102 protein-coding genes, 3 tRNA genes, 1 other RNA gene and 1 pseudogene (1 of these 107 running past the window's edge) are annotated in these 115343 nt (G+C 71.0%); 61 read left to right on the plus strand and 46 right to left on the minus strand.

Translation table 11 applies throughout. The annotated features are described in order from the left end of the window. Positions 1–24 precede the first annotated feature (24 nt). The 5 genes from dnaK to AB0J74_RS32190 all read left to right on the plus strand — a co-directional run bounded on the left by dnaK (position 25) and on the right by AB0J74_RS32190 (position 5327). Positions 25–1905 (plus strand): molecular chaperone DnaK, encoded by a 1881-nt coding sequence (gene dnaK / locus AB0J74_RS32170; RefSeq protein ID WP_363454691.1) that lies wholly within the window; start codon positions 25–27, stop codon positions 1903–1905. Positions 1906–1939: 34 nt separating this feature from the next. Beyond that, on the plus strand, positions 1940–2680 hold the full coding sequence (grpE, locus tag AB0J74_RS32175; RefSeq protein WP_363454693.1) for a nucleotide exchange factor GrpE: 741 nt from the start codon (positions 1940–1942) through the stop codon (positions 2678–2680). A gap of 39 nt (positions 2681–2719) precedes the next feature. Further along, positions 2720–3907: a molecular chaperone DnaJ gene (gene dnaJ / locus AB0J74_RS32180; RefSeq protein WP_363454695.1), complete on the plus strand. Its 1188-nt coding sequence runs from the start codon at positions 2720–2722 to the stop codon at positions 3905–3907. Between the two features lie 7 nt (positions 3908–3914). Further along, entirely contained in the window at positions 3915–4376 is a 462-nt protein-coding gene (locus AB0J74_RS32185) for a helix-turn-helix transcriptional regulator (protein ID WP_363454697.1), read from the plus strand. 99 nt (positions 4377–4475) lie between these two features. Then, positions 4476–5327: an alpha/beta hydrolase gene (locus AB0J74_RS32190; protein WP_363454699.1), complete on the plus strand. Its 852-nt coding sequence runs from the start codon at positions 4476–4478 to the stop codon at positions 5325–5327. On the opposite strand, the gene AB0J74_RS32195 is transcribed toward AB0J74_RS32190, so the two are convergent. The 3 genes from AB0J74_RS32195 to AB0J74_RS32205 form a co-directional block, all read right to left on the minus strand. Then, on the minus strand, positions 5324–5755 hold the full coding sequence (locus AB0J74_RS32195) for a hypothetical protein (protein WP_363454953.1): 432 nt from the start codon (positions 5753–5755) through the stop codon (positions 5324–5326). The two genes, AB0J74_RS32190 and AB0J74_RS32195, sit on opposite strands and share 4 nt — an antisense overlap. A gap of 153 nt (positions 5756–5908) precedes the next feature. Next, positions 5909–7141, minus strand: coding sequence for a cation:proton antiporter (locus tag AB0J74_RS32200; RefSeq protein ID WP_363454701.1), 1233 nt, complete (start codon positions 7139–7141; stop codon positions 5909–5911). 7 nt (positions 7142–7148) lie between these two features. Then, the gene (locus AB0J74_RS32205) at positions 7149–7649 is read right to left on the minus strand and encodes a cation:proton antiporter regulatory subunit (protein WP_363454703.1); all 501 of its coding nucleotides are present in this window, start codon (positions 7647–7649) and stop codon (positions 7149–7151) included. Between the two features lie 70 nt (positions 7650–7719). Between AB0J74_RS32205 and AB0J74_RS32210 the strand changes: the two genes are divergently transcribed. The 8 genes from AB0J74_RS32210 to AB0J74_RS32245 all read left to right on the plus strand — a co-directional run bounded on the left by AB0J74_RS32210 (position 7720) and on the right by AB0J74_RS32245 (position 15834). Next, complete coding sequence (locus AB0J74_RS32210; RefSeq protein WP_363454705.1) at positions 7720–8808, plus strand: hypothetical protein; 1089 nt, start codon at positions 7720–7722, stop codon at positions 8806–8808. 85 nt (positions 8809–8893) lie between these two features. Then, complete coding sequence (clpB, locus tag AB0J74_RS32215; protein WP_363454707.1) at positions 8894–11491, plus strand: ATP-dependent chaperone ClpB; 2598 nt, start codon at positions 8894–8896, stop codon at positions 11489–11491. Positions 11492–11596: 105 nt separating this feature from the next. Continuing rightward, complete coding sequence (locus AB0J74_RS32220) at positions 11597–12346, plus strand: hypothetical protein (protein WP_363454710.1); 750 nt, start codon at positions 11597–11599, stop codon at positions 12344–12346. Positions 12347–12405: 59 nt separating this feature from the next. After that, the gene (locus AB0J74_RS32225) at positions 12406–13104 is read left to right on the plus strand and encodes a hypothetical protein (protein WP_363454712.1); all 699 of its coding nucleotides are present in this window, start codon (positions 12406–12408) and stop codon (positions 13102–13104) included. A 202-nt stretch (positions 13105–13306) separates the two neighbouring features. Continuing rightward, positions 13307–14074, plus strand: a complete 768-nt coding sequence (locus tag AB0J74_RS32230; RefSeq protein WP_363454715.1) for an SDR family oxidoreductase — start codon at positions 13307–13309, stop codon at positions 14072–14074. A 100-nt stretch (positions 14075–14174) separates the two neighbouring features. Continuing rightward, positions 14175–14714, plus strand: a complete 540-nt coding sequence (gene pyrE, locus AB0J74_RS32235) for an orotate phosphoribosyltransferase (RefSeq protein ID WP_363454718.1) — start codon at positions 14175–14177, stop codon at positions 14712–14714. Positions 14715–14771: 57 nt separating this feature from the next. After that, the gene (locus tag AB0J74_RS32240) at positions 14772–15152 is read left to right on the plus strand and encodes a metalloregulator ArsR/SmtB family transcription factor (protein WP_089254755.1); all 381 of its coding nucleotides are present in this window, start codon (positions 14772–14774) and stop codon (positions 15150–15152) included. Between the two features lie 4 nt (positions 15153–15156). Further along, the gene (locus AB0J74_RS32245) at positions 15157–15834 is read left to right on the plus strand and encodes a class II aldolase/adducin family protein (RefSeq protein WP_363454721.1); all 678 of its coding nucleotides are present in this window, start codon (positions 15157–15159) and stop codon (positions 15832–15834) included. A gap of 1154 nt (positions 15835–16988) precedes the next feature. Here the strand turns inward: AB0J74_RS32245 and AB0J74_RS32250 are convergent. The 3 genes from AB0J74_RS32250 to AB0J74_RS32260 all read right to left on the minus strand — a co-directional run bounded on the left by AB0J74_RS32250 (position 16989) and on the right by AB0J74_RS32260 (position 20001). Then, positions 16989–17765 carry a DedA family protein gene (locus AB0J74_RS32250; protein WP_363454724.1) on the minus strand — a complete coding sequence of 259 codons (777 nt, stop codon included), beginning with the start codon at positions 17763–17765 and terminating at the stop codon, positions 16989–16991. 69 nt (positions 17766–17834) lie between these two features. Further along, a complete protein-coding gene (locus AB0J74_RS32255) occupies positions 17835–18473 on the minus strand; it encodes a hypothetical protein (protein WP_363454727.1) in 639 nt (212 codons plus the stop codon). A gap of 28 nt (positions 18474–18501) precedes the next feature. Further along, positions 18502–20001 carry a hypothetical protein gene (locus AB0J74_RS32260; RefSeq protein ID WP_363454729.1) on the minus strand — a complete coding sequence of 500 codons (1500 nt, stop codon included), beginning with the start codon at positions 19999–20001 and terminating at the stop codon, positions 18502–18504. Between the two features lie 159 nt (positions 20002–20160). On the opposite strand from AB0J74_RS32260, the gene AB0J74_RS32265 reads away from it, so the two are divergent. Continuing rightward, positions 20161–20658, plus strand: a complete 498-nt coding sequence (locus AB0J74_RS32265; protein WP_308442587.1) for a SigE family RNA polymerase sigma factor — start codon at positions 20161–20163, stop codon at positions 20656–20658. After that, positions 20655–21704: an LCP family protein gene (locus AB0J74_RS32270; RefSeq protein ID WP_363454734.1), complete on the plus strand. Its 1050-nt coding sequence runs from the start codon at positions 20655–20657 to the stop codon at positions 21702–21704. Before AB0J74_RS32265 ends, AB0J74_RS32270 begins: the two co-directional genes overlap by 4 nt. Here AB0J74_RS32270 and AB0J74_RS32275 read toward each other — a convergent pair. Beyond that, on the minus strand, positions 21701–21886 hold the full coding sequence (locus AB0J74_RS32275; protein WP_363454737.1) for a hypothetical protein: 186 nt from the start codon (positions 21884–21886) through the stop codon (positions 21701–21703). The two genes, AB0J74_RS32270 and AB0J74_RS32275, sit on opposite strands and share 4 nt — an antisense overlap. Before the next feature lie 111 nt (positions 21887–21997). On the opposite strand from AB0J74_RS32275, the gene AB0J74_RS32280 reads away from it, so the two are divergent. From AB0J74_RS32280 to AB0J74_RS32295, 4 genes are all read left to right on the plus strand, one after another. Further along, the gene (locus AB0J74_RS32280) at positions 21998–22384 is read left to right on the plus strand and encodes a phage holin family protein (protein ID WP_363454740.1); all 387 of its coding nucleotides are present in this window, start codon (positions 21998–22000) and stop codon (positions 22382–22384) included. 93 nt (positions 22385–22477) lie between these two features. Next, complete coding sequence (fbaA, locus tag AB0J74_RS32285; RefSeq protein ID WP_363454742.1) at positions 22478–23503, plus strand: class II fructose-bisphosphate aldolase; 1026 nt, start codon at positions 22478–22480, stop codon at positions 23501–23503. Between the two features lie 79 nt (positions 23504–23582). Next, the gene (locus AB0J74_RS32290; protein WP_363454745.1) at positions 23583–24110 is read left to right on the plus strand and encodes a hypothetical protein; all 528 of its coding nucleotides are present in this window, start codon (positions 23583–23585) and stop codon (positions 24108–24110) included. A 16-nt stretch (positions 24111–24126) separates the two neighbouring features. After that, positions 24127–25146: an SEC-C domain-containing protein gene (locus AB0J74_RS32295; RefSeq protein ID WP_363454748.1), complete on the plus strand. Its 1020-nt coding sequence runs from the start codon at positions 24127–24129 to the stop codon at positions 25144–25146. Here the strand turns inward: AB0J74_RS32295 and AB0J74_RS32300 are convergent. Then, positions 25143–26327, minus strand: a complete 1185-nt coding sequence (locus AB0J74_RS32300; protein ID WP_363454751.1) for a hypothetical protein — start codon at positions 26325–26327, stop codon at positions 25143–25145. The genes AB0J74_RS32295 and AB0J74_RS32300 overlap by 4 nt on opposite strands. Before the next feature lie 174 nt (positions 26328–26501). Between AB0J74_RS32300 and AB0J74_RS32305 the strand changes: the two genes are divergently transcribed. After that, complete coding sequence (locus AB0J74_RS32305) at positions 26502–26927, plus strand: DUF3151 domain-containing protein (RefSeq protein ID WP_363454754.1); 426 nt, start codon at positions 26502–26504, stop codon at positions 26925–26927. On the opposite strand, the gene AB0J74_RS32310 is transcribed toward AB0J74_RS32305, so the two are convergent. Together AB0J74_RS32310 and AB0J74_RS32315 are read right to left on the minus strand one after the other, a co-directional pair. Beyond that, positions 26924–29113, minus strand: a complete 2190-nt coding sequence (locus tag AB0J74_RS32310; protein ID WP_363454758.1) for a chromosome partitioning protein — start codon at positions 29111–29113, stop codon at positions 26924–26926. The two genes, AB0J74_RS32305 and AB0J74_RS32310, sit on opposite strands and share 4 nt — an antisense overlap. A gap of 79 nt (positions 29114–29192) precedes the next feature. Then, entirely contained in the window at positions 29193–30113 is a 921-nt protein-coding gene (locus AB0J74_RS32315; protein ID WP_363454956.1) for a diacylglycerol kinase family protein, read from the minus strand. A gap of 151 nt (positions 30114–30264) precedes the next feature. Here AB0J74_RS32315 and AB0J74_RS32320 point away from each other — a divergent pair, with 151 nt between their 5' ends. The 4 genes from AB0J74_RS32320 to AB0J74_RS32335 all read left to right on the plus strand — a co-directional run bounded on the left by AB0J74_RS32320 (position 30265) and on the right by AB0J74_RS32335 (position 34301). Further along, the gene (locus tag AB0J74_RS32320) at positions 30265–31560 is read left to right on the plus strand and encodes an adenylosuccinate synthase (RefSeq protein ID WP_363454761.1); all 1296 of its coding nucleotides are present in this window, start codon (positions 30265–30267) and stop codon (positions 31558–31560) included. An 11-nt stretch (positions 31561–31571) separates the two neighbouring features. Further along, complete coding sequence (purD, locus tag AB0J74_RS32325; RefSeq protein ID WP_363454764.1) at positions 31572–32816, plus strand: phosphoribosylamine--glycine ligase; 1245 nt, start codon at positions 31572–31574, stop codon at positions 32814–32816. A gap of 88 nt (positions 32817–32904) precedes the next feature. Further along, the gene (locus tag AB0J74_RS32330) at positions 32905–33486 is read left to right on the plus strand and encodes a hypothetical protein (protein ID WP_363454767.1); all 582 of its coding nucleotides are present in this window, start codon (positions 32905–32907) and stop codon (positions 33484–33486) included. A gap of 8 nt (positions 33487–33494) precedes the next feature. Next, a complete protein-coding gene (locus tag AB0J74_RS32335; protein ID WP_363454770.1) occupies positions 33495–34301 on the plus strand; it encodes a zinc finger domain-containing protein in 807 nt (268 codons plus the stop codon). 97 nt (positions 34302–34398) lie between these two features. Here the strand turns inward: AB0J74_RS32335 and AB0J74_RS32340 are convergent, their stop codons facing one another. Both AB0J74_RS32340 and AB0J74_RS32345 read right to left on the minus strand, forming a co-directional pair. After that, the gene (locus AB0J74_RS32340; RefSeq protein WP_363454773.1) at positions 34399–34845 is read right to left on the minus strand and encodes a GNAT family N-acetyltransferase; all 447 of its coding nucleotides are present in this window, start codon (positions 34843–34845) and stop codon (positions 34399–34401) included. A gap of 25 nt (positions 34846–34870) precedes the next feature. After that, positions 34871–36064 carry a polysaccharide biosynthesis protein gene (locus AB0J74_RS32345; protein ID WP_363454776.1) on the minus strand — a complete coding sequence of 398 codons (1194 nt, stop codon included), beginning with the start codon at positions 36062–36064 and terminating at the stop codon, positions 34871–34873. A 265-nt stretch (positions 36065–36329) separates the two neighbouring features. Here AB0J74_RS32345 and AB0J74_RS32350 point away from each other — a divergent pair, with 265 nt between their 5' ends. After that, positions 36330–36944, plus strand: coding sequence for a DUF6230 family protein (locus AB0J74_RS32350; RefSeq protein ID WP_363454779.1), 615 nt, complete (start codon positions 36330–36332; stop codon positions 36942–36944). 2 nt (positions 36945–36946) lie between these two features. Beyond that, complete coding sequence (locus AB0J74_RS32355; protein WP_363454781.1) at positions 36947–38632, plus strand: DUF6114 domain-containing protein; 1686 nt, start codon at positions 36947–36949, stop codon at positions 38630–38632. 58 nt (positions 38633–38690) lie between these two features. On the opposite strand, the gene AB0J74_RS32360 is transcribed toward AB0J74_RS32355, so the two are convergent. Then, on the minus strand, positions 38691–40361 hold the full coding sequence (locus AB0J74_RS32360; RefSeq protein WP_363454784.1) for a DUF885 domain-containing protein: 1671 nt from the start codon (positions 40359–40361) through the stop codon (positions 38691–38693). A 123-nt stretch (positions 40362–40484) separates the two neighbouring features. Here AB0J74_RS32360 and AB0J74_RS32365 point away from each other — a divergent pair, with 123 nt between their 5' ends. After that, positions 40485–41459, plus strand: coding sequence for a DMT family transporter (locus tag AB0J74_RS32365; protein WP_363454787.1), 975 nt, complete (start codon positions 40485–40487; stop codon positions 41457–41459). A gap of 357 nt (positions 41460–41816) precedes the next feature. Here the strand turns inward: AB0J74_RS32365 and AB0J74_RS32370 are convergent, their stop codons facing one another. Further along, on the minus strand, positions 41817–42893 hold the full coding sequence (locus AB0J74_RS32370) for a PHP domain-containing protein (RefSeq protein WP_363454790.1): 1077 nt from the start codon (positions 42891–42893) through the stop codon (positions 41817–41819). Positions 42894–42949: 56 nt separating this feature from the next. Here AB0J74_RS32370 and mtnA point away from each other — a divergent pair, with 56 nt between their 5' ends. Next, a complete protein-coding gene (mtnA, locus tag AB0J74_RS32375) occupies positions 42950–43912 on the plus strand; it encodes an S-methyl-5-thioribose-1-phosphate isomerase (RefSeq protein ID WP_363454793.1) in 963 nt (320 codons plus the stop codon). Here mtnA and AB0J74_RS32380 read toward each other — a convergent pair. Further along, complete coding sequence (locus AB0J74_RS32380) at positions 43866–44885, minus strand: prephenate dehydrogenase/arogenate dehydrogenase family protein (RefSeq protein WP_363454796.1); 1020 nt, start codon at positions 44883–44885, stop codon at positions 43866–43868. The two genes, mtnA and AB0J74_RS32380, sit on opposite strands and share 47 nt — an antisense overlap. 118 nt (positions 44886–45003) lie before the next feature. On the opposite strand from AB0J74_RS32380, the gene AB0J74_RS32385 reads away from it, so the two are divergent. From AB0J74_RS32385 to tadA, 4 genes are all read left to right on the plus strand, one after another. Next, the gene (locus AB0J74_RS32385) at positions 45004–46152 is read left to right on the plus strand and encodes a hypothetical protein (protein WP_363454799.1); all 1149 of its coding nucleotides are present in this window, start codon (positions 45004–45006) and stop codon (positions 46150–46152) included. A gap of 75 nt (positions 46153–46227) precedes the next feature. After that, the gene (locus AB0J74_RS32390; protein WP_363454959.1) at positions 46228–46581 is read left to right on the plus strand and encodes a hypothetical protein; all 354 of its coding nucleotides are present in this window, start codon (positions 46228–46230) and stop codon (positions 46579–46581) included. A 409-nt stretch (positions 46582–46990) separates the two neighbouring features. Further along, positions 46991–47506 carry a tRNA adenosine deaminase-associated protein gene (locus AB0J74_RS32395; RefSeq protein WP_363454802.1) on the plus strand — a complete coding sequence of 172 codons (516 nt, stop codon included), beginning with the start codon at positions 46991–46993 and terminating at the stop codon, positions 47504–47506. Next, entirely contained in the window at positions 47503–47967 is a 465-nt protein-coding gene (tadA, locus tag AB0J74_RS32400) for a tRNA adenosine(34) deaminase TadA (RefSeq protein WP_363454805.1), read from the plus strand. The genes AB0J74_RS32395 and tadA overlap by 4 nt, the downstream gene beginning before the upstream one ends. Here tadA and AB0J74_RS32405 read toward each other — a convergent pair. The 3 genes from AB0J74_RS32405 to deoD all read right to left on the minus strand — a co-directional run bounded on the left by AB0J74_RS32405 (position 47941) and on the right by deoD (position 49861). Beyond that, a complete protein-coding gene (locus AB0J74_RS32405; protein WP_363454807.1) occupies positions 47941–48402 on the minus strand; it encodes a thioesterase family protein in 462 nt (153 codons plus the stop codon). The two genes, tadA and AB0J74_RS32405, sit on opposite strands and share 27 nt — an antisense overlap. Before the next feature lie 5 nt (positions 48403–48407). Next, on the minus strand, positions 48408–49040 hold the full coding sequence (locus AB0J74_RS32410; protein ID WP_363454810.1) for a TetR/AcrR family transcriptional regulator: 633 nt from the start codon (positions 49038–49040) through the stop codon (positions 48408–48410). 113 nt (positions 49041–49153) lie between these two features. Next, on the minus strand, positions 49154–49861 hold the full coding sequence (deoD, locus tag AB0J74_RS32415) for a purine-nucleoside phosphorylase (protein WP_363454813.1): 708 nt from the start codon (positions 49859–49861) through the stop codon (positions 49154–49156). 90 nt (positions 49862–49951) lie between these two features. On the opposite strand from deoD, the gene AB0J74_RS32420 reads away from it, so the two are divergent. Further along, positions 49952–50038: transfer RNA gene (locus tag AB0J74_RS32420), tRNA-Ser, on the plus strand. Between the two features lie 69 nt (positions 50039–50107). Here AB0J74_RS32420 and AB0J74_RS32425 read toward each other — a convergent pair. Continuing rightward, complete coding sequence (locus AB0J74_RS32425) at positions 50108–50563, minus strand: VOC family protein (protein ID WP_363454816.1); 456 nt, start codon at positions 50561–50563, stop codon at positions 50108–50110. A 181-nt stretch (positions 50564–50744) separates the two neighbouring features. Between AB0J74_RS32425 and AB0J74_RS32430 the strand changes: the two are divergent. Further along, positions 50745–50921: pseudogene (locus AB0J74_RS32430) on the plus strand (helix-turn-helix transcriptional regulator); the annotation flags it as partial. Between the two features lie 111 nt (positions 50922–51032). Here the strand turns inward: AB0J74_RS32430 and AB0J74_RS32435 are convergent. From AB0J74_RS32435 to AB0J74_RS32445, 3 genes are all read right to left on the minus strand, one after another. Then, the gene (locus AB0J74_RS32435) at positions 51033–51575 is read right to left on the minus strand and encodes a hypothetical protein (protein WP_363454819.1); all 543 of its coding nucleotides are present in this window, start codon (positions 51573–51575) and stop codon (positions 51033–51035) included. Between the two features lie 114 nt (positions 51576–51689). Beyond that, on the minus strand, positions 51690–52367 hold the full coding sequence (locus AB0J74_RS32440) for a uridylate kinase (RefSeq protein ID WP_363454822.1): 678 nt from the start codon (positions 52365–52367) through the stop codon (positions 51690–51692). A 91-nt stretch (positions 52368–52458) separates the two neighbouring features. After that, positions 52459–52543 (minus strand) — tRNA-Ser (locus AB0J74_RS32445). Positions 52544–52623: 80 nt separating this feature from the next. Here AB0J74_RS32445 and ffs point away from each other — a divergent pair. Beyond that, positions 52624–52714, plus strand: an RNA gene (ffs, locus tag AB0J74_RS32450) — signal recognition particle sRNA small type. A gap of 23 nt (positions 52715–52737) precedes the next feature. Here ffs and AB0J74_RS32455 read toward each other — a convergent pair. Then, positions 52738–53724 carry a helix-turn-helix domain-containing protein gene (locus tag AB0J74_RS32455; RefSeq protein ID WP_363454824.1) on the minus strand — a complete coding sequence of 329 codons (987 nt, stop codon included), beginning with the start codon at positions 53722–53724 and terminating at the stop codon, positions 52738–52740. Positions 53725–53979: 255 nt separating this feature from the next. Between AB0J74_RS32455 and AB0J74_RS32460 the strand changes: the two genes are divergently transcribed. From AB0J74_RS32460 to AB0J74_RS32495, 8 genes are all read left to right on the plus strand, one after another. Beyond that, positions 53980–57540, plus strand: coding sequence for a DNA polymerase III subunit gamma and tau (locus AB0J74_RS32460; RefSeq protein ID WP_363454827.1), 3561 nt, complete (start codon positions 53980–53982; stop codon positions 57538–57540). A gap of 143 nt (positions 57541–57683) precedes the next feature. Continuing rightward, positions 57684–57992, plus strand: a complete 309-nt coding sequence (locus AB0J74_RS32465; RefSeq protein WP_363454962.1) for a YbaB/EbfC family nucleoid-associated protein — start codon at positions 57684–57686, stop codon at positions 57990–57992. Between the two features lie 17 nt (positions 57993–58009). Further along, complete coding sequence (gene recR / locus AB0J74_RS32470) at positions 58010–58603, plus strand: recombination mediator RecR (protein WP_363454830.1); 594 nt, start codon at positions 58010–58012, stop codon at positions 58601–58603. Between the two features lie 480 nt (positions 58604–59083). Next, positions 59084–60088 (plus strand): ABC transporter permease, encoded by a 1005-nt coding sequence (locus AB0J74_RS32475; RefSeq protein WP_363454833.1) that lies wholly within the window; start codon positions 59084–59086, stop codon positions 60086–60088. Positions 60089–60143: 55 nt separating this feature from the next. After that, the gene (locus AB0J74_RS32480) at positions 60144–61904 is read left to right on the plus strand and encodes an ABC transporter substrate-binding protein (RefSeq protein WP_363454836.1); all 1761 of its coding nucleotides are present in this window, start codon (positions 60144–60146) and stop codon (positions 61902–61904) included. 117 nt (positions 61905–62021) lie between these two features. Continuing rightward, a complete protein-coding gene (locus tag AB0J74_RS32485; protein ID WP_363454839.1) occupies positions 62022–63035 on the plus strand; it encodes an ABC transporter permease in 1014 nt (337 codons plus the stop codon). Then, positions 63035–64075, plus strand: coding sequence for an ABC transporter ATP-binding protein (locus AB0J74_RS32490; RefSeq protein WP_363454842.1), 1041 nt, complete (start codon positions 63035–63037; stop codon positions 64073–64075). The genes AB0J74_RS32485 and AB0J74_RS32490 overlap by 1 nt, the downstream gene beginning before the upstream one ends. After that, positions 64072–65145 carry a dipeptide ABC transporter ATP-binding protein gene (locus tag AB0J74_RS32495; protein ID WP_363454845.1) on the plus strand — a complete coding sequence of 358 codons (1074 nt, stop codon included), beginning with the start codon at positions 64072–64074 and terminating at the stop codon, positions 65143–65145. The genes AB0J74_RS32490 and AB0J74_RS32495 overlap by 4 nt, the downstream gene beginning before the upstream one ends. 284 nt (positions 65146–65429) lie before the next feature. Here the strand turns inward: AB0J74_RS32495 and AB0J74_RS32500 are convergent, their stop codons facing one another. Continuing rightward, positions 65430–65789 carry a hypothetical protein gene (locus AB0J74_RS32500; RefSeq protein WP_363454847.1) on the minus strand — a complete coding sequence of 120 codons (360 nt, stop codon included), beginning with the start codon at positions 65787–65789 and terminating at the stop codon, positions 65430–65432. Next, entirely contained in the window at positions 65687–66334 is a 648-nt protein-coding gene (locus tag AB0J74_RS32505; protein WP_363454850.1) for an HNH endonuclease family protein, read from the minus strand. The genes AB0J74_RS32500 and AB0J74_RS32505 overlap by 103 nt, the downstream gene beginning before the upstream one ends. A gap of 103 nt (positions 66335–66437) precedes the next feature. Between AB0J74_RS32505 and AB0J74_RS32510 the strand changes: the two genes are divergently transcribed. The 3 genes from AB0J74_RS32510 to AB0J74_RS32520 all read left to right on the plus strand — a co-directional run bounded on the left by AB0J74_RS32510 (position 66438) and on the right by AB0J74_RS32520 (position 70044). Then, positions 66438–67910, plus strand: a complete 1473-nt coding sequence (locus tag AB0J74_RS32510) for an MFS transporter (RefSeq protein ID WP_363454965.1) — start codon at positions 66438–66440, stop codon at positions 67908–67910. 44 nt (positions 67911–67954) lie between these two features. Next, positions 67955–69448 (plus strand): hypothetical protein, encoded by a 1494-nt coding sequence (locus tag AB0J74_RS32515; protein ID WP_363454853.1) that lies wholly within the window; start codon positions 67955–67957, stop codon positions 69446–69448. A gap of 113 nt (positions 69449–69561) precedes the next feature. Beyond that, the gene (locus tag AB0J74_RS32520) at positions 69562–70044 is read left to right on the plus strand and encodes a hypothetical protein (protein ID WP_363454856.1); all 483 of its coding nucleotides are present in this window, start codon (positions 69562–69564) and stop codon (positions 70042–70044) included. Positions 70045–70106: 62 nt separating this feature from the next. Here AB0J74_RS32520 and leuA read toward each other — a convergent pair whose 3' ends face one another. Beyond that, a complete protein-coding gene (gene leuA, locus AB0J74_RS32525; RefSeq protein ID WP_363454858.1) occupies positions 70107–71843 on the minus strand; it encodes a 2-isopropylmalate synthase in 1737 nt (578 codons plus the stop codon). Between the two features lie 228 nt (positions 71844–72071). Further along, the gene (locus AB0J74_RS32530) at positions 72072–72872 is read right to left on the minus strand and encodes a hypothetical protein (protein ID WP_363454860.1); all 801 of its coding nucleotides are present in this window, start codon (positions 72870–72872) and stop codon (positions 72072–72074) included. Positions 72873–73129: 257 nt separating this feature from the next. Between AB0J74_RS32530 and AB0J74_RS32535 the strand changes: the two genes are divergently transcribed. Together AB0J74_RS32535 and AB0J74_RS32540 are read left to right on the plus strand one after the other, a co-directional pair. Continuing rightward, complete coding sequence (locus tag AB0J74_RS32535) at positions 73130–74410, plus strand: aspartate kinase (protein WP_363454862.1); 1281 nt, start codon at positions 73130–73132, stop codon at positions 74408–74410. A 5-nt stretch (positions 74411–74415) separates the two neighbouring features. Then, the gene (locus AB0J74_RS32540) at positions 74416–75477 is read left to right on the plus strand and encodes an aspartate-semialdehyde dehydrogenase (RefSeq protein ID WP_363454864.1); all 1062 of its coding nucleotides are present in this window, start codon (positions 74416–74418) and stop codon (positions 75475–75477) included. Between the two features lie 209 nt (positions 75478–75686). Here the strand turns inward: AB0J74_RS32540 and AB0J74_RS32545 are convergent, their stop codons facing one another. Then, positions 75687–76142: a GatB/YqeY domain-containing protein gene (locus AB0J74_RS32545; RefSeq protein WP_363454866.1), complete on the minus strand. Its 456-nt coding sequence runs from the start codon at positions 76140–76142 to the stop codon at positions 75687–75689. 25 nt (positions 76143–76167) lie between these two features. Between AB0J74_RS32545 and AB0J74_RS32550 the strand changes: the two genes are divergently transcribed. Continuing rightward, positions 76168–77061 carry a metallophosphoesterase gene (locus AB0J74_RS32550; protein WP_363454868.1) on the plus strand — a complete coding sequence of 298 codons (894 nt, stop codon included), beginning with the start codon at positions 76168–76170 and terminating at the stop codon, positions 77059–77061. Positions 77062–77118: 57 nt separating this feature from the next. Beyond that, positions 77119–77195: transfer RNA gene (locus AB0J74_RS32555), tRNA-Pro, on the plus strand. Positions 77196–77252: 57 nt separating this feature from the next. Here AB0J74_RS32555 and AB0J74_RS32560 read toward each other — a convergent pair. Further along, positions 77253–78674 (minus strand): diguanylate cyclase, encoded by a 1422-nt coding sequence (locus AB0J74_RS32560; protein WP_363454968.1) that lies wholly within the window; start codon positions 78672–78674, stop codon positions 77253–77255. Between the two features lie 235 nt (positions 78675–78909). Beyond that, the gene (locus AB0J74_RS32565; RefSeq protein ID WP_363454871.1) at positions 78910–81375 is read right to left on the minus strand and encodes a transglycosylase domain-containing protein; all 2466 of its coding nucleotides are present in this window, start codon (positions 81373–81375) and stop codon (positions 78910–78912) included. Positions 81376–81907: 532 nt separating this feature from the next. On the opposite strand from AB0J74_RS32565, the gene AB0J74_RS32570 reads away from it, so the two are divergent. Beyond that, a complete protein-coding gene (locus tag AB0J74_RS32570; protein ID WP_089254707.1) occupies positions 81908–82204 on the plus strand; it encodes a WhiB family transcriptional regulator in 297 nt (98 codons plus the stop codon). On the opposite strand, the gene AB0J74_RS32575 is transcribed toward AB0J74_RS32570, so the two are convergent. From AB0J74_RS32575 to AB0J74_RS32585, 3 genes are read right to left on the minus strand one after another with little or no spacing between them, the layout of a single operon-like run. After that, entirely contained in the window at positions 82191–83336 is a 1146-nt protein-coding gene (locus AB0J74_RS32575; RefSeq protein ID WP_363454875.1) for an ArsA-related P-loop ATPase, read from the minus strand. The two genes, AB0J74_RS32570 and AB0J74_RS32575, sit on opposite strands and share 14 nt — an antisense overlap. Positions 83337–83346: 10 nt before the next feature. Then, positions 83347–84327: an ArsA-related P-loop ATPase gene (locus AB0J74_RS32580; RefSeq protein WP_363454878.1), complete on the minus strand. Its 981-nt coding sequence runs from the start codon at positions 84325–84327 to the stop codon at positions 83347–83349. Between the two features lie 16 nt (positions 84328–84343). Continuing rightward, complete coding sequence (locus AB0J74_RS32585) at positions 84344–85024, minus strand: hypothetical protein (protein ID WP_363454881.1); 681 nt, start codon at positions 85022–85024, stop codon at positions 84344–84346. Between the two features lie 455 nt (positions 85025–85479). Here AB0J74_RS32585 and AB0J74_RS32590 point away from each other — a divergent pair, with 455 nt between their 5' ends. Genes AB0J74_RS32590 through AB0J74_RS32605 form a run of 4 tightly spaced genes read left to right on the plus strand, consistent with a single transcriptional unit; the run spans position 85480 to position 90543 of the window. Continuing rightward, complete coding sequence (locus tag AB0J74_RS32590; protein ID WP_203704381.1) at positions 85480–85635, plus strand: DUF4177 domain-containing protein; 156 nt, start codon at positions 85480–85482, stop codon at positions 85633–85635. Beyond that, positions 85632–86096 (plus strand): RidA family protein, encoded by a 465-nt coding sequence (locus AB0J74_RS32595; RefSeq protein WP_363454884.1) that lies wholly within the window; start codon positions 85632–85634, stop codon positions 86094–86096. The genes AB0J74_RS32590 and AB0J74_RS32595 overlap by 4 nt, the downstream gene beginning before the upstream one ends. A 35-nt stretch (positions 86097–86131) precedes the next feature. Further along, positions 86132–86923: an MBL fold metallo-hydrolase gene (locus tag AB0J74_RS32600; RefSeq protein ID WP_363454887.1), complete on the plus strand. Its 792-nt coding sequence runs from the start codon at positions 86132–86134 to the stop codon at positions 86921–86923. Then, entirely contained in the window at positions 86920–90543 is a 3624-nt protein-coding gene (locus AB0J74_RS32605; protein WP_363454890.1) for an adenylate/guanylate cyclase domain-containing protein, read from the plus strand. The genes AB0J74_RS32600 and AB0J74_RS32605 overlap by 4 nt, the downstream gene beginning before the upstream one ends. Here the strand turns inward: AB0J74_RS32605 and AB0J74_RS32610 are convergent. The 10 genes from AB0J74_RS32610 to AB0J74_RS32655 all read right to left on the minus strand — a co-directional run bounded on the left by AB0J74_RS32610 (position 90540) and on the right by AB0J74_RS32655 (position 102615). Continuing rightward, on the minus strand, positions 90540–92084 hold the full coding sequence (locus AB0J74_RS32610) for a serine/threonine-protein kinase (RefSeq protein WP_363454893.1): 1545 nt from the start codon (positions 92082–92084) through the stop codon (positions 90540–90542). The two genes, AB0J74_RS32605 and AB0J74_RS32610, sit on opposite strands and share 4 nt — an antisense overlap. Beyond that, positions 92081–92503 carry a hypothetical protein gene (locus AB0J74_RS32615; RefSeq protein ID WP_363454896.1) on the minus strand — a complete coding sequence of 141 codons (423 nt, stop codon included), beginning with the start codon at positions 92501–92503 and terminating at the stop codon, positions 92081–92083. The genes AB0J74_RS32610 and AB0J74_RS32615 overlap by 4 nt, the downstream gene beginning before the upstream one ends. Positions 92504–92547: 44 nt before the next feature. Further along, positions 92548–93705, minus strand: coding sequence for an acyl-CoA dehydrogenase (locus tag AB0J74_RS32620; protein WP_363454898.1), 1158 nt, complete (start codon positions 93703–93705; stop codon positions 92548–92550). 27 nt (positions 93706–93732) lie between these two features. Continuing rightward, positions 93733–95757, minus strand: coding sequence for a biotin carboxylase N-terminal domain-containing protein (locus AB0J74_RS32625; RefSeq protein WP_363454902.1), 2025 nt, complete (start codon positions 95755–95757; stop codon positions 93733–93735). Between the two features lie 10 nt (positions 95758–95767). Further along, positions 95768–97369 (minus strand): carboxyl transferase domain-containing protein, encoded by a 1602-nt coding sequence (locus tag AB0J74_RS32630; RefSeq protein WP_363454905.1) that lies wholly within the window; start codon positions 97367–97369, stop codon positions 95768–95770. Between the two features lie 76 nt (positions 97370–97445). After that, positions 97446–99227: an acyclic terpene utilization AtuA family protein gene (locus AB0J74_RS32635; RefSeq protein WP_363454908.1), complete on the minus strand. Its 1782-nt coding sequence runs from the start codon at positions 99225–99227 to the stop codon at positions 97446–97448. After that, on the minus strand, positions 99224–100015 hold the full coding sequence (locus tag AB0J74_RS32640) for a TIGR03084 family metal-binding protein (protein ID WP_363454910.1): 792 nt from the start codon (positions 100013–100015) through the stop codon (positions 99224–99226). Before AB0J74_RS32640 ends, AB0J74_RS32635 begins: the two co-directional genes overlap by 4 nt. A gap of 12 nt (positions 100016–100027) precedes the next feature. After that, positions 100028–100618, minus strand: a complete 591-nt coding sequence (locus tag AB0J74_RS32645) for a TetR/AcrR family transcriptional regulator (RefSeq protein ID WP_363454913.1) — start codon at positions 100616–100618, stop codon at positions 100028–100030. 86 nt (positions 100619–100704) lie between these two features. Beyond that, a complete protein-coding gene (locus tag AB0J74_RS32650) occupies positions 100705–101856 on the minus strand; it encodes a CapA family protein (protein WP_363454971.1) in 1152 nt (383 codons plus the stop codon). 99 nt (positions 101857–101955) lie between these two features. Continuing rightward, entirely contained in the window at positions 101956–102615 is a 660-nt protein-coding gene (locus tag AB0J74_RS32655) for an adenosylcobinamide amidohydrolase (protein WP_363454974.1), read from the minus strand. A 149-nt stretch (positions 102616–102764) separates the two neighbouring features. Between AB0J74_RS32655 and AB0J74_RS32660 the strand changes: the two genes are divergently transcribed. The 5 genes from AB0J74_RS32660 (at position 102765) to AB0J74_RS32680 (ending at position 107942) form a co-directional block, all read left to right on the plus strand. Beyond that, complete coding sequence (locus AB0J74_RS32660) at positions 102765–103442, plus strand: Crp/Fnr family transcriptional regulator (protein ID WP_089254691.1); 678 nt, start codon at positions 102765–102767, stop codon at positions 103440–103442. Positions 103443–104220: 778 nt separating this feature from the next. Then, positions 104221–104946: an endonuclease III gene (gene nth / locus AB0J74_RS32665; RefSeq protein ID WP_363454977.1), complete on the plus strand. Its 726-nt coding sequence runs from the start codon at positions 104221–104223 to the stop codon at positions 104944–104946. Then, positions 104943–105590 carry a TlpA disulfide reductase family protein gene (locus tag AB0J74_RS32670; RefSeq protein ID WP_363454917.1) on the plus strand — a complete coding sequence of 216 codons (648 nt, stop codon included), beginning with the start codon at positions 104943–104945 and terminating at the stop codon, positions 105588–105590. Before nth ends, AB0J74_RS32670 begins: the two co-directional genes overlap by 4 nt. A 133-nt stretch (positions 105591–105723) precedes the next feature. Then, positions 105724–106395: a CoA pyrophosphatase gene (locus tag AB0J74_RS32675; protein WP_363454979.1), complete on the plus strand. Its 672-nt coding sequence runs from the start codon at positions 105724–105726 to the stop codon at positions 106393–106395. Between the two features lie 368 nt (positions 106396–106763). Then, entirely contained in the window at positions 106764–107942 is a 1179-nt protein-coding gene (locus tag AB0J74_RS32680) for a MarP family serine protease (RefSeq protein WP_363454920.1), read from the plus strand. A 234-nt stretch (positions 107943–108176) separates the two neighbouring features. On the opposite strand, the gene mycP is transcribed toward AB0J74_RS32680, so the two are convergent. Beyond that, positions 108177–109451, minus strand: coding sequence for a type VII secretion-associated serine protease mycosin (gene mycP, locus AB0J74_RS32685; RefSeq protein WP_363454982.1), 1275 nt, complete (start codon positions 109449–109451; stop codon positions 108177–108179). Between the two features lie 262 nt (positions 109452–109713). Beyond that, complete coding sequence (gene eccCa, locus AB0J74_RS32690; protein WP_363454923.1) at positions 109714–113451, minus strand: type VII secretion protein EccCa; 3738 nt, start codon at positions 113449–113451, stop codon at positions 109714–109716. Positions 113452–113597: 146 nt separating this feature from the next. On the opposite strand from eccCa, the gene eccD reads away from it, so the two are divergent. Continuing rightward, positions 113598–114968: a type VII secretion integral membrane protein EccD gene (gene eccD, locus AB0J74_RS32695; RefSeq protein ID WP_363454926.1), complete on the plus strand. Its 1371-nt coding sequence runs from the start codon at positions 113598–113600 to the stop codon at positions 114966–114968. On the opposite strand, the gene AB0J74_RS32700 is transcribed toward eccD, so the two are convergent. Next, positions 114965–115343, minus strand: partial view of an inorganic diphosphatase gene (locus AB0J74_RS32700; RefSeq protein ID WP_363454929.1) — the 3' portion only. Its footprint extends 122 nt past the window's final position; the window shows 379 of its 501 coding nt (coding positions 123–501); the start codon falls outside the window, past its right edge; it ends in the stop codon at positions 114965–114967. The genes eccD and AB0J74_RS32700 overlap by 4 nt on opposite strands.

Below are 115343 nucleotides of genomic sequence, written 5' to 3' on the forward strand. Positions count from 1 at the left end.
CAACTTGACGTAAGGAAGTAAGCCATGGCACGTGCGGTCGGCATCGACCTCGGCACGACGAACTCGGTCGTCAGCGTCCTCGAAGGCGGTGAGCCCACCGTCATCGCAAACGCGGAGGGTGCGCGCACGACCCCCTCGATCGTCGCGTTCGCCCGCAACGGCGAGGTGCTCGTCGGTGAGGTCGCCAAGCGCCAGGCGGTTACCAACCCGGATCGGACGATCCGTTCGGTCAAGCGGGAAATGGGCACCAACTGGTCCATTGACATCGACGGCAAGAAATACACCTCGCAGGAGATCTCGGCGCGCGTGCTGATGAAGCTCAAGCGCGACGCGGAGGCCTACCTCGGCGAGCAGATCGCCGACGCGGTGATCACCGTTCCCGCCTACTTCAACGACGCCCAGCGCCAGGCCACCAAGGAGGCCGGTGAGATCGCCGGCTTCAACGTCCTCCGGATCGTCAACGAGCCGACCGGCGCCGCGCTGGCCTACGGCCTCGACAAGGGCTCCAAGGAGCAGACCGTCCTGGTCTTCGACCTTGGCGGCGGCACCTTCGACGTGTCCCTGCTCGAACTCGCCGAGGGCGTGATCGAGGTCAAGTCCACCTCTGGTGACAACCACCTCGGTGGTGACGACTGGGACGAGCGGGTCATCGAGCACCTGGTCAAGACGTTCCGCGGCCAGCACGGCATCGACCTCTCGCAGGACAAGATGGCCATGCAGCGGCTGCGTGAGGCCGCCGAGAAGGCGAAGATCGAGCTTTCCGCGGCGACCACCACCAACATCAACCTGCCTTACATCACCGCTGGTGCGGCCGGCCCGCTGCACCTCGACGTGTCGCTGTCCCGGTCCGAGTTCCAGCGCATGACGCAGGACCTGCTCGACCGCACCAAGGGTCCGTTCGAGCAGGCGATAAAGGACGCGGGCGTGAAGGTCGCCGACGTCGACCACGTCATCCTGGTCGGTGGCTCGACCCGGATGCCGGCGGTGACCGACCTGGTCAAGCAGCTCACCGGCAAGGAGCCCAACAAGGGCGTCAACCCCGACGAGGTCGTCGCGGTCGGTGCCGCGCTGCAGGCCGGCGTGCTCAAGGGCGAGGTCAAGGACGTTCTGCTCCTCGACGTCACCCCGCTGAGCCTGGGCATCGAGACCAAGGGCGGCATCTTCACCAAGCTGATCGAGCGCAACACCACGATCCCGACGAAGCGTTCCGAGGTCTTCACCACGGCCGACGACAACCAGCCGTCCGTGTTGATCCAGGTCTTCCAGGGCGAGCGTGAGATCGCGGCCTACAACAAGAAGCTCGCGACGTTCGAGCTGACCGGGCTTCCGCCGGCGCCGCGTGGCGTGCCGCAGATCGAGGTCACCTTCGACATCGACGCCAACGGCATCGTCCACGTCAACGCCAAGGACCTGGGCACCGGCAAGGAGCAGTCGATGACGATCACCGGTGGCTCCGCGCTGCCGAAGGACGACATCGACCGGATGATGCGCGACGCACAGGACCACGCCGACGACGACAAGCGTCGCCGCGAGGAGGCGGAGACCCGCAACCTGGCCGAGCAGCTCCAGTGGCAGACCGAGAAGTTCCTCGCCGAGAGTGGCGACAAGCTTCCGGCCGAGTCGCGCGACCAGATCAACGAGGCGTTGGGCGACCTGCGCAGTGCGCTCGGTGGCACCGACATCGAGAAGATCCGCACGGCGCACGAGAAGCTCGCGCAGGTCTCGCAGCAGGCCGGCTCGCTGCTCTACAACGCGCAGCAGCAGGGCGAGCAGGCGGGCCCAGGCGCGGCGGGCGCTCCCGGCCCCGACGGCGCGGCGGGCCCGGGCACCAGTGCTCCGGGTGGCAACGGCGGCGGTCCCGACGACGTCGTCGACGCCGAGATCGTCGAGGACGACAAGAAGTGACCCGAGCGCACACGACGTCAGTGAGGATGTCGGCATGACGGAAAAGCCACGAGCCGCCGACCCGGCCGCCGCCGGGTCGGCGCCGGGTGGCACCGATCGCGACCGGGCCGATGGCAAGGAAGCGGAGCGGATCGTCATCCGGGACAAGCGCCGGATCGACAAGCCCAAGGGCGGTAAGACCGAGCCGGAGGCGGCCGAGACCACCGAGGTGCCTGGTCCACAGGCGCCCGCGGAGCAGCAGCCCGTCGACACACCGGCGCCGGCCGCGGACCCGGTGGCCACCGACGAGAAGCCGGCGGAGACGCCGGGCGACGACGAGGTGGCCGGCGCGGGCGGGCTCGGTGCCGAGCTCGAGTCGCTCCGGGCCGAGCTGGAGGAGCGCACCCGCGACGTCCAGCGCGTCTCGGCCGAATACGCCAACTACCGCAAGCGGGTCGACCGCGACCGGGGGCTGGCGGCCGAGCAGACCACCGGCCTGGTGATCAGCGCGCTGCTGCCGGTGCTCGACGACCTCGACCGGGCGCGCGAGCACGGCGACCTGGTCGGGCCGTTCGGCAGCGTCGCCGAGCAGCTCACCGCCGCACTGGGCAAGTTCGGGCTGACCGCGTTCGGCGAGAAGGGCGACCCGTTCGACCCGACCCGCCACGACGCGGTCGCCCACCTGACCTCGGGCGAGGTGACGGAGCCGACGTGCATCGACGTGATGCGCCGCGGCTACCAGCTCGGCGACCGGCTACTGCGGCCGGCGCTGGTCGCCGTGGCCGACCCCGAGTGACAGTCAACCTACGAGCAGTCGGAAGGGAGGCGGACTGACGTGGGCTCCAAGGACTGGCTGGAGAAAGACTTCTACGCCGTGCTCGGCGTTCCGAAGTCCGCCTCCGCCGACGAGATCAAGCGCAGCTACCGCAAGCTCGCGCGGGAGTTGCACCCCGACCACAACCCGGGCAACGCCGAGGCCGAAGACCGGTTCAAGGCCGTGTCCGAGGCGTACGACGTGCTGTCCGACACCGGTCGCCGCAAGGAATACGACGAGATGCGCTCGCTCTTCGGCGCGGGCGCGTTCCGTCGGGGCGCGCGCACGGGCGGCCCGACCACCGGCGGGTTCGATCCGTCGGACCTGTTCGGCGGCTTCGGCGGCGCCGGCGGCGGCACCACGACCGGTCGCGACGGCCGGTTCGGCGGTGCCGGGTTCTCCGACCTGTTCGGCTCGATCTTCTCGGGCGGCGGCCGGAGCACCACCACCGCACCGCGTGGTCCGGCCCGCGGCCGCGACGTGGAAACCGAGGTCACCCTCGACTTCGGCGACGCGGTCCGGGGCGTCACCCTGCCGCTGACGCTGCGGGCGCCCGGCGTCTGCGACACCTGTCACGGCAGCGGCGCCAAGCCGGGCACCCAGCCGCGCACCTGCCCGCAGTGCCAGGGCTCCGGGCTGATCACCCGCAATCAGGGTTCGTTCAGCTTCTCCGAGCCGTGCCGCGAGTGCCAGGGCGTCGGCACGATCGTCGAGGAGAAGTGCCCGGAGTGCCGCGGCACCGGCGGAGTCACCAAGACCCGCACGCTCAACGTGCGGTTCCCCGCCGGCGTCTCCGACGGGCAGCGCATCCGGCTTGCCGGCCGGGGCGAGCCCGGCGACCGCGGCGGTCCGCCCGGCGACCTCTACGTGCTGGTCCGGGTCCGCGCCGACAACATGTTCGGCCGGTCCGGCAACGACCTGACGATCACCGCGCCGATCACCTACCCGGAAGCGGTGTTCGGCACTGACCTGCGGGTTCCGACGATGGACGGCTACGTGACGCTGCGGGTGCCGCCCGGCACCCCCAACGGCCGGGTCCTGCGGGCCCGGGGCAAGGGCGTGGCCAAGCGCGACGGACAGGCCGGCGACCTCCTCGTCACGATCGACGTCGCCATCCCGACGGCGCTGACCGACGAGGCCCGCGAAGCACTGGAGAAGTTCGCCGTGCTCTCGCCCGATGCGGGGCGCGACACGTTGTGGCGGAGGTGACCGTTCCATGCAGCCCTACGACGAAGGGGAAGTCTCGATCACGGTCGAGGCGTCGTCCGACGCCAAGGTCCTGATCATCTCCGTGGCCGCACGGATGGCCGGCATGCACCCGCAGACCCTGCGGCAGTACGACCGGCTCGGGTTGGTGCAGCCCGGCCGGGCGGCCGGTGGCGGCCGGCGCTACAGCGCCCGCGATGTGGCGCTGCTCCGCGAGGTGCAGCGGCTCAGCCAGGACGAGGGCATCAACCTGGAGGGCATCCGCCGGATCATCGGGCTGGAGGAGTCGGTCACCGAGTTGCGCGAGCGGGTCGCCGACCTCGAGGCCGCGCTGACCGCGGCCTATCAGCGAATAGCCGAACTCGAGACGATGGGCAGCTATCCGCGGGCCGACCTGGTGCCGATGGCCCGGGCCTCGACCGCGTTGGTGGTCTGGCGGCCACGCCGAGCGTCCGACCCGCCGACGCGATAAACACCCGCGAAAGTCGACGAAGGACTAACCTCATCATATCGGACAAGAAGGCCGGGATCCACGGGGGGTCCCGGCCTTCTTCGGCCGGGGGGTTCGTGAGTGGACATACAACATCGCCGCATCGCGGCAAACGACGCCGTGCACCACTACGCGGTCGTCGGCTCGGGTCCGCCGCTCATCCTGCTGCACGGGTTTCCGGAGACCTGGCGGGCCTGGCTGCCGGTCGCGCAGCGGCTGGCCGGCGAGTTCCGCATCGTCATGCCCGACCTGCGCGGGCTGGGTGGGTCACCCGGACCGGCGAGCGGTTATGACAAACACAGCCTGGCGGCGGATGTACGGGCGATCGCCCGCGCCGAGTTCGGCGTCACCCCGGCCCTGGTATGCGGCCACGACCTGGGCGGTTACGTCGGGTTCGCGTACGCGCTGAGCCACCGCGACGTGACCTCCGCCCTGCTGCTGGTCGAGGCCGCGCCGCCGGGCACCTCGCAACTCGACCAGCTGATGACCAGCCCGCGCACCTGGCACCTGGCCTTCCAGGCCAACGCCGACGTGGCCCACCTGCTGATCGGCGGCCGGGAGCGGGCCTACATCGACTTCCTGATCCGGTCCCGCATCTACGACGCCGGCGCGATCGACGCCGCCGACATCGACCGCTACGCCGAGGCCTACTCGGCGCCCGGTGCGCTGCGGGCGGCCCTGGAGATGTATCGCTCGCTGGCCCTGGACCGGCAGCTCAACCTGGCCGCGCTGGCCGAAGACGGCCGGCTGACGATGCCGGTCACCGCCGTCGGTGGCGCGCTGACCGCGACCACGGCCGGTCTGCGGGAGATGCTCGACGAGATCGCCGTGGAGGGGCGGGCCGAACTCGTCGACGACACCGGCTATTGGATACCGGAGGAGCGCCCGGCGGTGCTCGCCGAGATCATCCGCAACGCGTCAGCGGGCCACTAGGAAAGGCGGCGGCCGGAGCGGACCAGGCCGCCCTCGCACCAGTCGCGGTAGTCGAAGAGCTCCGGCTTGGCCAGCAGCACCCGGCTGTTGTGTGCCCAGGTGCGCATCTGGTCGTCGCCCAACGACTCGGCCTGCTGCACCAACTTGCGCAGCCGCCGTTTGGGGTGGGCCCGGAACTTCGTGCGGATGCCGTCGGCCGCGTAGATGTAGAGGCAGTGCAGGGCGAACCGGCGGGCCGGACACGACCGGTCCATCGCCAACTCGAACAGCGTGGTGACCAGATGGTCGCCGGAGACCAGCAGGTCCCAGTCTTGCGGCATGGTCTGCAGCGGCACCGAGTCCGGATCGTAGGCCCACGCGCGAAGCTCCGCGGGCGTTGGATCAACGGGATTGGTGAAGCCGCTGAACGATGGCGACTGCACGCTCACGGACACCTCGCTCCGCATGGTCATGCGTCGATCTCGCTCAATGGTCGATCTTCCGCTTCCAGACCCCTCTGCGGCGCCACCGTAGCGCTTGCGAAGGAGCGACGGAAGGGGTCAAAGGTTAAGACCCGGGCACGATCACCTGAGCGCGCTCAGTTACTGGCTAGTAGCGTCCGGTGTGTGCCGAGTTAGTGGTCCTTCGGCCACCAGTCGCCGGGCCGGCCGCGGCTGGAGCAGTGCCTTGAACCACTCGAAGTCCGGCAGCCGCGCGATGACCGGGCCGACCACGACAGTGATCAGCACGTACGCCGTGGCGAGCGCACCCAGCTTCGCCGGTATGCCCGGGGTCGCCACCGCCAGGCCGGCGATGACGATGGAGAACTCGCCCCGGGGTGTCAGCGCGAATCCGGCCCGCCAGCGACCACGCACCGCGATGCCGGCGCGCTTGGCGGCCACGTACCCCGTCAGCACCTTGGTCCCGATCGTGACGACCGCGAGCCCGATCGCCGGCACCAGCACCGGCGGGATGTCGGCGGGGTCGGTGGTCAACCCGAAGAAGACGAAGAACACCGCGGCGAAGATGTCGCGTAGCGGCGAGAGCAGTTGGGTGGCGTGGTGGGCGACCGGCCCCGAGACCGCGATGCCGACGAGGAACGCGCCGACCGCCGCGGATACCTTCAGCTGCGCGGCCACGCCGGCGACCAGCAGGGTCAGCCCGAAGACGCCGAGCAGCAGGGCCTCCGGGTCGCGGGCGGAGATGACCTTGGAGATCCAGCCGCCGAAGCGGATCGCGACCACCAGCACGACCGAGACCGCGAGCACGGCCACGCCGAGCGCGACGCCGCCGCCGACCAGGCCCGTGCCGGCCAGCAGCGCGGTCAGCAACGGCAGGTAGAGCGCCATCGCCAGGTCTTCCATGACCAGCACGGAGAGCACCACCGGGGTCTCCCGGTTGCCCAGCCGGCCCAGGTCGGCGAGCACCTTGGCGACGACGCCCGACGAGGTCACCCAGGTGACGCCGGCCAGCACCACCGCGGCCACCCAACCCCAGCCGAGCAGCAAGGCGAACGCGGCGCCGGGTAGGGCGTTCAGGGCCGCGTCGAGCAGGCCGACCGGTGCCGCCGCGCGCAGGTTGCCGACCAGCTCGTCGGCCGAATACTCCAGGCCGAGGAGCACCAGCAGCAGGATCACGCCGATCTCGGCGCCGACCGAGAAGAACTCTTCACTGGCGCTCAGCGGCAGCAGTCCGCCGTGCCCGAACGCGAGGCCGGCGAGGAGGTAGAGCGGGATCGGCGAGATGCCGAATCGGCGGCTGAGCCGCCCGAGCAGGCCGAGGAGGAACATCAGTGCCCCGACCTCGATGAGCAGGACCGTGGTGCTCTCATGCATGGCGGGCTCAGCCGTCCGGGTCGGCGTCGGCGAGGATCCGGGTCAGCGCGTCGAGGCCCTTGCGGGTGCCGACCGCCACGACCACGTCACCGCTCTCGAAGCCGAAGTCGGGCCCGGGCGACGGGATCACCCCGCCGCCGCGCAGGATCGCGACGATGGAAGCGCTGGTGCGGGTGCGGGCCCGGGTCGCACCCAGTGGCCGGCCCACGAACGGGGTGCTCGCCGGCAGCGCGATCTGCTCGGTGAGCAGTCCGGCGGCCTGGTCGCGCAGGCCCGCGAGTTGGCCAAGCATCAGCGACGCGCCGAGCAGGTCGGCGAGCGCCTCGGCCTCCTCGTCGCGCAGCGGGATCGCGGCCAGCCTCGCGTCGGGATCGTCGGCGTCGTAGACGATCAGGGCACGCCGGCCGTCGCGATGTGACACGACTCCGAGCCGCTGGCCCGACTCTGTGACGAAGTCGTGCCGCACGCCGATGCCGGGCAACGATGTCTGTTCCACCCGTACTCGCACGCTGGCAACCTATCCAAAGATCGGGAACCGTGCCCGTCGCCGGAGACTCGGACGTACGCGGGGAGGTGTCATGCGCGGACGGATCATGGTGGCGGCGGCCGCCGTACTCGTGCTGCTGGGTGGTTGTTCGATCGGTGACATCCGGCGACCGCCGCCGTCGAAGCCCGTGGTGACCACCAACCCGCCGGCCACCGTCGCGCCCTTCGAGGTGCGACACGGCGACGTGCCCGTGCCACCGAGCTATCAGGTGCAGAACGTCGAGTTCGTGAACCAGGCCCTCGGCTACGCGCTCTTCGCGCGGTGCGGGTCGGACGGTGCCGCGCCCGGCCCGGCGGAGACCTGCACGGCCGCGCTGGTGCGGACCGACGACGGCGGAAAGAGCTGGCATCAGATCTACCACCCGAACCCCGACGGCAAGGGCCACCAGTTGTACGCGGACCGCACGCGACTGGTGCTCCACGTCGACCCGGACGGCTACTACATCTCGCGCGACCGCGGCGTGACCTACGAGTTCTCCCCCAAGATCAACGACGCGGTCCGCGCGACCATGGGCGACGAATACCAGGTGTGCTGCGACGACCGCGCGGCGCGGGTGGTGCGGTACGGGTCGGACGGGCGGGTGAGACCGACGGGCGCGCAGCCGGACATTCCCGACCTGCGCGCGGCGGCGTCGGCCGTGCACTGGGTCTTCGCGATCGGGCTCGATCGCGGGCGGCCGATCGCGTCGGTGTCCAACGACCAGGGCGCCACCTGGCGGCAGGTGCCGGTGGCCGGTGGTGGTGGCCAGGTCGAGGCGGTGGGCGTGCGGGTCGACCACGGCGGGATCTTCGCCTGGCTGATCGGCCAGACCGATCTGGTCTCCTGGCCGTCGCTCTGGTTCTTCGACGGGATGGGCTGGCGGCCGGTGTCGGCCGACGGGCACCCCGACCGCTACACGTCGTCGGTCGTGCTCGAAGACGCGTCGCTCGCGGTCACCACGCCCGACGGTCCGGGGCTGGTCACCGGTGGCGTCTTCCAGTCGGTCGACTGGCCGATCGACGACTGCGCCCTGCGTTTGCTGGCCGATGGCACGCTGGTGTGCACGGCCGGTCCGGTGACCTGGCTCGGCATCGGCTCGACCACCCGAAAGTGGATCAGAGTTCTGGTCGGCAACGAGTGACGTAGCTCACAGCAAAGGAGTTGAGCGGAATAGGCTCAACTCTGGTTGTGTCGTGTCTAGTGGACGCCAGCTACCAGGGGAGCCCATGAACACCGAACGTTTGACGACCAAGAGTCGTGAGGTCATTACCGGCGCGGCCGCCGGGGCGGCCCAGCGGGGCAACGCCACCGTCGAGCCGTGGCACATGCTGCTCGCACTGCTCGACACCGGCGGCTCGACCGCCGGCGGCCTGCTGCGCGCGGTCGGCGCCAACGCCGCCGACATCCGCCGCGCCGCCGCCCGCGCGATCGAAGGCCTGCCCACCGCGCAGGGCCCCAGCGTGGCCGAGCCCAACCTGTCGCGCGAGTTCGTCAACGCCATCGGCGCGGCCGAGCAGATCGCCCGACCCCTCGGCGACGAGTTCGTCTCCACCGAGCACCTGCTGGCCGGCCTGGCCCGGGTCGGCGGTGCCGTCGCCGACCTGCTCAAGCAGCAGGGCGCGACCGAAGCCAACCTCGTCGCCGCCTTCCCCACCATCCGCGGCGGCGACCGCCGGGTCACCAATGCCGACCCGGAGCAGACCTACCAGGCGCTGGAGAAATACGGCGTCGACCTGACCGCGCGGGCCCGCGACGGCAAGACCGATCCGGTGATCGGCCGTGACTCCGAGATCCGCCGGGTCATGCAGGTGCTGTCCCGCAAGACCAAGAACAACCCGGTGCTGATCGGCGAGCCCGGCGTCGGCAAGACCGCGATCGTCGAGGGCCTGGCCCAGCGGATCGTGGCCGGCGACGTGCCCGAGTCGCTGCGCGACAAGAAACTGGTCGCGCTCGACCTCGCCGCGATGGTGGCCGGAGCGTCCTACCGTGGCCAGTTCGAAGAGCGGCTCAAGTCCGTCCTCGAGGAGATCAAGAACTCCGACGGTCAGGTCATCACGTTCCTCGACGAGTTGCACACCGTCGTGGGTGCCGGCCGCGGCGAGGGCTCGATGGACGCCGGCAACATGCTCAAGCCGATGCTGGCCCGCGGCGAGCTGCGCATGGTAGGCGCCACCACGCTCGACGAATACCGCGAGCACATCGAGAAGGACCCGGCGCTGGAGCGCCGCTTCCAGCCCGTGGTGGTCGGCGAGCCCTCGATCGAAGACACCATCGGCATCCTGCGTGGCCTCAAGGAGCGCTACGAGGTGCACCACGGCGTGCGGATCACCGACGCCGCCCTGGTCGCCGCGGCCGCGCTGTCGCACCGCTACATCGCCGACCGGTTCCTCCCCGACAAGGCGATCGACCTGGTCGACGAGGCCGGCTCCCGGCTCCGCATGGAGATCGACTCGCGGCCGGTCGAGGTCGACGAGGTCGAACGCGCCGTGCGCCGACTGGAGATCGAGGAGATGGCGCTGGAGAAGGAGCCCGACGTGGCCTCCGCCGAGCGCCTGGCCCGACTGCGCAAGGAGCTGGCCGACAAGCGCGAGCAGATGACCGCCCTGTCCGAGCGCTGGCGCCTGGAGAAGGAGCACATCACCAAGATCTCGACGGCCAAGGAGGAGCTGGAGCGGTTGCGCGGCGAGGAGAGCGTCGCCGAGCGCGACGGCGACTTCGCCCGGGCCTCCGAGCTGCGCTACGGCCGGATCCCCGACCTGGAGGCCGAGCTCGTCGCGGCCGAGGCCGAGCTGGTCTCGCTGCAGGCCAGCGGCGCCATGCTGAAGGAAGAGGTCAGCGCCGACGACATCGCGACCGTCGTCGCGGCGTGGACCGGCATTCCCGCCGGGCGGCTGATGGAGGGTGAGACCACCAAGCTGCTGCGGATGGAGGAGTCGCTCTCGTCCCGCGTGGTCGGCCAGCCCGAGGCGGTCGGCGCGGTCTCCGACGCGGTCCGCCGGGCCCGGGCCGGCATCGCCGATCCCGACCGGCCGACCGGCAGCTTCCTGTTCCTCGGCCCGACCGGTGTCGGCAAGACCGAGCTCGCGAAGGCGCTCGCCGAGTTCCTGTTCGACGACGAGCGGGCGATGGTACGCATCGACATGAGCGAGTACGGCGAGAAGCACAGCGTCGCCCGGCTCGTCGGCGCGCCGCCCGGCTACGTCGGCTACGAAGAGGGCGGCCAGCTGACCGAGGCGGTGCGCCGCCGGCCCTACTCGGTGATCCTGCTCGACGAGGTCGAGAAGGCCCACCCCGACGTGTTCGACGTGCTGCTCCAGGTGCTCGACGACGGCCGGCTCACCGACGGGCAGGGTCGCACGGTCGACTTCCGCAACGCGATCCTGATCCTGACCTCCAACCTGGGCTCGACGTTGATCGCCGACCCGACGCTCGGCGACGAGCAGCGGCGCGAGGCGGTGCTCGCGGTGGTCCGCGCGCACTTCAAGCCGGAGTTCCTCAACCGGCTCGACGACATCGTGGTGTTCTCCGCGCTGTCCGGCCCGCAGCTGCGCGCGATCGTCGACATCCAGCTCGACCACCTGCGGGCGCGGCTCGCCGAGCGGCGGCTGTCGCTCGACGTGACCGAGCCAGCCCGGGTCTGGCTGGCCGAGCACGGGTTCGACCCGATCTACGGTGCCCGACCGCTGCGCCGGCTGGTGCAGTCGTCGATCGGCGACCAGCTCGCCAAGGCGCTGCTGGCCGGCGAGATCCGCGATGGCGACAGCGTCTCGGTCGACCTGGCCGACACCAAGGACGGCCTGACCGTGATGGCCCTGGTCAACTGATCGATCGTGATCGACGCCCCCACCGCACCGCGGTGGGGGCGACAGGCTTGCGCGAGCCCGGTACGGTGATCTTCACTCATCGTGAGGTATCGAGGAAGGAGTGCCGTGTCCGAGTTCGCCCCCGGTCCGGGCCAGGTCCGGCCGCCGGGCACCGTCAGGATCTCCAGCTATCTCCTTTACGCCACCGCCGCGCTACAGCTCATCAGCCTCGTTATCACGCTGGCGACGCTCTCCGACGTGCGTGCGGCCTATACCGAGGCCTACGCCGGCACCACCATGGCCGACACCAGCGACACCATCGCGGTCGCCGTCACGGTGGGCGGGGGGATCTTCGCCCTGATCGTCGCGATCGGGCTGGTCGTCCTGGGCTTCCTCAACCTGCGCGGGAAGAACGCGGCCCGGATCGTCACCTGGGTCGTCGGCGGGCTGTTCGTGCTCTGCTGCGGGATCGGTTCGCTGTTCCGTGCCGCCGGCAGCGCGATGAACATCGACAGCGGCACCGACGCGCCGAACGCCGCCGACGTGCAGGCGAAGATCGACGCGGCCATGCCGAGCTGGTACGGCGCGGTTTCGACGATGCTGTTGATCATTCCGATCCTGCTGGTGCTGGGCACGCTGATCCTGCTCGCGCTGCCGGCGTCCAACGCCTGGTTCAAGCCCAAGGCCGCCACCTGGGAGCCGCCGACCCCTGGCTACCCGGTGATGCCGGGTTCGAGCTACCCGACCCCGCCCTTCCGCCAGGGCGAGCCGCCGCTGCCGCCGCCGCCCGGCCACGGCGGGGAGCCGCCGGCTCCGCCGAGCTATGGCAGCGAGCCGCCGGAGACACCGACCGGCCCGCCGGCGCCACCCCGATAACCCGCGCGCCCGGGGCCTTCCGAGTAGTTTCCTCCACAACGGAACTACCGGAGGGCCCCGTGTCGTATCCAGCACCACCTCTCGCGCACCAGCCGGTGAGCATCCCGCGCCGACCGCCCGGCGCGGTTGTCGGTGCCGCCGCCGTACTTTTCCTGATGGCGTTCGGCAGCGTGGCCTACGGCGCCACCGGCCTGGCGCTGATGCCCGGCATCGTCGACCGGTTCCAGGCCGCCACGACCGCCGCCGGGATCGCGACCGACGACATCGACAGCGCGACCCAACTGCTCCGCGGCGTGCCGATCGCGGCCGCCTTCGTCGGCGTCGTCGCCGCCGTGCTGCTGGTCGTACTCGCGATCGGCACCCTGCGCGGCAACGGCGCGGTGCGGATCGCGGCCTGGGTGGTCTGCGGCGTCGGGCTGGTCGGCGGCGGCCTCGCCGCGGTCTTCGGCTTCGCGCAACGGCTCGGCTCGTGGTCGGACGACGCGGTCGTCGGCGCGCTCACCGCGGCCCATCCCGGGTGGTGGCTGTGGACCAGCGCAGTCCTTTCCGTCCTGCAGGCGCTGGGCTACGTTGTGGTGGCGTTGCTGCTGGCGTCGCCCGCGGCCAACGCCTATTTCCGGCGCACGCCGTCGCTACCCCCCGGCCCCACCGGCGGCGCGGTGCCGCCTTACTCGCCCCCGCCCCTCGACCCGGCCGACTGGCAGCGCCCGTCGACCACCACTGCCGCCGCGCCCGTTGCCCCTGGTCGAGCCGAGTGACCCGGTGTCGACCGCCCGCTTCCGCTGTCTCCGTTGCTCCTGGTCGAGTCGAGTGACTCGGCGTTGATCGCCCGCTTCCGCTGTCTCTCTTGCTCCTGGTCGAGTCGAGTGACTCGGTGTCGACCGCCCTTCCGCTGTCTCCATTGCCCTGGTCGACCCGACGGACCTGGCGTCGACCACCCGCCATGTGAAGGATCGCCTCGTGCCGACCGCCCTTGTCACCGGCGCCACCGCGGGCATCGGTGCCGCGTTCGCGCGTCGGCTCGCCGCCGACGGCTACGACCTCGTCCTGGTCGCCCGCGACGCCGACCGCCTCGACGCCCTCGCCGCCTCACTCGGCGGCAATGTCTCGGTGCTCAGCGCCGATCTGTCGACGGAGCCCGGCCTGGCCGCGGTCGCCGAACGGCTCGGCGGTCACGTCGACCTGTTGGTCAACAACGCCGGGGCGACCCTCAACCGGTCGTTCCTCAAGACGACTGCCGACGACGAGGCGTGGTTGCTCCGGCTCAACGTGTTCGCCGTCATGCGACTTACGCATGCGGCCCTGCCGGCGATGACCGAGCGCGGCAATGGTGCTGTGATCAACGTCTCTTCGGCCTCGTCATTCGCACCCGTCATGCCGGGCTCGACATACCCGGCGAGCAAAGCCTGGGTCACCCATTTCAGTGAGTCGATCGGACGCGCGGTCGGTCGGTACGGCGTACACGTGATGGCCCTCTGTCCCGGATATACCCGCACCGAATTCCACAGTCGCGCGGGTATCGACGTGTCGAAAACCCCCTCTTGGTTGTGGTTGGAGGCCGACGACGTGGTCGCCGACGGGTTGCGGGATCTGGCCCGTGGCCGGCTCGTGAGCGTGCCGAACTGGAAATACAAGGTCGCGGTGTTTGGCATGCGGCACGCACCGCGAGGGTTGTTCGCGCGCGTCGCCAACGACACCCGCGGCCGCATCGGTCGCGACAACCTGTGACCGCCGGTCGTCCGGCGACCGTTCGCTAAAGGGCGAAATTTCCCGATCCCTGGTGGGGCGCCCAGCAGGTTCACAGGATCGACCAGTACGCTTCTCCACCATGGGGGACCACGACGACCTGCGTAAATTCATCACTGACCGCGCCGTCGTGCACGGCCGCGTGGTGCTTTCCTCAGGGCGTGAGGCCGACTGGTATGTCGATCTCCGTCGCGTGGCTCTTCACTATGCGTCCGCACCGTTGGTCGGACGCGTCATGCTCGACCTGACTTCCGACTGGGACTTCGACGCGGTGGGTGGCCTCACCCTCGGTGCCGATCCGGTGGCGACCGCCATGCTCCATGCGGCGGCGTCGACCGGGCGTCCGCTCGACGCGTTCGTCGTCCGCAAGACGGCCAAGGCGCACGGTCTCCAGCGCCGGATCGAGGGTCCTGATGTTGCCGGACGACGGGTGCTTGTGGTGGAAGACGCCTCCACGACAGGACAAAGCCCGTTGACCGCCGTCGAGGCGCTCCGGGAAGCCGGGGCTGAGGTGGTTGGCGTAGCGGTTATCGTCGATCGGGGAGCAGGGGACGCCATTCGGGCGGCCGGGCTCTCCTACAAGGCGGCCTACTCGATGGCTGACCTCGGCCTAGTGGCGTAAAAGTTTGCCGATTCGGACCTGCTCATATGCAGGCGGGTCGATGCTGTAAGTGGAAGGATGGAATACGTGGGAACTGCGTTGGCTGAAATGACCATGCCTCAGATCTCGCCGCTTGCCGGCGAGCCAATCGAACGTGCCGACGCCGAGCGCCTCGCCGGGGTGCTCAAGGCGCTCGCCGACCCGGCCCGACTGAGGCTGCTGAGCCTCATCCAGTCGGCACCGGAAGGCGAGGCCTGCGTCTGCGACCTGACCGCACCACTGGGCCTGTCCCAGCCGACCGTGAGCCACCACCTCCGGATCCTGACCGAGGCGGGGCTGCTCGAGCGGGAGAAGCGCGGCGTGTGGGCCTACTACCGGCTCGTTCCGTCGGCGATCGCGACGATTGCCGATCTGCTCACGCCGCCGCGCAAGCGGGCCACCAAGAAGGCCGCCCGCTGACGCGGTGAGCGCCACTGGCCCGGCGTCGCCTCCAAGACTCGACGCCGGGTCCGAAGACGCGCGCGACCTACGCGACCTGCTCGCGGAGGTCGGTGCCGAGGTGGTTCGTGCCGGCCTGGTGGTCGGCTCAGGTGGCAACCTGTCGGCTCGCCGACCGGGCGATGACGCCTGCTGGGTGACCGGCGCCGGCACCTGGTTGGACCGGCTCGACCGCCGTTCGTTCGCGCACGTCCGGATCAGCGACGGCGCGATGGTGCCAACTGGCTCCTCCGCGCCCGCACCGAGCTCTGAAGTAGCGCTGCACCTGGCGACCTACCGGGCCCGCCCCGACGTGACGGCGATCATCCATCTGCATCCCCAGATGGCACTGTTGCTCGACGCCCTCGGCGAGCGCGTGCGGCTGCTGACCACCGACCACGCCTTCTACGTGCGCCGGGTCGCGACCGTGCCGTTCTTCCCGCCCGGGACCTCCGAGCTGGCCGAGGCGGCCGCCCTAGCCGCGGCCGACGGCACCAACTGCCTGATCCTCAGCCGGCACGGCTGCTCGGTGCTGGCGGACAGCGTGGAGCTCGCGCACAAACGCGCCCGCAACCTCGAAGAGGCCGCGCATCTGACCTATCGCGCGTTGGCTCTGGGCCGCGCCGCGGACCTCACCGACCAACCACCTCCGGCTGGCGCCTGAACCGTCGGCGTCGCCTGGGCGCATGGGTTCGTTGCCTATGTCGGGCAATCTCCCTTTGTTGTCGCGTTGCGCAACTCGGTTGGCGTTCCTAACTGTCGGGCGGTCGCGGTCCGTCGCGGGGTTTCAGCGGCGAGGTTGGTGCGATCGTGGGTTGCGGCAACGCCGCGCAACACGGTCGGCGTTCCTACCTATCGGGCGGTCGCGCTACGTCGCAGATGTTCTCAGGGGCGATGCGGTGCGAGCGCGGGTTGCGGCAACGGCAAGCAACGCGGTTGGCGTTCCTACCTGTCGCCCGGCCGCGGTCCGTCGCTGGCGTTCAGCCGCCGACGTTCAGCGGCGATGCGGTGCGATCGTGGGTTGCGGCGGCAAGCAACGCGGTTGGCGTTGCTACCTATCGGGCGGTCGCGGTCCGTCGCTGGCGTTCAGCCGCCGGCGTTCAGGGGCGATGCGGTGCGATCGTGGGTTGCGGCAACGGCAAGCAACGCGGTTGGCGTTGCTACCTATCGTGCGGCCGCGGTCCGTCGCTGGCGTTCAGCCGCCGGCGTTCAGCGGCGATGCGGTGCGAGCGCGGGTTGCGGCAACGCGGCGCAAGACGGTTGGCGTTCATGCCGGTCGCGGTCGCGGTCCGTCGCGGGTCTTCAGCTGCGATGCGGTGATCGTGGGTTGCGGCAACGCCTCGCAACACGGTTGGCGCCGCTACATATGAAGCGACCGGCAAGGATGTGCGGCGCGGTGATCTGGCTCGTGTTCCGACCCCGGCCTGCGACACGGCTGGCTCCCTACCGGTGGCGCGACCGCGGTCCGTCGCGGGTGTTCAGCGGCGAGGCTCTGCGATCGCGGTTGCGACAACGCCCGCAACACGGTTGGCGTTCCTACCTATCGCGCGACCGCGGACCGTTGTGGAGGTATGCGGACCAGCGCCGGCTTGCGGCAACGCCCCGCAACACGGTGGGCGTCGCGACGTATGGAAGCTGACCATGGTTCGCGCGGAGCGACCACGGCCTTCGCGAGGGCACCGTGATCCCAATGGGTTGCGGCAACGGCGGCGAGCGCCGGCCCGGTAGGGAAGCGGTGCCGCCGAGAGGCGCGCTCGGGGCCGACCCGGCAACAAGGACGGTATCGACGACCTGGCGGCGCGGTCCTGGCGGATCTCGCTACGGGGCGCGGTGGTTGCCGCGGCGCGTCTTTTCCTCGGTCGCCTCGGCCAGGCCGGCCACCGGGGCGACGCCGATGATCGCCATTTCCTTGGCGCGCTTGCGGGCGCGGCGGTCGCGGATCACCTCGATGATGATCGGGAGGACCGAGATCAGGACGATGAGGGCCACGAACGGCAGGATGTAGCGGTCGATGTGGGTGCCGATGGCGTCGTAGATGCGGCCGGCGAGCAGGTAGCCGATCAGGATGATGCCGTCGGTCCAGAGGATCGCGCCGACGATGTTCCAGATGAGGAACTGCTTGGCCGGCATGCCCAGAACGCCGGCTACCGGGTTGAGGAACGTGCGGACGATCGGGATGAAGCGGGCCAGGACTACCGCCTTGGCCGGGCCGAACTTCTGGAAATAGTGTTCGGCTTTTTCGACGTACTCGCGCTTGAAGAGGCGGGAGTCGGGCTTGTCGAACATCCGTGCGCCGTAGCGGGCGCCCAGCAGGTGGCCCAGTTGGGCGCCGATGACCGCGCAGACCGGCGCGCCGATCAGCAGGCCCGCCAACGACAGCTTGGTGCCGTCGCCGAAGATCGCGTCGGCCACCGGGGTTGCCGCAACGCCGGCCAGGAACAGCAGCGAGTCGCCGGGGAAGAAGAAGCCGATCAGCAGGCCCGTCTCGGCGAACAGGATCGCCCACACGCCGTAGAGGCCGAAGGTGTGCACCAGGTCCTTCGGGTCCAACGGGTTGAAGGCGAGGTTCTCGGCTAGGGCGCGCGTCGTCTCCACGGGCACAAAGGCTACCGGGCCTGGCAAGCCGGGGTCGGCGGGGCGGACAAACCCGGGAAAGGCGGGCCGTCAGGCGACGAACCGCTTGCGGTGGCGCCAGGCGATCACCAAACCGACGACACCGGCCACCAGGAGCAGGCCGCCCGCGCCGGCGATCAAGGTTGCGGTCGCTCCGGTCACCGGCAGGCCGCCGGGCTGGCCGCCGGTTTCGGCGGCCACGTTGATCTCGATGGGCGCCGTGTCGTTCCCGGAGTTGAGGTCGATGTTGGCGCCGTCGCATTGGCAGGCGACGTTGATCGCGACCGAGCCGCGGCCCGCGCCGGCCGCGTCGATGCGCAGCGTGAACGGGAACGTGATGGTCTCGCCGACCGCGACCACGGGGCCCGGCGAGCAACGGAAGGCCCTGCCCTCGCGCGGCGCGCAACCCTGGGGCACGGCAACCGCGGTCGTTCCCGACGGCACGGTGACGTCGACGGTCGTCACCGGGTGGCCGCTGTCGCTGCGGTCGGAGGGCGCCGGGCCGTCGTTGCGGAAGCCCAGCTTGATCTCGGCCTGGTCGCCGACCGCGCCGTTGATGCGGGCGCCGAGCGCCCGGAAGTCGAAGTTGCCGCTGGGTATCGCGGCCGCCGCCGGCGCCACGCCGGTCGCGACCAGCGCGGACACCGCGCCGATGACGGCGAGCGCGCGCCAGAGAGGGGTGGTTCGCATGTCCGGTGGTTCTCCCCGTTGCTTGGACTCAGTTGGCGCGGGTGCGCGCCAATGCGACGGCGCAGGCGCCGACGAAGATCAGGAGGACGCCGAGACCGGCCAGCGTGCCGGCCGGCGCACCCGTGATGGGGAGACCGCCGCCACCGCCCGAGGGCGCCGGGTCGGCCGGGCCGTTGACCACGATCGCGGCCCGGTCGTTTGACGCGGAGAGGTCGGCGACGCCGGTCACCACGACCCCGCCGTCGGCTCGGCCGGCCCGGTCGATCCGCAGGTCGAAGGCGAACCCGACGGTGAGGTCGGGGTAGACCGGCAGGTCGGGCCGGCAACGGTAGGCGGCGGCACCGGGCGTGCCACCGTCGGTGGCCGAAGCGACGCCGTTGACCAGCGGTGCGCACTCGCCGGGCACCGCCGTCGCCGTCGTGCCCGGCGGGACGGTCACGTCGACCGCGACCGCGGCGCCGTTGTGGTCGTCGAGCGCCGCCGGGCCGTCGTTGCGCAACCCCACCGACATCGACCGGACCGCGCCGACCGGGCCGGACAACGCCACGCCGACGGCGGCCAGGTCGAGACCGTTGCGGCCGGTGATCGCCACCGACAACGAACTCGCGTTGTTGCTCGGCACGGTGTCGGCCTGTGGCGGCAACGGCCGCAACGCCAGCAACCCGGTCAACGGCAGATCGCCGTCGGTGCCGGGCTCGCCGCCCGAGTAACCGTGCCCGGCCAGGAACGACTCGTAGTCTTCGGCCTGGGCCGCGGTGAACCAGGTCGCCGTCAGCTCGCGGGTCGCCGGTGCCGCCGTGTCGGCGCCGACCAGGAACGGCATGACCGCGGTGTAGCTGGCGCCGGGCGTGAACAGGCCCGCGAACGTGCAGCTACGGACTCGGTCGAGCACGTAGAGGCAGTTGTTGAACTTGCGGGTCGCGCGGAACGCGTACACGTCGCTGAAGTAGACCCTCGGGTCGTTGACCTCGGTCGCGCCGGCGACGTCGACCCGCAACGGAAGCGTGAACGACTCGCCCGGCCGGCGGCTCAGCGAACTCGGCGGGCCGGCCACCAGGTCGACGCCGTCGCCCACCCGCACCCACGACGACGTGCTGGAGGAGAGCCCGACGTCGCCGCTGCTGATGCTCAGCTGCAGCGGTCCTTCACCGCCGGACGTGCCGTCGACCGCACGCACCACGACGTCGAACTGCCCGGGCAACGGGCTGGCGCCGAGCCGCAGCTGGTCGCGCGTGCAGGTGAGGATCGAGCTGTCCACAAGGGAGCAGCCGGGCAGCGGCACCAGCTCGGCCACCCCGGCCAGCGCGCTGAAGTCGTAGGTGACCACGACGTCGTCGAGTACCACCGGCTCGGCCGCGATGAGCGTGACGCCGGCGACCGCACCGGGCCCGCCGATCGCGACGGTCACGTCGCGCATGGAGACGGCGACGATTTCGGGGGCGGCGGAGGCGGGCGGCGGGGCGATGGCGAGCGCGGCGGCGACCGCGCCGCATCCGGCGATCAGCGTGCGCGCGATCCTGCGCAGCATCCGGCATCCTCCCCAGGGATCGATGCGCAGCCTAGTTATCGGAGATCAATATCGCGATACCGCGCACGTTAGTCTGGCCGAACGGCTGAATATCGGTGATCATCGCAGCGCTTTTCGCGCCCGTACGCGTCGTCCTGGCAGAGCCACCCGGAGGTACCCGTGACGCCGCTGACGTACGAGGAGTTCGCCGATGTTCAACTCGGCGCGATGCTCCGGTACGCCGTGATGCTCTGCGGTGATCCACACCTGGCCCAGGACCTGGTGCAGGAGACGATGGTCCGGGTCCAGCTCAACTGGCGGAAAGTGGCCCGCGCCGACGCGCCCGACCGCTACGTACGCCGGATGATCACGAATCAGTACCTGGACTGGCGGCGCGGCTCCTGGCTGCGCCGGGTGCTGCTGCGCGCCGAGCCCGACGAGGCATCCCGCGTCTCGCCCGTCGACCACGCACAGACCACCGCCGACCGCGACCAGATCTGGACCTGGCTCGCCCGGTTGCCCAAGGCGCAACGCGCGGCCCTGGTGCTGCGTTACTACGAAGACCTGCCGGATGCCGAGATCGCCGAGATCCTCGGCTGCGCGGTCGGCACGGTACGGTCGTCGATCTCGCGGGCCCTTGCGACCCTGCGGGCGGAAATGGTGGAGACCTGCCCATGATCGAAGAGCAACTGCGCGAGACCTTCGAGCGGCACGAGACACTCGCGCCGCCGTCCGCTCCGCTGCGCGAGGCCATCGATCGCGCGGTCGTACGCCGTCGCCGGCACCGCCTGACCCGCCGGCTGACCGGTGCCGCCGCGGCCCTGATCGCCGCCGCCTCGCTGCCGTTCGCGCTGAACACCACCGCGGCGCTGCCCGAGATCGAGAACACGATGCTGCCCGGCGCCGCCCCACCGGTCGACCGGCCGTTGACCGTGGCCGTGCTCGGCGTCGACGACGACGGCGGCCGCAGCTACCGGGCCGACACGGTGCTGGTCGTGCACGTGCCGGCCGGCAGCCACACCGCCTACCTGGTCTCGCTGCCGCGCGACCTGCTGGTGGAGATTCCCGACCGCGGCCGGGCCCGGCTCGGCGAAACCTTCTACTTCGGCAGCCAGCGCAAAGGGCAGGCGCCCGATCTACCAGCCGGCGCCGACCTGACCGCCCGCACGATCACCGCCACCACGGGGGTGCCGGTCGACGCGACGGTCACCGTGCGGTTCTCGGGGTTGCGGGCGGTCACCGACGCGCTGGGTGGCGTGCAGATCTGCCTCGATCGGCCGGTGCCCGCGCGGCGCGGCGACCGGGTCTACCCGGCGGGCTGCCAGCGGCTCGACGGGCGCAGCATGCTCGACCTGCTCCGCCAGCGCCGACTGCCGCACGGCGTCTACGACCGCGACGCCAACGGGCGGGCCTTCGTACGCGGATTGCTGAGCAGTTCGGTTTCCGACCCGATCCAACTGGCCCGGGTGGTGCGCGCCGCCACGGACGGCATCTCCGTTGCCGGCGCGGAGGTGACAACGCCGCAACTGCTCCGGGTGGCCACCGAGATCGACACCGTCACCGCGGTCGACATCGGCTCCGACTTCCGCGGGGTGACCATCGACAACGTCGAGTACGAGCGGCTCGACCCGGCCCGCAGCACGCCGGTGTTCGTGGCGATCAAGGAGAACCGGCTGACCGACTGGGTCGCGGCCAACCCCAGAGCTGTGCGAGACGGGACCTAGCGATAGTCGTCGTCGCCGACCACGGCCCGTGACTGCTCGACGGCGTCGGCCTCCGGCACCTCGGCGCCGGTGCGCACCCGGTCGTCATGACCGTCGGCGTCATCGGGCTCCGCCGGCGTGGCCTGCTCACTCACGTCGGCTTCGGGTGCCTCCAGGTCAAGCTCTTCGTCTGGCTGGGTCATCGGCGCCGCCTCCTTCCTAACCCACCGTACGGCCGGTGCTGCTTGCCCGCCGGGCAGCGGCCGCAAACCAGGGAGCGCCGACGGGTGCGCGGCGGTGTCACGATGGGTGCCATGGGAATGCTGATCCGGGTGATCATCAACGCGATCGCCCTGTGGATCACGGCGTTGGTCGTGCCCGGCATCGAGGTGGGCGGCAGCAACGCCGGCCACACCGCCCTGACGGTGCTCGTGGTTGCCGTGATCTTCGGAGTTGTCAACGCGATCCTGAAACCGATCATCAAGGTCGTCGGGTGCGTTTTCTACATCCTGACCCTGGGCCTGATCGCCCTCGTCGTCAACGCCCTCCTCTTCCTGCTCACTGACTGGATCGGTCAACAGTTCGACCTCCCGTTCGCGATCGACGGTTTCTGGCCCGCGTTCTGGGGCGCGATCGTGATGGCCGTGGTGAGCTGGGTGTTGAGCTTCGTCGTGCCGGAGCCGCGCGCCGAGAACGACTGACCTGCCTGTCAGGGCATTCTGCTGTTGCGGGATACTTCTCGCGGAGGACAGCGCGGTCCGGCACACGTGACCGGTAGACAAGGAGCGGCAGACATGCCCATCGCTTCGCCCGAGGTGTACGCCGAAATGCTCGATCGCGCCAAGGCCGGCGCGTTCGCCTATCCCGCCATCAACGTGACGTCGTCGCAGTCGCTCAACGCGGCCCTGCGCGGCTTCGCCGAGGCGGAGAGCGACGGCATCATCCAGGTCTCGACCGGTGGTGCCGAATACCTCTCCGGTCCCACCGTCAAGAACATGGTCAGCGGCGCTGTTTCGCTCGCCGCCTACGCGCACGAGGTTGCCAAGAACTACCCGGTCAACATCGCGCTGCACACCGACCACTGCCCGAAGGACAAGCTCGACAAATACGTCCGGCCGCTGCTCGCCATCTCCAAGGAGCGGGTCGCGCGGGGCGAGGCGCCGCTGTTCCAGTCGCACATGTGGGACGGCTCCGCGGTGCCGCTCGACGAGAACCTCGACATCGCCGCCGAGTTGCTGGCCGAGGCCGCGGCCGCACACGTCGTGCTGGAGATCGAGGTCGGCGTGGTCGGCGGCGAGGAAGACGGCGTCGAGAACGCCATAAACCACAAGCTCTACACCACCGTCGAAGACGGCCTGGCCATGGTCGACAAGCTCGGTCTGGGCGAGAAGGGCCGCTACATGGCGGCGTTGACCTTCGGCAACGTGCACGGCGTCTACAAGCCGGGCAACGTGAAGCTGCGTCCCGAGATCCTCAAGGAGATCCAGGACGCGGTCGGCGCCCGCACCGGCAAGGAGAAGCCGCTGTCGCTGGTCTTCCACGGCGGCTCCGGTTCGCTGCTCTCGGAGATCCGCGAGGCGCTCGACTACGGCGTGGTCAAGATGAACATCGACACCGACACGCAGTACGCGTTCACGCGGCCGGTCGCCGACCACATGTTCAAGAACTATGACGGCGTGCTCAAGGTTGACGGCGAGGTCGGCAACAAGAAGGTGTACGACCCGCGCGCCTGGGGCAAGGCGGCCGAGGAAGGCATGGCCAAGCGGGTGGCGCACGCGTGCGAAGACCTCCGCTCGACCGGGACCACGCTCGCCAAGTAAGCACGTCCGATGGCCGGTCCCTCGTTCGGGGCCGGCCATCGTTTTGTGGTCTACTGACCGATTTGAGTATGATCGACCGATGTCCGTGGCATTGGCCATCGAGGGGTACGCGCCGCAGTGGCACCACAGGGCCCGCGCCCTGGCGGCGGTGCATCGTGCCAGATTCGACCGCCTGATCGACCGCACGCTGGCCGGCGCCTGGGTGATGTGGGACCGCGACCGCGACTCGTGGTTCGCCGAGGGGCCGGTGATCCTCGGCTTCGGCGACACCAACGTCGAGATCACCCACCGCAAGTTCGACGAGTGCGGCATCAGCTGGGACCAGGTCGACATGTCGATGCCGCTGGACTGGCCGGGCCTGCGGCTCGACTGGCGGGCGGCCGGGCACCCCGCGCTGGCCGCCGTCACCGGGCGCCGGCTGCGCGAGGTCAACGTCATCGAGCGGATCCTGCCGTCGAAGTGGCGGCCGCGGCTGCTCGACGCCATCGAGTTGCGCTTCGAGGGCGCCCGGCTCGCCGTATACAACGCGATGGACGAGAACGGCCTGTCCAGCCGCCCCGAGGTGACCTGGCCCATCGGCTTCTGGCGCCGAGTGCCGATCGCCTGAGGTCTAGGGTTTCCCGGTGACCACCGCATCCGCACTCGATGCCGAAGAGCTGGAACTGATCGCCACGCGGGCGGCCGACCGTGGCGAGCCGGCGGCCGGCGCGGCCGAACTCGTCGCCGCCGTCGACGGCGGCCGGCTGGCCGATCCCCAGGACGCCTCGATCGTGCTGGGCATGGCCGCCGAGTTGCTCCTGGAGGCGGACGACCCGGCCGCGAGCCTCGCGTTGACCGAGCGGGTCATCGACGCACACGGGGCGCACGGCTCACCGTCCGAGTTCGCCCGGATGTTCCGCGCCCGGCTGCTGTTCCTGCTCGACCGCGCCGACGAGGCGATGGCCGAGCTGACCCCGCTTCGGCCCCTGTTGACCAGCGATCCGGACGCCGCGGCCGAGATCACCGAAGCGCTGCTGGCCGGCGATCGCGACGAACTCGCGCACGAGTGGCTGACCGAGGCCGTCGCCGAGGCGCAGCAAGCGGTGCCCGAGGACGAACCGGACGACGACGCCGGCCGGGTCGCGACCATGGTCCTCTTCGCGTTGCTGACGGAGCGCCACGAGGTGCGACACGGGCTGGGCCTCCCGCACGACTCGCTCGACGAGACGGCCGAGGAGCTGGAGGCGGCGGTCCAGGAGGAGGAGCGCGCGCAACTCGAGGCGGAGCTGAGCGAGCCCGTGCTCTTCTTCCCGAGCGCCGAGTTCGATGAGCTGTCCCGGCGGCTGCCGGAGATCGCCCGGATCTGCGGCCCGACCTGGGACGAGCATCGAGCTGACATCGAACGCGTCCTCGCCGCGCGCGCCGAGGAGGGTCTCCCCGTGGGCCTGCGGCTGGTGCGCGGCTCCGCCGCGGGGCTCGAAGCGTTGATCGATTCGCGCGCCGCCGACGACCCGGTGGCCGACGACGTGTTCGACGACTACGTCAACGGGCTCGACGGACAGGGCGCCGGTCAGCCATGGCCGCCGGCGCGCAACGAAGCCTGTTGGTGCGGGTCGGGCGCCAAATACAAGAAGTGCTGCCTGCCCCGTTCCCGGGTTGCCTAGGCCGGCTTGGTCAACACCCGCACGGCTTCGGCCACGTCGTCGGTGACGTGGATGGTCGACGACAGGTCGCCGAACCGGGAGAGGGCCATCAGCGGGCGGAGCAGGCTCTCGATCGGCAGCGTCTTCGTCCAGTAGTCGGTGTCCAGGAAGACGTAGGCGCCACTCGCGCCGTCGGTGCCGTAGAAGGTCTTTGTCGCGGCCTGGAAGACCTCCTGCACCGTGCCGGCCCGGCCGGGTGCGAACACGATGCCGCCGCGGGCCAGCCGCAGGATCATGTCTTCACGGATCGCGTTGGAGAAGTATTTCGCGATCCGGCCGGCGAACAGGTTGGCCGGCTCGTGCCCGTACAACCAGGTGGGTATGGCCAGGCCACCCGCGCGCGGCCAGTCGTCGCCGGTGGGCGCGAACCGTTCGCGGACCCGCAGCGCCGCGGCGGTGAACGGATCGTGGTCGAGGAAGTCGGGCGCCGTCGCGAGTTCGTCGATCGCGCTGGTCAGCTCGTCGGCGGCGCGACCGGAGAAGAAGGCGCCGAGGTTGGCCGCCTCCATCACGCCGGGGCCGCCGCCGGTGACGATCAGCTGGCCGGCCCGGGTCAGCTCCCAACCCAGCGTCGCGGCGAGCCGGTAGGCGGCCGAGCCGCGCGGCACCGCGTGGCCGCCCATCACGCCGACGACGGTGTCGGCGCCGTGCTCGGCGACCCACGTCCGGGTGACGTCGGCCAGGCCGTTGTCGATCGCGTGGTCGTGCAACCGCTGCGCCAGCGCCTCGCGGATCTGCGGTGTCGCGCCGCCGGCCGCCCGGAAGTGGTCGTAGACCAGCGTGTCGTACATCCCGGCGAAGCCACCGGTCGCGAAGCCGGCCGACAGGTCGGCCGGGGTGTAGAGGCGCGACGGGTGGGTCGGGAACGGCAGGTCCGGGAAGGCCGGAATGACGTGTGCGCCGCGCAGCACCAGCGCGGCCTGGATCTCCGGTGTCTGGAACCGGCAGCCGACGAACAGCGTGCCGGTCACGTCGACGCCGGCCAGCTCCGGGACCGGGTCGAGGTCGAGGCGCAGGCCCTGCACGGTCAGGCCGGCGAGGCTGCCGCGGCGCAGGTGGTGGTCGAGTTCCTCGCGCGACTCGATCTCGTCGGGGGTCGAGTCGGGCAGGGCGACGATGTCGGCGGGGGGTGGGGTCGGCACGCACCACAACGTACGCGAGAGCCCGGCGCTGCCGGGCTCTCGCACCGGGTCCTGGGGAGGCTCCGGACTTCTATTTCTAGTCCTGACGGTCGGTCAACACACCGGCCGAGCGCGTGACGAAAGCCTCAGCCGTTCAGTCACCGTCCGCAGCCGGTCGCGCGGTTGAATGAGCGGATGCAGAACCTGATGCCCGAGCCGCCGGCGACCCTGATCCCGGTCGACGAGCCCGCCGCCGCCGCGCTCGAGGTGGCCGAGAAGGACGGCACCGACGCCGCCTACGAGCAGGTCGCGGCCGCGCACCCGACGTTCAGCGCCGCGTGGGCGGCGCTCGGTCAACGGGCGCTCGACGGTGGGCACGCGGTGACCGCCTACGCCTACGCCCGCACGGGCTACCACCGCGGCCTTGACCAGTTGCGCCGCAACGGCTGGAAGGGCCACGGCCCGGTGCCCTGGTCGCACGAGGGCAACCGGGGCTTCCTGCACAGCCTCTACGTGCTCTCCCGGGCGGCCGACGAGATCGGCGAGGCCGACGAGGCCGCCCGCTGCGCCCAGTTCCTGCGCGACTGCGACCCCGCGGCGGCCGACGCCCTCGCCGGCTAGAGGCCCTCCGCCACGGCCGCGGCGATCTTCAACCAGGCGTCGCGGCTCTCCTTGCTGATGCCCGTGTAGCGGATCGGCTCGCCGGTGTCGATCAACCGCTCATAAGGTGCCAACAACACCGCTCGGGTACGCGCGGCGAAGTGGCTCTCGATCGGCGGCAGGTCGATCTCGCGCCGCGACGGCGGCATCGAGACCACCGTCACCGCCTGGCGGACCAGCCGGTGCCGGCCGGTCTGCTCCAGGTGGTCAAGCATCCGGGCGGCGGTCTCGGCGGAGTCGTTTCGCGCCGACATGGTGACCACGAGTTGGTCGGTCGCGTCGATCGCGGCCTGCCAGTTCTGCGCGCGTACGTTGTTGCCGGTGTCCACGAAAATCAATTTGTAGAAGCGGCTGACCACGTCACGGATGTGCGCGAACGCGGCGGCGGTGAGCATCTCGCCCGCGGTCGCCGACTCGTCGGACGCGAGCACGTCGAACATGCCCTCGCCCTGCGCCCGCACGTACTGCGACAGGTCGCCGACCCGGCCCTGTGCGGTGCGAAACTGCGCGAGGTCGCGGAGCAGGTCACGCACGGTGCGGTTGTGGAAGTCCTGCGAGGCCCGCATGCCCAGGGTGCCCTGGGTCTCGTTGTTGTCCCAGGCCAGCACGTAGCCGCCGCGGTTCTGCCCGAACGTCATCGCGAGCAGCAGGATCGCCACCGTCTTGCCGGCGCCGCCCTTGGGGTTGACCACGGTGACCTGGCGCAACCCGCCGAAGTTGCGGCGGACGGTCTCGATCTCCTGGCGCCGGCTGCGCTCGTGTGCGCCGGGCGGGAGCTTGAACACGCCCATCGAGGTCTTGTTGAGCACCGCGCGCACGCCACTCGTGGCGATCGGATCCGGCGGCCGCAGGGCGCGCCGGCGGGCGAAGTCGTCGGCGGTCGGCACGCCGGCGTCGGGGGTCCGCTCGGCGGCGCGCGGGTTGGCGGTTGCCGGCGGCGTCGACGGGGTCGGCATCCGGTAGACGCCCTGTTGCGGCACCTCGACAACACCCGGCGCGACCTCGGGCGGCAGCGGGTCGGCGGGCTCGGCGGCGGGCGGCTGGGCCGGGTGGCCCGGCTGGCCGGACGTCGGGTGGGCGGTCGCGGGGTGTGGCGGCGCCGGCGGGGAGGTCGGCCGCTGCGGGGGTTGTGACCAGGGCGTGCCGGTGGGCGGGCCGTCGGCGGCGCGTTGCATCGGCATGGCCGCGGCCTGCTGCGCCGCGCCGTGCTGGCCGGGTGGCGTCGTCGGCGGCCGGTAAGGCGGTGGGGTCGGGCCGGCCGGCGGGTGCGCCGGCTGTCCCGGGAGCGGCTGGGCCGAGGTCGGCGGCGCTGGCATCGGCTGGGCCGAAGTTGGTTGCGCCGGCATCGGCTGGGCCGAGGTTGGTTGCGCTGGCATCGGCTGGGCCGAGGTTGGTTGTGCCGGCATCGGCTGGGCCGAGGTTGGTTGCGCTGGCATCGGCTGGGCCGAGGTTGGTTGTGCCGGCATCGGCTGGGCCGAGGTTGGCTGCGCCGTAATTGGCTGGGCTGACGTCGGCTGCGCCGGCGGGGGTGGCATGTTGCCGGTGGCAGGGGGCCAGGCCTGGTGCGGTGCAGTCGGCGGCCCGGCCTGGTGGGGCGCGGCCGCGGAGCCGGCCTGTGGCGGTGCGGCCGGGGAACCGGCCTGGTGCGGTGGGACCTGGGAGCCGGCCTGGTGCGGTGGGACCTGGGAGCCGGCCTGGTGCGGTGCGGGGGGAGGGCCGGGCTGCGCCGGCGGGCGACCGTAGACCTGACCGCCCTGTTGGGCCGGAACGCCATATTGGCCGGCAGCCGGACCAGGCTGCCCGCCACCGGGGTGGCCAACGCCGGGGTGGTTAGAGAACGGCGGCGGTGGCGGTGCCGGCGGTTGCACGGGCTGGCCGGGTTGCCGCACCGGCGGTGGTGGCGGTGCCGGGTTTCCGGCCGGGCGTCCCGCGTTGGGTGCTGGCAGGCCGGGCCGGTTGATCGGTGGTGGTGCGGGCGGCGCCGGCACCCGGATCGGTGGCGGTGGTGGCGGCACCTCGGGCGCACCGGGATCCTGGTCGTCGGACCCGGCCTCGGTGTCGTCCGGCGGCCACGGCTGCTCGGCACCGCGCCACTGCGCGGCACCGTTGCCTCCCGGCCGGTAGACCCGGTCCGAATCGTCAACCACGCCGGTCACCTCCACAAGCAGCGGTCACTACCGCCCCAAGCGTAAGGCGAACACGCTTCGGTGGTTGCACCGCAGGAGATCAGTGGGTGTAAACGGCCCAGGCGCCCGGCTCGATCCACCAGGATCGCTTGCGGGTCAGGGTGCCCTTGACCCCGTCGTCGACGAATGGGATCTCCTCGTCGCGGGGCAGCACCGCGACCGCGCGGCCACGGGCCCGGCGCACCTCGACACGCGCCTTGGGTCGCCCGAGCAGCGTGCGCGACACCACCGGCACGGCGACCGCGACCTCGAGTTGCCCGGAGGTCGGGTCGGCACCGGTCAACAGCGGCAACCCGTCGAGATCGGCATAACCGGCGGCGTTGCCGACCGCGCAGGCCAGCACCGGGTCGTCGCCGTCGCTCAGCACGGCGTCGTCGACCTCGACCCGGCCGCGCCAGGGCAACAGCATGTTCTCGTCGCGGCCGCCGATCAGCGCGCCGTCGAGGGTGACCGAGCCGGCGTCGTTGCGCAACAGGTCGAGCCGCTTGACCGGGCCGTCGAGCACGGCCGCCGCCACTGCGGCCGGGTCGCGCGGCAGGCCGAGCTGCGAAACAAGATCACGAGAAGCCGGACCCATCGGGAGTACGCCCAACGCCGGTAGGTCGGGCACCGTCCGGTTGCCGGCGAGGTCGGCGGGGCGGCGGCTGGGCGCCGGCGCGTACCGCCGGACAAGCCTGCGCACGACGTGCCGCAACTGACCGTCGGTCGCCGCGGCGACCACCAGGCGGGTCTTGCTGTCGCCGTCCGGCCAGGTCAGGCCGTCGGGCCGGGCGGGAGCGTCGAACCGCGCCAGGACCGCGTCGATGTCCTTGTCGTCGTGTGCGGTGACCGTCTCGACCCGCGCACCGGCAGCGACCAGCGCATCGACGCAGGCCCGCACGGGCGCCCGCAGGGTGTCGGCCTTGGCGTGCGAAGCGCAGGCGTCCGCGCCGCAACACGCCTCACCCGCCCCTTCGGCCAGGGTCAGCAGGACCACGTCGTACACGGTCGGTCTCCTCGCGCGTGAACGCTGTCGCGTCCAGCCGTTCTTCGGTTTGTTGTTAGCCTGACATCTCGGGCTCGCCAAGTGGTCGCCACCCTGGCACCCGAGCCCCGTGGAGGCGGTCGAAAAGATGCCAGCGATAGTGCTTCTCGGCGCGCAGTGGGGCGACGAGGGCAAAGGCAAGGTTACCGACCTGCTTGGCGGGCAGGTCGACTACGTCGTCCGCTACTCGGGCGGCAACAACGCCGGTCACACCGTGATCACCCCAGACGGGCAGAAGTACGCCCTGCACCTGATGCCGTCGGGTGCTCTCTCGCCCAACGCGGTGATCGTGATCGGCAACGGCGTGGTGATCGACCCCAAGGTGCTGCTGGCCGAGATCGACGGTCTCGCGGAGCGCGGCGTCGACGTGTCGCGCCTGCGCATCTCCGGCGACGCGCACCTGATCATGCCGCACCACCGGGCCCTGGACCGGGTCGTCGAGCGCTACCTGGGCTCGGCCCGGATCGGCACCACGGGGCGGGGGATCGGGCCGGCCTACGGCGACAAGGTCGCGCGGATGGGCATCCGGGTGCAGGATCTGCTCGACCCCGGCATCCTGCGCAAGAAGCTCGAGCTGACGCTGCGGGAGAAGAACCAGACCCTGTTCAAGGTCTACAACCGCAAGGCGATCGACGCCGACGCGGTGGTCGAGGAATATCTGGCGTACGCCGAACGGCTGCGCCCCTACATCGCCGAGACCCGCGAGATCCTCTGGTCGGCGCTCGACCGGGGCGAGATCGTGCTGATGGAGGGCGCCCAGGCGACCATGCTCGACATGGACCACGGCACCTATCCGTTCGTGACGTCGTCCAACCCGACCGCCGGTGGCGCCTGCGTGGGCGCCGGGATCCCGCCGACCGCGGTGACCCAGGTGATCGGCGTCGCGAAGGCGTACACCACCCGGGTCGGCTCTGGTCCCTTCCCGACCGAGCTCTTCGACGAAAACGGTGCGCACCTGCGCAAGGTGGGTGCCGAATACGGCACGACGACCGGTCGCGAGCGGCGGTGTGGCTGGTTCGACGCGGTGGTCGCGCGCTACGCGGTGCGGCTCAACGGCATCACCGACCTGGTGATCACCAAGCTCGACGTGTTGACCGGGCTGGAGAAGGTGCCGATCTGCGTCGGGTACGAGATCAACGGCACCATCCACGCCGACATGCCGATGTCGCAGACCGACTTCCACCACGCGGTGCCGGTCTACGAGGAGCACGACGGCTGGTGGGAAGACATCTCCAAGGCGCGCAGCTTCGACGAGCTGCCGGCGGCGGCCCGGTCCTACGTGGAGCGGATCGAGGAGCTGTGCGGCGCGCGCGTGTCGGTCGTGGGCGTCGGCCCCGGCCGCGAGGAGAACGTCGTCCGTCATGAGCTTCTCCGGGTGGCCTAGGATCCGACATCGTGCGCATTCTTCTCATTGGTAGCGGCGGGCGCGAGCATGCCCTCGCCCTCGGTCTGGCGGCTTCTCCCGATGTCACGTTGATCGCGGCGCCCGGCAACCCCGGCATCGCCGAGGTTGCCGAGTTGCGGCCGGTCGAGGCAACCAACCCCGACGCGGTGGCCGCGCTGGCCGTCGAGGTCGGCGCGGACCTGGTCGTGGTCGGGCCCGAGGCGCCGCTGGTGGCGGGTGTCGCCGATGCCGTCCGGGCCAAGGGCATCGCCTGCTTCGGGCCGACGGCGGCGGCGGCGCGACTGGAGGGTTCCAAGACCTTCGCCAAGGAGGTCATGGCTGCGGCCGGCGTGCCGACCGGCGGCGCGGTGTCCACCACCGACCCGGCGCAGGTCGCGGCGGCACTCGACCGGTTCGGCGCGCCCTACGTGGTCAAGGACGACGGGCTCGCCGCGGGCAAGGGCGTGCTGGTCACCGACGACCGCGACGCCGCGCTCGCGCACGCTGCGGCGTGCGAGCGGGTGGTGATCGAGGAATACCTCGACGGGCCGGAGGTGTCGCTGTTCGTCGTCACCGACGGCGAGACCGCGGTGCCGCTGCTGCCGGCGCAGGACTTCAAGCGGGTCGGCGAGGGCGACACGGGGCCCAACACCGGCGGGATGGGTGCGTACGCACCGCTGCCGTGGGCGCCGCCGTCGCTGGTCGACGACGTGCTGGCGCGGGTCGTGCACCCGACGCTGGCCGAGATGCGCCGGCGGGGCACGCCGTTCGCCGGCCTGCTCTACGTCGGGCTGGCATTGACCCGCGGCGGTCCGAAGGTGATCGAGTTCAACGCGCGCTTCGGCGACCCGGAGACGCAGGTCGTGCTCGCGCTGCTGGAGACGCCGTTGGCCGAGGTGTTGCGGGCGGCGGCGACCGGTTCGTTGGCCGCCGTGCCGCCGTTGCGGTGGAAGCCGGGTGCCGCGGTCACCGTGGTCGTCGCGTCGGCCGGCTACCCGTCGTCGTCGCGTAGCGGCGATGTGATCACCGGGGTGTCCGGCGCGGGCTTCATCCACGCGGGTACGGCGCGGGCCGCGGGCGGGGAACTGGTCACCGCGGGCGGGCGGGTGTTATCGGTGACGGCGACCGGCGCCGACCTTTCCGTTGCTCGGGATGCCGCGTACGCGCTGGTCGACCAGGTGTCGCTGGCCGACGCGGTGATCCGGCGGGACATCGCGCTGGCCGCCGTCGAGGGGCGGATCCGGGTTCCGTCCTGACCCGATCGGGTTGGCGTCGGGAACGCGACGGTGACGCGGCACGAAAGCGGGATTCGCCCGGCTCAATCGGTTTCTACCGTGTGTAGCCATGAGGACCTTCCGGATCCCGATGGTGCTGCTCACCGCCGTTGCGGCAACGCTGCTGTCGGCGTGTGGCGACAAGGGCGACACCGATCTCGCGTCGGACACGCCGTCGCCGGGCACGTCGTACTCGATCGGCGAGGACACGCCGACCGACGTCGACGTCAGCCCGTCACCGACGGCGTCCGCCAGTGCCGGCAACACCGACGGCAACGACAACGGCAACGTCCGGAAGGACCCGTGGATCGAGTACTTCCGGATCAAGCAGAAGCCGCAGTGCCCGTCCGGCCAGTGGCCCAACGGCCGCGAGGTGACCGTGGAGTGGCGGGTGACCGGCACCGACAAGGTCACCATCTCGGTCGACGGCCACGGGATCTACGACACCTACGGCGCGTGGGGCTCGGAGTCGTTCTCGTTCCCGTGTGGTGACTGGGACCCGGGCCAGACGGCCAAGCACAGCTATCTGCTGATGACGGTCGGCGGTGGCCCCGTGGCGAAGAAGACGATCACAGCGACGGCTACGGTCAACGGCAGCACGACCACCACCCCGTCGCCGGGAGCGGAAGCGGCGGCGCCCGACGCACCCTGAGGTCCCGCATGCCGGAAGGTCACACGATCCATCGGCTGGCGGCCCGGCATCGTGAGTTGTTCGCCGGGCACAAGGTCGAGTTGACCAGCCCACAGGGTCGGTTCGCCGCCGGCGCGGCGCTGCTGTCGGGTCGACTGCTGTGCGACACCGAGGCCTACGGAAAGCATCTGCTGCACCACTACTCGGGCGAGTTGTCGGTGCATGTGCACCTCGGGCTCTACGGCACGGTGACCGATGGGGCGGGCACGCCGGCACCGCCGGTGGGACAGGTGCGGATGCGGGTGGTCGGCGGTGGGCACTGGCTCGACCTGCGGGGGCCGACCGACTGCTCGGTGCTGACCGTGGCCGAGGTGGCCGCGTTGCGGGCCCGGCTGGGCGCGGATCCGTTGCGCTCCCCGGAGTTGCCGGCCGCCTCGGTGGAGCGGATCGTGCGCAGCCCAACGGCGATCGCGGCGTTGCTGCTCGATCAATCGATCATCGCGGGTGCCGGCCTGGTCTATGTCAGCGAGGTGCTGTTCCGGGCCGGGATTTCGCCGACCCGGCCGGGTCGGTCGGTGTCGGCCGAGCAGGTCAGGTCGATGTGGGCGGACCTCGGCGCGCTGATGGCCGAGGGCGTGGCCCTCGGGCGGATCGACACGGTGCACAGCGCGCACATGCCGGAGGCGATGGGACGGCCGCCCCGGGTGGATCGGCACGGCGGTGAGGTCTACGTCTACCGCCGCACCGGTCAGCCCTGCCTGATCTGCGGCACCGCGGTGTCGCGGGCCGGGCTGGCCGGGCGCAACTCGTATTGGTGCTCGACCTGTCAGTCGTGAAGATCGTCGCCGCGTAGGCCGACGCAGTCGAGGGCCCAGAACGGCTCGGCGTAGACGAGGGTGCCCGTCATCCAGGTTTCGTACGCGCTGAGCTTGATCACCTGGAAAGCGGCGTCGGGGATGCGCAGGCTCGGCTTGCGGAAACCGAGTGGCGTCGCCTCGTGGAAGCCGCGCTCCCGGTAGTAACCGGGGTCGCCCTCCAGGAACAGCAGGGGAGCGCCGGCCTTGTCGGCTTCTTCGATCGCCGCGCGACCAGCAGCGTGCCGATGCCGCGGCGCTGGTGTTGCGGCAATACCCCCAGTGGTGACAACACCAGCACGTCGACCAGTTCGCGCGGCGCGTCGAGCCAGGAGGCGGTGAGCAGGACGTGCCCGACCGGTTCGTCGTCGACGGTGGCCACGAAGCCGCGCGGCGGCAGCGCTGCCCGGTGTTGCCGCAACCTGGTGACCAGGCGCGGCACCCGGTCACCGCCGAACGCCGCGGCGTGGATCGCGTGGACGGCACCGGTGTCGTCGCCGGTCTCTTCGCGGATGTCGAAGGTCATCGTCGTGGTCTGCCGATGTGTGTGGTCATCGTCGTAGTCTGCCGGCCGCGCTCAGCGCCAGCGCGGCCGCGGCGGCGCCCAGGGCGCTCCACATGACACCGGTGAGGGTGTGCGGTGCGATGAACTCGGCGACCACGAACAGGGCGGCGACCGCCACCCAGACGGGCGCCGAGGCCCACCGGGTGGCGGTGGCGACCCGGTCGTTGAGCAGCACGAAGACGAGGGCGTAGAGGGCGCCGGTCGCGGCGAAGACAGGCGCGTAGCGGCCGAGGTGGGTGTAGTCGGCGCCGCCGGCCAGGGCGAAGGCGAACCCGCCGGCGAAGACCGACGCGGCGACCAGGACGGCGCCGCTGGCGGCGACCAGCAGCAGCGCGGTGCGCAGCGCGCGCCGGCTGCCCTGGGCCAGCCTCGGCAGCGCGAGCACGGTGACCACCTGGGGTGCCCAGAGCGCGCCCTTGGTCAACACCGTGCCGACCGAGTACGCGCCGGAGGCGTCCGCGGCCAGCAGATGGCGGGCGAGGAGCAGGTCGGCATAGGACGCGACCAGCATGGCCAGCGTCGCCGAGCAGGCGGTCAACACCTCACGGCCGCGGATGGCGTCGGCGACGTGGGGCACGCCGCCGCGGCCGAGCACGGCGATGGCCGGCAAGGTCAGCCAGGCGACGGCGGCGCTGCCGATCAGCGACCCGGTCAGACCGGCTCCGGCGACCAGGCCGGCGATCAGGCCGCCGTAACGGCCCACCGCGAGCAGCGCCATGCCGGCCGCGAGCCGCAGGAACCGCTCGTCACCCTGCGACTCGCCGAGCCAGCGGCCGGCGAACACGGTCGGCAACGTGGCCAGGGCGGCCAGCAGCGTGTAGCGGGCCGGCAGATCGAGCACGGGCACCAGCAGCGGGGCCAGCAGGGCCAGGGCGCCGGCGGACACCGCGGCGGTCGTGACGCTGATCCGGCTGGTCGACGCGGCGCCGTTGCGGGCCCGGTGCACGGCGATCGCGATCTGCAGGCCGAGGCCCGGAACGGAGGCGATCGCGGTCAGGCCGAGCACGGTGGCCAGCACGCTGAGGTCGGCGCTGGTGAGCTGCCGGGCGCCGATCACCGGCACGAGGTAGCCGAGTGCGTTGGTCACGGCGCCGGCGATGGCGACGGCGGCACCGGCGGCCGCGATCCGCCGCCCGGTCGTCGGTGCCGGTGCGGCCTCTGGGCGGGTTGACGCAGTCATGACGCCGTGCAGCCTAAGGCCAAACGTTGGCGGACCGTGTTGTTATCAAATCGTGACACGTCGATTACTGGTAACGCAGCGTCCGTACGCCGGCATGTTCTGTCGCTCTTTGTGGGTTTTCGCGGCCCGGTCCTTGATCGCAATCGGTGGCGTTGCGGGCGTGACGCGGTTACTCCCCGGTAACTGACACCTTGTGACCTCGGTCGCACAGGAGCACCATCGGTCCGTTCTGGGTTACCAGTGAGTAACGCGCGTAGGAGGAACCGTGTCAGAACCCCTTGAAACAACGCGGGGAAAGACCCGCTGGCGGCGGTTCGCCGCGCTCACGCTGCCGGCGCTGGCCGCTGCCGGCTTCATCGTCTTCGGCATGGCCAACGGCGCCATCGCGGCGTCGTTCGCGGTGTCCGGCCAGACCTTCAAGGTCTCGGCCGACAAACTGGTGGGCGACGGCTTCGTCCAATATGGCGGTGCGGTGCAGGACGGCAACGGCAACGCGCACCCGGTCGCGGTCTCCGGCATCAACAAGGCGACGCTGACCAACCTGTGCCAGTCGGTCAAGGTTCCCGGCGCTCCGGTGGTGCTGACCATCAACGCGGGCGGCAACGGCAAGCCGGCGCGGGCCAGCAACCTGCTCCTCGACCTCACCGAGCTCAACGGCGACGCGACGTTCACCAACATCGAGATCGGTCGCGACGCCGGCACGCTCAACAAGGGCCCGGCGTCGGCGAAGGGCGCGACGGGCTCGTTCGGCCAGCAGGCCGACCGGGTCGTCATCAACGACCTCCAGCAGGTGGCGTGGTCGACGACCGCCGGCACCTTCACCCTCACCGGCCTGCGCCTCAAGGTCAACGTCGGCGCAGACGCCAAGGAATGTTTCTGACGATGAGCAACCCCAGCGCGTCCCACGTCCGGCCCTCTTTCGCGGGCCGGACCTGGCGCGGCTTCGGCCGCTGGCGCCGCAGTCGCCCATTCTGGGGCGGGCTGCTGCTGCTCCTCAGCGGTACCGAGATCTTCCTCTCCACGCAGTTGAGCCTCGGCGGGCTGAGCTTCCAGCTCGGCCCGACCGGGTTCCTGTCCTGGGTGATCCCCACGATCCTGGTGGCCTGCGGTGTGCTGGCTTGGGCAACACCGCAACAACGCATGTTCTACGCGATCGTGGGTGCCGTCACCGCGGTCTTCTCGTTGATCGGCGTCAACCTGGGTGGCTTCTTCCTGGGCCTGATCCTGGGCATCATCGGCGCCGGCTTGGTCTTCGGCTGGACGCCGGTCGTTGCCGCAACACCCGCGGCGATCCCGACGCAGCCCGGTCCGGAGGACCGCGAGGTCGACGAGACCGCGGAGCAACCGGTGTCCGGCAACCTGGTTCCCGGCTTCTCCGAGACCGACGGGCCTGAGCGCCCGTCCGAGGCGGACGGGTCGCTCGCCAGCGGGCCGGCTCACTCCGCCGACGTGACAGCGCCGCCCGCCCACGAGCCTGTGCCGACGGCTGAGTCGTCCGCTGACGGGTCGATGGGTCCGGGTGGCCAGGCGGGCGCGGCGTCCGACGGACCGGAACGATCCGCGGACGTGCCCGGATCGTCCGCCGGTGTGCCGGCGCAGGCGGGTGACGCGGATGGCACGTCCTCGGACGTGCCGCCCACGGATCCGGCGGCGTTGCCGCGGCGGGAGAGTCCGCGGTTCTACACGGTGATCGGGTTTCTCCTCGTGCTCGGGCTGACCGGCGTGATGGGCCTTCGCCTCAGTACGCCGGCGTATGCCGCGCCCTGCCCGAAGCCGCCCGCCACCGCGTCGAAGCCGGGCGGTGACGACAAGCCGCAGGTGCCAGCCGCTCCACCGGCCGCCACGCCCACACCGACGCCGACCACCAGCGGGTCGGAAGAGGACAAGCAGGGGCTCCTCGGGAGCATCGTCAACGGCATCACCGGGCTCTTCGACGGCGATTCGGGGAAAGAGGAGGGCGCGACCGAACCGACGCCCGCGCCGACCCCGCCCGTGAAGCCGTCACCGTCGAAGACCACGACGGCACCCACGAAGCCGAAACCGAACGCGGGCGATTGCTCGCGGGGAGCGGCGGCGTCCGCCGAAGACCACGCGGATCAGCCGACGCTGCCGATGCTCGGCGACCAGGGCCTGCCCGACGTCAACAGCCACCCGTCGCTGCTGACCGGCTCGAAGCTGACCATGTGGGACCTGAACATCGCCGGCATCGCGACCCTCCATTCCGCGGCCGGTGACATCAAGGTCTTGAAGTTCACGATGAGCCGGTCGCGGGTCGATGACTTCGCTCTCCGCGTGCCGCAGGGCGAGGGCCGGCCGCTGCTCATCAAGAGCGACCCGCTCGTGGTGAAGGGGAACGTCGCGTTCTACGCGACCCGCTTCGTCGGTCGGATCCCCGTCCTCGGCGTCAAGCTCACCCTGACGCCGGAATCACCCATCCCACCCGACGGCATCCCGCTGACCGTGCCCAAGATCGAGTTCACCGACCCGCAGATCCAACTCGCCTACGTCGCGTGCGACACCCTCCAGGCGCCCACGCTCGACGAGTCGCTCCCGCCCGCTTCGACATAGCCGGCGGTGACATCGGCTGTGCCGGCCTCGCGGGGCCGGCACAGCCGAATTTGCCTGTTTAGAGGCGGGCCAGGGCGGCCTTGAGCGGGTCGAGGCCGATCGAACCGAGGTCGAGGGCCTGGCGGTGGAACTCTTTGAGGTTGAAGTCGGCGCCCTTGCGGGCACGCGCGTCGTCGCGGGCCTGGAGCCAGATGCGCTCGCCGACCTTGTAGGACGGGGCCTGGCCCGGCCAGCCCAGGTAGCGGTTGAGCTCGAAGCGCAGCACGTCGTCTTGCACGCGGCAGTGCGCCCGCATGAACTCCCAGCCCAGCTCGGGGGTCCAACGCTCGCCCGGGTGGAACCCGAACGCGTTGTCACGCGGGATCTCGAGCTCGAGGTGCATGCCGATGTCGACGATCACGCGCGCGGCGCGGAAGGCCTGTGCGTCGAGCATGCCGAGGCGGTCGCCCGGGTCGGCCAGGTAGCCGAGGTCGTCCATCAGGCGCTCGGCGTAGAGCGCCCAGCCCTCGCCGTGACCCGAGACCCACAGCAGCAGCCGCTGGTAGCGGTTGAGGAGCTCGGTGCGGACGGCCGTCTGCGCGACCTGGAGGTGGTGACCGGGCACGCCCTCGTGGTAGACGGTCGTAACCTCTTTCCACGTCGCGAAGTCGGTCATCCCCGCGGGCACCGCCCACCACATGCGGCCCGGGCGGCTGAAGTCTTCGCTGGGGCCCGTGTAGTAGATGCCGCCGTCGCTGGTCGGCGCGAGCATGCACTCGATGCGCCGGACCTGCTCAGGGATGTCGAAGTGGGTGCCGTGTAGCTCGGCGATCGCCTTGTCGGCCAGGCTCTGCATCCAGTCGCGAAACGCCTCTTTGCCCTCGATGCGCCGGGCCGGGTCGGCGTCGAGCGCGTGCACCGCGTCGTCGATCGACGCACCTGAGCCGGCGATCCGCGCTGCGACGGTGCGCATCTCGGACTCGAGGCGGGCCAGCTCTTCGAAGCCCCACGCGTAGGTCTCGTCGAGGTCGACCTTGGCGCCCAGGAAGTATTGCGAGGCGAGCTGGTAGCGCTCGCGCCCGGCGGCCTGCTTGTCACGGCCGAACTGGGCCAGCTCTTCGCGAAGGAAGAGCCCGAACGCCTGGGTGGCGGCGGTGGACGCGGCCGCGCCCTGCTCGAGCTTCGTCCGCAGCGCGCCGTCGGCGTCGAGCCGCCCGGCGAGGGCGTGGAAGAAGTTGTCGCGGGCCGGATCGGTCCAGATGTCGCACTGCTTGGCCACCTCGATCATCTGGTGGCGCGAGCTGACGTGGCCCTGTGCGGCGGCCTCGCGGAGGGTGACCTGGAGCTGCTCGACCGCCCGCGGGAACGCGTTGAGCCGGGAGGCGATGTTGCTGACGGCCTCGGTGCCGTCGGTCGGCATCAGGTCGAACGCGCCGCGCAGCCCGTGCAGTGCGCTGGAAATCACATTGAGCTCGCTGGTGACCTCGCCGGCGTCGTAGCGCGCCAGCTCGAGCCCCAGTCGTTCCTGCATCGCGTCTTTGGCGACCCGCTCGGACTCGGTCTCGGGTTCGGTCGTGGCGAGCTCGGCGAGCGTGCGCCGGGTCAGGTCGGCGCCGGCCGCGAAGCCGTCGGGTGACAGGTCTTCGAACCGGTCGTCGAAGCCTTGGATGCCCACGAACGTGGCACCTGCCGGGTTGAGCGGTGCCCAGTCGTCGACGTAGCGGTTGGCGAGGTCATCGATTCGTCCCACGGGTTCGACCCTAAGGCATGGGTCAGACGATTTTCGGGCTGCGGGCGCGGTGTAGGGAGGGGTCGAGGGCCACGTCGGAAAACCGCGCGATTCTTGTCGTACCCATGCGGCAGAGTGTCACGAGTGACCACCGCAACCAGTCCTAACAAGGCCGACCACCGCGCCTGGCTTCCGGGCTTCCTGTTGCTCGGCGTTATCTGGGGCTCGAGCTTTCTGTTCATCAAGGTCGGTGTGGCCGAGCTGCACCCGCTCTACGTGACGCTCGGTCGGGTGCTCGCGGGCGTGCTCGCCCTGCTCGTCGTGATCCTCGTGACCCGCGACCGGCTGCCCCGCGACCCACGCCTCTGGTTGCACCTGACGGTCACCGGCGTGGTGGGCACGGCGATGCCCTTCACCCTTTTCGGGTACGGGGAGGAGCGCGTCTCGTCTTCGCTGGCCGGCATCTGGAACGCCACGACGGCCCTGCTGGTGCTGCCGCTCGCGGTCTACCTGTTCCGCACCGAACGGATGACCGCGCGCCGCGCGGTCGGCCTGCTGATCGGTTTTGCCGGCGTGCTCGTCGTCCTCGGTGTCTGGGAGGGGCTGGGCGGCGCCCAGTTCACCGGCCAGCTGATGTGCATCGCCGCGGCGGCCTGCTACGCGGTGGCCATCCCCTACACGAAACGCTTCGTCAGCGACCGCAGCGAGTCCGGCATCTCCCTGGCGGCTGGCCAACTCATCACGGCGACGGTCGCGCTGGCCATCGTTGCGCCGTTGACCGTCGGCGCGCCGACCCCGGTCAACGACCTGTCCCTGAAGGCGATAGCCAGCATCCTGACGCTCGGCGCGGTCGGCACCGGCCTGGCCTTCGTGCTCAACATGCGCAACATCAAGATGGTCGGCGCCACCACCGCGTCGATGGTCACCTATCTGATCCCCGTCTTCGCCGTGGTGATCGGTGTGCTCGCCCTAGACGAACACATCACCTGGCACCAGCCCGTCGGGGCGCTGATCGTCCTCCTCGGCGTGGCGGTGGCCCAGGGCCTGATCGGCCGTCGCAAACGCCCTCAGCCCGCCCCGGTCACGCCGCAAAGCGAACTGGCCGTCGAACGGGCCTAGCGCGTCGACTCTCGCCCAGCCAGCCGCTAGCCGGCGGCCGCGGTAGGCGCCGGCACCGGGCTGCGTCGCGGGCTCCGGTTGGTGGGTGCGGCCTGTGCGCCGGCCGGTCGCCGCCCGCTTTGCGGTCGCGAGCGGTCCGCCGGACTGCAGGTTCGCGCTCGGCCGCTGGCTCCCGTCATCGGCAGGTTCGCGCTGGGTGGCTTGCTCTGTCGCCGGCGGGTTCGCGCTGGCTGGCTTGCTCTGTCGCCGGCGGGTTCGCGTTGGGTGGCTGGTTGCTGTCGCCGGCGGGTTCGCGGTCGGCCGCTGGGTGCCGCGAGGGCTGAGATGGCTGGTCCCGGCGAAGCCCGGGACCGTGGCTCACCGCTCGTGGCCGGCGGACCAATCGACGAGCTGGTCGGCCTTCCAGGTGTTGACGACCCGGTCGGCGGTGACGCCGCAGAGGGCGGCGCGTTCGCACCCGAAGCGTTGCCAGTCGAGTTGGCCGGGTGCGTGGGCGTCGGTACTGATCGTGAAGACGCAGCCGGCTTCCAGGGCCTGGCGCATCAGGCGCTTCGGCGGGTCCTGGCGCTCGGGGCGCGAGTTGATCTCGACGGCCTTGCCGTGTTCGGCGCAGGCCGCGAAGACCGCCGCCGCGTCGAAGTCCGACGGCGGGCGCAGGCGCTTGCGGTGGCCCCGGTCGCCGGGGCCCTCGGCGCCGGCGGGGCGGTTGGCGACCATCCGGCCGGTGCAGTGGCCCAGCACGTCCATGTGCGGGTTCTCGATCGCCCGCAGCATCCGGCGGGTCATCTTCGCGCTCTCGTCGCGCAGGCCGCTGTGTGCCGAAGCGACCACGACGTCGAGGCGGGCCAGCAACTCGTCTTCCTGGTCGAGCGAGCCGTCGGCCAGGATGTCGACCTCGATGCCGGTCAGGATGCGGAACCCGGCCGGCAGCGCCTCGTTGACGGCGGCCACGTAGTCGAGTTGCTTCCGTAGCCGATCGGCGGTCAACCCCCGCGCCACCTTGAGCGACGGGGAGTGGTCGGTGAGCACCACGTACTCGTGACCCAACTCGACCGCGGCCAGCGCCATCTCCTCGATCGGGGAGCCGCCGTCGGACCAGTCGGAGTGGGTGTGGCAGTCGCCCCGCAACGCCGATCGCAACGCGGCCGCCGCGTCGTCGAGGTTGACGCCCTCAGTCGCGTTGAGCCGGCGCAGGTAGACCGGTTCCTCACCGGCCAGCGACTCGGTGACGCAGCGCGCGGTCACGTCGCCCACGCCGGGCAACTCCGTCAACGTGCCGGCGGCGGCGCGTTGCGCGACCTCGTCGGCGGGCAGGGCGCTCAGCGTCTTGGCGGCCGAGCGGAACGCCCGGACCCGGTAGGTCGCCTCGTTGGCCCGTTCGAGCAGGAACGCGATGCGCCGAAGATCGGCTACGGGGTCACGCTGGGTCGTCACGCTCCGAACCTACTTGGCGATCGGCGCGGCCACCGCCCCCGGCTAGCGTGGAAGTCATGCGCACGATCGACTGGGTCGACGGGACCATCGAGATCATCGACCAGACAGCGCTGCCGGGTCGGCTGGAGGTGCGCCGGCTGGCAACGGTCGAAGACCTGGTCGACGCGATCCAATCACTCGCCGTACGCGGTGCGCCCGCGCTCGGCGTCGCCGGTGCCTACGGGGTCGCGCTGGCCGCCAAGCAGCACAGTGGCGACGCCGACCTGCTGCGGGCCGCCGTACACCGGATAACGACAGCGCGGCCGACGGCGGTCAACCTGGCCCGCGGCGCCGAGCGGGCCGCGGCGCTGTTGCCGCTCGGGCTCGACGCCGTGCTCGCCGAGGCCGACGCGGTGCGCGACGAGGAGATCGCCGCGTCGGCGGCGATGGCGACCCGGGGTGCCGACCTGCTGACCGAGTTGTGCGGTCCGGCGGCGCGGGTGCTCACCCACTGCAACACCGGCGCGCTCGCCGCGGTCGTCGGCGGCACCGCCCTCGGCGCCGTCGTCGAGTTGCACCGGCGCGGCCACCTCGGCTCGGTGATCGCCAGCGAGACCCGGCCGCTGCTGCAGGGTGCCCGCCTCACGGCCTGGGAGCTGAGCCAGGCCGGCATCGACTTCCGCGTGGCGGTCGACTCGGCCGGACCGTTCCTGATGGCGCGCGGGCAGGTCGACGCGGTGGTGTTGGGCGCCGACCGGATTTGCGGCAACGGTGACACGGTCAACAAGGTCGGCACCTACGCGCACGCGTTGGGCGCCCGCCGCGCCGGCATCCCGTTCGTGGTCGTGGCGCCGGAGTCGACCGTGGACGCGGGCACGGCGGGCGGTGCCGACGTCGAGATCGAATACCGCGACGGTGCCGAGGTGTCGGCCGGGGTGCCGGCGGTCAACCCGGCGTTCGACGTGACACCGCACGACCTGGTGACGGCGATCGTCACAGATCGTCGAGTGGTCCGCCTTGATCGAGGGGAGCGGGTCTGACGACGGTCACCGTCGACCGGTCGGCGGACACCGCCCGCACCCAGCCGCCGGCGCGGCCCAACCTGATCAGGGCGTCGGGCCGGGCGGGGATGTCGAGCGGCGCGGCGAGCACGGGCGGCCAACCGGCCCGCATTGCGTGACCCGGCGCGAGCCAGGGGAGCAGCGCGGTCATCGGGTCCGGCGCGTCGAGCGCGGCGCGCGCCTGCTGGAGCGCGGCGATGATGCCGTCGAGCGCCGGCCCGACCGCGGGCGCGTTGCCGCCGCACATCGCGGCGATCAGCTCCGACCGGGTTGCGGCAACCCGGGTGCCGTCGCGGAACGACCCGGCGGCCAGGGCTCCCGCCAGCGGGTCGGCGGCCGCGGCGGCAAGGGCGGTGGCCAGCAGATGGGGTACGTGGCTGACGGTGGCAACGGCCCGGTCGTGCTCCTCGGCCGTGGCCGGCACCACCCGGGCGCCCAACCCGATGACCAGTTCGGCGAGGTCGAGCCAGTCGCCGAGCGAGGTGCTGCCCGGCTCGAGGCAGAGCACCCAGGCGCAGTCGCGGAACAGCTCGGCGTCCGCCGCGACGAACCCGGAACTCTCCTTGCCGGCCATCGGATGGCCGCCGACGTAGCCGGCAAGGCGCTGATGCGGGCCCTTCAACCGCTGCTCGACCAGCATCCGCACCGGCGTCTTGACCGAGGTGACGTCGGTGACCAGACCGGTGTAGCCGGCCGCGCCGATCTCGTCGAGCACTCGGGGCACTGCGGGCAACGGCACCGCGACGATCACGAGGCGGGCGCCCGCGACGGCGTCCCGGATCGTGCCGGTGACCTGCCAGCGGGCGTTCTGGGGTGCGCGGGCGGCGGCGGTGCGCGCGGTGCCCCGGGTGGCCGGGTCGGCGTCGTAGCCCAACACGTGGTGCCCATGGGCGGCGAGCGCGCGCAGCGCGGATCCGCCGATGAGACCCAACCCGATCACCGCGATGTCCACGCGAGCGACTCTCGCACACCGGGAGGCCTTGCGGCGCAAGGTGCCGGTGGGTCGGCGCCCGTCGCGTTTCGCGGGTCGGATCTGCCAAAACGGACAGGCACCCAGCTACGGTGTTTCCGTGACATTTCGGGGCAGACTCGCCGGACTTTTCACCGCCGCCGCCGCTACCGCCGCGGTGCTTCTGTCGGCGTCGCCGGCCTGGGCGGCGGTGGTCTCTGGGACGCCGGATCCGTTGCCCACCTTCAACGGACTGGTGCTCGCGACGGCGTACTCCGGAAACACGCTCTTCGTGGGTGGCGACTTCACCAGCGTGACGGCCGGCGGGCGGACCGTTGCGCGGAGCCGGCTCGCCGCGGTCAACGCGCGCACCGGGGCGCTGCTGCCCTGGGCGCCGGCGGCCGACAGCACCGTTCGCGCGATCGCGGTCTCCGGCGGCGCGGTCTTCGTCGGTGGCGCGTTCACCGCGATCAGCGGCGCCCGCCGCGACGGCCTGGCCCGCCTCGACGCGGGTAGCGGGGCGGTGCACAACTCCTTCAAGCAGTCGTTGACCGGCATGCCGTACGGGCTCGCGGTGGCCAACGGCCGGCTCTACGCGGGTGGCTCGATGACGAGCCTCAACGGGCAGGGGATCTCCCGCCTCGCGGCGTTCGACCCCAACACCGGCACCCCGGTGGCGGGCTGGCGGCCGCGTGCCGACAGCACGGTCGAATCGGTTGTCACCGTCGGCAAGCGGATCTACGTCGGCGGCAAGTTCGGCGCGATCAACGGTGCCGGGGGCACCCGGCACCTCGCGGCGCTCACCTGGTCCGGTGCGGTCGACACCGGGTTCACCTCGCGGGCCAGCGACGTCGTGCACGCGATCGCGGTCGGCGCCTCGGGCGTCTACGCCGCGATGGGCGGCCCGGGCGGTCGGCTCGGCGCGTTCACCACCACCGGCGTCGGCCGCTGGACGCTGACCATGGACGGCGACGCGCAGGCGGTGACGGTGCTCGACAAGGTCGTCTACGTCGGCGGCCACTACGACGCGGTGTGCAAGTCGGCCCGCACCGGTGACCACGGCACCTGCATCGACGGCAACACCCGCCGGATCAAGCTGGCGGCCGCCAAGGAGTCGGGCGGAGCGTTGCTGCCCTGGGCCGCCGACGGCAACGGGTCGAGTGGGGTCTTCACGATGGCGGCCAGCCCGACGCTGCACAAGATGGTCGCCGGCGGCGCGTTCACCACGATCCGCGGCGCGTCGCGGGCGCGGCTGGCGCAGTTCGGCTGACGGCGCCGGACGGTCGCGACGCTCGGTACGCTAGCCGCAGGGTTCGAGAGGGGGTTGCCGGTGACGCAACAGGCAATGCCGCCCGCGGGCACACCTCGTACGCCGCCATCGGGTCTGTTCCCCTCGGCGCGGACCCGGCCCACCTACCGCGAGCCGCACCCCGTGCGGGGCGGTGCGGTGGCCGCCGGGGCCGGTGCCGGGGCGGTCTGGCTGCTCGCGTTCGGCGTGGTCGACTCGAGTGTCCGGGGCTACGCCTACTGGACACTGCTGGCCGGTGCGATCGCCTGGCTGGTGGCGGCCCTGTTGGCCCGGGCCGGTGACCGCGGTGTGGCGGTCGGCGTCGCGGCCGCGACCGGGCTCGGCTGGAGCATCGCGGCGGTGGTGGTCGGGGTCACCTGGGCCACCCATGGCAACTGGCCTCTCTGGTGACATCTCGTGTTCGTTTCGCGACCTCACGTGGTCGCGATGCCGCGCTAGGTAAGGGAATCGCTTCACTGTGCGACCGGTCTTGACTAACGGCTCGAGCATCGGAGACGCTGCCGCCATGGCTTGGAAAGTGCAGCGGCTGGATCCTGAGCGCAGTCGCCGCCGGATGCAGCTACTGGCCGAACTCGCGGGAGCGAAGTCGGTCCGGGAGCGCACCCAGCCGCGACGGCTTCAGGGCGACCGGCTCCGTGAATTGATCGCATCCCGTCGCCGTCTGGCCAGCTGACACGTCCCTCCTCGGGGCGTTGGCCGAGCCACCGGCGGCCTGACCGGCTACCGTCACGTTCACACCGAAAACGCCGGTGCACGGCGGCGGCCGCGCGCCACCGGGGGTCAATTGGGGGAATCCGCCGTGTCGTATTTCGCTGCAGCCGCACTCCGCGGTTCGGCCGGCTGGACCGCCGCAGAGGTCAACCTGAACGGCGTTGTCGACGTCGAAGAGGTCGCCGACCGTCTTCGCGACGCCGACCTGGACGCCGACATCTCCTTGCTGTTCGTCGAGTCCGACGACACCTATCTGGTGGTGCTGCGCCTCGACGAGGGCGAAGACCTACGGATCTTCGGGTCCGACTCGGCGTTCGCCGACGAGTCGCGGCTCGGCGCCCTGCTGGTCGGCGACATCAAGGCGCCGGCGATCGAGATCGACGAGGTGGTCGAGCGCAGCGCCGATGCCGATCCCGACAAGCCGGCCGCCGACCCCGATGCCGACCCCGTGGGTGATGCCGACCTGCTCGCCGACCTGGGTGTGTCGGCCCGGCGGCTGCTCGAGCTGTGCGCCCACGAGGGCCTGTTGCCCGCCGATGTCACCGCCGAGATCTGCCAGACGATCGGCTGCGGCGACGAGATCGAGGAGCTCCGGGAGGCGTGACGTCGGCACGGCGCGACCGCCACGAGGAATGGATGCGGCGGGCGTTGACCGTCGCCGCCGGCGACCCGGCCTCCGCCGACGTCCCCGTCGGCGCGGTGTTGCTCGACGCGGCCGGCAACGAGCTCGCGGTGGGGCACAACGAGCGGGAGCTCACCGGCGACCCGACCGCACATGCCGAGATCCTGGCGATGCGGCGCGCCGCGGAGCGGCTCGGCACCTGGCGCCTGGAGGGGTGCACCCTGGTCGTCACGCTCGAACCGTGCACGATGTGCGCCGGGGCGTTGGTGCTGGCCCGGGTGTCCACGGTGGTCTTCGGCGCGTGGGAGCCGAAGACCGGTGCGATCGGGTCGCTCTGGGACGTGGTGCGGGACCGGCGGTTGACCCACCGACCCGAGGTGTACGGCGGTGTGCTGGCCGCTGAGGCGGCCGACCTGCTACGCGGCTTCTTCCGGGCCCGGTAGCGCCGGCTTGATCAGGCTTGCGGCAACATCGCGGGCGGCTTGCGTCCAGGGTGTGGGCCGCATGGTGTCGGGGTCGAGCCGGACGATCGTGCGGCGGCCCTCGGCGTGCGTGGTCGTGCCGTCGGCCGAGGTGATCCGGAAGCCGTAGACGCCGCTGGTGCGGCCGAACGAGTCGAGCCAGAAGTGGATCGCCACGTCGCCGGTGCCCCGGATGGGCAGCCGGTAGCCGATGGTGAACTCGACGACCGCGTGGAAGCTGTCGGGCAGGGTCGGGCGGCCGTCGGCGAAACTGAACCCGCGTTCCTCCCAGTAGGCGGTCAACGCGCGTTCGAGCAGCAGCGCGTAGCGGGCGTTGTGCACGATCCCCATCGCGTCGAGGTCGTCGTAGTGGATGCGGACGCGCTCGATGTGGCCGTACTCCAGCACGGTTGTCATGGGTTTCATGCCTCCGGCAACAGGTCAGGATCGGTGGCGAGGGTGCGCAGGCGGTCACGGGCGGCGCGGCGCGCGTAGTGGTAGGTCGGCTCGGGCGACTTGATGCGGGAAAGCAGCACCGCGCTCAGGGCGAACGATTCGAGTTCGTACGCCAGTTGGCGGGTGTCTGTCTCGTCGCGCAGTTCGCCGGACCGCGCGGCCTGCTGCGCCAGGCCCTCGACCAGTTCCGACCACATCGCGAAGTGCTCGGTCAGCCGGTCGCGGACGGTGCCGGGGCGGACGCTGAACTCGAACTGGACTTTGGCGAAGAAGCAGCCGCCGGGCAGGTGGCGGTCTTCGTAGAAGCGGATCCGGTGGTCGTGCAGCGACCAGAGGCGGCGGATCCCGCGCGGTGCCTTCAGCGCCGGCCGCACCACGTGCTCGAGGAACTGCTCGCGGGCCTGCTCGATGGTGGCGAGTTGGAGTTCTTCCTTGGATCGCCAGTGTGCGAACAGCCCGGACTTGCTGACGCCCAGATCGGTGGCGAGTTGCCCGAGCGAGAGGCCGTCCAGGCCGTCTTCGGTGGCGCGGGCGACCGCGCGGTCGAGCACCGCCGCTCGGGTGCGGTCGCCACGCGCGATCCGGCCGTCGATGGTCACTCGGTCAACTTAATGGATTAACCGACCGACCGGTCGTTAATTTTGTTGTGGTGCGCGTCTCTTTTGTCGTGCGGCTCGTGCGGCTCGTGCGGTTCGTGCGGTTGCTGCGGTCGTCAGGCGATGGCCGTGTCGAGGGCGATCTCCACCATCTGGCCGAAGGTCTGCTCGCGCTCCTGCGACGTGGTCTTCTCGCCGGTCTTGATGTGGTCCGACACGGTCAACACAGTCAACGCGCGCGCTTTGAAGCGCATCGCGATCGTGTAGAGGGCGGCGGACTCCATCTCGACCGCGAGGACGCCGTAGTCGGCCAGGGAGTCGTAGAGGTCGGGGCGGTCGGTGTAGAAGGCGTCGGCGGCCAGGATCGGGCCGACGCGCATCTCGACGCCGCGGCGCTCGGCGATCTCGACGGCGGTGCGCAACAGGCCGAAGTCGGCGACCGGGGCGTAGTCGATCAGGCCGTCGAAGCGGGCGCGGTTCATGTTGGAGTCGGTCGACGCGCCACTGGCGGCGATCACGTCCCGCAGTCGCAGGTCTTCGGAGAGGGCGCCGCAGGAGCCGACCCGGATCAGCGTCTTCACGCCGTAGTCGTTGATCAGCTCGTGGGCGTAGATCGAGGCCGAGGGCATGCCCATGCCGGAGCCCTGGACCGAGACCTCGACACCCTGCCAGCGCCCGGTGTAGCCGAGCATGCCCCGCACCTGGGTGTAGCACTTGGCGTCGTCGAGGTAGGTCTCGGCGATCCACTTCGCCCGGAGCGGGTCGCCGGGCATGAGGACGCGTTCCGCGATGTCGCCGGGCTCCGCCCCGATGTGAATACTCATGGCGGCGATCCTGCCAGGTCGCACTGGGTGTCGTCCGCCGTGGTGGTGCCGGCGCGGAACCCCGCCCGGGGGTCGGGTAATCTCATCGGCGGTGGCGTGTCCGAGTGGCCTAAGGAGCACGCCTCGAAAGCGTGTGAGGGTTTACGCCCTCCGCGGGTTCAAATCCCGCCGCCACCGCCGTTGACGCCGGGTCCCTGCTGGGGCCCGGCGTCGCTTTGTGCGGTCTCGGTCGCCCGCCGGCGGTTCCTAGCCGAGCCGCTCCGAGAGTTCGATCATGTTGCCCCACGGGTCGCCGATCAGGGCCAGGCGGCTATTGATCTCTTTCAGGTCGAACGGCCTGCCGAAGATCGTGACGCCGCGCCGGTCGAGTTCGGCGAGGGTGTCGTCGACGCTGTCGACGTGGAGCGCGAAATGGTGATAGCTCGGGCGCTCCAGGCTGTCGATCACATTCGTGTAGTAGGTGCCGGGATCCGGATTGCCGCCGCCGAACAGCTCGACGTAGAAGTCGTCGTCATCGGGCGGCGCCAGGTAGGCGAGCTGCAGGCCGGCCCAGGACCATTCGGCGACGACGCGGAAGTCGAGCTTCTCGGCGTACCAGCTCTTGGCCTCGGCGTAGTCGGGCACACGCACGGCGACGTGGTGGCCGCGGGCCGAGGCGAACGGGCTGGACGGGTTCCTCGCGGGTGCTGCCTGGTCGGCCATGACACTCCCCTCCGACACCTCAATTCGCCACGTTAATCGGCGGGTCTGCACCGTTTCCCGGAAACCGGGTCTCTTGCCGCGTTGACAAATCCGAGCGGCAACCTTCGCAACCCCAGAATCGTCGGACCCACCGGTCAGCATTGACACCGACGAACCCATTCGACTCACGGGGTGATGGGCAATGCCGACGTTAGGGTTACGACTTCGCGAGCTGCGGCTGGAGCGTGGCTTCAGCCTGGCCGACCTGGCCGCGCGGGTGCCGTGCGACAAGAGCCATCTGTCCAGAGTGGAAAACGGTCATCGACGGGCTACACCTGAGCTGCTGCGCCGGGTCGAAGCGGCCCTCGCCGCGCCGGGCGAGCTTGCCCGGCTCGCCGAGCCGATCCGGCGGTCGGCGGGTGCGGGTGACGGCGATCTCGACCTGCGCCTGCTGGCGGGCTGTCTCGCGCTGCTGACCTGGTGGCTCGGCTCAACAGTTCCCGACCCCGTGCGCGAAAAGCCGCCGCACGGGCTCGGCGAAGCCGACGACGACCTTCCGCACGGTGTGCCCGTCGTGCATGAAGAGATAGGCCCGGTCGCCGCTGGTGACCATCAGCCCGTCGAACTGATGGCTGCCGGCCGGTGTCGCCATGGCGGTGGCCTGCGGATAGGTCGACCGCACGGTCGTCAGCGGCGTGCCCTCGCCGACGCCCTCCGGCGTGGTGAGCGGGGTGTGCGCCCACAGCAGCACCAGCCGGCCATCGGCGAAGACCGGGTCCGCCGCGCTGGTGGTGGTCAGGGTCGGGCCGCAGGCGGCGGCGGGGTGGGCAAGGGCGCCGACCCGGGTCAGGTCCGCGTCGCGCTGGCCGAGGTGCACGTCGCCGACGCCTTCGAAGTCGACCGTGTGGGCCGCGGTGGCCGTGCTCGTGTTCGACGCGTAGGCCGGCGACGGCTGCCGATCGGTCGCATACCCCGCGAGGAGCGCGAAGAGGGCAAGCGCAACGATGATCAGAGGGACCAACCGTGGCTTCATGTGACCTCCCCAGCACACAACGTAGCCGTTATCCACAGGTTTATCCACAGCGTGTGGATAGAACGTGTGTACGAGCGGGTGGGCCTTGACCTGGGCTTACGTGGCGCCGAGCGGTCAGCGGCGCCGCTGGTCGACCAGTCGGGGTGCGGCGAAGTCGCGGTTGTCGACAACCAGTTGCGCGCGTTCAGATGGCCGCACGTCGTCGAGATAAAGGCGCTCGCCCGGCAGATACTCGGTGCGATATCGCCGCTCCGCCTCTTCGGGGCCCGCCATCCACGCCTGGTCCCGGGCGATGCCCCTGCGCAAGACGTCGTCAAACGAGATGTCGACGAAGATCCGCAAGTCCCAGTGCTCGTCGAGTTCCCGCCGCTGCAGGAAGCAGCCGTCGGCGATCATGATGGCGTCTCGGTCCGCGCTGCGGATCGGTCCGTCGAGCATCGTCACGGCGGCAAGATCCATGAGCTCGCTGCGATAGCGGCGGGTTCCGCCCGGGCCGAGCGGGAGCAACAGTTCGTCGCGGATCGCGTCGTTGTCCCACGAGTCCAGGTAATAGCTCTCGGGCGAGTCGGTGGGAAACCTGGTGCGGGCCGCGACCGCGCGCTTGAAGTGGTCGATGCCGACCCTGATCACCTCGCGTGCCGTGCGCCCCCGCACCGCCTCGGCGAGCTCGTCGCCGAGTGTCGTCTTCCCGGCCGCCGAGCAGCCGTCGATCGCCACGCGCACCGGGTGCGGCCGCTCGACCTCGAGCACGGCCGTCGCCAACGCCGCCATCACGTCGCCCCGTTGCCCCACGACGCCTCCCCATGTGGTGGGGCCGGGAAAGGAAGGAGGGCCGGCCCGCGACGGACCGACCCTACTGAGAAGTTCGCGACTGAGAAACGCGCGGAGGATACGAGATTCGAACTCGTGAGGGTGTTAACCCAACACGCTTTCCAAGCGTGCGCCCTAGGCCTCTAGGCGAATCCTCCGTCGCACAGGATACAGGTCGGTCCGGAGCGATCCAGGCCACCCCAAACCCGGCGACGGGTCGTTCCGGGTAGGCTAAGGGCACCCCTCGTGCGGCGTACAACCTGTGAACCTCCCCAGGGCCGGAAGGCAGCAAGGATAAGCGGGCTCTGACGGGTGCACGAGGGGCCTTTCCATCTCTGGCGCCGGCTCCGCCTCACGACCACTCGGCCTGGGCGGCGTGCCAGCCGAGCTGCATCCGCGTACGGACACCGGCCAGTTCCATCATTCGCTGCACGCGGCGCTGGACCGTGCGCATCGACATGCCCAGCTGTGAGGCGATGGCGCGGTCGGTCAACCCGGCGAGCAGCAGCGAGAGCACCTGGTGGTCGAGGGGGAGCAGCGCGCCGGCCGGGCGCTGGTCGGCCAGCCCGCCGTCCGGGCCCAGGCAGAGCGGCCAGGCGTGCTCCCAGGTCGTGTCGAAGAGGGCCTGCAGCGCGTCGAGCAGGCCGCTCGGGTGCACCACCACGGCTGCGGGCAGGTCGGCGGCCTCTCCGGCCATCGGCAGGATCGCGAGCGAGCGGTCGGCGATCACGAGTTTGATCGGCACCTGTTCGGCCACGCGCACCTCTTCACCCGCGGTCAGCGCCGCGGTGGCGTTGGGCACCCCGTCGTCCTGCTCGAGGAGCGCACGTTCGAGCACCACCCGATAGCTGACGCCGCGCCCGACCGCGTCCGCCTCCGCCGCGTTGTCGGCCGGGTCGACCACCAGCGTCGTGGCGGTCACCAGGGCCTGCACCTCGTCGGTGGCGGTGAGCTGGAGTTGCTCGAAGCGGTGGCGGATGACCTCGACGCCGGTGATCACCTCGACCAGGTCCGCGGAGGCGCGGTCGGCGACCGTCGCCCGGTAGCGCGCCGCTAGGGCGGCCAGTTCCGCCTCCGCGCGGCGCAGTTGGTCGCGGCGCTGCCTCACCAGCGGGGTCAACGCGAGGGTGGGTGAGCTGGCGATGTGCCGACCGCCGGAACGGGCGGCCAGACCCAGGTCACGCAGGCTGGTCAGGGCGGCGTCGGTCGTCGGCAGGCTGGTGTCCAGCGCCGCCGCGAGTTCGGCCGTCGTCGCGGCGGGCCTGGCGACCAACTCGCGGTAGGTGGCCTCTTCGATTGGGCGCAGCCCGAGCGCGGCCAGCGGTGAGGTTTCGGTCACTGTTACTTCCCCCAGGTCAAGCGCTGGCGAGTATGCGCCATGACCTAAATACGACGCAACCGGAGCGTCCCGTGCCTGTCGTGCGTGTGCCAATGTGTGCGCAGTCGGCGCAGACCCCTCACCCCCCAACTGCGCCGGCTACCTCTTCCGATGTCCGGGCGTTGCCAAGCGGTTTGGTGGCGCCCGGATCACCGTTATGGGGCGGGCAACCTGTCGGACCGGCGTGAGAGGCTAGACGCCGTTGGGAGGGGACTCGTGGCGCTCGCGCTCTACCGCAAATACCGGCCCCGGACATTCGCCGAGGTGATCGGCCAGGACCATGTGACAGAGCCGCTGTCGCAGGCCCTGCGCAGTGGGCGGCTCAACCACGCCTACCTCTTCTCCGGGCCGCGCGGCTGCGGCAAGACCTCCAGCGCGCGCATCCTGGCCCGCTCGCTCAACTGTGAGCGCGGCCCGACGCCTGAGCCCTGTGGGGTCTGTGAGTCGTGCCGGGCGCTCGCACCCGACGGCTCCGGCTCGATCGACGTCATCGAGATCGACGCGGCCAGCCACGGCGGCGTCGACGACGCACGTGAGCTGCGCGAACGCGCCTTTTTCGCCCCGGCCGCCAGCCGCTTCAAGATCTACGTGATCGACGAGGCCCACATGGTGTCGACCCAGGGCTTCAACGCGCTGCTCAAGCTGGTCGAAGAGCCACCCGACTACGTCAAGTTCATCTTCGCGACGACCGAGCCCGACAAGGTCCTCGGCACGATCAAGTCGCGCACCCACCACTACCCCTTCCGGCTGATTCCGCCGGGAATTCTGCGGCCCTACCTCGAGCAACTCGCCGACGCCGAAAACGTGAAGGTCGATCCCGCGGTCTTCCCGCTGGTCGTCCGGGCCGGCGGCGGCAGCGCCCGCGACTCGCTCTCGGTGCTCGACCAACTGATCGCCGGCGCCGGCCCCGAGGGCGTTACCTACCCGCGTGCGGCCGCCCTGCTCGGCGTGACCGACGCCGCGCTGATCGACGAGATGTGCGACGCGCTGGCCGCGGGAGACGGCGCCGCCGCCTACGCGACGATCGACCGGGTCGCCGAGGCCGGCCACGACCCGCGCCGCTTCGCGTCAGACCTGCTGGAGCGCCTGCGCGACCTGATCGTCATGCAGCAGGTCCCCGAAGCCGCGGCCAAGGGCCTGATCGACGGCCCGGCCGACCAACTCGAGCGGATGAGCGCGCAGACCCAGCGCCTGGGCCCGGCCACCCTGTCCCGCAGCGCCGACATCGTCCACAACGGCTTGATCGAAATGCGCGGCACCACGGCGCCGCGCCTTCTGCTCGAACTGATCACCGCACGCATGCTCCTGCCGACCGGCGAGTCCGGTCTGCTGCAGCGCCTCGAGCGGATGGAACGCCGGCTGTCCATCGCGGGCGACCAGGATTTCGAGCCCGGCGAGGCGGCCGACGACTATTCCGGCCCGGCCGTGCTCGCTGCGCACGGGTCGGCCGCCAGCGCCCGGCCGCAGGCCGGCACCGCCGAGCACCGGCCTGCCGCGAACTACGGTTCCGGCTCGGCTGACGACGGCGGTCCCGGTTCGGCTGGTGGTGGCGGCTCTCGGCCGGCCGGCGGCGGCGCGGCCGCCGCGCGGGCTGCGGCTGCCGCCGCGGCAAGCCGCTCCGGCGGCGCCCGCCGCGGCGATGGCGGCCCCAGCGGCAACGTGGCCGCGAGTGGCCCGGGCGATGCCCGCCGCGGCGATGGCGGCTCCGCGGCCGCGAATGGCCCGGGCGGTGCAAGCCGCGGCGATGGCGGCCCGGCGGCCGTGAATGGCCCAGGCGGTGCAAGCCGCGGCGATGGCGGCCCCGCGGCCGCGAATGGCCCAGGCGGTGCCGGCCGAAGCGATGGGGGATCCACCGACAACGCGCCCGGCGGCGGTGATCCCGCGGCAGCCGGCAGCGCCGGCGGCCCGCGCCGCACCCAGGTCGTGGACGCCGACGACCAAGCCGGCGGTGACGATGGTTCGCGGCCGGCTGGAGACAGTGCGGATGGCGGGCGTCGCGGCGATGCCGCGCCTGCGGATGAGGCAGATCCGCTCGCGGCGGCCGACGCTGACTTTGACCCCGCGACCCGTGGCGGCTCCCGGGATCAGCGCACCGAACGGGCCGCGAGCACGGAGAACGACGCGCCGCGGCCCGGCGGGTTGGTTGACGAGCCGGTTGCGGTAACAGGCAACGACGACGGCGAACGCCGGCCGCGGCGGGTGCCTCCGCAGGCAGTGATGGCCGATCCCGCGACGCCTGAGCCGGTGATTCCGGAGGCGGCAGCACCGGGCGCGCTCGACGCGGCCTCGGTGCGCCGGGTCTGGGACGAGATCGTCGCCATGGTCCGGGTCAACAACAAGAAGATCGCCGCCCTGGCGAGTGAGGCGACGGTCCGCGACATCGACGGCGACACCCTCGTCCTCACGTTCCGGCATGCCTTCCACGCCCGGACGCTCGCCGAGAATCCTGAAGCGGTCGTCGACGCGATCTACGAGGTCCTCGGTGGTCGCTGGCAGATTCGCTGTGAGCTGGCCGGCGACCAGCGCGGCGCGGCGGCTGGCCCGCCGCCGGCGGCACGTCCGTCCGGCGGACGCGAGCCGAGCGGCAACGCGTCAGTCGCCGGCGGCCGCGAGACGAGCGGCAATGGCTCAGCGGCGGGCGGCCTGCCGCCGGGCAGGGAGCGCGGCGGTCGCGAGCGCTCGTCGAGCGGCCAGGGGGAGAGCGGCGCTTCGGGCGACCGCTCCGACGAAGACCACCAGGCGGCCCGCACCGACGACTTCACGTCGGACCGGGCACACCCTCCGCAGCGGTCCGACCGTTCGGCCCGAGAGGCCGGGGGGCCCAGCCCCAGCAGGGCCGGCAACCCCGTCGAGGAGCAGACGCCGGCAAGCGACGACTTCGATTCCGGCTGGGACGAGGTCGAGCCTCCGGCGGAACACGACGACTTCGGGCCCGGCCAGACCCGGGCGACCCAAGCCGGCGGCGCTCGGCCTACCTCCCCGGATCGTCGAGGCGCCGACAACCCTGGGCAACGCGCCGAACTCGCGGCGGACCAGGATCGACGCCGGCCCGACGGCCACGTGCGGGCGCGGCAGGACGAGCGGCCGCCCGCCGCGGATGCGGCCGAACGCCACGCGACCGCACCGGGCGCCGAGAGCAAGTCGACTCGCTCGGACGACGGCACCGCCCGGCGCCCGGCCGCGTCCGGCGGCGGCCGCGCGGGCGCGGAGGAGAAGCGCGAATCGAGCACGGCGACTACGCGCAACCCGGTGCAACCCGCGGATGACGACGACTGGCCGGAAACCGCACTACCCGGCGGCCAATCGGCGGATGACGGCGACGGTGACTGGCCGGAAACGCCGACGCCGACATTCAGCGTCCCGCAAGCCAGGAATGAAGTCGCCGAATCACCCGGCCCGGTCGTTGCGGCAACGGCGACGGCGACGGTGAGTGCGGCTGTCACCGCCACCAAGCCGGCTAAGTCCACCCCCGGCAGCGTCGGCGCCGCAGCGGCGGCGCGGGCGGCGGCGCGGGCCGCGGCGGGCGGCCGAGCCAAGCTGGCAACACCACAAGCCGATCCCGAATTCGCTGGTGAGCCCCCCTTCGACCCGGATTACGACGGCCCGGCGAAGGGTGCCGAGCGCAAACCCAGGTTCGAGGGTTTCGAGCCCGGCGACGAGCCGACCGACGACATCATCGACGAGAAGACCGCGCGGCAGAGCAGCGAACAACAGGCATTCGCGCTTCTCCACGAAGCGCTTGGTGCCGAGCGGATCGGTGAGATCGACCTCAAGTAGGCGCGCCTCGATAACTGCGGGCCCGGCAACAACAGCCACAGGCGCACCTCGGCCGCACCCGGTCCGATCACCCCACTAGTCTCTTAAGAGACCGACGGTTTCGACGACAGGAGTTCCCCGTGCGCCCCGGTGGACAGCCCAACCTGCAGCAGCTCATGAAGCAGGCGCAGAAGATGCAGCAGCAGATCGCCGACGCGCAGGCGGAGCTCGCCGACGCCGAGGTGACCGGCACCGCCGGCGGCGGGTTGGTCACCGCCACGCTGAGCGGCACCGGTGAGGTGCTCGGGGTGAAGATCGACCCCAAGGCGGTCGACCCCGACGACGTCGAGACGCTCGAAGACCTGGTGCTGGCCGCGTTGCGCAACGGCACCGAGGCGGTGCGTGCCCTCACCGAGGAGAAGATGGGCCCGGTCAGCGGCGGGATGGGCGGCCTCGGCCTGCCCGGCTTCTAGGAAACCAGGACACCACGGTGTACGAAGGCGCGATCCAGGACCTGATCGACGAGCTGGGCCGACTCCCCGGCGTGGGCCCGAAGAGCGCACAGCGGATCGCGTTCCACATCCTCGCGGCCGACCCGGCCGACGTCACCCGGCTGGCCAGCGTGCTCAACCGGGTGAAAGACCAGGTGCGGTTCTGCACCATCTGTTTCAACGTCGCCGAGTCCGAGCAGTGCCGGATCTGCCGCGACCCGCGGCGCAGCGGCGAATACCTCTGCGTCGTCGAAGAGCCCAAAGACGTCGTCGCGATCGAGCGCACTGGTGAGTTCCGCGGCCGCTACCACGTGCTCGGCGGGGCGATCAATCCGCTGGAAGGCATCGGCCCCGACCACCTGCGGGTTCGCGAGCTGATGAGCCGGCTCGGGTCCGGCGAGGTCAAGGAGCTGATCCTGGCGACCGATCCGAATACCGAGGGTGAAGCCACGGCGACCTACATCGCCCTCCTGGTCAAGCCGATGGGCATCGCCGTAACCCGGCTGGCCAGCGGACTACCGGTCGGCGGCGACCTGGAATACGCCGACGAGATCACCTTGGGCCGTGCCTTCGAGGGCCGGCGTGCGGTCTGAGTCACTGTCCAGAGAACACAGACCCCAAATCGCCGCAACTTAGGCACTGCAAAAGCCACTCATCGGGCATATGCGGGCAATCTGTCCGCTTCGATACCGGGGGCCGGTGTGACACTGGCCGTTACGTGTGCCAGCATGACCGTCACACCGAAGACGTTCTCACGTCCGGGCACAGCGTTATCCCCCGATTACCCGAGGTTCCGAGTTGGCAGGTCACATTGTCATTACGGGCAGGCCTGAAGTTGGTTACGCCCACCGCCCGGCCTTGACGCTGAGCGACGACGCGAGAAATTGTTCGGTACGCAGCGGCACGACGTCGCTGTCGTTCGCGCGCCCGTTCGGCTCAACACAGTCGGGCGGTCAACACGAACTCTCCACGTACGCGCCAACCGATCGGTTGTCGACGCGGCGGGGACCGGTCCGCCCTGCGGGCTTCACGGTCACCTGCGCGCGGCGGCCGGGGAAAGGACCGGGCAACTGATGGTCGTTGGCCCCGACGCGTCCATTTCCGATCAGGTCCCTGTCGGAGAGCCGCCGGCTGAAGCCGAGGGCTCCCAGAAGGCGATCGAAGGACGCTCCCTTGGCCAGATCGCCTGGCGCCGGCTGAAGCGGGACAAGGCCGCTCTCGCCGGCGGCATCGTGATCATCCTGCTGATCCTGATCGCGATCTTCGCGCCGCTCATCGTGCACGCGTGGGGTTACCCACCGAACTCCTTCCACCAGGAGACGATGGACCCGGCGACGCAGTCGCCCACCTCGACGTTCCCCTTCGGGCACTTCGACTCCAAGCACCTGATGGGTGTCGAGCCGCCGTTCGGCCGCGACATCTTCAGCCGCGTCCTCTACGGCGCCCGCATCTCGCTGCTCATCGCGTTCCTGTCGACCCTGCTCTCGGTGGTCATCGGCGCGACGCTCGGCGTCGTCGCGGGCTACCTGGGCGGCTGGGTCGACTGGGTGATCAGTCGCGCGATGGACCTGTTCCTCGCGTTCCCGATCCTGGTCTTCGCGATCGCGCTCGCCGGCGTCATCCCCGACAAGGCGTTCGGGCTCTCCGGTGACACGCTCCGAATAACCCTGCTGATCTTCATCATCGGCTTCTTCAACTGGGGTTACATGGCGCGCATCGTGCGTGGCCAGACGCTCTCGTTGCGCGAGCGCGAGTTCGTCGACGCGGCCCGCAGCCTCGGCGCCCGCAGCGGCTACATCCTCCGCAAGGAGCTGTTGCCCAACCTGGTGGCGCCGATCCTGATCTACGCGACGCTGCTGATCCCCACGAACATCCTGTTCGAGGCCGGCCTGTCCTTCCTCGGCGTCGGCATCAGGCCGCCGACGGCGACCTGGGGCGGCATGCTCAGCGAGGCCGTGCACTACTACACGATCCCGCACTACATGTTCTGGCCCGGCTTGGCGATCTTCATCACCGTGCTGGCCTTCAACCTCTTCGGAGACGGACTCCGCGACGCGCTTGACCCAAAGACGCGATGAGCTCCGACCGGTTCCACCCGAAGCCCCACCACCTCTCAACGAAGGGGAGCAGTAGATGAAGAGAAGGTTGGTGACTGGCGTCGCCGTTGGCGTCGCAGCCGCCCTCGCGCTCGCCGCCTGTGGCGGCGGGGGCACTGATTCCAACACCGACAGCAGCAGCGGTGGCACCACCACCACTGCCGCATTCGATGCCGCCAACGGCAAGGTGTTCAACCCGTCCGAGAAAAAGGGCGGCACCTTGAAGATGGCGATCTCGGACGACTGGGACTCGGTCGACCCCGGCGACACGTACTACGCGTTGTCGTGGAACCTCTCGCGGCTCTACACCCGTTCGCTGACCATGTTCAAGGTCGGCCCGGGCAAGACCAGTAGCGAGCTGACCGGTGACCTCGCCGAGGGTCTGGGCGTGCCCAGCGACGGCGGCAAGACCTGGACCTACAAGCTGCGGCCGGGCCTGAAGTACGAGGACGGCACCCCGATCACGTCCAAGGACGTCGAGTACGGCGTGTCGCGTTCGCTGGAGAAGGCCACGCTGGTCAACGGCCCGACCTACTTCAACGACTTCCTCGACCTCAAGGGCTACAAGGGCCCCTACTCGAGCAAGGGCCAGGACAACCCGGCGATCGACACGCCGGACGACCTGACCGTTGTCTTCCACCTCAACAAGCCGTTCGGTGGCTTCGACTACTTCGCGCAGATCCCGGCCACCGCGCCGGTCCCGGCCGCGAAGGACACGGGTGCGAAGTACAAGGAGCACGTGATCTCCTCGGGCCCCTACAAGTTCGCGTCGTACGACGCTGGCAAGGGCTTCAAGCTGGTCCGCAACGACCAGTGGGACCCGGCGACGGACCCCAACCGCAAGGCACTGCCGGACGGTTACGACGTGACGATCGGCGCTCAGGCCGACGACATCGACAACCAGATCATCGACGGTTCGCTCGACGTCGACATCGCCGGCACCGGTGTGCAGCCCGCGGCTCTGTCCCGCGTGCTCGGCCAGCCGGACCTCAAGGCCCGCGCTGACAACCCGCTCGCCGCGCGGCTGAACTACACCTCGATCAACCCGAACATCGCTCCGCTGAACAACATCGAGTGCCGCAAGGCCGTCGAGTACGCGGCGGACCGGACCACCTACCAGACGGCGTACGGCGGCCCCCAGGCCGGCGGCGAGATCGCGACCGGCCTCATGCCGCCGCAGATCCCGGGCTTCCAGAAGCTCGACGTGTGGTCGGCCGGCCCGGACAACAAGGGTGACCTCGACAAGGCCAAGGCCGCTCTGCAGGCCTGTGGCAAGCCGAACGGCTTCGAGACCAACGTCGCCTTCCGGGCCGAGCGCCCGAAGGAGAAGGCGGCCGCCGAGGCCCTGCAGCAGTCCCTCGCCCGGGTTGGCATCAAGCTCACGCTCAAGGGCTTCCCGGTTGGTGACTACTTCGCGCTGTACGCCGGCAAGCCGAGCTACCGCAACGAGAACAACCTCGGCCTGATGATCAACAGCTGGGGTGCTGACTGGAACGACGGCTTCGGCTTCCTGTCGCAGATCGTCGACGGCCGGGTCATCCGGGACACCGGTGGCTCGTCCAACCTGAGCGTCAACATCCCCGAGGTCAACAAGATGATTGACGAGGCGATCGCCGAGACCGACACCGCCAAGCGTGACGCCGAGTGGGGCGCCATCGACAAGCGGGTCATGGAAGAGGCCGTCATCCTCCCGGGTGTCTGGGGCAAGCAGGTCACCCTGCGCAGCAAGAACACCACCAACGTCTTCGTCAACGACGCGTACGGCATGTACGACTACCTGGCGATGGGCGTTCAGTAAATCCGTTCCAGCTACACCTCTTGGTTAGCAAGCACCCCCAAGTGAGGTAGGTGAAGGCGAGCGGCGGCCGGCCCGCCCCGGGCAACCGGGTTGGGTCGGCCGCCGGAGCCGAGCTTCGTGGTCACGTACATCATTCGGCGCCTGTTCGGCGCCGTGCTGACGCTGCTGATCGTCAGCATGATCACCTTCGGCATCTTCTACCTGGTGCCGCGGTGGGCAGGCGGCACGCCGGAAAGCCTGGCGTCCCGCTATGTCGGCCGGACGGCCAACGCACAGCAGGTCGCCGAGGCGGCCCACGGGCTCGGCCTCGACAAGCCCTTCTTCACGCAGTACTGGGACTGGCTGCAGGCCATCTTCGTCGGCCGCGACTTCGCGTTCGGCGCGACCCAGGCTCACTGCCCCGCGCCCTGCCTCGGGTACTCCTTCATCGGCCGCAACCCGGTGCTGCCCGACATCCTCGACCGGCTTCCGGTCACCGCGTCACTCGCCTTCGGCGCGGCGATCATCTGGGTGATCTTCGGTGTGGCCACGGGCGTGTTGTCGGCACTCAAGCGAGGCAGCGTCTTCGACCGCATGGCGATGGGTGTCGCGCTGGGCGGCGTCTCGCTCCCGATCTTCTGGACCGGCCTCGTCTCGCTGGTCCTGTTCAGCTACACCCTGCACTGGACCGCGCCGGGTAGCTCCTACACACCGATCGAGCAAAATCCCGGGGAATGGGCGTACGACCTGATCCTGCCCTGGATCACGTTGGCCTTGCTGTTCTCCGCGGCCTATGCCCGACTGACCCGTGCGGGCATGCTCGAGACGATGGGTGAGGACTACATCCGCACCGCGCGGGCGAAGGGCCTCAAGGAACACACCGTCGTGACCCGGCACGGCCTGCGCGCGGCGTTGACCCCGATCGCCACCATCTTCGGCCTCGACGTCGGCCTGCTCCTGGGCGGCGCGGTGCTCACCGAGAGCACCTTCGGCCTGCAGGGCATCGGCAAGTACGCCATCGACGCCATCAGTGCCAACGACATGCCGAAGGTCATGGGCTTCGTGCTCTTCGCCGCCGGCTTCGTCGTCATCGCAAACCTGATCGTGGACGTCGTGTACGCGGTCATCGACCCGAGGGTGAGGCTGGCCTGATGCCCGCTCCAGATGCCTTCCTCGATGTGCGGGACCTGCGCATCCACTTCCCCACTGACGACGGCCTGGTCAAGTCCGTCGACGGCCTGAACTTCTCGCTGCAGCGCGGCAAGACGCTGGGCATCGTCGGCGAGTCCGGCTCGGGCAAGTCGGTGACCAGCCTCGGCATCCTGGGGTTGCACAACAAGCGCAACGCCCGGGTGTCCGGCGAGATCGTGCTGGACGGCACCGACATCGTCAACGCCGACCCGGAGACGGTCCGCAAGATGCGCGGCCGCCGGATGGCGATGATCTTCCAGGACCCGCTGTCGGCGATGCACCCGTACTACACGGTGGGCACGCAGATCATCGAGGCCTACCGGGTGCACAACAACGTGTCGAAGGCGGTCGCCAAGAAGCACGCCATCGACATGCTGGGCCGGGTCGGCATCCCGCAGCCGGACCGCCGGGTCGACGACTACCCGCACCAGTTCTCCGGCGGCATGCGGCAGCGCGCGATGATCGCGATGGCGCTGTCCTGCGACCCGGAGTTGCTGATCGCCGACGAGCCGACCACCGCGCTCGACGTGACCGTGCAGGCGCAGATCCTCGACCTGATGCGTGACCTGCAGGAAGAGTTCAACTCCGCGCTGATCATCATCACCCACGACCTGGGCGTGGTCGCCGAGTTGGCCGACGACGTGCTGGTCATGTACGGCGGCAAGTGCATCGAGTACGGCTCCGCGGTCACCATCTTCGAGGAGCCCGAGCACCCCTACACCTGGGGCCTGCTCGGCTCGATGCCGCGGCTCGACCGCGGGGTCAGCGAGCGGCTGTTGCCGATCAAGGGCAACCCGCCGTCGCTGATCAACGTGCCGAGCGGGTGCGCGTTCCACCCCCGCTGCGCCTTCGAGGCGCAGACCGGCGGGCTGGGCTCGACCCGGGTTCCCGAGCTGACCGAGGCCGGTCGGGGCCACCTGGTGCGCTGCCACCTGCCGGTGGCGGAGCGCAAGCGGATCTGGCAGGAGCAGGTCCGCCCGAAGTTGGAGGCATCATCATGACGGAGAGCACCGCTCAGGAAAGCGTCGCGACGCGGCCCCTGAAGCAAGAGGCGCTGCTCTCGGTGAGCGGGTTGCAGAAGCACTTCCCGATCACCAAGGGTCTGTTCAAGCGGCAGGTCGCGGCGGTCAAGGCCGTCGACGGCATCGACTTCGAGGTGTTCAAGGGCGAGACGCTCGGCCTCGTCGGCGAGTCCGGCTGCGGCAAGAGCACCACCGGTCGCCTCATCACCCGCCTCGCGGAGCCGACCGCCGGCAAGATCATGTTCGACGGCAAGGACATCTCGCACCTGAGCACCGGCGCGATGCGTCCCTACCGGCGCGACATGCAGATGATCTTCCAGGACCCGTTCTCGTCGCTCAACCCGCGCCACACGGTCGGTGCGATCGTCGGTGCGCCGTTCGAGATCCAGGGCGTCAAGACCCAACACGGCGTCAAGCGCGCGGTGCAGGACCTGCTCAAGCTGGTGGGCCTCAACCCCGAGCACTACAACCGCTACCCGCACGAGTTCTCCGGCGGCCAGCGGCAGCGCATCGGCATCGCCCGCACGCTGGCGCTGAAGCCGAAGCTGATCGTCGCCGACGAGCCGGTCTCCGCGCTCGACGTGTCGATCCAGGCCCAGGTCGTCAACCTGCTCGAAGACCTGCAGGCCGAACTCGGCCTGACCTACGTGGTGATCGCCCACGACCTCTCGGTCGTCCGGCACATCTCGGACCGGGTCGCTGTCATGTATCTCGGCAAGATCGTCGAGGTCGCCGACCGCGAGACGCTCTACGCCAACCCGCGGCACCCTTACACGGTCGCCCTGATGTCGGCGGTTCCGGTGCCCGACCCGCGCCGGCGCGCCTCCAACCAGCGCGAGCGGGTGCTGTTGACCGGCGACGTGCCGAGCCCGATCGACCCGCCCTCCGGCTGCCGCTTCCGCACCCGCTGCTGGAAGGCGCAGGACATCTGCGCCACGGAAGAGCCGCCACTGGTCGTTCGGCCCGGCGACTCGGCCGACCACCAGACCGCGTGCCACTTCCCGGTCGCCGACGACGAAGAGGTAGTCGGCCGCACCAAGGCAGCTTAAAGACGAGATACACCGGTTCCCGGGCCCGTCGGGGGCGCGACCGTCGCTCCCGCCGGGGACGGGTTCTTCTCGCTGGCGCCTTTAAGGCACGAAGGGCCATGTCCCGGGCCCGTCCGGGGCGCGACCGTCGCTCCCGCCGGGGATCGCTCCGCTTCGCTGCGCTTGCCAGGTCCGCCGTTGGTTACGGTCACGGCCAAAGTGCGCCGGCTGGGCCGGCGGAGCGAAACCGCCGGCCACTGCGTGCTTGCGGCCGGCTGACAGCGGACGTCGTTGCGCGGGGTGGGCTAGCCCGATGGGCGGTGGAGTAGGGCCAAGGCGATCGAGTGGACCGCGTCCAAGTCGGCGGGGTCCTTCAGCGACGCCTTGCCGCCGGTCACCGCGTACCACTCGGCGGCGTCTTTGTATTGGATCTTCAGGATGACGTTGCCTCCGGTCAACTCGGAGCGCAACGTCAGGTCGCCGGTGATGACGCCGACCTCGTCGGTCATCACCCCGCCCGGGCCGGCGGTCAGGTCGGATTGTCTGGCGCTGTCATCGGCCATCAGCAGGTCTCCAGCATGTCGGCGAGCGCGTCCTTCTCGGTGCTGGTCACCGTCAGCTTCCAGTAGTGCTTGACGGCGATCCAGTCTTGCGCGTACTCGCACCAGAAGCTCCGGTTGCTCGGCTTCCACTGCGACGGGTCCTGGTCACCTTTTGCCCGGTTGCTGTTGAGCGAAACCGCGAAGAGTTGCGGCCTGGTCAGGTCGTTGGCGAAGTCGCCGCGCTTCTTGTCGTCCCACTCATCGGCGCCGGACCGCCAGGCGTTGGCCAGCGGCACCATGTGGTCGATGTCCATATCGGCGGGATCGGTCAACACCTTGTTGTCGTAGACGCTGACCCACCGCCCGCCGACCACGTTGCACCCGCTCAGCTCGACACCCGAGCCGTCTCGCCGCAGCACCGTGTCACGCACGTCACAGTTCTTGCCGGCCTTGCGCCAGTGCGGGAAGTGCTCCCGGCTGTAGCCGCTCATCGAGCCCGACCGGGCAACGGTCAACTGGTCGAGCAGGCCGGTCGATTCGGTGGCCGGAACACCACTTCCGGTGGTTCGTGGGCCGGCCGAACCGGGCTCAACCGGGACGCAACCGGCGGCGCCGGCCAGCACGGCGACAGCGACAAGAACATTGACGAAGATGCCAGGGGTACGCACGTCCTAAGCGTGCGCCCTGGTGACCACAGTGGCGAGAACCGCCCGTACCTTCGGCGATTCGTTGGTAGTCCGGGACCGCTCGGGGCAGATTGGGCAGATGACCATGGCCACCCCCCTCCGGCTGAAGTCAGCGGCCGGTCGCGGCGTGCTGTTCGCCACCATCCTCGCCTCGGGGATGGCGTTCCTCGACGGCACGATTGTCAACGTCGCGTTGCCGCACATCGGGGCGGACCTGGGTTCGACCGTCGCCGGTCTGCAATGGACCGTCAACGGCTATCTGCTCACGCTCGCGGCCTTCGTGCTGCTCGGCGGTTCGCTGGGCGACCGCCTCGGCCGCCGGAAAATCTTCATGATCGGCATCGTCTGGTTCACCATCGCGTCGGTGCTCTGCGCGGCCTCGCCGACGATCGGCATGCTGATCGGTGCCCGCTTCCTGCAGGGCGCCGGCGCAGCGCTGCTGACCCCGGGTTCGCTGGCCATCATCCAGGCGTCGTTCCAGGCCGACGACCGTGGCAGGGCGATCGGCATGTGGTCGGGCTTCTCCGGCATCTCCACCGCGCTCGGCCCGTTCGTCGGCGGCTACCTGATCGACGCCCTCTCCTGGCGGTGGGCCTTCCTGATCAATGTGCCGCTCGCCGTGCTGGCCATCCTCGCGTCGGTCCGCTGGATCCCGGAGAGCCGCGCGCCGAAAGAGGCCACCCGGTTCGACGTGACCGGCGCGGCGCTGGCCGCCCTGGCACTGGCCGGCATCACGTTCGCGCTGATCGAGGCGCCCGACGACGGCTGGGGCTCGGTGCTGGTGGTCGGCGCGATCGGCGTCGGCGTGGCCTGCGCGATCGCGTTCGTGCTGGTCGAACGGCACAAGGGCGACGCGGCGATGACCCCGCCTGCGCTGTTCCGCAGCCGCGTCTTCACGGTGCTCAACCTCTACACCGTCGTCGTGTACGCCGCCCTCAGCGGCCAGAGCTTCTTCCTCGCCGTGACCCTGCAGAACGTCGCGGGGTACGACGCGTTGCAGACCGGCCTGGCCACGTTGCCCGCGACCGGGCTGATGCTGTTGCTCTCGGCCCGCTCGGGCGACCTGGCCACCCGGATCGGGCCGCGCTGGCAACTCACGGCCGGCCCGTTGATCGCCGCGATCGGGATACTGCTGCTGCGCGGTATCGGGCCGGACGCCGACTATCTGACCGACGTACTCCCTGGTGTGCTGCTCTTCGGTCTCGGTCTGACCACGCTGGTGGCGCCGTTGACCACCGCCGTGCTCGCCGCCGTCGACATGCGGCACTCGGGCATCGCGAGCGGAGTCAACAACGCCGCGGCCCGGGCCGGTGCCCTGATCGCGATCGCCGCGCTGCCGCTGCTGGTCAGCCTCACCGGCGAGGCCTACCAGGTGCCGGCCGAGCTGACCGCGGCCTTCCGCTCGGCAATGCTCTGGTGCGCGGGCCTGATGGCGGCCGGTGCGCTGCTGGCGCTGATCTTCTGCGTCGGGTTGCCCAGGGTCTTCTGGCACCGCGCGGTGACCACCATGACGACGGCCTCCCACTCGGTCCACCCTGTGCGCGAGGGCGATGCCTGAAAAGGGGACAGCGGCCCGATGATCTTTGACAATATGCTGCGCCGGTGCGTGTGAAATCCAAGATCGCGATTACCGTCGCCGCGCTGGTCGGCGCGACCGGCGCCGTTGCCGTGGCATCGCCGGCACTGGCCGACATACCCCGGCCGAAGATCATCGGCAGCTCCGTGTGTGACCCGGCCAGCGCCACCCACACGATGACGACGACCATCACCAATGCCACCGAGACCCCACTGGCCGTCACGCAGGTGTCCGCCAGCCCCGGCGCCCCGGTCAGCAGCATCAGCGGCATCGCGGTCGGTGACGTCCTGCCGCCGGCGTCGCAGGGTTCGCTAGTCGTGACCATGACCGTGCACAGCTACCAGGCGAACCAGGCCGCGGTCATGTCGTTCCGGCTCGAAGGCTCTACCGTCACGTACTCGGGTGGCCTGCTCCTGCCGCTGTGTGGTGAGCCGGTGCAGCCGACCGTCGCATTCGCCTCGCACTGCGACGAGTTCGAGATCACCGTCGCGATGCCGGCGGGTGGCTACGCGGCTCCGATGCACATCGACTACGCCAACCAGCCGACGTTGGTGGTCGAGCCCGGCGGCGCGGCGAAGACCTGGCGGTTCGCCTGGAACAAGGTGAACGTGCCGGTCGACGTGTGGATCGCGGGTGTCGGCCCGGTGGCGACGGGGCGCTGGACGAAGCCGTCGTCGTGCGAGCCGCCGCCGCCCCCGCCGCCGGCTTCGCTGGGTGTCTTCAACCTGTTCTCGCTCGCCAACTTCCGCTACGTCATCACAGCCGCCAGCGGGCCCAACAACCAGGGTCTGGTCGACTCGGTGCGGGCCATCGAGATCGCTCCGGAGGCCAAAGAGGCCGACTTCGAGTTCTTCGACGCCGGCGGTGGTGACGTCGCCATCAAGCAGCGCGCCAACAGCTCGCGGTTGACCGTGGTCAACGAAACAACCGCATTGCGTTGGACGTGGACCGACGCGATCACCGACGCGCAGCGGTTCCAGGTCATCGGCAACAGCGACGGCACGGTCAGCCTGCGGTCAAGGGTCAACGGCAAGTACGTGACCGCCGAGAAGGCCGGTGCGCAGCCGCTGTTCGCGAACCGGGCGGCCATCGGGCCGTGGGAGAAGTTCAACCGCTACGCCGACAACACGGGCCCCGGCCCCATCCACGCGGGTGTCAACAGCATGTTCGTGACCGCGGAGAAGGCCGGCGCGCAGCCGCTGATCGCCAACCGCGGTGTCGTGGGCCAGTGGGAATATTTCACGGTCGAGGACCTGGGCAACGGCAACGTCGCGCTCAAGTCGCTGGTCAACGGCAAGTACGTGACCGCCGAGAAGGCCGGCGCCCAGCCGCTGATCGCCAACCGGGCCGTCGTCGGGCCGTGGGAGACGTTCAAACTGATCACCAACGCCGACGGGACGCAGAGCCTGCAGGCACAGATCAACGGGAAGTACGTGACCGCCGAGTCGGCCGGCAAGAAGGCGCTGATCGCCAACCGGACGGCCATCGGACCGTGGGAGAAGTTCGCCATCTACGGCTGAGCCAGGCCGGGGCTCGGCACCGAATTCGGTGCCGGGCTCCGGTTGCCGGCGCCGGTGCCGTTGCGATCGCACCGCCGGTCTCCCGCTGCGACGCACTGGAGATCACGGCCGAGATGCCGGCGAACGGCCATGCCCTTCCCCTGAGCATCGCCAACCGCACCGTGATCGGGCGGTGGGAGAAGTTCACCCGGTTCGCCGCCGGCGCCGGGCCCGCGCCGATCCTCGCGGTGATCAACAGCGGCTATGTGACGGCCGAGTCGGCGGGCAAGAAGCCTCTGATCGCCAACCGAGGCGTGCCCGGTTTGTGGGAGTTCTTCTTCGTCGAGGACCTCGGTGGCGGCAAGGTCGCGCTGAAGTCGCTGGTCAACGGCAAGTATGTGACCGCGGAGAAGGCCGGTGCGCAGCCACTGATCGCCAACCGGGCCGCGGTCGGGCCGTGGGAGACGTTCACGGTGATCGCCAACGCCGACGGGACGGAGAGCCTGCGCGCGCAGGTCAACGGGAAGTACGTGACGGCCGAGAAGGCCGGTGCGCGGCCTTTGATCGCCAACCGGGTCGCGATCGGGCCGTGGGAGAAGTTCAACCTGCTGCGCTGAAACAGCCCGGAGCCCGGCACCCGTGTTCGGGTGCCGGGCTCCGGTCTTACCGGGATCGCCGGTTACTTGCGGGCGCGGTTGACCGCGCTGGTGATCGCCCGCATCGAGGCGTTGACGATGTTGGGGTCGAGGCCGACGCCCCAGACGGTCTTGCCGTCGACGTCGCATTCCACATAGGCCGCGGCCCGGGCGTCGCCACCCGACGACATGGCGTGCTCCGCGTAGTCGAGCACGCGGACCCGGATGCCCATGCTCTGGATCGCGTTGACATAGGCGTCGATCGGGCCGTTGCCGATCGCGGTCAACACGCGCTGCTCGCCGGCGAAGCCGACGGTCGCCTCGACCTCCACCTTGTCCTCGACGGTGGCGGTCGCGTACCCCTGCAGCGTGATGTCGTTGGCCCGCGGCGTGAGGTATTCGGCCGCGAAGATCTCCCACATCCGCTCGGGTTCGACCTCGCCGCCCTCGTTGTCGGTGAAGCCCTGCACCACGCCGGAGAACTCGATCTGCAGCCGGCGCGGCAGGTCGAGGTTGTGCTCCTCTTTCATGATGTAGGCGACGCCGCCCTTGCCGGACTGCGAGTTGACCCGGATGACCGCCTCGTAGGTGCGGCCCACGTCGCGCGGGTCGATCGGCAGGTAGGGCACGCCCCAGGCGAAGTCGTCGATCGGCACGCCGGCTTCCTTGGCGTCCTTGGCCAGGGCGTCGAGGCCCTTCTTGATCGCGTCCTGGTGCGAGCCGGAGAAGGCGGTGTAGACCAGATCACCGGCGTACGGGTGGCGCTCGTGCACCGGCAGTTGATTGCAGTATTCGACCGTGCGCTTGATCTCGTCGATCCGGCCGAACTCGATCTGCGGGTCGACGCCCTGCGAGAACAGGTTGAGGCCCAGCGTGACCAGGTCGACGTTGCCGGTGCGCTCGCCGTTGCCGAACAGGCAACCCTCGACCCGGTCGGCGCCGGCCAGCACGCCCAGCTCGGCGGCGGCGACGGCGGTGCCGCGGTCGTTGTGCGGGTGCAGGCTCAGCACGACGCTCTCCCGCCGGGGCAGGTTGCGGTGCATCCACTCGATCGAGTCGGCGTAGACGTTGGGCGTGGCCATCTCGACGGTCGCCGGCAGGTTGATGATCAGCGGGCGGTCCGGGGTCGGGTCGATCACGTCGATCACGGCGGAGCACACCTCGAGCGCGTACTCCAGCTCGGTGCCCGTGTAGGACTCCGGCGAGTACTCGTAGAAGATCTCGGTGTCCGGCGTGTGGATCTCCGCGTATTTCTGGCAGAGCCGCGCACCGCTCGTGGCGATGTCGGTGATGCCGTCCTTGTCGAGGCCGAACACCACCCGGCGCTGCAGCGTCGAGGTCGAGTTGTAGAAGTGCACGATCGCGCGCTTGGCGCCGCGCAGCGACTCGAACGTGCGGTCGATCAGGTGCTCGCGACACTGGGTCAGCACCTGGATCGTCACGTCGTCGGGGATCATGTCGTCTTCGATGAGCTGGCGGACGAAGTCGAAGTCGGTCTGGCTGGCCGACGGGAAGCCGACCTCGATCTCCTTGTAGCCCATCTCGACCAGCAGGTGGAACATCCGGCGCTTGCGCTCCGGCGACATCGGGTCGATCAGCGCCTGGTTGCCGTCGCGGAGGTCGACGGCGCACCAGCGGGGCGCGATCTCGACGCGGCGGGTGGGCCAGGTGCGGTCGGGCAGGTCTACGCCGAACTGTTCGTGGTAGGACGCGTAGCGCTGGAAAGGCATGCGGCTGGTGCTCTGGCGGGCGATGGGATTCATGGACGTGACGTCAGACATCGCTGAGGCTCCTGAGGCATTGTCATGGGCGCCGTCGGTCGGCTGGGAAGTTGAAGATCTTCGTGCAGGAGCGGACGGCGCGACTCAGCTCCGCGACGGGGTGCCGGCCTGAGAGGCCCCGTCGCGGCACTTAAGCAGGAGGTCGCGATGCCACATGACAACGATCACCCTACGTGACCTCGTGGGCGTTTTGCCAAGCACCTTCCGGACTCTGAGACAGAAGTCTCGTCAGGTCGCCGGTTGGGTACTCCCCGTGACGCTCGGCGTGGGTGTCGGCGGGGCAGCCATTCCGAGCGGCTTGCCGTCGCTGACCGGGCCGGGCATCGCGACCGTTGCCGGCGCCGGGCCGGGCGCGCCGGCCAGCACCAGATCGCCGTAGTCGAGCCGGGCGGCGGTCAGTGTGCCGTCGGCGTCGTAGCAGTAGATCCCGACATCGAGGGCGGCGCTGACGGAGGCCGTCGTGGTCTCCACCGCGAAGCAGGAGCCGCGGGCACCGGGCACCCGCGCGGCGGTCGAGACGGCCAGCGGCGCACCCTGGTCGGTCAACACGTGGCGGACGGTGACCAGCGGGCGTTGCACCTGCGGGTCGATGGCCGCCGGCACCTCGGCGTCGCGGTTGCCGATCTGCACGCAACTCGGCGTGACCGCCTCGTCGGCCGACGGCAGGGCGCACTGGAAGAGGCCGATCTCGTTATGGACGATCGAGATGTCGACCGTGCCGCCCAGCGCGAGATCGGGAACGTCGACCCGCCAACTGCCGTCTGTCGCGATCGTGACCGAGACGCTGCGCTCCTTGTCGCCGGCGCGGTAGGTGTAGATCGCGGTGAGCGTGCGGTCCTGTGCGGCGGCGGCCAGCGCGGCCAGTTGGTCGCGCGCGGCGGCTTCGGCGGTCGGCGTAGGGCCGGTCGGGGTCGGCTCGGTGGGCGCCGGGTCGGGATCCGCGCCACAGCCGGTGAGCAGCAGCACGCCGGCCAGCGCGCCGGCGAACCACCGGCGCGGGCCCACCCCGTACGCCCACACAAGGTTCATTGTGGGGGTCCTGCCATGTAGACCGGTCCATGCGTGCCGGCGTGTCTCCGGTCTGGTGGAACTTCTGATCGTGAACGGTGTGTGACGGTCCGTCAGATGGTGGGATCGCGACTCCCCTCACACCCTGGCCGCCGGTACCCTGACGGGGGAAAATCGCGCGCCGCCGGCGGCCAACCCGGCGGCGTTGGCACGTTCGCCTCGTGGCGTCGAACCTGGCGTCGCGTGGGCGCGCAAGATCTGAGAGGGAGCGTTCCGCGGTGGCGCTTGTTGTGCAGAAATACGGCGGCTCGTCGGTCGCCGACGCCGAGCGGATCAAGCGGGTGGCCGAGCGCATCGTCGATGCCCGCAAGGCCGGCAACGACGTGGTGGTCGTAGTGTCCGCGATGGGCGACACCACCGACGAGTTGCTCGACCTCGCACACCAGGTCAGCCCGCTGCCCGCCGGGCGCGAACTCGACATGCTGCTGACCGCCGGCGAGCGCATCTCGATGGCGCTGCTGGCGATGGCGATCCAGAACCTGGGCTACGAGGCGCGCTCCTACACGGGCTCGCAGGCCGGTGTGCTGACCACGTCGATGCACGGCCGGGCCCGGATCATCGACGTCACTCCCGGGCGGTTGCGCGGCGCGCTCGACGAGGGCGCGATCGCGATCGTGGCCGGGTTCCAGGGCGTCTCGCAGGACACGAAAGACATCACGACGCTGGGCCGGGGCGGGTCCGACACGACCGCCGTCGCGCTGGCCGCGGCGCTGTCGGCCGACGTGTGCGAGATCTACACCGACGTTGACGGCGTGTTCACCGCCGATCCGCGTATCGTGCCAAACGCGCGACACATCAAGCAGATCACCTACGAGGAGATGCTCGACCTGGCCGCCTGCGGCGCCAAGGTGCTGATGCTGCGGTGCGTCGAATACGCCCGGCGCTTCAAGGTGCCGATCCACGTCCGCTCGTCCTACTCACAGAACACCGGCACTATCGTCACCGGATCGATGGAGGATCTCCCAGTGGAGCAGGCACTGATCACCGGAGTCGCTCATGACCGCGGTGAAGCCAAGATCACGATCGTCTCGGTCCCCGACGAACCGGGCGCGGCCGCCAAGATCTTCGAGACGGTCGCCGGTGCCGAGATCAACATCGACATGATCGTGCAGAACGTCTCGACCGGCCAGGCGGGCGAGCACCAGAGCGGCCGCACCGACATCTCGTTCACCCTGCCCCGCGCCGACGGCCCGGTGGCGATGGCCGCGCTCAACCGCGTGCAGTCCGAGATCAATTTCGAGACCCTGCTCTTCGACGACCACGTCGGCAAGGTCTCCCTGGTCGGCGCAGGGATGCGGTCCCACCCCGGCGTGGCCGCCAAGTTCTTCGCCGCGCTCGCCGAGGCCGGCGTCAACATCGAAATGATCTCCACCTCGGAGATCCGGGTTTCCGTCGTCTGCCGCGACACCGACCTCGACGAGGCGGTCCGCGCGGTCCACGACGCGTTCGAGCTGGGCGGCACCGAGGCGGCTGTGATCTACGCGGGGACCGGGAGGTGAGCCCGGTGTCCGGTCTGCCTTCCCTAGCAGTGGTCGGCGCGACCGGAGCCGTCGGCACCGTGATGTGCGAGTTGCTGTCGGCACGAAAGAACGTGTGGGGCGAGATCCGCCTGCTGGCCTCGGAGCGGTCGGCCGGGCGCAAGGTCTACTGCCGCGGCGAGGAGCTGACGGTCCAGCCGCTGTCGGAGGCGTCCCTGGCCGGCGTCGACGTGGCGATGTTCGACGTCCCCGACGAGGTGTCGGCGTCGTGGGCCCCGCGGGCGGCGGCCCTGGGCGCGGTCGCGGTCGACAATTCGGGCGCGTTCCGAATGGACCGCGACGTGCCGCTGGTGGTCCCGGAGATCAATCCGGAGCAGATCCGCAACCGGCCCAAGGGCATCATCGCCAACGCCAACTGCACGACGCTGGCCATGATCGTGGCCATCGCGCCGCTGCATCGCGAATATGGCCTCCGCGAGTTGGTGCTGGCCTCCTACCAGGCGGTGTCCGGCGCCGGCCAGGTCGGCGTCGACACCCTGCACGACCAGTTGACCAAGATCGCCGGTGACCGCGCTCTCGGCTCGCGGTCCGGCAACGTCCGCCAGGCGATCGGCGACGACCTGGGCCCGTTCCCTGCCCCGCTGGCACTCAACGTGGTGCCGTGGGCCGGGTCTCTGAAGGACGCGGGCTGGTCGTCGGAGGAGCTCAAGCTCCGCAACGAGTCACGCAAGATCCTCGGCTTGCCCGACCTCAAGGTGTCGGCCACCTGCGTCCGGGTCGGCGTGGTGACCGGCCACTCGGTCGCCGTACACGCTGTGTTCGGCACGGAGGTCACGGCCGAGGGCGCCCGCGAGGCGTTGCGCAACGCACCCGGGGTGATCCTGGTCGACGACCCCGCCGCGGGCGAGTTCCCGATGCCGATCGACGCGGTCGGCACCGACCCGTCGTGGGTCGGGCGCATCCGCCGGGCGATGGACGACCCGCGAGCGCTGGACCTGTTCGTGACCGGCGACAACCTGCGCAAGGGTGCGGCGCTCAACACCGCTCAGATCGCCGAGTTGGTAGCCGCGGAGCTCACCACCAAGTAAGCCCTCGATCCCTCGCCGCCGCGTCGCGGCAACCGGTTTGGGTTGCCGCAACGGCCGCGTGCGGCGCCGCTCGTGCCGCGGTCCGATGCCGCGACCGCGGCATGGCGGTGCGTCCGGCGTGTGGTTGTCAGGGGGAGGACAGGTCCGTCCCAACGCCGATCGGCGTTGGCGCAGGGGGGCGGTTGCGGCAACGATTCGTCGAGAGACCCTCAGTTGCCGAGCTGGCGCCGGACCTCAGCGGCAACCCGGCCGCCCTCGGCTCGGCCGGCAACGGCGGCCTGGGCCGCCTTCATCGCCGGCCCCATCTGGGCCTTCCCGCTGATGCCGCCGGCGGCAAGGGCCTGCGCCACGATCGAGGCCAGTTCCTCGTCGCCAAGCTGCTTCGGCAGGTAGCGGTCGAGAACCTCGCCCTCGGCCGCCTCCTTCGCCGCCTGCTCGGTGCGTCCCGCGTCCGCGAACGCGGTCGCCGCCTCGCGGCGCTTCTTCGCCTCGCGGGTGAGCACGGCGAGGATCTCGTCGTCGGAGAGTTGCCGCTTTTCCTTGCCGGCCACCTCGGCGTTGCCGATCGCGGCCAGGGCCAGACGCAGCGTCGACGTCGTCATCTCGTCGCGTGCCTTCAGCGCCGCCCGCATGTCGGCGGTGAGGACGTCCTTGAGCGTGCTCATGAAGGCACAAACTACCCTGAGTCCCATGCGAAAGCGCACGGCATACCGGCTCGCGGCCGGCACGGCAGCAGCGGGGGCGGCCACCTTCGCCTACGCCTCGCTGGTCGAACGCAACCTGTTCACCCTCCGGCGGGTCGACGTGCCGGTGCTGGCCACCGATGCCGAGCCGTTGCGCATCCTGCACTTGTCAGATCTGCACATGATGCCCGACCAGCGGCGTAAGCAGCGGTGGGTGGCCGCCCTCGCCGGCACCGACCCGGACCTGGTCGTTGTCACCGGCGACAACATGGCCAACCCCGCAGCGGTGCCGGGCGTCATGCGCGCCCTGCAGCCGCTGCTCGACGTGCCGGGTGCGTTCGTGTTCGGTTCCAACGACTATCGCGGGCCGGTGTTCAAGAACCCGCTGAGCTATTTCAACAAAGATCGGGAGTACGTGCAGGGCGTCGAGCTACCCACCGAGGAGCTCCGCGAGGTCCTGGTCGGCGCCGGGTGGGCCGACCTCAACAACGCGCGGACATCGCTCAAAGCGGGCGGGCGGCTGATCGAACTCGTCGGGGTCGACGACCCGCATGTGGAGCGCGACGACTACCAGTCGGTGGCCGGCCCGGCCTCGCCCGCCGCCGATCTGCGGCTCGCCCTCACCCACACGCCCGAGCCGCGGGTGCTCGACGAGATGGCCCGCGACGGATTCGATTTGATGCTCGCCGGGCACACCCACGGCGGCCAGGTCTGCGTGCCGTTCGTCGGCGCCCTGGTGACCAACTGCGGCCTGCCCCGCTCGATGGCCAGCGGCCTGCACCAATGGCCCGGCACCACCGCCTGGTTGCACGTCTCCGCCGGCCTCGGCACGCACCCGACGGCGCCGATCCGGTTCGCCTGCCGACCGGAGGCGACGCTGCTCACGCTCATCCCCCGCTGAGTCGGTATACCGAATTTGACCCGGGTGGGCGGTGGGCTAGTATTGCTCGGCACGCCTCGGGGTGTGGCGCAGCTTGGTAGCGCGCTTCGTTCGGGACGAAGAGGTCGTCGGTTCGAATCCGGCCACCCCGACCAGGTTTGCAGAGGGCACGGCGGGAAACCGCTCGTGCCCTCTTCCATTCCCGAAGGAAATCAGGCGGCCATGCGGGTGCCGTCGCGGCCGTCGCGCTTGACGCCGTAGAGGGCCGCGTCCGCCCGGCGCAGCGCGCGCTCCGGCGGCTCGTTGTCGTCGACCATCGCCACCCCGATGCTCACCGTGCGGCCGATCGCGCGGGCGGCCTGGGCCAGGCGCTCCGCGATGTTCATCGCCTCGCTCGGGTGACGCACCTCCAGCACCGCCACGAACTCGTCGCCGCCCAGGCGGAACAGTTCGTCGACGTGCCGCAGCGCGGCCTGCAGCGCGCGGGCGACCGCCACCAGGACGGCGTCGCCCTCCTGGTGTCCGTACGTGTCGTTGATGACTTTGAACTGGTCGATGTCGATGGCCAGCAGCGCCGTGCGGCCCGGGGTCGCCGTCCTGATCCGCTCGCCGAACGGCACCTGGTGCCGCAACCCGGTCAACGGGTCGGACATCGCCAGTTCCTGGAGCTTCGCGAGGGTACGCAGCCGGTCCAGGCAGACCCAGGCCTGCGCGGCCAGCGACTCCATCAGGTTGACCGTCGACGGGTCCGGCTCGGTGTTGCTCTCGTCGGCGATCAGCATCACGCCGCCGGTGTCGGCCGGACCGACCGGCACCGAGATCAGCGTCCCGACGCCCGCGTCCAGCAGCGGGCGGTAGAGGTGCGGCACGCGGTGGCCCGTCTCGCCGAGCGTGTAGGAGGAGCCGTGGGTGTGTGCGATGTCGACCAGTTCGCGCAGCGCCTTCTCGGGGAACATGGCCATCACGTCGCGTAGCTTCAACTCGAACTCGCCGGGCAGATAGGTCGGCATGCCCAGGTGCATCCGCTGGTCGTCGGCGATCACCAGGACCGCCGCCGACAGGCCGGAGACGTCGCGGGCGGCGTCGTTCGCGGCCGCCATCAACTCCCACTCGCTGATCGCCGCGGTCAGCGCGGCGGCATGCCGGAGCAGTTTCTCGCTGCGGTTCTCGGCCGGGGGGCCGCCGAGCCGGGTGATCCGGTCGCCGAGGCACCCGGCGATGGCCTCGACGATGAGCCGCGCGGATTCGACATCGGTCTCGGTGCGCCACTCCACGTTGAGCACGCCGATCGGGCGCCCGTCGTTGTCCATGAAGGGAGCACAGACTTCCAGGCGTACGTCCGGCGCGTTGAGCGGGATGTAGTCGGGGTCGTCGTCCGGGGAGGTGACGGTCTGCGTCTCGCCGGTGCGGAAGGCCCGACCGGACACACCGCGCCCACGTTGCACGGTGGTGAAGACGTGCCAGGAACCGGCAGCGGCGACACACCGTAGATGGTCACGCACCGGTAGCAGAGCAGCCGTCATCGCGCCCGTGTGGGCACTGAGCGTGGTGACAGTCACCCGGCATGCTTCTTCGACTGACGAGGCCCGGGTCAGGCGCGCCGTCACGTCGCGGACGATGCGTTCGTGATCCAGTCGCACGATTCTTTCCGGTCAGTGCAGTTGTTCGCGGTAGTGCAACCAAAAGCGAATGACCTTCGGCAGCCTACCGACTGTAGCCGGAAGGTCGCTGGGAGCCTCCGGCACGTGGGTGAAATACCCCGGACATACGCGGTCATCCCGGAAATCGCGTGAGGGTTCTCACCACTGGGCCCACCAACGACAACGGGCCCGCCGGACAACGCCGGCGAGCCCGTTGACCTGCTGTTCGTCAGCCTCCGCGCCGGCCAGGCCCGCCACCACCAGGCCCGCCACCACCAGGCCCGCCACCACCAGGGCCGCCACCGCCCGGACCGCCGCCGGCCGGACCGCCGCCCTTGCCGTTGCTGACCTCGATCACCACGACGCCACCCTTGATCGTGCGACCGTCGGGTGACGTGCCGGCGACGGAGCCCTCCGGGCACTTGGAGTCGACCGGGATCGAGTCGACGTCGACCTCGAAGCCCGCGCCCTTCAGCCGGGAGCGCGCGGTGTCGACCGACTGGCACTCCACGTTGGGGATCGAGCGCTGGTCGCCGTTGATCAACTTGCCGTTGTCGGGCGGCGTGAAGTTTTTCTGCGGCGCCTTCATGGCTCTCATGCCGTCGCGCAGCGTCTCGTAGACCGCCGGGTTGACGATCCCGTGCTCCATGTCGTGGGTGGTCTCGGCCCAGTCCGGGTCGGCCAGGATCCCGGCGACGGCGAGCTGCTTGGTCATCGTGACCAGCGACGCGGTCTTCTCGCTGTCTGTCGTGCCGGACTTGCCGGCCACCGGGTAGCCGACGATGCGGTGCACGTCGCCGGCCGTCCGGCCGGCGCACCGCGACACCGAGGAGTTGTCGCCCACCGGGCACCGGGCCGCGTCGACCGCGGCGCGGGCGACCTCGGTGTCGACCGCCTTGCGGCAGCGCGGTGCGGCGACGTCGAGCTTGGCGCCGTCGGGCGCGATGATCTCCTGCACCGGGTTGGGCTCGCAGTATTTGCCGTCGGCGGCCAGCGTCGCGTAGGCGTTGGCCAGGTCGAGCGGGGTCGTCGCCGAGACGCCGAGCGTGAAGGCGCCCCACTGGTCGGCGCCCTCCTTGTTGTTGGCGATCACCGCGTCGCTCTTGGCGCGGAACTTGATGCCCATCCGCTTGGCGGCGTCGACCACGTTGGCCGCGCCGGCGGCCTGCTCGAGCGGCACGAAGAACGTGTTGACCGAGGCACCGAAACCGGACCACATGTTGTGCACGCCGGCCATGCTCTTGCTGGCGTTCTGTGGACAGTATTTGTTGGTGCCCGGGCAGGCGCTCGGCCCGTTGTATTCGACGATGTATTTCGACTGGAAGACAGGCTTCGCGTTGATCGTGTAGCTGAGCGGGAAGCCCCTTTCGAGCGCCGCGACCAACGTGAAGATCTTGAAAGTCGAGCCCGCCTGGTAGCCGGTGATGTCACCGCCACCGGTCAGCAGCGGGTTGGTGGTGTTGGGATAGGTGCCACGGACCTTGCGCTTCTTCTTCGCCGGGTCGGTGGAGATCCCGTTCTGCGGCTTGTCGGTCGGGTCGAGCTTGTAGTTGCGGTTGACCGCCAGCGCGCGCACGTAGCCGGTGCCGGGCTCGACCGCCGCGACCATCAACGCGTTGGGATGGTTCTTGCCGGTCTTGTAGTACTGCTCCACATTGGCCTTCGCCGCGTCTTGCACCCGCGGGTCGAGCGACGTGACGATCTTGTAGCCGCCGCTCTTCAGCCGCCGCTCGCGGTCGTAGGTGGTCGCGCCGAACGACTCCTGATCCATCCACCAGCGGTAGAAGAAGTCGCAGAAGAAGCCCCAGCTGTTCTTGGTGGTGGCCACGCAACCGTTGGGCGCCCGCTTGCCCTTGACGGTGAGCTTGACCGCCTTGGCCTTGTCGCGCTGCTCCGCGGTGATCGCGCCGATCTCGAACATGTTGTCGATGACGTAGTTGCGGCGGGCGACGGCCTGCGGGTAGCCGGTCTCGGTGGTCGGGTCGAACTCCGACGGCGCCTTGACCATGCCGGCGAGCATGGCGGCCTCTTCGATCGTGAGGTCCTTGGGCTCCTTGGCGAAGTAGACCTGGCTCGCGGCGTAGACGCCGTAGGCGCCGTTGCCGAACGGCGCCGTATTCAGATAGCGCTCGAGGATCTCGTCTTTGCCCAGCTCTTTGTCGATCTGGAGGGCGTAGCGCATCTCGCGGATCTTGCGCTGCGGCGTGTCTTCGGTCGCGGCGACCACGTCTTGCGGGTCGGTCGCCGAGTAGGCGATCGCGAGCCGGACGTATTGCATGGTGAGCGTCGAGGCGCCCTGCGCGGTCTCGCCGGCCTTGTTGTTGGCCACGAACGCCCGGCCGATGCCTTTGATGTCGACACCGTTGTGCTGGTAGAAGTTGTGGTCCTCGGCGGCGATGATGGCCTGTTGCATGACCTTGGCCATGGCTTCGAGCCCGACGTCGCGCCGGTTCTCGTCATACATCGTGGCCAGCGGCTTCTTGCCGTCGCTGGCGTAGATGTAGCTGATCTGGGGCGGGCGCTTGAGGGTCAGCTCCGTCGGCAGCTTGTCGAAGGTCTCGACGCCCGCCTTGGCGGCCAGGCCCGACATCGCGACAGCGGGGAACGCCGCGGCTGCGACGACCACCCCGGCCAGGACGCCACAGATGATCAGCGATGCCGCGTTGGCGAAGATGTTGTGGTCACGTCGCCGCATCCAGCTCTTTTTGCGGGGCTTCCCAGCCTGCGCACTCCGCTCACTCACCCCGACAGGGTACGGGAACGCACAACAATCTCGCGTCCCGCGTTTGGTGGGCAGAAGTCAACACCGCACGCGAGAAGGTAAATCCGACGCGCCACTGCCAACGTCTTTCCGGAGCCGGGGTCGTTGTTGTGTTATGCGCACGCTCCGGCAGCCGGTGGGCACCAGCACCGACGATTCTGCCGGACTGCTGAGGTCTGTGTTGGCTTTTGACCGAATCCAGGCGAAATTTTCCGCGTACGAGGCATCTGAGCCGTCGCGCTATCCGACAGGCGAAGAGTGTCCTGGTTGTGATGTATTTATCTGACAACGTTGCGTAATCAGACGACTACGGAGCATGATGGTCCCGCGAGTATCGCGCGCCACCCGCCGCATCCCGGGGGAAACGGAGCGGTGGGTGACCGGGGGCAACACCTGCCGACTCGAGGTCGGGAGTCCGACTGGTGTGGAGAGATCGGTAGCGGACTGCAAGGGGGGACGTGGACTGATGGGCATGATCACAGACTGGCCGACGTTGGCGGCATGCCAGAACGGGGACCCGGACGCGCTTTTCGTGCAGGGCGCTGAGCAGAACGTGGCGAAGCGGATCTGCCGGAGCTGCCCGGTGCGGTACGAATGCCTGGCCGACGCGCTGGACAACCGCATCGAGTTCGGCGTCTGGGGTGGCATGACCGAGCGCGAGCGCCGGGCCCTGCTGCGGCGCCACCCGCAGGTGGCCAGCTGGCGCAAGATGTTCGAGGCCGCGCTGCGCAACAAGGACAAGTCGCTGGTCACGGCTGGCTGATAGCCGAGCCGATCATCCGCAGCCCGTCGATGTCGTGGACATCGGCGGGCTGTGCGGTTACGGACACCGTGGCCACTTCGGGGAACTCCGCCGCGAAGCCCGCGGTCACCGCGCGTTCCCGGTCGGCCAGGGAGGCCAGCGCGGCGTGGATGCGCAACGCGTCGGCGGTCGGCGCCTGCTCGCCGGCGTCGGCCAGCTCGGCCGCGGCGGCGAGACTCGCATCGGCGCTCAGCTGCGGCACCTGGGTGCCGTGCACCCGGTTGACCACCAGCCCGGCCAGCGGCATCCGCTCCTCGCCGAGCCGGCGGGCGAAATAGGCCGCCTCCCGGATCGCGTCCTTCTCCGGGGTGGCGACCACGAGGAACGCCGTCTCCGGCGCCTGCAGGATCTGGAAGGTCTGCTCGGCGCGTTGCCGGAAGCCGCCGAACATCGAGTCGAGGGCGGCGACAAAACCCGACAAATCAGTCAAGAGCTGCGCACCAAGCACCTTTTGTACGACCCGCGAGAACACCCCGAACGACGCTGTCACCAGGCCGAACACGCTGCGGCCGCCGGCCCGCGCCGGCGCCAGCAACAGCCGCAGCATCCGGCCGTCGAGAAACCGGCCCAGCCGGGCCGGTGCGTCGAGAAAGTCGAGCGCCGACCGCGACGGCGGGGTGTCGACCACGATCAGGTCCCACTCGCCCTGCGCGTGCAGGTGGCCCAGCTTCTCCATCGCCATGTATTCCTGCGTGCCGGAGAAGGTCGAGCTCATCGCCTGGTAGAAGGGGTTGGCGAAGATCTCCGCCGCCTTCGCCGGGTCGGTGTGCGCGAGCACCACCTCGTCGAAGGTGCGCTTCATGTCGAGCATCATCGCGTGCAGCGAGCCCTCACTGCTCTCGCCGACGCCCTTGACCGGCCGGGGCGTGTTGTCGAGCTCGGTCAGGCCGAGCGACTGCGCGAGGCGGCGGGCGGGGTCGATGGTGAGCACGACGGTGCGCCGGCCATGCTGTTCGGCGGCCCGCAGGGCGAGGGCGGCGGCGGTCGTGGTCTTGCCGACGCCACCCGAGCCGCAACAGACCACGATGCGAACGCCCGGATCGCTCAGGATCCGGTCGACGTCAAGCCGCGGCGGGTGTTGATCCGAAGACACATGCCCGAGTTTATGGGGTCGGAGCAGCCAACAGAGCAGCAGCGAGAACGTCTAGCCCGTCACGGTCGACGCCGGCGCTTAACAGGGGCAGCTCCAGCACCGGGCGGCCCAGTTCGACGAGGTCGCCACGGAGCGAATCCTCGAGTTCCTGGCGGGTCAGGTGGTTCTTCACCTCGGCGTACAACCCGGTGACCGTTGCCTTGTCTGTTGGCAACCCGGCGGCGGTCAGCCCGCGGCGCAACTCGGCCTGTGAGACCTTGCCCACGGAGGCCAGCGGCGCCTGTGCCTCGTTGACGATCACGTGGCCGACCGGGATGCGCAACCGGGTCAACTCGTCGATCGCGTCGACCGTCTCCTGGACCGGCATCTCCTCGAGCAGTGTGACCACGTGCACCGCGGTCATCGGCGAGCGGAGCAGGGCCTGGACGCCGTCGCTCTGTGTCTTGATCGGCCCGACCTTGGCCAGCTTGGCGGTCTCGGCGGTCACGTTGAGGAACCGGCCGATCCGGCCGGTGGGCGGCGCGTCGACCACGACCGCGTCGTACACCCGATGCCCGCCCGAGGTCCTGGTCGTGGCCTCCTTGACCTTGCCGGTGAGCAGCACGTCGCGCAGGCCAGGGGCGATGGTCGTGGCGAAGTCGATCGCGCCCAGCCGGCGCAGGGCCCGCCCGGCGGCGCCCAGCCGGTAGAACATCTCGAGGTATTCGAGCAGCGCTTCCTCGGCATCGATGGCCAGCACCCGCACCTCGCCGCCGCCGGCCGCCGCGGTGATTCGCCGCTCCTCGTAGGGCAGCGGCGGGGTGCCGAAGAGTTGCGCGACTCCTTGCCGGCCCTCGACCTCAACCAGCAGCGTGCGGCGCCCGCCGGCGGCCAGCGCCAGGGCGAGCGCGGCGGCCACCGTGGTCTTGCCGGTGCCGCCCTTCCCGGTCACGACATGCAGCCGCGCGGGCCACAGGTCAGCGCGTCGGCCGGTCGGAGCGGGTCTGGTCACGCACTAAGAGTATGCGTCAGCCGACATCGCAGACCCACCAGCCGGTCTTGTGTACGACGGTGAAGCGCAGCTGCTCGGCGGTGCTGCGGTCGTCGGCGGTCAACACGGTCAACCGGGTCGACACGGTCGCCTTCTCCGCGTCCTGCTGCTCCACCTTGGGCGGGTCCCACTTGTAGCGCGGGTTCGGATAGGTCCGCGCGTACCGCTTGATCTCGTCGACCTTGTCCTGGAGGGCGCCCTGGTCGCGCGCGTCGCTACAGACCAGCGCGTTGGCCGCGGTCGCGTTCTGCTTCACGTAGACCGCGTCGAGGAAGCTCTCCACCGCGGCGACCGGCTCGGCCGCGCCCTCTCCGGTGTCGACGTCGCGCAGCGCGAGATAGCCGACGAGCCCGCCGCCGCAACCCAGGACCAGGACCCCGGCCAGCACGATCACCGTGATCAACAGGCCGCGGCGGCGGGGCTTCCGGACCGGATTCGGGGGTACGGGCGGCCCCCAGCTCGGCGGTGGCGGCACCGGCTGGGTGGTCGTGGCCCAGTCGTGGGTCGCGGGCGGCACCGTCGGCTGCCGCGGACCCGATGTCCACGGGGGCGGAGTCCAGAGCGGTGCGCTCGGGACGGTCGTGGCCGGAGTGATCTCCTGGGTGTCGGCCGGGCCGGGCCCGGTCACCGGGGCCGGCGGCAGCGGCTCTGCGGACACCGGTGGCGGTTCGAGGGCCGCCGAGGGCGCCGCTGGCGCGACCGGGGGTGGTTCGGGTGTGGGCGGCGTCGGTGGGGCCACAGCGGGCGGCGTCGGCGTCGGTTGGGCCACGGCGGGCGATGGGGGCGCCGGTCGGGCCACGGCGGGCGGTGGCGGCGTCGGTGGGGCCACAGCGGGCGGAGGCTGCGTCGGTTGGGCCACGGCGGGCGATGGCGGCGCCGGTCGGGCCACGGCGGGCGGTGGCGGCGCGGGCAGGTCCTGCGGGGGTGGTGGCGGGGGGACGGGCGGTCGCCCGCCGGCCTCGTCGCCCGACTCGGGGGCGTCGGTCGGCCGGCTCTCGTCGTCAGCGGCGGGCGGCACGCTCATGGTCTCCCCAGGTCTCGTCCGGACGAGCCGTCGCGGAGCAGGGTAGCCGACCTGGGGCCGCCCGGATCGCCACCGGTAACCTCGGCCGCATGCAGAAATGGGAGTACGCGACCGTGCCGCTGCTGGTCCACGCGACCAAGCAGATTCTGGACAACTGGGGTGAGGACGGCTGGGAGCTCGTGTCCGTCATTCCGGGCCCGAATCCGGAGCAGTTGGTCGCCTACATGAAGCGGCCCAAGTCGTGACGACCCCGCATGAGCGCATCGCCGAGCTAGGGCTGACCCTGCCCGAGGTCGTGCCCCCGGTGGCGGCATACGTGCCCGCGGTGCAGTCCGGCAACTACGTCTACGTCTCCGGCCAACTGCCGATCGTCGGCGGCGAGCTGCTCGCCAAAGGCAAGGTCGGCGAGGAGGTCACCGCCGAGCAGGCCCGTGACCTGGCCCGGCAGTGCGGCCTCAACGTACTGGCCGCGATCGACGCCCTGGTCGGCCTGGAATACGTCGTCAAGGTCGTCAAGGTGGTCGGTTTCGTCGCGTCGGCGCCGGGCTTCACCGGCCAGCCGACGGTCGTCAACGGCGCCTCCGAGCTGTTCGGTCAGGTGTTCGGCGAGGCGGGCCGGCACGCCCGCAGCGCGGTCGGCGTCGCGGAGCTGCCGCTCGGCGCTCCGGTCGAGGTCGAAGCGATCGTGGAGGTCGCGGTCGCCTGACCTGGTTGTCACAACCCGGTCGTACGATCGCACCCATGACGGCCCACGTGACCACTCCGGCGGCAGCGCTCGCGGATCGCCTGCCGGAGTGGGTCACCCTGGTCAGGGCGGCCAACCCGGGCCCCATGACCCTCGATGGCACCAACACCTGGGTCGTGCGGGCCACCGCGGGCGCGCCGGCGGTGGTGATCGATCCCGGTCCGCTCGACGAGGGTCACCTGGCGGCGGTCGCCGCGCACGGCCCGATCGGCACCGTGCTGGCCACCCACGGCCACCCCGACCACGTCGAGGGCCTTGACCGGTTTGCCGAGCTGACCGGCGCGACCGTGCTCCGCGATCTGGGTTCGCACGAGCTGGCGGGCGTCACGATCACCGCTGTCGCCACCCCCGGCCACACGGCCGACTCGGTCTGCTTCGTCGCTGCTGCCGGCGCCGAGCGGGCGGTCTTCACCGGCGACACGATCCTCGGCCGGGGCACCACGGTGGTCGCACATCCCGACGGCGACCTCGGCGACTACCTCGCCAGCCTGGAGCTGCTGACCGGCTATCCCGGGTTTCTCGCGCTGCCGGGCCACGGTCCGGCTCTCGCCGACTGCGCGGTGGCCGCGCGGTTCTACCTCAGCCACCGCCAGGCGCGCCTCGACCAGGTCCGCCAAGCCGTTGCAGATGGCGCCAAAACGGCCGAAGAGGTCGTCGCCGCCGTCTACGCCGACGTCGACCCCTCGCTCTGGCCCGCCGCCGAGTGGTCCGTCCGGGCCCAACTCGCATATCTCGGTGTGCCGTCCGGGGAATCGCGACGGGGGTCACAGGGGTTGGATGGACCGTGACGTGTCCCGTGTGCGGCACGGTCGCCATTCCCGGCGCCCGTTTCTGCCACAACTGCGGCGCCGCCCTGCCTGCGGCGGCGTCGCTGCCCGCCGCCGAACGCCGGGTGGTTACCGTCCTGTTCGGCGATCTGTCTGATTTCACCTCCTGGTCGGAGAATGTCGACCCCGAACGGGTCGGCGCGGTGACCGACCGGGTGCTGGCCGCGCTCGCGGGCGCGGTGAAGACCTTCGGCGGCCACGTCGACAAGCTCACCGGCGACGGCATCATGGCCGTCTTCGGCGCACCGGTCGCGCACGAAGACGACGCCGAGCGCGCCGTCCGGGCGGCCCTGTCGATGCAGCGCGCGGTCCGCCGGGTGCTCGACGACGAGCGCGGCGGCGGCGCACCGCTCGGCCTGCGGGTCGGGCTCAACACCGGCAACGTGGTCGCGGGCATTCAGGCCGCGATCGAATACACGGTCATCGGCGACACGGTCAACACCGCCGCCCGGCTGGCCGACGCGGCCGCGGTCGGCGCGATCTACGCCGGTGCCAGCACCTTCTCCGGCACCCGGCGGGTCGCGTCCTGGCGGCAGTTGCGCCCGTTGCGGCTCAAGGGCAAGCGCGACCCGGTCGAGGCCTACGAACTACTCGGCCTGCACGACGCGCCAGGCACCCGGTCGGGCCTCGGCGACGAGGCGCCGTTCGTCGGCCGCGAGGCCGAACTCGGCCGGATCGCCGGCCGGCTCGCCGAGGTCGTCGACCAGGGTCAGCCCACGGTCATGCTGATGACCGCCGAGGCCGGCATCGGCAAGACCCGATTCGCCGGCGAGGCCGAGCGGCTGGCCGCCGGCTACGACGTGGCCGCCGGCCGGTTCGCCACCCGCACCGGCGCCCGGGTGCTCTCGGTGCGCTGTGCCGCGTTCGGCGAGCGCCGCCGCCTGGCCCCGCTCGCCGACCTGGTCCGGATCGCGATCGGCGCACCGACCGACAACGGCACACCGCCCACCCGGCAGGTGGTCGAAGAGCGGCTGCGCCGGCTGACCAGCCGGTTGGCCCGCTTCCCGGACGCGCCGCCGGTCGCCTCCGAGTTGCTGACCGCCCTGATGGGCTACGGCGACCTGCCGACCGCTGTGCAGGCAGCACCCGGCGAGTGGACCGGCGACCCCGACGGGGCCGACGCCGCCGCCGTGCCGGGTGCGGTCGCCGCGCTGCTCAGCGGCCTCGCTGCCGAGGCACCGCTGCTGATCATCGTCGACGACCTGCACGACGCCACTCCCGAGACGGTCGAGGCGCTTGGCGTCATGCTCTCCCGGCTGACCGGCCCGGTCCTGGTGCTGCTGCTCGGCCGCCCCGAGCTGGTGCGCACCGCCGGTGCGCTGACCCGGCTCGCCGACGCCGAGGTGGCCACCCTGCCGCCGTTGCGCGGCGCCGACTCGTCGCGGCTCCTGTCGTCCTACCTGAGCGGCGGCAAGCTGCCCCAGCCCGACAGCGACGGCCTGCTGGCCACCGCCCAGGGCAACCCGTTCTACCTGGCCGAGCTGGTCACCCTGCTGATCGAGCGTGGCGCGCTGACCAAGGTGAGCGTCGACGGCGAGTCGGGCGAGAAGCGCTGGCGGCTCGCGCCCGGCTCGCTGACCAGCCGGCTGCTCTCCCGCGACCTGGCGGCCGTGCTCGCCGCCCGCATCGACGCGCTGCCCGCCGACGCCCGGTCGGTGCTGCGCGACGCCGCGGTGATCGGCGACGTGGTGCCGCGCGGCACGCTGGAGGCGCTGCGCGAGCACTACGCGGGCCGCTCCGGCCGTCCGGCCGCGGTCGTGGCGGTCGAGCTCGAGCGGGCCGTCGACGAGTTGCTGCAACGCCGCATGCTCCAGCGCACCCGCACCGGCTACGCGTTCTCCACCCCGCTCATGCACGAGGCCGCCTACTCCGGCATGGGCAAGGCCGACCTGGCCGAGCGGCACGCGTTCCTGGCTCGCTGGGCGGTGCCCACGGTGCTGTCCGAGGTGGTCACCGGCCGGCGCGCGGTGTCGGTCGAGCCGGCCGCCGCCGACCCGGGCAACTGGTCCGACGGCGACCGCGACGCCTTCATCGCACACCACACCGAGCGCGCCGTCGCCCTGGCCGACGCGGTCGGCCTGCGACCCGACGCGACCGCCCGCGACGTCGTCCCGCTCGGCATCGCCGCGCTGAGCCGGTCGGCCCGGCGCGCGGCCGCCGCCGGTGAGCCGGTCACCGCCGTCGAATACGCCGAGCGTGAGGCCGCGCTGGCCGGCGACGCGCTGCCGGTCGCCGACCGGCTGGTGCACGCCCGCGCGTTACAGCAGACCGGCCGGGCCAAAGACGCGCTCGCCTACGCCGAGAAGATCGCCGCCAACTCCGCCGAGCCGAGCGCCCGCGCCGGCGCGCTGCTGCTCGCCGGCCGGGCCCACCGCTCCCTCGGCGACTTCACCCGCGCGCAGGTGATGTGGCGCGACGCGCTCCAGGTCGCCACCGACGCCAACCTGCCCGGCCCGCGCGCCGAGGCGATGCGCCGGCTCGGCATGGCCGACTTCCTGCAGGGCAAGCTCGCTCAGGCCAGCAGCCGGTTCGCCGCGGCCTACCAGGTCAACGTCGCCGCCGGCGACGAGCGCGGCCAGGCCTGGTCGCTGCAGAACCTGGCCTGGGTGACCACCACCCGCGGCGACTTCGCCGGTGCCGACGCGGTGCTGGCCCGAGCCGCGCGGCTGTTCGCCCAGCTCGGCGACCCGGTCGGGCGGGCCTGGCTGCGCGGCACCACCGCATACGCGCGGCTGCTCGCCGGCCGGCTCTCCGAGGCGCGCCGGCTCGCCCGGATCTTCCTGCCGTTCGGTGAGCGGGTCGGCGAGGCGTGGGCGGTCGGCACCCTCCGCGCGGTCGAGGCGTTCGCCGCCGCCGAACTCGGCGACCTGGCCGAGGCCGACCGCGAGGCCCGCCGCGCCTACCGCGACTTCGCCGCCGCCTCCGACGACTGGGGTCGCGGGTTCTCGCTGGTCGTCCGGGGTGTGGTCGCGCGCGGCCTCGGCGAGCCGCAGCACGCCAGCGACCTGCTGAGCGACGCCGTGTCCTACGCCAACCGCATCGGGCATCCGCTGCTGATGGGGATGGCCGGCACGTTGCGCGGCTTCGTCGCCCTCGACCGCGGCGACTGCGACGCGGCCGAGGCCGACGCGCGGGCCGTGATGACCGCGGTCGAGCCGCACAACCCGTTGGCGCCGGCCCAGGTGGGGCCGCGGGTGCTGCTGTCGGCGGTGCGGGCCCGGGCGGGCGACACCACCACCGCGATCGGGCTGCTGGCGCCGATCGCCTCGGCCTCCGGTGCGCCGTCGCTGCTGTTCTCGCGGCAGCAGGCGCTGGCCACCTATGCCGGTGCGCTGCTCGCGGCCGGGCGGTGTGAGCAGGCGTTGGACTGGGCGCAGCGGGCCGCCGCGGTGCCGGCCGAAGACGTGCGCAGCCGGGTGATCGGTGCCGAGGTGCTGGCCCGGGCCCTGAATGCGGCCGGCCGCCGTGCGGAGGCGCAGGCCGCGGCGGAGCGGGCCGTCGACCTGTCGTTCTCGACCGAGCAGACCAGCGAGCGCGCGCGTGCGCAGGAACTGCGGGAGCGGCTCGGCGACAAGCTCTAACGGCTCAGGGTCGGGCCGTTGAGCGCGTCTTCGCCCTTGCCGGCCAGGCAGCGGTAGGTGCGGTCGCCGGCGGCCAGCGCGGCCCGGTCGGGTGGCAACACGTCGAGCGTCCAACCCTGGGTGCTCATCAGTCGTGTCGCCACGGTGAAGGTGGTCGCGCCGCACACCCGGCGCACGGCGGGGTCGGCCAGCAGGTTCGCCCGGTCCACCTTCTCCAGCGTCGCCGGAGCCTGGCCCAGCGCGAACGCCTCCCACGTGTGCCGGCCGGCGCACGGCACCCGCTCGGCGGGGCGGTCGTCGCCGAAGCACTCCAGGTCGTCGGGGCAGACGCCACCGGCCGGCAACGGAACGATGCAGCCGGGCAGCGCCTGGCCCAGCGACACCGTGTGGGTCGGCGCCGGGCTGCTCTGGCCCACCGGATCATTGTCGGCGTCGGGCGAGCCCGACGCATACCACGCGGTCAGGCCGCCGATCGCGAGCAACGCGATCATCCCCAGGCCGCCCAGCCACCAGCGGCGCCGGCCACGCCGGGCGCCGGGGACGGTGGGGTGGTCGTCGGTCGGGCTGCTGGGCTGTGGCGGCGCAGCCAGTGGGGGCGGCGCCGGCGGGGTGTAGGAGCGGGAGACGTAGACCGAGGGGCCGCCGGAGACGGGCTTGCTCGCCGGTGCGCCGCCACTGACCGGCGGGGCCGACGTCGGCCGGGTCGAGCCGAAGCCTTCCATCGGCAGGTCGGCGAGGCGGTCGCGCAACTCTTCCGCCGACGGCCGGGCCGCGGGATCGTTGGCCATGCCCGCGCGGAGCAGGTCCAGATAGGCCGGCGGCACGCCGGGCAGGTCGGGGATCCGCTCGGTGAACATCTCCATCAGCGTGACCAGGCTCGGGTCGCGGTCGTCGCGCCAGCGCGGTGGCTTGCCGCGCATGATCGCGTAGAGCGTCGCGCAAAGGGCGTAGACGTCGACGGCCGGCGACGGCTCGCTGTGCCGGAACATCTCCGGTGCGGCGTAGGCCGGGGTGAGCACCTCGAGCGTGACCGACGAGTCGCGGACCTCCGCCAGCACGGCCAGGCCGAAGTCGGCCAGCGCCGGCTCGTTGAACCTGGAGTAGAGGATGTTGGCCGGCTTCACGTCGCGGTGCAGCACGCCCAACTGGTGCGCGTCGGCCAGCGCATCGGCGATCTTGATGCCGACATCGCGCGCCTCGGCCGCCGACAACGGCGAGTTCTTCATCCGTTCGGCGTACGAGCCGTCGCACAACTCCATGATCAGGTAGGGGTGCTGGTCGCTCGTCACGCCGGCGTCGAACAGGTCGACCACGTGCGGATGGGACGACATGCGGCCCGCGGCGCGCGCCTCGCGGAGGAAGCGGCGTCGGTCGCGCTCGGTGTCGAGGGTGCGATTTTCGACCTTGACCGCGACCTCGCGGCCGACCGAGCCCTGCGTCGCGCGGTAGACGGTCGCATAACCGCCACGCGCGAACACTGACAAATCGGCTAGACCAGGCACAACCGGCAGCGGTAGGGCGCCAGGGGATGTGCCATTCACGTGTTAGAAGGTACCGAAGTCCGCCGGTTTCTTTCGAACCACAATGCGACACCTGTGGCCAGCGCGCCGATTCCTTCCCAGGCCGCGACGCCGAAGAAACGCGCCGGCGCGGCGTCGGTGACCACCAGGATCGTGAAAACCGTGAACGTCACGAGCCGGAAGATCACCGTGAAGAGGTAGAACGGCCGCCACTCGGTCGCCACCGCGACCAGATAGTAGACGCCCATGTTGAGCGAGGCCATCGACGACGCGGCCATGAACGTCTTGGTGTAGTCGCCCGGGGCCCGCGCGCCCAGCACCTCGAAACCCAGCAGCTTGAGCAGCGTGTCCGGGCTGACCAGGCCGACCACGCCCATGATGATCGCGAGCACGCCGAAGACGGCCATCGTCCAGCCGGCCGGAGAGCGAGGAAGCCTCATGTTTGAAGATCCAAGCATCTCCACACATCGTGATCAACAACCAATCAATAAGACTTCTCCTGGCCGAGTACGTGCTGCGAGACGAAATTGAGGATCATTTCCCGGCTTACCGGTGCGATCCGGCCGGCGCGTACGGCACCGAGCAGTGTGGCCACGCCGTACTCCGTCGTCATTCCGTTGCCGCCGTGTGCCTGGATCGCCGTGTCGACCGCGAGTGCCGCGGCGTCGGCGGTCGCGTATTTGGCCATGTTGGCCGCGACTCCCGCCTCCAGGTCGCGGCCGGCGTCATAGAGGGTGGCCGCCTTGTAGACCATCAGCCGCGCGAGTTCGACCTGGATCGCCGCGTGCGCCAGCGGGTGCGCGACGCCCTGGTGCGTCCCGATCGGACGGCCCCAGACCTGGCGGGTGGCGGTGTAGCGGGACGCCCGTTCGAGCGCGTAGCGGCCGGTGCCGGCGCTCATCGCCGCCACCGTGATCCGCTCCGGGTTGAGGCCCGCGAACAGCGCCGGCAGCCCCGCGTCGCCGTCGCCGACCAGCGCGTCGGCCGGCAGGCGCACGTCGTCGAGGTAGAGCAGCCATTGCTTCTCCGGCGAGACGATCTCCATGTCGAGCTTGGACTTCGTCAGCCCGGCCGCGTCGGTCGGCACCAGGAACAGCGCCGGGACCAGCTTGCCGGTCGCCGCGTCGGCGGTGCGCGCGACCACCATCACGTAGTCGGCGTGGTCGACGCCGGAGATGAAGCACTTGCGGCCGTTGAGCACCCACTCGTCGCCGTCGCGCTGTGCGACCGTGCCGAGCCGGTGGAAGTTGGAGCCGGCCTCGGGCTCGGTGATCGCGAAGGCGATGAGCAGCGAGCCGTCGGCGAGCCGGGGCAGGAACTCGGTGCGCTGCGCCTCGGTGCCGTGCCTGGCCAGGATCGTCGCCACGATCGCCGGCGAGACGACCAGCAGCAGCAACGGCGAGCCGGTCGCCGAGAGTTCCTCGCAGACGATGGTCAGGTCGGTGATACCGCCGCCACCGCCGCCGTACTCGGTCGGGATGCTGACGCCGAGATAGCCCAACTTGCCGGCCTCGGCCCACAGCTCGGTGGTGTGCTCGCCGGCCTTGGCCTTGCCGATGAAGTACTCGTGGCCGTAGCGGCGGCCGAGCGCCGCCACGGCGTCGCGCAGATCGCTCTGCTCAGGGGTCAGGTCGAAATCCATGAGGGGTGGCCTCCGACGGTCTAGGGCTTATTCGGGACTGAGCACCGCCAACACGGCGCCGGTCTCCACCTGGGAGCCCGGGCCGACCGGCAGCGCGGCGACGTAGCCGGCGGCCGGCGCGTAGACGGGGTGTTCGAGCTTCATCGCCTCGAGCGTCATCAGCAGTTCGCCCGGGCGGACCCGCTGGCCGGGCACGACCATGACCCGGCTGACGTGCCCGGGCAACGGCGCGACCAGCGAACCCGCGGCCAGTTCGGGCGCGGGGAGCGGGAAGCGGGGCAACTCCTGAAGGGCGACCGAGCCCTCGGGGCTGTCGACGTAGGACACGTCGCCGACCCGGCGCACGGTGAACATCAAGCGGATGCCGTTGACGTCGAGCGCGACGGCGTCGGGCTCCACCGAGACGATCTGCGCCGGCGGGTGGTCGTCGGTGGCCGGCGGCTGGCCGAGACCGCCGAGGTCCGGGTCGTCGGGGTCGACCGCCTGGACCCACCAGTTGACCAGATCACCGGCGCGGTCGAGCCGGTAGCCGACCTCGACCGGGCCGGCCGGGCCGTCGTACACGGTGGTCTGTGATCGGCTCGGCACGTTGCGCCAACCCGAGGGGAGCGTGCCGAGCACCGGTGCGGTGCCCCGCCGGGCGGCGGCGCCGGCCAGCGCGGCCGCGAGGCAGGAGACCCGGACCGCGTCGACCGAGGAGAGCAGGGGCGCGAAGACCTCGGGGTGCCGCTCGAGAAAGGCGGTGTCGAGGTCGCCGGCGCGGAAGGACGGGTGCCGCAACGTGCGTACGAGCAGGTCGCGGTTGGTTGTCACGCCGTGGATCTCGGCCCGGGCCAGCGCGCCGGCGAGCAGCCGGGCGGCCTCGGCGCGGGTCGGTGCCCAGGCGATCAGCTTGGCCAGCATCGAGTCGTAGTGGACGCCGACCACCGAGCCGTCCCGCACGCCCGAGTCGAGCCGCAACCCGGGCGAGGGCAGGGGCTTGAACTCGCCACCGATCTGCGGGATGTGGAAGCGGTGCAGCGTGCCGGTGGACGGCAGCCAGTTGGCGGCGGGGTCTTCGGCGCAGAGCCGCACCTCGATCGCGTGGCCGCGCATCGGCGGTGCGGCGTTGACCGGCAACGGGTTGCCCTCGGCAACCAGCAACTGCATCCGGACCAGGTCGAAGCCGGCGACCAACTCGGTGACGGCGTGCTCGACCTGGAGCCGGGTGTTCATCTCCAGGAAGTAGAAGCCGCCGCCGACGGCGTCGACCAGAAACTCGACGGTGCCGGCGCCGACGTAGCCGACCGCCCGGGCCGCGATCACCGCGGCCGCGCAGAGTTGCTCGCGCAGTTGCGGCGTGACAACCGGCGAGGGCGCCTCCTCGAGGATCTTCTGGTAGCGCCGCTGGATCGAGCACTCGCGCTCGCCGAAGGGCACCGCATTGCCGTGGTTGTCGGCGAACACCTGCACCTCGATGTGCCGGGCGCTCTCGACGTAGCGCTCCAGGAACACGGTGCCGTCGCCGAACGCGAGGGCCGCTTCGCGCCGGGCCGAGGCGATCGCGTCGGTCAGCGACTCGCGGTCGTGCACGATCCGCATGCCCCGGCCGCCGCCGCCGGCCGACGCCTTGACCAGCACCGGGAACTCGGTCACCCGATCGGCGTCGAACCAGGTCGGCAGCATCGGGATGCCGGCGTCGGCGAGCAGCGTCTTGGCCTCGATCTTCGAGCCCATCGCGGCGATCACCTTGGCCGGCGGGCCGATCCAGGTCAGCCCGGCGTCGGTGACCGCGGCGGCGAAGTCGGCGTTCTCCGACAGGAAGCCGTACCCCGGGTGGATCGCGTCGGCGCCGGTCTTCCGCGCGGCCGAGATCATCAGGTCGCCGCGCAGGTAGGTCGCGGTCGGCGCGTTGCCGGGCAGGTGGACGGCGTAGTCGGCCTCGGCCACGTGCGGCGAGTCGGCGTCGGCGTCGGAATAGACGGCCACGGTCTCGATGCCGACCAGCCGGCACGAGGCGAACACCCGGCGGGCGATCTCACCCCGGTTGGCCACCAGCAGTCTGCGGATCATGGTGCAGCCCTCACATCCGGAAGACGCCGAAGCCTTCGGCGCCCTTGATCGGTGCATTGTGGATAGCCGACAGCGACAGCCCCAGGACCGTGCGGGTGTCGCGGGGGTCGATGATCCCGTCGTCGTAGAGCCGGCCGGAGAGGAACAGCGCGGTCGACTGCGTGTCGATCTGCTGCTCCACCATCATCCGCATCGCCTGGTCGGAGTCTTCGTCGTAGTGCTGACCCTTGGCCTCGGCCGCCTGCCGCGCCACGATCGAGAGCACCCCGGCGAGCTGCGCCGGGCCCATCACCGCCGACTTCGCGTTGGGCCAGGTGAACAGGAAACGCGGGTCGTAGGCCCGGCCGCACATGCCGTAGTTGCCGGCACCGTAGGAGGCGCCCAGGTTGATCGTGATGTGCGGGACCTTCGAGTTGGACACCGCATTGATCATCAGGGCGCCGTGCTTGATGATGCCGCGTTGCTCGTACTCGGCGCCGACCATGTAGCCCGTGGTGTTCTGCAGGAAGAGCAGCGGGGTGTCGGTCGCGTTGGCGAGTTGGATGAACTGCGCCGCCTTCTGCGACTCCTCGGAGAAGAGCACGCCGCGCGCGTTGGCCAGCACGCCGACCGGGTAGCCGTGCACCTCGCCCCAGCCGGTCACCAGCGCCGTGCCGTAGCCGGGCTTGAACTCGTCGAACTCGCTGCCGTCGAGCAGTCGGGCTAGTACTTCCTTTGGGTCGAACGGGGTACGCGGGTCGGCGCTGGCAATGGCCAGCAGGTCTTCCACGTCGTACTTCGGTGGCGCCGGGTTCTTTGTTCGTGGCCCGGGGCCCTGCTTGCGCCAGTTGAGCCGGCGGACCACCTGGCGGGCCAGTCGCAGGCCGTCGCGCTCGTCTTCGGCCAGATAGTCGGACAGGCCGCTGGTGCCGGCGTGCATGCCGGCGCCGCCGAGCGACTCGTCGTCGGTGATCTCGCCGGTCGCCATCCGGACCAGCGGCGGGCCGGCCAGGAAGACCTTCGCCTGGTGCCGCACCATGATCGTGTAGTCGGACATGCCGGGCACGTAGGCGCCGCCGGCCGTCGCGTTGCCGAAGACCACCGAGATCGTCGGGATGCCGGCCGCGGACAGCCGGGTCAGGTCGCGGAACACGCCGCCGCCCGGGATGAAGATCTCCGCCTGGGTGGGCAGGTCGGCACCGCCGGACTCGACCAGGTTGACCAGTGGCAACCGGTTGGCCAGGGCGATCTCGCCGGCCCGCTGGGTCTTCTTCAGGGCGTACGGATTGATCGCGCCGCCGCGCACCGTGGGGTCGTTGGCGACGATGACGCACTCGACGCCCTCGATCACGCCGATGCCGCTGACCACGCTGGCGCCGACCGGGAAGTCGGTGCCCCAGGCCGCCGTCGGTGACAACTCCAGGAACGGTGCGTCCTGGTCGACCAGCAACTCGATCCGCTCGCGGGGCAACAGCTTGCCGCGGGCGTGGTGGCGGTTGACGTATTTGTCGCCGCCGCCCGCGCGGGCGTCGTCGAGCGCGTCCTCGAACTCGTGGAGCCGTTCCAGCATCGCCGAACGGTTTTCCAGGTAGGACGGGTTGCGCGGGTCGACCGCGGTCTCCAGGACAGTCACGACACCTCCTTGGCCATTGCCACCTCCGTAACGAGCGTCTCGGCGGACGCGACACGGATGCGGCGGTGGTGGAGACTCACGCCGCACTTCCCCGGGCGACCAGCGCCGCGGGCACGTCGGCGACCCGGGCGCGGAGCAACTCGCCGAGCGCCTTCGCCTGCGGGTCGAACCGGGTCGACGCCGCGACGCCCTGACCGAGCAGGCCCCGGATGACGAAGTTGACCGCGCGCAGGTTGCGCAACTCGTACCGCTCGACGGTCAACGCGGCGGTCTCCGGCAGCAGTTGACTCAACCGGTCCTCGGTCAACCAGCCGAGCAACCAGTCGGCGGCCTCGTCGGTCCGGGCCCAGACGCCGAGGTTGGCGTCGCCACCCTTGTCGCCCGAGCGGGCGCCGAGGATCGTGCCCAGCGCGACTCGGGTCGTCTCCTGGCTTCCTGCCCGCTGCGGGCTTGCGGTCTGGGGTTGGCCGCCCGCCTGCGGGCCTTCTGCGCTGGCGCCTGGTGGCTCGCCGCCTGCCTGCGAGCCTTGTGCTGGGTCCAGGCGGGCGTCTGGCGGCTGGTTTCCTGCCGGCTGCATCGTGGCGGTGTGTTTCGGTGGTGCGATCTTGACGTGCGCGCCGCCGGGCAGCACGGCGGTGTGCTCGACGGCCTCCTGCGGCACGCTGTCGGCGGTGAAGACGCCGAACGGTGTCGCGTCGCCCGGCGGGGTGGTCAGCGTGCAGCCGGGGTAGGACGCGAGCGCCAACTCGACCGCGGCCGCCGAGAAGGCGCGGCCGGCCCGCTTCGGATCCTGATCCTTCAGGTGGCAGTGCAGCAGCGCGCTGGCCGCCTCGGTGTCGACCGCGTCCGGGTGGTCGGTGCGCGCGAGCGTGAACTCCAGGCCCTCGGTGCCGACCGCGTCTTCGAGTTGGGCGCGGACCAGCGCCGCCTTGGCTTCGATGTCGAGCCCGCAGAGGACGAAGGTCATCGCGTTGCGGAAACCGCCGAGGTTGGCGACACCGACCTTGAGGGTGGGCGGCGGCGGGTTGCCTTTGACATGTGTCAGGGCAACGCGGTCCGGGCCCTGCTCCGTGACGACGACCGTGTCGAGCCGGGTGACCACGTCGGGGCCGAGGTAGGCCGGGCCGCCGATCTCGTAGAGGAGTTGCGCGGTGACCGTCTCGACGGTCACCGCGCCGCCGGTGCAGGGGTGCTTGGTGATCACCGAACTGCCGTCTTCGTGGACCTCGGCGATCGGGAAGCCGGGCCGGCGCGCGCCGTCGGGCAACTCGGTGAAGAAGCTGAAGTTGCCACCCGTTGCCTGTGCGCCGCACTCGATCACGTGGCCGGCCACGGTCGCGCCGGCCAGGGCGTCGAAGTCGTCGCGGGCCCAGCCGTAGTGCGCGGCGGCCGGGCCGACGACCAGCGCGGCGTCGGTGACCCGGCCGGTGACCACAATGTCGGCACCGGCGTCGAGACAGGCCGCGATGCCGAACGCGCCGAGGTAGGCGTTGGCGGTCAGCGCGTCGGGGCGGGCCAGGGCGTCGCCCTCGACGTATCCGATGCGCGGTTTCAGGCCGAGTCGCGCGGCCAGCGACTCGATCGCGGCGGCCAGCCCGGCGGGATGCAGGCCGCCGGCGTTGGTGACCAGCTTGACCCGCTTGTCGAGGGCGGTGCCGAGGGTTGTCTCGAGTTGCCGCAAGAACGTCTTCGCGTAGCCCAGGGCCGGGTCGCGGGCCCGGTCGCGGCCGAGAATCAGCATTGTCAGCTCGGCCAGGTAATCGCCGGTGAGCACGTCGAGGTCGCCGCCGTCGAGCATCTCGCGCCAGGCGGTGAACCGGTCGCCGTAGAAGCCGGACGCGTTGCCGATCCGGATCATGAGATCGCCTTCGCCGGGCCGCGGCCGTGGCCGGGCGGGCCGGCGAAGGCCTGCGCGATCTGCAGCCACTCGGTGGCGACCGGACCCTCGACGACCAGCGCGAGATCGGTCGGGTGCCGGCGCTGGGTGACCAGCAGGCAGAAGTCGAGCGCGGGGCCGGTCAGCCGGTCGGTCGCACCGGCCGGGCCGAACACCCATTCGCCGCCGTCGGGCGCCACCAACTCGACCCGGACCGGCTCGGCCGGGGCGGCCTTGCCGTGTGCCAGGAACGAATGGCCGAGGGTACGGAAGCCGAGGAACGCGACGTGCCGGAGCCGGTCGGTGGGCACCCGGGTGACGCCGAGCGCGTCGGCGATGTCGAGGCCGTGTGCCCAGGTCTCCATCAGCCGGGCGGTGACCATCGACTGCGGCGACAGCAGGTTGCCGAACCAGGGGATCCGCTTGCCCGGCGGCGCTTGTTCGATGGCCGTGGCCAGGGCGCGGTGCCCGTCGAGCCAGCGTTGCCGCAACTCGTCGGGCGGCGCGAGGAAGCCCTCGGCTCCCTTGTCGACGATGTGGTCCGGGTCGTCGGCCAGCGGCGCCAGGAGGTTGACCAGGGCCGCGTCGTCGGTGGTGGCCAGCAGCGCCAGGTGGTCGGTCCAGGCGAGGTGGGCGATCTGGTGCGCGACGGTCCAGCCGGGGCTGGGCGTCGGGCGCGCCCAGTCGGCGGGCGGCCGGGTGGCGACCAGGGCGTCGACCTCGTCGGTCTCGGCGTCGAGATCGGTGAGCAGGGCGGTGAGCTCGACCACGAATGGCCTCCTTCAGTCGCGGATGACGGCGGCGAGGTGGCGCTTCCATTCGCGGAGCAGGGCGGTGCGGCGGGCGGCGTCGTCGGAGAGCAGGTTGGCCACGCCGAGGCCGCGCATGAGGTCGAGGGACGCTTGGACCGATTCGCGTACGCCGGGGCGGCGCTCGTCGGCATCCAGCAACTCGACGGTGAGGCGGTGCAACTCGCGGCCGACCCGGGCCTCGACCGGCACGAGGGCCGCGCGCAACTCGGGGTCGGTGCGGGCGGCGACCCAGACCTCGAGGGCGGCGGCGTAGAGCGGGCCGGTGAACGCGGCCGCCAGCATGTCGATCACCCGGTCGACCCGGCGTTCACCCTGGGGAAGGGTGGCCGCCTCGGCCCTGATCTCGGCGGCGCGGCGGTCGGCGAGGTGCTCGACGGCGGCCATCACCAGCGTGGCCTTGGTCGGGTAGTGGTGCAGTTGGGCGCCGCGGGAGACGCCGGCGCGCTCGGCGATCACAGTCGTGGTGGTGCCGGCCCAGCCGACGTCGACCAGGCTGTCGACGGCCGCGTCGAGCAGGCGTGCCTGGGTGGCCCGGCTGCGCTCCTGCTGCGGGGTCCGCATTTCCTGAGCATGGCGGGGTCGAAACAAACAGTCAAGCCTGCTTGTTTTTAATGGTCTTGGTCTTGTGGCTTGTTCGGTCTGTCCGGTTATGCGCCGGGCGTCGTGATCTTGCCGGTGCCGCTGATCCGGGCGCCGGTCTTCGGGAAGTCCTGCTTGGACAGGTTGGCGACCATGGCCGCGCTGTCGTTGCCCGTGTCGGTGACGGGCTTGCCGGCGGTGTTCATCTGGGTCGAGACGAGTTGACCGCCGACCCAGCCACCCTCGGGCGTCAGGTTGACCTTGAGGACCGCGCCGAGGCCGAGCACGCCGCCGCGGTTGAGCGTGCCACCGCCGCCGGCGAAGTTGCCCAAGCTGTAGGCGATCAGCCGGCCCTTGTAGAACTCCATCGCGCGCAGCACGTGCGGGCCGTGGCCGACGATCAGGTCGGCACCCGCGTCGATCATCGAATGGGCGAACTTGATCGGGTCGCCCCGGTTTTCGCCGAGGAACATCTCGGTGCCCGGCTTGACCCGGGTCTTCGCCGCGCCCTCGCCGCCCATGTGCACCTGCACCACGACGATGTCGGCCTGCCCGGCCGCCTTGGCGACGAGGTCCTTGCCACTCTCGATGTCGATCAGACTGTTGTTCCACGCGTACGACGAGAAGCCGACGACTGCGACCTTGACGCCCTCGACCTCGACCACGGTGATCTCGTCGACCGCACCGGTGTGCTCGAGCCCCTGGGCCTGGAGGGCTTCCTGGGTGTTGCGGTAGCCGTCCGCGCCGTAGTCGTTGCCGTGGTTGTTGGCCATGTTGAGCAACTCGAAGCCGGCGTCCTTGAGGTGCTTGGCATAACCCGGCGGCGCCCGGAACTGGTGGCAACCCGTCGAACCGGCGCCGCACTTGGAGCGGCCGGTGTCTTCGGTCAACGGCTCTTCCAGGTTGCCCATCACCAGGTCGGCGGTCAGGTCTTTCTTGACGCCGTCGAAGAAGCCCTTGCCGCCGTTGGACGGCAGGCTGCCCGGCGCGTTGCCCATCACGATGTCGCCGGTGGCGGACAGTGAGATCGACTCCTGGGCCGGCTGGCCCTGCCCCTCCTGCTGGGCGTCTTTCTGGTCGTCATTCTTGCCGTCGGCGGCGCCGGGCGAGGTTGCCGGCACGACCCAGGCCGCTTCCGCCTGGGCACCGCCGCTGGTCACCGCGGCGACGGCGGCCGCACCCACGACGAAGAGCGCCGCGATGGCGACGCCGGCGACGATGGTCGGGCGGAGGCTGCGCCGGACCGGCGAGTCGGGGTGAGACACGCCGGCACCATATCGGTACAGGGCCATCCGTGGGGACCCCCGAGAGGCCGATTGCTAGCGCTCCGACCAGGGGATCTTGGGACGCGACCCACCTTCCCGGACGGCGCGATGGGCGGCCCGAGCGAGCCGGGCGCCCCACCGCGAAAGCGGCCCACCGTAGGGCTCCGCCGGCCCGTCGGTCGGGCAGAGCACGGTGACGGCGTCGGTGGCGGTTCCGGTGGCCGCGAGGCCCAGTTCCCACAGCGCCTGGGCCTTCGCTTCTGTGATGGTGGCGACAGCGTTGACCAGTGCGGCATCGCTGAGGCGTACCGGCGCGAAGGCGACGATATTGATCGTTCCGGGTCTTGGGTCCGGTTGGCGCGGCACTTCCCGCTCGGCGGCGGCCAGGATCGGCGCACCGAGACCGACGGTCGCCCAGACCTCGGCAGCACCATCCACCGCGGCAACCCGTTGCGTCACGTCAACGCCGGTCAACAACCCGACACCGGGCCCGTCGAGGCCGAGACCGCCGGCCAGTGCGGCGAGGTGGGCATGAGGGTCATCACGGGCGTACGACATGGGCACGGTCGCGTTGATGACCCACTCGCGTTGCCCGATGCCGCCACCGAGCGGAGCCGAACTGACGGCGCGCATCGGGGCAGGTAACCGCCAGACGAGCAGGGGGATACTTTCGCCGTCCTCCGGACGCGCGGTAAGAATGGGCTTGAACGGCACGCGCAGACGATAGGGCAGGTGGCAACCGGGGTCGGCCCAGCACATGGACTGATCACGATCCGGGGGTTGCCGGGCCGGCTCGCCGATGCGTACGCCTAGACTGACTGCGCGCGGCTTCCGCGCCTTTCGTGGAACTGATGAGGTGCGCGATGGATGAGGTTCTGGCCCGTAGCGGCATCTTCCAGGGTGTGGACCCGGAGGCGGCCGAGGCGCTCGCCAAGGACATGGAGACCATCGAGGCCCGTAAGGGCGAGATCGTCTTCAACGAGGGCGAACCAGGCGACAGCCTTTACATCGTGCTCAGCGGCAAGATCAAGGTCGGTCGCCGTGCCGCCGACGGCCGGCAGAACCTGATCGCCGTGATGGGCCCGTCCGACATGGTCGGCGAGCTCTCCCTGTTCGACCCAGGCCCGCGCACGGCGACCGCCACGGCGGTCACCGACACCCGCCTGGCCCGCCTCCGCAAGCAGGCGCTGCGCCCGTGGCTCAACAACCGCCCGGAGATCGCCGAGCAACTGCTCCGCGTCCTGGCCCGCCGCCTGCGCCGCACCAACGACGCACTGGCCGACCTGATCTTCACCGACGTGCCCGGCCGGGTGGCGAAAAACCTCCTGCAGATGGCCGGCCGCTTCGGCACCCGCGACGGCGGCGTGCTGCGGGTGACCCACGACCTGACGCAGGAAGAGATCGCCCAGCTGGTCGGCGCCTCACGCGAAACGGTCAACAAGGCGCTGGCCGACTTCGCCAGCCGAGGCTGGCTCCGCCTCGACGGCAAGTCCATCATCATCCTCGACCCGGAGCGGTTGGCTCGGCGAGCTCGGGTCTGAGCCCGGCCCGCGGGCCGGCTCGTTCCCTCAAGGCGCATCCCGGGGTCGCCCGTGGCGTCTGGTTGACCTCGGCGTTTGCTGCGGCGCCTTCGGTGGTCAGTCGTGGCGTGGGGCTGACGTCGGCGGTTGCGGTGGTCGGTCGTGGCGTGGGGCTGACGTCGGCGTTTGCGGCGGCGCTTGCGGTGGTCGGTCGTGGTGCGCGGTTGACGTCGGCGTTTGCGGCGGCGCTTGCGGTGGTCGGTCGTGGCGTGGGGCTGACGTCGGCCTTTGCGGCGGCGCTTCCGGTGGTCGGTCGTGGCGTGCGGTTGACGTCGGCGTCTCGGTGGTCGGCCGCTGCCGCTTTGCCACTGACCCCGCAGCGCCCCGGTGAGCCGGGCCAGCGCGCGTTCGGCTCGTTCCTGACCGTGCCGGTCACCGCGGGTGGCCCGGATGCCGGGCGGGCTCGATCCGGTGGGGTCGGCCACCACCTCCGACTCGCTGGGTTGCCGCGGCCAGCGTCCACCGTTGGCGCCGGCGGGCTTGCGCCCGTCCCCTCAGCCACAGCCGCTCGGCGTGTCCTGGCATGACTGGCGTGGCGGCGTCGCGGCCGATGGGCGTACCTCGTCATGGTTGGTAGGTCCGTCGGGCTTGATCTTCGGGTCTGGTGGATGCGCGGGGTTCGGTGGCCTTGGGTGGCGGCGGCGGGTTGTCGGGGGTGCGGAATAGTCTTTGGCACGTGAGTAAGACAGCCGCCTTTGACGCGGAGACCGAGCTTGGGCGCAAGCGTCGGGCGCGACGGATGGGGCGCATCCTGGCGGAGACGCATCCGGACGCGCACTGTGAGCTCGACTTCACCACGCCGCTCGAGCTTGCGGTGGCCACCATTCTGTCGGCGCAGGCCACCGACAAGAAGGTCAACGAGGTCACGCCCAAGGTGTTCAAGCAGTATCCGACGGCGGCTGACTACGCGGCGGCCGACCGGGCCGAGCTCGAGGTCACGCTCAAGCCGACCGGGTTCTTCCGCAACAAGACCGACTCGCTGATCAAGCTGGGTCAGCAGCTCGTCGAGCGGTTCGACGGTCAGGTGCCGGGAAACCTGCCCGACCTGGTGAGCCTGCCGGGCATCGGGCGCAAGACGGCCAACGTCATTCTCGGCAACGCCTTCGACGTGCCGGGCATCACCGTCGACACGCATTTCCAGCGGCTGGTCGGGCGGTGGCGGTGGACTTCGGAAACCGACCCGGTCAAGATCGAGCACGCGATCGGCGCGATGTTCGAGAAGCGTGACTGGACGATGCTCTCCCACCGCGTGATCTTCCATGGGCGGCGGGTGTGTCACGCCCGCAAACCGGCCTGCGGTGCCTGCACGTTGGCGCCGCTCTGCCCTTCCTACGGCACCGGGCCGACCGATCCGGTGCAGGCGGCCAAGCTGCTCAAGGGCCCGCGGGCCGCCGAGTTGGCCGAGGCCGTCGGGGTCGACCCGTCGGTCGTCCCGCAGCAGGCGTTCGCGGCGGACGTGCCGTGAGGCGCTACCTGCCCCTGCTGGTGCTGCTCATCGTGGGCCTGCTGGCCGGCGTCGGCGTGCGGTCCTTGTCCAACCGGTCGGCGTCGGATTCCTCTACCCCCGATGAGGCCGCGCCCGCGGGGTCGGCCGGGGCGCCCTCGACGTCGTTCGCCGACTGCCGGGCGTTGACCTCGCCGCCAAGGGAGGCCGGCACGGCCAGTGCCGGTTCGGCGCTGACCAAGTTCGTGTTGCCCGCCGGTGAGTTGTCCTGCTTCGGCGGTGGCAACCTGCGGCTGGCCGACGTGCGGGGCCCCGCGGTGATCAATCTTTGGGGCTCCTGGTGTGAGCCGTGCCGCGACGAGTTGCCGGCGATGAACGCGGTTGCGCAACGCACCGACGGCCTCGTGCACTTCCTGGGCGTCGACACCCGAGACGCCCGCTCCGACGCGGAAGACATGGTCAGCGAGTTCGGGCTGACCTACCCGAGCGTTTTCGACCAGGGCGAGCAGGTACGCATCGCGCTCAAGCAGCCCGGCATTCCGGTCACGGTGTTCGTCGACTCCGCTGGCAAGGTGGTCCACCTCTACAACGGAACGCGCCTCGACGAGGCGGCCCTGGCCGACCTGGTGAAGCAACACCTCGGGGTGGCGGTCCCGGTTGGCTGAGGGACGGCGCGGCACTGACGGGATCTGGGTCAACGGGGGCTCACCGTCAGACGGTTCGCGGCTGTTCCCCGGCGTCGACGCCTCCCTGCCCGACGGGGTGGGCGCGCGCCGCCGGCGCCCCGGTGGCGGCGACCTGGCCTTGCCCGACTGGTTCGACCCGCTGCTGACCCGGCTGCACGGCTCGCGCGCGGAAGACTTCACCCGCGTCCCGACGCCGGCGCAGGGCGGCCGCGACAGCGCCGTGCTGGTCCTCCTGGGCGAGGAGTCCGACGGCGGGCCTGACATCTTGGTGCTGCAACGTGCCGCAACGTTGCGCAACCACGCGGGCCAGCCGGCTTTCCCGGGCGGGGTGGCCGATCCGGGCGACGTCGACCCGGCGGCTACCGCGCTCCGCGAGGCCGACGAAGAGGTCGGCCTAGACCCAGGCAGCGTGACCCTGCTGGCCGAGCTGCCGCGGTTGTGGATCCCGGCCAGCGACTTCCTGGTCACCCCCGTGCTGGCGTGGTGGCACCGACCGCACCCGGTCGCGCCGCGCGACCCGGCCGAGGTGGCCCACGTGGCCCGGCTGCCGGTGTCCGAATTGGTTGACCCGGCCAACCGCTTACGGCTGCGCCACCCGAGCGGCTGGATCGGCCCGGCGTTCGAGGTGCGCGGCATGCTCGTTTGGGGGTTCACGGCCGGAGTGTTGTCGACGCTGCTCGACATGGCGGGGTGGTCGCGGCCCTGGCCGCAGGATCGGATCGGCGACCTGCCGCCGTCGACCCCGCCGCCCGCCGCGTCGGCCGACGCGGACGAGGCGCCCTAGCCAGGCTGGCCGGCCCAGTTCAGTCCTGGCTTGACGCGTTCGGAGCGGCCCGCTGTGCGGCGTGCCCCGGGCGTCGCCGCGGCGAGACGACGTCCGCTGCTTGCGTTGCCAGGCCGCTGACTGTCGACCCTTCGGTGACCGGAGCCGCAGGTGCACCGGGTGGGCGCGTAGGCACGTCTATCCCGGCGATTGAGGCGGGTCGGTGTTCGCCGGTTCGCGGCACCGTTGCGGCCGGCTGATCCGGGGCCAGTCGGAATTATCCGTCTGGTGCCTGGGTGTCGCTGTTCGACACTGTGGGCGGCCTCCGCGGGGTGGGCTAGTGGCGCAGGGTTGAAGCATCGGTGGCTGGACGCCCGTACCCTGTCAGGGTGTCCGCCGTCGACCTTGTGCTGGTTTTGCTGATGATCGTGTTCGCGATCAGCGGCTATCGGCAGGGGTTCGTGATCGGAATCTTGTCGTTCTGCGGGTTCTTCGGCGGTGCCCTGATCGGGCTTCAAGTGGGGCCGCTGATCGCCCAACGCTTCGCTGACGGCGCGCTCCGCGTCGTCATTTCTTTGGTGGCGATCTTCGGGCTGGCGGTGATCGGGCAGGCCTTGACCGGCTGGGTCGGCGCCCACCTGCGGCACGCGATCACGAGCCGCACCGGGCGCCGGGTCGACGACGCGGGTGGCGCGATCGTGTCGATGCTGGCCGTGTTGATCGTTGCCTGGCTGGTGGCCGTGCCGCTCGGCTCGTCGTCGGTGCCATGGCTCGCCAGTTCGGTGCGCAACAGCGCGCTCCTCGACGGCGTTGACCACGTGTTGCCCGAGAAGGCGCAGTCGTTGTCGGAGTCGTTGCGCGACACGGTCGACACGCGCGGCTTCCCAGACGTGTTCGGCGGGCTGACCGCCACCCGCGCCCGCGAGGTGGCAGCACCCGACCCGGCGCTGGCGGGCTCGCAGGTCGTGGTCAATTCAAAGCGGTCGGTGGTCAAGGTGCTCGGCTCCGCGCAGAGTTGCGGTCGGCGCATCGAGGGCTCCGGTTTCGTGTACGCGCCACAGCGCGTCATGACCAACGCGCACGTGGTGGCCGGCACCGACCGGGTGTCGATCGAGGTCAACGGCGACCGCGAGAGTGGCCGGGTGGTGGTCTACGACCCGCACCGCGACCTGGCGGTCATCTACGTCCCCGACCTCGACGCGCCGGTCATGCCGTTCACCCACAACTCAGCCAAGGCCGAGGCGGACGCGATCGTGCTGGGCTACCCGCTGGACGGTCCCTACAACGCCCAGTCCGCGCGCATCCGCGACGTCGGCAACATCACCGGCCCAGACATCTACGAGTCGAGCGAGGTGACCCGCGAGATCTACACGATCCGGGCGCTCGTGCGGAGCGGAAACTCGGGCGGGCCGCTGATCACCCCAGACGGCGCGGTGCTCGGCGTGATCTTCGCGGCGGCGGCCGACGATCGGACCACCGGGTTCGCGGTGACCGCCGACGAGGCGTCCGCGGTCGCCAGCGCCGGTACCGAACGGACAAAGGCCGTGGCCACCGGCGAGTGCGTCTAACCGCCCTTCCGAACGACTCCTCGCTGCGCCTGGTCGCTGGTTCCCTCGGCTGGGGTGACCGTCCGCGGGGGGCGACGGCCGCTGTCAGGGACAGGTTCGTTCGCTGACCCGCGCGGATGGGGCCACTGCCCGTGACGGCGTCGGCGTCAGCCCGGCGCTCCCTCTGGGGTGGTCGGCCGGGCTTGAGTCTCCCGTTGGCCCCGGGGCCGAGCGTTCGCTGGTTCGTCGGGCGCGCTACAGGCGGCGGCGGATGCCGAGCGTCGGCGGCCGCGGCCAGCGGATCGGCCGCCGGGCGATCAAGGCGATCGCCGGCCGCTGAGCGAAGAAGGCGAACACCACGACACCCGAGGCGAGGATCAGCAGGGCCAGGGCAGTGGCGATCCGCCAACCCAGCGGGCTCGACTGAGATGCCGGCGCCGCCGAGCGTTGGGCGGCCGATCCGGACGCGCCGGACGAACCCACGACCGTCTCGCTCTCGTGGGCCCCGCCGCCTGTCACGGTCGACTCGTGGCCCGGCGCCGGGCCGAAGCCGGCCACGCCCGGGGACTTGTCGTCGTCGAGGGGGTTGCGGGTGACCGGCGGGATCGACGCGGTGAGGGCGGCCAGCGGGTCGACGCGGCCGTAGCCGTAGGTGGCGTCGCGGCCCGGGGCGCCCAGGTCGTCGGCCGTGCTGATCAGGCGGTTGACCACCTCGCCGGCCGGCATGGCGGGCCAGCGGGCGCGGACCAGGGCCGCCGCCGCCGAGACCAGCGGGGCGGCGAAGCTGGTGCCGCGGACCCGCCAGAAGCCGCCGGTCTTGGCGCCCACCAGGTCGGTGGCCGGCGCCGACAGGACCGTCGCGCCCCCGGTGATCGAGCCGTTCCAGAGGACGTCGGTCGACTTCTCCAGGCCGGCTACGGCGATGACGCCGGGCTCGCGGGCCGGGTACCAGACGTTGGTGGTCGACTGCGGCAGCACGTTGCCGGTGCAGGCGACCACGACCACGTCGCGGGCGAAGGCGTAGTCCAGCGCCGCCGCCAGGGCGGGGCTGGTGCCGGCGCCGCCCAGCGAGAGGTTGATGACCTTGGCGCCGGTGTCGACGGCCCAGCGGACGGCCTGGGCGACGATCATCGCGTCGTTGTAGCGGTTGTCGGCGTCGAGGACGCGGATCGGCAGGATCTTGGCGTTGGGTGCCAGGCCCATGACGCCGTCGTCGTCGTCGGCGCGACCGGCGATCAGGCCCGCGACCGTGGTGCCGTGGCCGACCGGGTCGGTGTGTCCGTCGCCGCCGCCGGGCTTGACCAGGTCTTTTCCTTCCAGGACCTGGCCGGCCAGATCCTCGTGGCTGGCGTCGACGCCCGAGTCGATCACGGCGACGACCACGCCGGCACCCGTCGAGTAGCGCCAGGCGTTCTTGGCCTTCAGCTCGGTCAGCTGCCACTGCTCGTCGCGAACCGAGTCGGCCTGGATCGGCAGCATCGGCGCGACGAAGGCACCCTGGCCGGCGTCGACGCTGCGGGCAGGGGGCATCGGCAGCGGCGCGGCCGACAGGGCCATCGCCGCCGTCATGGCGACCAGCGCCGCCCCACCTAGCCGCGGGACGGCGCTCCGGCGCTGGTGCGTCAGCCTCGTCACCCTCACGGCCTCAATCACCCCGGGAAGTTCCTGCCCGAGGAGGTTACCCCGACCTCCGGCCTCTCCGGGACACACAATGTGCGATCAGTTCGCCATCGGGACCAGGGAACACGAGCTGACCTCGGGCGTATCCGGAGCGTGATCCGTCGATCGTCACCTATCCGGTCGACGGTGGCAGGTGGGCCAGCTGGATCAGGCGGGTGCCCTCGCGGCGGGTGACGAGCCGGCCGCGGCCGGGTGGCAACCGGGCCGGACGGACCTGGCCGACGAGCGGACCCTCGTCGGCGTCGCCGGACATCACCAGGCCCGGCGACGCCAGCTCGCGCAGCCGCTGGATGATCGGCTCGTAGAGCGACCGCGCGGCGCCGCCCGCGCGCCGGGTCAGCACCAGGTGCAGGCCGACGTCGCGGGCCTGCGGCAGGAACTCGGCGAGCGCCCGCAGCGGGTTGCTCGGCCCGGCCGCCACCAGGTCGTAGTCGTCGACCAGCACGAACAGCTCGGGGCCGGTCCACCAGCTGCGATCGCGGAGCTGCTCGGGCGTGACGTCGGCCGGCGGGAGGCGGCGGCGCAGGTAGCCGGCCGCCGAGTCGATCAGCTCTTCGGTGTCGGCGGCGGCGGTGCCGTACCCGATCAGGTGATCGGTTTTGACGGCACCCAGCAAGCTGCGCCGGTAGTCGACGACGATCAGCCGGGCCTCGTCGGGCCGGAAGCGGCCGGTGACGGTCGCGGCCAGGGCGCGCAGGAACGACGACTTGCCGCACTCGGCGTCGCCGAAGAGCACGAAATGCGGATCGGTGGCGAAGTCGACGGTGACCGGGCGCAGGTCGGCCTCCGCGATGCCGATCGGCAGGGTGAGGCCGGTCGTCGCGGAGAGGTCGAGGTCGGAATAGCGGACGGCGGGCGGCAGCAGCCGGACCGGCGGCGCGGGCGGGCCGGACCAGGCGGCGGCCACGGCCTGAGGCAGCGGGCGGTCGCCGGTCAACGCCGGACGCAGGGTCAGCAGGTGCAGGCCCTCGCTGGTCACGCCCCGGCCCGGCGACCCCGCCGGCACGTCGGCCGCCGCCTTGCGGGAGATCATCGAGTCGCTCGGATCGCCGAGCCGCAGCTCCAGGCGGGCGCCGAACAGGTCACGGGTGGCCGGGCGGAAGTCGAGCCAGCGGTTGGCCGACGCGAGAACATGGATGCGGTAGGCCAGCCCCCGCCCGGCCAGCTCGGCGACCTGCGGCTCCAGGTCGTCGAACTCGCCGCGCAGCGTCGACCACCCGTCGACGACGAGAAACACATGCTCCGTGGCGTCACCACCCCGCTCGCGCTCCGCGAGCAGCGCGGTCAGCTCGCCGACCGTGCGGCGGGCGGCGGCCGCGTCGTGCCGGCCCGCGACGCCGCCGACATGGGGCAGGTCGCGCAGCATGGCCAGCCCGCCGCCGCCGAAATCGAGGCAGTAGAACCGCGCCTCGGCCGGAGTGTGCGCCAGCGCCAGCCCGCAGACCAGCGTGCACAGCGCGGTGGACTTGCCGCTGCGCGGCGCGCCGACCACCGCGACGTGCCCGGCCGCCCCGTCGAGGGCGAACCAGAGCAGGTCACGGCGCTGGTCGAAGGGCCGGTCGATCACCGCGACCGGCACCTGCAGCGCACCGTGCAGCTCGGGGTTGGCGAACGTCAGCCCGCGGCCCGGCAGCACCACCGGCGCACCGAGCACCTCGTCGAGCGATGACGACGAAGACAGCGGTGGCAACCACACCCGATGCGCGGGCGGACCCTGGCCCTCGATCCGGTCGACCAGCGCGTCGAGCAGGCTCGGGCCGGTCGGCGACGGCACCGCCCGCGGCGTCACCAGAGCCTGCTGCTCCGTCGTGAACGGCAGCACCCGCGGCGAGGCGAGGCCGGCGGAGCGCAGCGGCACCGGCCCGGAGACGTAGGCGACCCGGAAGCGGCGCAGCGGATCGGTCCCCGCCTTGAGATAGGCGTGCCCGGGCGCCCGCGGCAGCTCGTACGCGTCCGGCACGCCGAGCACCGCTCGCGACTCGAAGGGCGAGAACGTGCGCAACCCGATCCGGTAGGACAGGTGCGTGTCGAGCCCCCGCAGGCGCCCCTCTTCGAGCCGCTGAGACGCGAGCAGCAGGTGCACGCCGAGCGACCGCCCCAGCCGGCCGATCTGCACGAACAGGTCGATGAAGTCGGGCTTGGCGGAGAGCAGTTCGGAGAACTCGTCGCAGACCACCAGCAGCGACGGCAGCGGCGCGAGCGCGGCGCCGGCCGCCCGCGCCTGTTCGTAGTCGTGTCGCGAGACGAAGTTGCCGGCCCGGCGCAACAGCTCCTGGCGGCGGATCAGCTCGCCGTTGATCGCGTCGACCATGCGGTCGACCATCGGCAGCTCGTCGGCAAGGTTGGTGATCAACGCGGCGGTGTGCGGCAGCCGGTCGAGGCTGGCGAACGTCGCGCCGCCCTTGAAGTCGACCAGCACCATGTTGAGCTCCGCCGACGAGTGCGTCGCGGCCAGCCCGAGGACCAGGGTGCGCAACAGCTCCGACTTGCCCGAACCGGTCGCACCGATCAGCAGGCCGTGTGGGCCCATGCCGTCGTGTGCGGACTCCTTGAGGTCGAGTTCGACCGGGTGGCCGTCGGCGCCCACCCCGATCGGCACCCGGAGGTGGTCGCGAGGCGATCGGGGCGACCAGCCGTCGGCCACCGTGTAGGCATCGGGCGACGCGAGCCCGAGCAGGTCGAGGACACCGAGATCGGCTGCCGGCAGGCTGTCACCGCCGGCCAACCGCAACGGCGCCAGCCGCCGCGCCAGCGCCTCGGCGGACGCCACGTCGAGCCCGTCGGCCACGCCGACGCACGACACGCCCGCCGCCGTGGTCGTCTCCAGCGCGCCGGACGCAACGCGGGTCAACACCACCGTCGCCGGATCGAGCAGCCGGGGCGGTGTGCCGTCGACCTCGACGACCGTCACCCCGTCGGCGCCGTCAGGCCAGCTGGACGCCCCCGCCCCGTCGCTCACCACCACGACGTGTGGCCCGGAGACGCCCTCGAGCAGCGCCGCCAGCCCGGCCATGGTGTCGCTGACCAGCCGCAGAGCGCCCAGCGCGTCGAACCGCGACGGATGCCGGGCGTGCGGCAGCCACTTGACCCACTCCCAAGCGGCCCGCCGCCCCGGACCGGCGGCGACCGCCAGCACGAGGTCGTCGGGCGCGTGGAAGGTGGCCAGTTGCGCCACCATCGCGCGGACGAGGGCCGGCGACCCCCGCACGTGCACCCGCGAGAAGCCCCGCATCGAGAGCGCGACGGGCAGGTCGGGCACCACCGAGTAGGCGTCGAGGAAGCCGCGCAGCGCGCCCGCCGTCATCGGCTCGAGTTCGTCGAGCGGCTTGGTCACCGGGGACACCAGCGTGGTCGCCAGGGTCTGCGGCCCGATGCCGACCCGGACCACGGCGAAGTCGGGATCGGCCGGCCGGCGTTCCCACAGTCGATAGCTGCCGACCGTCGACCAGAGCCGCGAAGGGTCGGGATGCCGATAGAACAGCCCGTCACGCTGCCGGGTGACGGTGGCCCGGGCCTGGCGACGCAGCGCCGACAGGTGGCGCAGGTAGTCGCGGCGCGCCGCCAGCAACTCGGCCTTGCGCGGCCCGCCATAGCCCCACGAGGTCGCCAGCATCGCCAGCGAGGAGATGCCGAACATGCCGCCGACCACGTAGGAATAGGTGCCGCCGCCGCGCCCCATCATCATCGCCATCGCGACGCCGCCACCCAGCATGGGCAGCAGCATCATCAGCTGTTGCCAGCGCCCGCCGGTGGGTTGCGGCAACTCCGGCGGCGGCTCGACGCGCAGCTCACCGCCGGGGATCTCGGGCGCGGGCCGGCGCGGCGGCCGGCGCACCAGCACCGTCGACATGCGCCCTCCCGTCTCGCTGCGCAATCCGAGCGTCGCTCATCGTAGGGAATCCCGATCGCGCATGGAGGGCCGAAAAGGGGTCATGTGGATAACCCGGCACACCGGTAGCGTGCCTTCATTCCGCAGCCCCTGATGGAGGACGGTCGATGCACACCGGTCTGGCCCTGGTCACCGTCAACGCACCACAGCGCCGCGTCGACATCGCGCTGCCGCAGGACGTACCCCTGGCTGATCTGCTGCCGGAGATCCTCCGGCACGCCGGCGCCGGGCTCGCCGACGACGGCGAGCGGCACGGCGGTTGGGTCCTGCGCCGTCCCGACGGTGCGGCGCTCGTGGGTGGGGAAACCCTGCACGCCCAAGGTGTACGCGACGGCGACGTGTTGCACCTCGTCGCGGCACAGCAGGATTGGCCGGAACTCGAGTTCGACGACGTCGTCGAGGCCATCGCCGAGGGCGCCCGCCGCCGCGGCACCGCCTGGTCGGGCCGGCAGACCGCCACGGCGACCCTGGCCGCCGCCGGCATGCTGCTCGGCGTCGCGCTGATCATGCTGCTGCGCGCCGGCCCCGACTCGGTGGCCGCCATGCTGACCACGCTCGGCATCGCGGCCAGCCTGACCGTGGCCGGCATCCTCGCGGCGCGCGCCTACGGCCACCGCGCCGCCGGCGTCGCCCTCGGTGCCTACTCGTTGCCCTACGCGTTCGCGGCCGGCGCGCTGCTGCTCGCCACCGCCGATCCGGTGGGTCCGGTGCCCGGGCTGCGCTGGATCGGCGCACCGGAACTCCTGCTCGGCTCTGCCGCCCTGGCCCTGCACGGCGTGCTCGGCATCATCGGCGTGGGCGCCGGCCGGCGGATCTTCACGGCCGCGGTGTTGACCGGTGCGCTCGGTGCGGCAACGGCGGGCATCGGCTTCGGCCTGACCGCGCCCGGCGCAGCCGCGATCCTGCTCGCGGTGCTGGTCTGCGGTGTCGGGCTGTTGCCGCTGGTTGCCATCCGGCTGGCGCGGATACCGATCCCGCCGGTCGGCCCCGATCAGGCCCGACCCGACCAGGCCCGCGTCTTCGCCGCCGTCACCCGCGCGGAGGAAATACTGAGTGGTCTCATGATCGGCCACGGCGTCCTGTCGGCGGCGGGCGCGATGGTGCTCGCGACGACCGGCGGGGCCTGGGGCGGGGTGCTGTCCGTCGTCTGCGGCGTCGCGCTGCTGCTGCGCTCCCGGGTGTTCGTCACGGTTCGCCAACGGGTGCCGCTGCTGGCCGCCGGTGGCGTGGCTCTGGCCGTCGCCGCGCTCGCCGGCGCTTCCCGCCCGGACCCGACGACCACGGTCGCGGCCGGCGTGATCGGCCTCGGCCTGGCGGTGTTGGTGACCGTTGCCGGCGTGACCTACGCGCACCGGCCGGCCGGCCCCTACCTGGGCCGGGCGGCCGACATTCTGGATACCGTGCTGCTGGTCGCCGTGATCCCGGTCGCGGGCGCGGTGTTAGGCCTCTACGCCCACGCCCGTACCCTCGTCGATTAGTAGGTGCCCGCCGCCTTTGCCTCTTCGGCGCGGCGGTAGGACGCGACGATCTCGGCCTCGGCCTCGGACCGGCCCACCCAGGTAGCGCCTTCGACCGACTTGCCCGGCTCCAGGTCTTTGTAGACCTCGAAGAAGTGCTGGATCTCCAGGCGGTCGAACTCGCCGACGTGATGAATGTCGCGCAGATGCTCCTGGCGGGGGTCTTCGAACGGAACGCAAAGGACCTTGTCGTCGCCGCCCTTTTCGTCTGTCATGCGGAACATGCCAATCGCGCGACAGCGGATCAGGCAGCCCGGAAAGGTCGGCTCGGTGACCAGGACCAGGGCATCCAGCGGGTCGCCGTCTTCGCCGAGGGTTTCCTCGATGAAGCCGTAG

The organism is Asanoa sp. NPDC049573 (genome assembly GCF_040676615.1).
Lineage (GTDB): Bacteria > Actinomycetota > Actinomycetes > Mycobacteriales > Micromonosporaceae > Asanoa.

Coding starts and splice junctions, on each gene's coding strand:
- AB0J74_RS32435 (WP_363454819.1), bottom strand. CDS start 51,575: ATGAAGCCACGGTTGGTCCCTCTGATCATCGTTGCGCTTGCCCTCTTC.
- AB0J74_RS32620 (WP_363454898.1), bottom strand. CDS start 93,705: ATGGATTTCGACCTGACCCCTGAGCAGAGCGATCTGCGCGACGCCGTG.
- AB0J74_RS32425 (WP_363454816.1), bottom strand. CDS start 50,563: ATGGCCGACCAGGCAGCACCCGCGAGGAACCCGTCCAGCCCGTTCGCC.
- AB0J74_RS32345 (WP_363454776.1), bottom strand. CDS start 36,064: ATGACTGCGTCAACCCGCCCAGAGGCCGCACCGGCACCGACGACCGGG.
- AB0J74_RS32275 (WP_363454737.1), bottom strand. CDS start 21,886: ATGACCCAGCCAGACGAAGAGCTTGACCTGGAGGCACCCGAAGCCGAC.
- AB0J74_RS32335 (WP_363454770.1), top strand. CDS start 33,495: ATGCCGGAAGGTCACACGATCCATCGGCTGGCGGCCCGGCATCGTGAG.
- mtnA (WP_363454793.1), top strand. CDS start 42,950: ATGCGCACGATCGACTGGGTCGACGGGACCATCGAGATCATCGACCAG.
- AB0J74_RS32200 (WP_363454701.1), bottom strand. CDS start 7,141: ATGCATGAGAGCACCACGGTCCTGCTCATCGAGGTCGGGGCACTGATG.
- AB0J74_RS32550 (WP_363454868.1), top strand. CDS start 76,168: ATGCGAAAGCGCACGGCATACCGGCTCGCGGCCGGCACGGCAGCAGCG.
- AB0J74_RS32520 (WP_363454856.1), top strand. CDS start 69,562: ATGCCGGCGAACGGCCATGCCCTTCCCCTGAGCATCGCCAACCGCACC.
- AB0J74_RS32290 (WP_363454745.1), top strand. CDS start 23,583: ATGTCCGTGGCATTGGCCATCGAGGGGTACGCGCCGCAGTGGCACCAC.
- AB0J74_RS32495 (WP_363454845.1), top strand. CDS start 64,072: ATGACGGAGAGCACCGCTCAGGAAAGCGTCGCGACGCGGCCCCTGAAG.
- AB0J74_RS32490 (WP_363454842.1), top strand. CDS start 63,035: ATGCCCGCTCCAGATGCCTTCCTCGATGTGCGGGACCTGCGCATCCAC.
- deoD (WP_363454813.1), bottom strand. CDS start 49,861: ATGAGTATTCACATCGGGGCGGAGCCCGGCGACATCGCGGAACGCGTC.
- AB0J74_RS32255 (WP_363454727.1), bottom strand. CDS start 18,473: ATGCGAACCACCCCTCTCTGGCGCGCGCTCGCCGTCATCGGCGCGGTG.
- AB0J74_RS32590 (WP_203704381.1), top strand. CDS start 85,480: ATGCAGAAATGGGAGTACGCGACCGTGCCGCTGCTGGTCCACGCGACC.
- AB0J74_RS32615 (WP_363454896.1), bottom strand. CDS start 92,503: ATGAGGCTTCCTCGCTCTCCGGCCGGCTGGACGATGGCCGTCTTCGGC.
- AB0J74_RS32600 (WP_363454887.1), top strand. CDS start 86,132: ATGACGGCCCACGTGACCACTCCGGCGGCAGCGCTCGCGGATCGCCTG.
- AB0J74_RS32570 (WP_089254707.1), top strand. CDS start 81,908: ATGGGCATGATCACAGACTGGCCGACGTTGGCGGCATGCCAGAACGGG.
- AB0J74_RS32185 (WP_363454697.1), top strand. CDS start 3,915: ATGCAGCCCTACGACGAAGGGGAAGTCTCGATCACGGTCGAGGCGTCG.
- grpE (WP_363454693.1), top strand. CDS start 1,940: ATGACGGAAAAGCCACGAGCCGCCGACCCGGCCGCCGCCGGGTCGGCG.
- AB0J74_RS32475 (WP_363454833.1), top strand. CDS start 59,084: ATGGTCGTTGGCCCCGACGCGTCCATTTCCGATCAGGTCCCTGTCGGA.
- AB0J74_RS32565 (WP_363454871.1), bottom strand. CDS start 81,375: ATGCGGCGACGTGACCACAACATCTTCGCCAACGCGGCATCGCTGATC.
- AB0J74_RS32330 (WP_363454767.1), top strand. CDS start 32,905: ATGAGGACCTTCCGGATCCCGATGGTGCTGCTCACCGCCGTTGCGGCA.
- AB0J74_RS32660 (WP_089254691.1), top strand. CDS start 102,765: ATGGATGAGGTTCTGGCCCGTAGCGGCATCTTCCAGGGTGTGGACCCG.
- nth (WP_363454977.1), top strand. CDS start 104,221: ATGGGGCGCATCCTGGCGGAGACGCATCCGGACGCGCACTGTGAGCTC.
- AB0J74_RS32545 (WP_363454866.1), bottom strand. CDS start 76,142: ATGAGCACGCTCAAGGACGTCCTCACCGCCGACATGCGGGCGGCGCTG.
- AB0J74_RS32280 (WP_363454740.1), top strand. CDS start 21,998: ATGGGAATGCTGATCCGGGTGATCATCAACGCGATCGCCCTGTGGATC.
- clpB (WP_363454707.1), top strand. CDS start 8,894: ATGAACACCGAACGTTTGACGACCAAGAGTCGTGAGGTCATTACCGGC.
- eccD (WP_363454926.1), top strand. CDS start 113,598: ATGCACACCGGTCTGGCCCTGGTCACCGTCAACGCACCACAGCGCCGC.
- AB0J74_RS32510 (WP_363454965.1), top strand. CDS start 66,438: ATGGCCACCCCCCTCCGGCTGAAGTCAGCGGCCGGTCGCGGCGTGCTG.
- AB0J74_RS32240 (WP_089254755.1), top strand. CDS start 14,772: ATGGAATACGTGGGAACTGCGTTGGCTGAAATGACCATGCCTCAGATC.
- AB0J74_RS32645 (WP_363454913.1), bottom strand. CDS start 100,618: ATGCGGACCCCGCAGCAGGAGCGCAGCCGGGCCACCCAGGCACGCCTG.
- AB0J74_RS32480 (WP_363454836.1), top strand. CDS start 60,144: ATGAAGAGAAGGTTGGTGACTGGCGTCGCCGTTGGCGTCGCAGCCGCC.
- AB0J74_RS32320 (WP_363454761.1), top strand. CDS start 30,265: ATGCCAGCGATAGTGCTTCTCGGCGCGCAGTGGGGCGACGAGGGCAAA.
- leuA (WP_363454858.1), bottom strand. CDS start 71,843: ATGTCTGACGTCACGTCCATGAATCCCATCGCCCGCCAGAGCACCAGC.
- AB0J74_RS32260 (WP_363454729.1), bottom strand. CDS start 20,001: ATGCTGCGCAGGATCGCGCGCACGCTGATCGCCGGATGCGGCGCGGTC.
- AB0J74_RS32390 (WP_363454959.1), top strand. CDS start 46,228: ATGCCGCCCGCGGGCACACCTCGTACGCCGCCATCGGGTCTGTTCCCC.
- dnaK (WP_363454691.1), top strand. CDS start 25: ATGGCACGTGCGGTCGGCATCGACCTCGGCACGACGAACTCGGTCGTC.
- AB0J74_RS32270 (WP_363454734.1), top strand. CDS start 20,655: ATGATCGAAGAGCAACTGCGCGAGACCTTCGAGCGGCACGAGACACTC.
- AB0J74_RS32530 (WP_363454860.1), bottom strand. CDS start 72,872: ATGAACCTTGTGTGGGCGTACGGGGTGGGCCCGCGCCGGTGGTTCGCC.
- AB0J74_RS32305 (WP_363454754.1), top strand. CDS start 26,502: ATGCAGAACCTGATGCCCGAGCCGCCGGCGACCCTGATCCCGGTCGAC.
- fbaA (WP_363454742.1), top strand. CDS start 22,478: ATGCCCATCGCTTCGCCCGAGGTGTACGCCGAAATGCTCGATCGCGCC.
- AB0J74_RS32405 (WP_363454807.1), bottom strand. CDS start 48,402: ATGACAACCGTGCTGGAGTACGGCCACATCGAGCGCGTCCGCATCCAC.
- AB0J74_RS32340 (WP_363454773.1), bottom strand. CDS start 34,845: ATGACCTTCGACATCCGCGAAGAGACCGGCGACGACACCGGTGCCGTC.
- AB0J74_RS32625 (WP_363454902.1), bottom strand. CDS start 95,757: ATGATCCGCAGACTGCTGGTGGCCAACCGGGGTGAGATCGCCCGCCGG.
- pyrE (WP_363454718.1), top strand. CDS start 14,175: ATGGGGGACCACGACGACCTGCGTAAATTCATCACTGACCGCGCCGTC.
- AB0J74_RS32355 (WP_363454781.1), top strand. CDS start 36,947: ATGAGCAACCCCAGCGCGTCCCACGTCCGGCCCTCTTTCGCGGGCCGG.
- AB0J74_RS32635 (WP_363454908.1), bottom strand. CDS start 99,227: ATGATCCGGATCGGCAACGCGTCCGGCTTCTACGGCGACCGGTTCACC.
- mycP (WP_363454982.1), bottom strand. CDS start 109,451: ATGCCCCCTGCCCGCAGCGTCGACGCCGGCCAGGGTGCCTTCGTCGCG.
- AB0J74_RS32210 (WP_363454705.1), top strand. CDS start 7,720: ATGCGCGGACGGATCATGGTGGCGGCGGCCGCCGTACTCGTGCTGCTG.
- eccCa (WP_363454923.1), bottom strand. CDS start 113,451: ATGTCGACGGTGCTGGTGCGCCGGCCGCCGCGCCGGCCCGCGCCCGAG.